The organism is Asanoa sp. WMMD1127 (genome assembly GCF_029626225.1).
Taxonomy (GTDB): Bacteria; Actinomycetota; Actinomycetes; order Mycobacteriales; family Micromonosporaceae; genus Asanoa.
Genome location: NZ_JARUBP010000001.1, coordinates 7,494,815 through 7,604,837 on the forward strand (window position 1 = coordinate 7,494,815; position 110,023 = coordinate 7,604,837).

117 protein-coding genes, 1 tRNA gene, 1 other RNA gene and 2 pseudogenes (2 of these 121 cut by a window edge) are annotated in these 110,023 nt (G+C 71.9%); 59 read left to right on the forward strand and 62 right to left on the reverse strand.

The window, feature by feature from the left end; all coding sequences use genetic code 11:
• The 3 genes in view from O7635_RS35725 to O7635_RS35735 are tightly spaced (at most 39 nt apart) and all read right to left on the reverse strand, a layout consistent with a single transcriptional unit that may run on beyond the window.
• Positions 1–190, reverse strand: the start of a protein-coding gene (locus O7635_RS35725) for a DUF4191 domain-containing protein (protein WP_278084902.1). The gene continues 506 nt to the left of window position 1, outside the view; the window shows 190 of its 696 coding nt (coding positions 1–190); it begins with the start codon at positions 188–190; its stop codon lies off the left edge, out of view.
• Between the two features lie 10 nt (positions 191–200).
• The gene (locus O7635_RS35730) at positions 201–3,575 is read right to left on the reverse strand and encodes an AAA family ATPase (protein WP_278085661.1); all 3,375 of its coding nucleotides are present in this window, start codon (positions 3,573–3,575) and stop codon (positions 201–203) included.
• Positions 3,576–3,614: 39 nt separating this feature from the next.
• Positions 3,615–3,785 (reverse strand): hypothetical protein, encoded by a 171-nt coding sequence (locus O7635_RS35735; RefSeq protein ID WP_278084903.1) that lies wholly within the window; start codon positions 3,783–3,785, stop codon positions 3,615–3,617.
• A 211-nt stretch (positions 3,786–3,996) separates the two neighbouring features.
• Between O7635_RS35735 and O7635_RS35740 the strand changes: the two genes are divergently transcribed.
• The 3 genes from O7635_RS35740 to O7635_RS35750 all read left to right on the forward strand — a co-directional run bounded on the left by O7635_RS35740 (position 3,997) and on the right by O7635_RS35750 (position 6,632).
• On the forward strand, positions 3,997–4,569 hold the full coding sequence (locus O7635_RS35740; RefSeq protein WP_278084904.1) for a hypothetical protein: 573 nt from the start codon (positions 3,997–3,999) through the stop codon (positions 4,567–4,569).
• Between the two features lie 63 nt (positions 4,570–4,632).
• Positions 4,633–5,898 (forward strand): MFS transporter, encoded by a 1,266-nt coding sequence (locus tag O7635_RS35745; RefSeq protein WP_278084905.1) that lies wholly within the window; start codon positions 4,633–4,635, stop codon positions 5,896–5,898.
• Positions 5,899–6,107: 209 nt separating this feature from the next.
• The gene (locus O7635_RS35750) at positions 6,108–6,632 is read left to right on the forward strand and encodes a hypothetical protein (protein ID WP_278084906.1); all 525 of its coding nucleotides are present in this window, start codon (positions 6,108–6,110) and stop codon (positions 6,630–6,632) included.
• Here O7635_RS35750 and O7635_RS35755 read toward each other — a convergent pair.
• The 3 genes from O7635_RS35755 to O7635_RS35765 are packed head-to-tail and all read right to left on the reverse strand — an operon-like array spanning position 6,629 to position 10,974.
• Positions 6,629–7,237: a hypothetical protein gene (locus O7635_RS35755; protein WP_278084907.1), complete on the reverse strand. Its 609-nt coding sequence runs from the start codon at positions 7,235–7,237 to the stop codon at positions 6,629–6,631. The genes O7635_RS35750 and O7635_RS35755 overlap by 4 nt on opposite strands.
• Positions 7,238–7,271: 34 nt before the next feature.
• Positions 7,272–10,208 (reverse strand): bifunctional [glutamine synthetase] adenylyltransferase/[glutamine synthetase]-adenylyl-L-tyrosine phosphorylase, encoded by a 2,937-nt coding sequence (locus O7635_RS35760; RefSeq protein ID WP_278084908.1) that lies wholly within the window; start codon positions 10,206–10,208, stop codon positions 7,272–7,274.
• A 4-nt stretch (positions 10,209–10,212) separates the two neighbouring features.
• A complete protein-coding gene (locus O7635_RS35765) occupies positions 10,213–10,974 on the reverse strand; it encodes a type 1 glutamine amidotransferase (protein ID WP_278084909.1) in 762 nt (253 codons plus the stop codon).
• A 78-nt stretch (positions 10,975–11,052) separates the two neighbouring features.
• Between O7635_RS35765 and O7635_RS35770 the strand changes: the two genes are divergently transcribed.
• Positions 11,053–11,928 carry an LD-carboxypeptidase gene (locus O7635_RS35770; RefSeq protein WP_278085662.1) on the forward strand — a complete coding sequence of 292 codons (876 nt, stop codon included), beginning with the start codon at positions 11,053–11,055 and terminating at the stop codon, positions 11,926–11,928.
• Positions 11,929–11,971: 43 nt separating this feature from the next.
• Positions 11,972–13,081 carry a nitrate- and nitrite sensing domain-containing protein gene (locus tag O7635_RS35775; protein ID WP_278084910.1) on the forward strand — a complete coding sequence of 370 codons (1,110 nt, stop codon included), beginning with the start codon at positions 11,972–11,974 and terminating at the stop codon, positions 13,079–13,081.
• Positions 13,082–13,085: 4 nt separating this feature from the next.
• Here O7635_RS35775 and O7635_RS35780 read toward each other — a convergent pair whose 3' ends face one another.
• The 6 genes from O7635_RS35780 to glnA form a co-directional block, all read right to left on the reverse strand.
• Positions 13,086–13,511, reverse strand: coding sequence for a DUF350 domain-containing protein (locus tag O7635_RS35780; RefSeq protein ID WP_278084911.1), 426 nt, complete (start codon positions 13,509–13,511; stop codon positions 13,086–13,088).
• Positions 13,512–13,617: 106 nt separating this feature from the next.
• The gene (locus tag O7635_RS35785; protein ID WP_278084912.1) at positions 13,618–14,235 is read right to left on the reverse strand and encodes a response regulator transcription factor; all 618 of its coding nucleotides are present in this window, start codon (positions 14,233–14,235) and stop codon (positions 13,618–13,620) included.
• The gene (locus tag O7635_RS35790) at positions 14,232–15,446 is read right to left on the reverse strand and encodes a histidine kinase (RefSeq protein ID WP_278084913.1); all 1,215 of its coding nucleotides are present in this window, start codon (positions 15,444–15,446) and stop codon (positions 14,232–14,234) included. The genes O7635_RS35785 and O7635_RS35790 overlap by 4 nt, the downstream gene beginning before the upstream one ends.
• 20 nt (positions 15,447–15,466) lie before the next feature.
• Positions 15,467–16,258: an ABC transporter permease gene (locus O7635_RS35795; RefSeq protein WP_278084914.1), complete on the reverse strand. Its 792-nt coding sequence runs from the start codon at positions 16,256–16,258 to the stop codon at positions 15,467–15,469.
• A complete protein-coding gene (locus O7635_RS35800; protein WP_278084915.1) occupies positions 16,255–17,202 on the reverse strand; it encodes an ABC transporter ATP-binding protein in 948 nt (315 codons plus the stop codon). The genes O7635_RS35795 and O7635_RS35800 overlap by 4 nt, the downstream gene beginning before the upstream one ends.
• Before the next feature lie 68 nt (positions 17,203–17,270).
• Positions 17,271–18,623 (reverse strand): type I glutamate--ammonia ligase, encoded by a 1,353-nt coding sequence (gene glnA / locus O7635_RS35805; protein WP_278084916.1) that lies wholly within the window; start codon positions 18,621–18,623, stop codon positions 17,271–17,273.
• 142 nt (positions 18,624–18,765) lie between these two features.
• Here glnA and O7635_RS35810 point away from each other — a divergent pair, with 142 nt between their 5' ends.
• Positions 18,766–20,568 carry an NAD+ synthase gene (locus O7635_RS35810; protein WP_278084917.1) on the forward strand — a complete coding sequence of 601 codons (1,803 nt, stop codon included), beginning with the start codon at positions 18,766–18,768 and terminating at the stop codon, positions 20,566–20,568.
• 101 nt (positions 20,569–20,669) lie between these two features.
• Positions 20,670–21,500, forward strand: coding sequence for a 3-methyl-2-oxobutanoate hydroxymethyltransferase (gene panB, locus O7635_RS35815; RefSeq protein ID WP_278084918.1), 831 nt, complete (start codon positions 20,670–20,672; stop codon positions 21,498–21,500).
• On the opposite strand, the gene O7635_RS35820 is transcribed toward panB, so the two are convergent.
• The 5 genes from O7635_RS35820 to O7635_RS35840 form a co-directional block, all read right to left on the reverse strand.
• Positions 21,483–22,226, reverse strand: a complete 744-nt coding sequence (locus O7635_RS35820; protein ID WP_278085663.1) for a helical backbone metal receptor — start codon at positions 22,224–22,226, stop codon at positions 21,483–21,485. The two genes, panB and O7635_RS35820, sit on opposite strands and share 18 nt — an antisense overlap.
• Positions 22,223–22,915 carry an NADPH-dependent F420 reductase gene (gene npdG, locus O7635_RS35825; protein WP_278084919.1) on the reverse strand — a complete coding sequence of 231 codons (693 nt, stop codon included), beginning with the start codon at positions 22,913–22,915 and terminating at the stop codon, positions 22,223–22,225. Before npdG ends, O7635_RS35820 begins: the two co-directional genes overlap by 4 nt.
• 32 nt (positions 22,916–22,947) lie before the next feature.
• Positions 22,948–24,393, reverse strand: a complete 1,446-nt coding sequence (locus tag O7635_RS35830; RefSeq protein ID WP_278084920.1) for an RNB domain-containing ribonuclease — start codon at positions 24,391–24,393, stop codon at positions 22,948–22,950.
• Positions 24,394–24,437: 44 nt separating this feature from the next.
• The gene (locus O7635_RS35835; protein ID WP_278084921.1) at positions 24,438–25,118 is read right to left on the reverse strand and encodes a hypothetical protein; all 681 of its coding nucleotides are present in this window, start codon (positions 25,116–25,118) and stop codon (positions 24,438–24,440) included.
• A gap of 87 nt (positions 25,119–25,205) precedes the next feature.
• Positions 25,206–25,337, reverse strand: coding sequence for a hypothetical protein (locus O7635_RS35840; protein WP_278084922.1), 132 nt, complete (start codon positions 25,335–25,337; stop codon positions 25,206–25,208).
• 241 nt (positions 25,338–25,578) lie between these two features.
• On the opposite strand from O7635_RS35840, the gene O7635_RS35845 reads away from it, so the two are divergent.
• Positions 25,579–26,043: a MarR family transcriptional regulator gene (locus O7635_RS35845; RefSeq protein WP_278084923.1), complete on the forward strand. Its 465-nt coding sequence runs from the start codon at positions 25,579–25,581 to the stop codon at positions 26,041–26,043.
• A 158-nt stretch (positions 26,044–26,201) separates the two neighbouring features.
• Positions 26,202–26,966: an aldo/keto reductase gene (locus O7635_RS35850; protein ID WP_278084924.1), complete on the forward strand. Its 765-nt coding sequence runs from the start codon at positions 26,202–26,204 to the stop codon at positions 26,964–26,966.
• A gap of 218 nt (positions 26,967–27,184) precedes the next feature.
• On the opposite strand, the gene O7635_RS35855 is transcribed toward O7635_RS35850, so the two are convergent.
• The 6 genes from O7635_RS35855 to O7635_RS35880 form a co-directional block, all read right to left on the reverse strand.
• A complete protein-coding gene (locus tag O7635_RS35855; protein WP_278084925.1) occupies positions 27,185–27,877 on the reverse strand; it encodes a cation transporter in 693 nt (230 codons plus the stop codon).
• Positions 27,877–28,206, reverse strand: a complete 330-nt coding sequence (locus tag O7635_RS35860) for a metalloregulator ArsR/SmtB family transcription factor (protein WP_278084926.1) — start codon at positions 28,204–28,206, stop codon at positions 27,877–27,879. The genes O7635_RS35855 and O7635_RS35860 overlap by 1 nt, the downstream gene beginning before the upstream one ends.
• A 50-nt stretch (positions 28,207–28,256) precedes the next feature.
• Positions 28,257–28,574 (reverse strand): DUF1048 domain-containing protein, encoded by a 318-nt coding sequence (locus O7635_RS35865; RefSeq protein ID WP_278084927.1) that lies wholly within the window; start codon positions 28,572–28,574, stop codon positions 28,257–28,259.
• A 1-nt stretch (position 28,575) separates the two neighbouring features.
• Positions 28,576–28,932, reverse strand: coding sequence for a DUF1048 domain-containing protein (locus tag O7635_RS35870; protein ID WP_278084928.1), 357 nt, complete (start codon positions 28,930–28,932; stop codon positions 28,576–28,578).
• Positions 28,929–29,255 (reverse strand): PadR family transcriptional regulator, encoded by a 327-nt coding sequence (locus O7635_RS35875; protein WP_278084929.1) that lies wholly within the window; start codon positions 29,253–29,255, stop codon positions 28,929–28,931. The genes O7635_RS35870 and O7635_RS35875 overlap by 4 nt, the downstream gene beginning before the upstream one ends.
• Positions 29,256–29,642: 387 nt before the next feature.
• Entirely contained in the window at positions 29,643–29,870 is a 228-nt protein-coding gene (locus O7635_RS35880; RefSeq protein WP_278084930.1) for a hypothetical protein, read from the reverse strand.
• A 154-nt stretch (positions 29,871–30,024) separates the two neighbouring features.
• On the opposite strand from O7635_RS35880, the gene O7635_RS35885 reads away from it, so the two are divergent.
• Entirely contained in the window at positions 30,025–30,360 is a 336-nt protein-coding gene (locus O7635_RS35885; RefSeq protein WP_278084931.1) for a hypothetical protein, read from the forward strand.
• 151 nt (positions 30,361–30,511) lie between these two features.
• Here the strand turns inward: O7635_RS35885 and O7635_RS35890 are convergent, their stop codons facing one another.
• Positions 30,512–31,045, reverse strand: a complete 534-nt coding sequence (locus tag O7635_RS35890) for a hypothetical protein (RefSeq protein WP_278084932.1) — start codon at positions 31,043–31,045, stop codon at positions 30,512–30,514.
• Between the two features lie 242 nt (positions 31,046–31,287).
• Here O7635_RS35890 and O7635_RS35895 point away from each other — a divergent pair, with 242 nt between their 5' ends.
• The 5 genes from O7635_RS35895 to O7635_RS35915 all read left to right on the forward strand — a co-directional run bounded on the left by O7635_RS35895 (position 31,288) and on the right by O7635_RS35915 (position 35,526).
• Positions 31,288–32,619, forward strand: a complete 1,332-nt coding sequence (locus O7635_RS35895; RefSeq protein WP_278084933.1) for a glycoside hydrolase family 18 protein — start codon at positions 31,288–31,290, stop codon at positions 32,617–32,619.
• A gap of 127 nt (positions 32,620–32,746) precedes the next feature.
• Entirely contained in the window at positions 32,747–32,986 is a 240-nt protein-coding gene (locus O7635_RS35900) for a DUF3311 domain-containing protein (RefSeq protein ID WP_278084934.1), read from the forward strand.
• 5 nt (positions 32,987–32,991) lie between these two features.
• Positions 32,992–34,668, forward strand: coding sequence for a sodium:solute symporter (locus tag O7635_RS35905; RefSeq protein WP_278084935.1), 1,677 nt, complete (start codon positions 32,992–32,994; stop codon positions 34,666–34,668).
• A 61-nt stretch (positions 34,669–34,729) separates the two neighbouring features.
• Positions 34,730–35,302, forward strand: a complete 573-nt coding sequence (locus O7635_RS35910; RefSeq protein WP_278084936.1) for a DUF2975 domain-containing protein — start codon at positions 34,730–34,732, stop codon at positions 35,300–35,302.
• Positions 35,302–35,526 (forward strand): helix-turn-helix transcriptional regulator, encoded by a 225-nt coding sequence (locus O7635_RS35915; RefSeq protein WP_278084937.1) that lies wholly within the window; start codon positions 35,302–35,304, stop codon positions 35,524–35,526. The genes O7635_RS35910 and O7635_RS35915 overlap by 1 nt, the downstream gene beginning before the upstream one ends.
• Positions 35,527–36,003: 477 nt before the next feature.
• Here the strand turns inward: O7635_RS35915 and O7635_RS35920 are convergent, their stop codons facing one another.
• On the reverse strand, positions 36,004–36,768 hold the full coding sequence (locus tag O7635_RS35920) for a sulfite exporter TauE/SafE family protein (protein WP_278084938.1): 765 nt from the start codon (positions 36,766–36,768) through the stop codon (positions 36,004–36,006).
• 43 nt (positions 36,769–36,811) lie between these two features.
• Between O7635_RS35920 and rnpB the strand changes: the two genes are divergently transcribed.
• An RNA gene (gene rnpB, locus O7635_RS35925) (RNase P RNA component class A) lies at positions 36,812–37,219 on the forward strand.
• A gap of 10 nt (positions 37,220–37,229) precedes the next feature.
• On the forward strand, positions 37,230–37,955 hold the full coding sequence (locus O7635_RS35930; protein WP_278084939.1) for a hypothetical protein: 726 nt from the start codon (positions 37,230–37,232) through the stop codon (positions 37,953–37,955).
• 169 nt (positions 37,956–38,124) lie between these two features.
• On the opposite strand, the gene O7635_RS35935 is transcribed toward O7635_RS35930, so the two are convergent.
• From O7635_RS35935 to O7635_RS35945, 3 genes are all read right to left on the reverse strand, one after another.
• Positions 38,125–38,478 carry a hypothetical protein gene (locus tag O7635_RS35935; protein ID WP_278084940.1) on the reverse strand — a complete coding sequence of 118 codons (354 nt, stop codon included), beginning with the start codon at positions 38,476–38,478 and terminating at the stop codon, positions 38,125–38,127.
• A gap of 62 nt (positions 38,479–38,540) precedes the next feature.
• Complete coding sequence (locus O7635_RS35940) at positions 38,541–38,921, reverse strand: hypothetical protein (RefSeq protein ID WP_278084941.1); 381 nt, start codon at positions 38,919–38,921, stop codon at positions 38,541–38,543.
• 115 nt (positions 38,922–39,036) lie between these two features.
• Entirely contained in the window at positions 39,037–39,615 is a 579-nt protein-coding gene (locus O7635_RS35945) for a GNAT family N-acetyltransferase (protein WP_278084942.1), read from the reverse strand.
• 103 nt (positions 39,616–39,718) lie between these two features.
• On the opposite strand from O7635_RS35945, the gene O7635_RS35950 reads away from it, so the two are divergent.
• Complete coding sequence (locus O7635_RS35950; protein WP_278084943.1) at positions 39,719–40,126, forward strand: hypothetical protein; 408 nt, start codon at positions 39,719–39,721, stop codon at positions 40,124–40,126.
• A gap of 7 nt (positions 40,127–40,133) precedes the next feature.
• Here the strand turns inward: O7635_RS35950 and O7635_RS35955 are convergent, their stop codons facing one another.
• From O7635_RS35955 to O7635_RS35975, 5 genes are all read right to left on the reverse strand, one after another.
• Positions 40,134–41,216 carry a bifunctional RNase H/acid phosphatase gene (locus tag O7635_RS35955; protein WP_278085664.1) on the reverse strand — a complete coding sequence of 361 codons (1,083 nt, stop codon included), beginning with the start codon at positions 41,214–41,216 and terminating at the stop codon, positions 40,134–40,136.
• A gap of 20 nt (positions 41,217–41,236) precedes the next feature.
• Positions 41,237–41,977, reverse strand: a complete 741-nt coding sequence (locus O7635_RS35960) for a C4-type zinc ribbon domain-containing protein (RefSeq protein ID WP_278084944.1) — start codon at positions 41,975–41,977, stop codon at positions 41,237–41,239.
• A complete protein-coding gene (locus O7635_RS35965) occupies positions 41,974–42,810 on the reverse strand; it encodes a Nif3-like dinuclear metal center hexameric protein (protein WP_278084945.1) in 837 nt (278 codons plus the stop codon). The genes O7635_RS35960 and O7635_RS35965 overlap by 4 nt, the downstream gene beginning before the upstream one ends.
• A 250-nt stretch (positions 42,811–43,060) precedes the next feature.
• Positions 43,061–43,621 carry a flavoprotein gene (locus O7635_RS35970; RefSeq protein ID WP_278084946.1) on the reverse strand — a complete coding sequence of 187 codons (561 nt, stop codon included), beginning with the start codon at positions 43,619–43,621 and terminating at the stop codon, positions 43,061–43,063.
• Positions 43,622–43,628: 7 nt separating this feature from the next.
• Complete coding sequence (locus O7635_RS35975; protein WP_278084947.1) at positions 43,629–44,858, reverse strand: helix-turn-helix domain-containing protein; 1,230 nt, start codon at positions 44,856–44,858, stop codon at positions 43,629–43,631.
• Between the two features lie 244 nt (positions 44,859–45,102).
• On the opposite strand from O7635_RS35975, the gene O7635_RS35980 reads away from it, so the two are divergent.
• Positions 45,103–45,765: a bifunctional DNA primase/polymerase gene (locus tag O7635_RS35980; protein ID WP_278084948.1), complete on the forward strand. Its 663-nt coding sequence runs from the start codon at positions 45,103–45,105 to the stop codon at positions 45,763–45,765.
• A gap of 335 nt (positions 45,766–46,100) precedes the next feature.
• Here O7635_RS35980 and O7635_RS35985 read toward each other — a convergent pair whose 3' ends face one another.
• From O7635_RS35985 to O7635_RS36005, 5 genes are all read right to left on the reverse strand, one after another.
• Entirely contained in the window at positions 46,101–46,811 is a 711-nt protein-coding gene (locus O7635_RS35985; RefSeq protein WP_278085665.1) for an FAD:protein FMN transferase, read from the reverse strand.
• A 19-nt stretch (positions 46,812–46,830) separates the two neighbouring features.
• Positions 46,831–47,400, reverse strand: a complete 570-nt coding sequence (locus O7635_RS35990; RefSeq protein WP_278084949.1) for an FMN-binding protein — start codon at positions 47,398–47,400, stop codon at positions 46,831–46,833.
• An 11-nt stretch (positions 47,401–47,411) separates the two neighbouring features.
• Complete coding sequence (locus tag O7635_RS35995) at positions 47,412–48,752, reverse strand: ferric reductase-like transmembrane domain-containing protein (RefSeq protein WP_278084950.1); 1,341 nt, start codon at positions 48,750–48,752, stop codon at positions 47,412–47,414.
• Between the two features lie 79 nt (positions 48,753–48,831).
• Positions 48,832–50,199 carry a DUF1501 domain-containing protein gene (locus O7635_RS36000; protein ID WP_278084951.1) on the reverse strand — a complete coding sequence of 456 codons (1,368 nt, stop codon included), beginning with the start codon at positions 50,197–50,199 and terminating at the stop codon, positions 48,832–48,834.
• A 17-nt stretch (positions 50,200–50,216) separates the two neighbouring features.
• Complete coding sequence (locus O7635_RS36005; RefSeq protein ID WP_278084952.1) at positions 50,217–52,085, reverse strand: DUF1800 domain-containing protein; 1,869 nt, start codon at positions 52,083–52,085, stop codon at positions 50,217–50,219.
• Between the two features lie 552 nt (positions 52,086–52,637).
• Here O7635_RS36005 and O7635_RS36010 point away from each other — a divergent pair.
• The 4 genes from O7635_RS36010 to O7635_RS36025 are packed head-to-tail and all read left to right on the forward strand — an operon-like array spanning position 52,638 to position 55,826.
• Positions 52,638–53,705 (forward strand): ABC transporter substrate-binding protein, encoded by a 1,068-nt coding sequence (locus O7635_RS36010; protein ID WP_278084953.1) that lies wholly within the window; start codon positions 52,638–52,640, stop codon positions 53,703–53,705.
• Positions 53,702–54,493: an ABC transporter ATP-binding protein gene (locus tag O7635_RS36015; protein WP_278084954.1), complete on the forward strand. Its 792-nt coding sequence runs from the start codon at positions 53,702–53,704 to the stop codon at positions 54,491–54,493. Before O7635_RS36010 ends, O7635_RS36015 begins: the two co-directional genes overlap by 4 nt.
• Positions 54,483–55,349 carry an ABC transporter permease gene (locus O7635_RS36020; protein ID WP_278084955.1) on the forward strand — a complete coding sequence of 289 codons (867 nt, stop codon included), beginning with the start codon at positions 54,483–54,485 and terminating at the stop codon, positions 55,347–55,349. Before O7635_RS36015 ends, O7635_RS36020 begins: the two co-directional genes overlap by 11 nt.
• Before the next feature lie 6 nt (positions 55,350–55,355).
• Positions 55,356–55,826, forward strand: a complete 471-nt coding sequence (locus O7635_RS36025; protein ID WP_278084956.1) for an Rrf2 family transcriptional regulator — start codon at positions 55,356–55,358, stop codon at positions 55,824–55,826.
• A 293-nt stretch (positions 55,827–56,119) separates the two neighbouring features.
• Here O7635_RS36025 and O7635_RS36030 read toward each other — a convergent pair whose 3' ends face one another.
• The 3 genes from O7635_RS36030 to O7635_RS36040 form a co-directional block, all read right to left on the reverse strand.
• Entirely contained in the window at positions 56,120–57,256 is a 1,137-nt protein-coding gene (locus O7635_RS36030) for a putative sulfate exporter family transporter (protein ID WP_278084957.1), read from the reverse strand.
• A gap of 130 nt (positions 57,257–57,386) precedes the next feature.
• Entirely contained in the window at positions 57,387–57,959 is a 573-nt protein-coding gene (locus O7635_RS36035) for a peptidoglycan-binding domain-containing protein (RefSeq protein WP_278084958.1), read from the reverse strand.
• Between the two features lie 67 nt (positions 57,960–58,026).
• Entirely contained in the window at positions 58,027–59,301 is a 1,275-nt protein-coding gene (locus O7635_RS36040; RefSeq protein WP_278084959.1) for an FAD/NAD(P)-binding protein, read from the reverse strand.
• Positions 59,302–59,371: 70 nt separating this feature from the next.
• On the opposite strand from O7635_RS36040, the gene O7635_RS36045 reads away from it, so the two are divergent.
• The 4 genes and pseudogenes from O7635_RS36045 (at position 59,372) to O7635_RS36060 (ending at position 60,925) form a co-directional block, all read left to right on the forward strand.
• The gene (locus tag O7635_RS36045; RefSeq protein ID WP_278084960.1) at positions 59,372–59,854 is read left to right on the forward strand and encodes a selenium-binding protein SBP56-related protein; all 483 of its coding nucleotides are present in this window, start codon (positions 59,372–59,374) and stop codon (positions 59,852–59,854) included.
• Positions 59,851–59,970, forward strand: a pseudogene (locus O7635_RS36050) (hypothetical protein); the annotation flags it as partial. The gene O7635_RS36045 and the pseudogene O7635_RS36050, both read left to right, overlap by 4 nt.
• Before the next feature lie 74 nt (positions 59,971–60,044).
• Positions 60,045–60,284, forward strand: a complete 240-nt coding sequence (locus O7635_RS36055; protein WP_278084961.1) for a selenium-binding protein SBP56-related protein — start codon at positions 60,045–60,047, stop codon at positions 60,282–60,284.
• Positions 60,281–60,925: a hypothetical protein gene (locus O7635_RS36060; RefSeq protein ID WP_278084962.1), complete on the forward strand. Its 645-nt coding sequence runs from the start codon at positions 60,281–60,283 to the stop codon at positions 60,923–60,925. Before O7635_RS36055 ends, O7635_RS36060 begins: the two co-directional genes overlap by 4 nt.
• Here O7635_RS36060 and O7635_RS36065 read toward each other — a convergent pair.
• Positions 60,915–61,406, reverse strand: a complete 492-nt coding sequence (locus O7635_RS36065; protein ID WP_278085666.1) for a septum formation family protein — start codon at positions 61,404–61,406, stop codon at positions 60,915–60,917. The genes O7635_RS36060 and O7635_RS36065 overlap by 11 nt on opposite strands.
• Before the next feature lie 61 nt (positions 61,407–61,467).
• On the opposite strand from O7635_RS36065, the gene O7635_RS36070 reads away from it, so the two are divergent.
• The 6 genes from O7635_RS36070 (at position 61,468) to aroQ (ending at position 66,520) form a co-directional block, all read left to right on the forward strand.
• Complete coding sequence (locus O7635_RS36070) at positions 61,468–62,241, forward strand: GNAT family N-acetyltransferase (RefSeq protein WP_278084963.1); 774 nt, start codon at positions 61,468–61,470, stop codon at positions 62,239–62,241.
• Positions 62,242–62,250: 9 nt separating this feature from the next.
• Entirely contained in the window at positions 62,251–63,144 is an 894-nt protein-coding gene (locus O7635_RS36075) for a DMT family transporter (RefSeq protein ID WP_278084964.1), read from the forward strand.
• Between the two features lie 6 nt (positions 63,145–63,150).
• Complete coding sequence (locus tag O7635_RS36080) at positions 63,151–63,903, forward strand: MerR family transcriptional regulator (RefSeq protein WP_278084965.1); 753 nt, start codon at positions 63,151–63,153, stop codon at positions 63,901–63,903.
• 10 nt (positions 63,904–63,913) lie between these two features.
• The gene (locus O7635_RS36085) at positions 63,914–64,387 is read left to right on the forward strand and encodes a YbaK/EbsC family protein (RefSeq protein WP_278084966.1); all 474 of its coding nucleotides are present in this window, start codon (positions 63,914–63,916) and stop codon (positions 64,385–64,387) included.
• 148 nt (positions 64,388–64,535) lie between these two features.
• Positions 64,536–66,068: a glucose-6-phosphate dehydrogenase gene (gene zwf / locus O7635_RS36090; RefSeq protein ID WP_278084967.1), complete on the forward strand. Its 1,533-nt coding sequence runs from the start codon at positions 64,536–64,538 to the stop codon at positions 66,066–66,068.
• Positions 66,065–66,520 carry a type II 3-dehydroquinate dehydratase gene (aroQ, locus tag O7635_RS36095; protein WP_278084968.1) on the forward strand — a complete coding sequence of 152 codons (456 nt, stop codon included), beginning with the start codon at positions 66,065–66,067 and terminating at the stop codon, positions 66,518–66,520. The genes zwf and aroQ overlap by 4 nt, the downstream gene beginning before the upstream one ends.
• On the opposite strand, the gene O7635_RS36100 is transcribed toward aroQ, so the two are convergent.
• The 3 genes from O7635_RS36100 to O7635_RS36110 form a co-directional block, all read right to left on the reverse strand.
• Positions 66,513–67,676: a CaiB/BaiF CoA-transferase family protein gene (locus tag O7635_RS36100; protein WP_278084969.1), complete on the reverse strand. Its 1,164-nt coding sequence runs from the start codon at positions 67,674–67,676 to the stop codon at positions 66,513–66,515. The genes aroQ and O7635_RS36100 overlap by 8 nt on opposite strands.
• A gap of 12 nt (positions 67,677–67,688) precedes the next feature.
• Positions 67,689–68,060, reverse strand: a complete 372-nt coding sequence (locus O7635_RS36105) for a hypothetical protein (protein WP_278084970.1) — start codon at positions 68,058–68,060, stop codon at positions 67,689–67,691.
• A 343-nt stretch (positions 68,061–68,403) separates the two neighbouring features.
• A complete protein-coding gene (locus tag O7635_RS36110) occupies positions 68,404–69,126 on the reverse strand; it encodes a class I SAM-dependent methyltransferase (RefSeq protein WP_278084971.1) in 723 nt (240 codons plus the stop codon).
• 66 nt (positions 69,127–69,192) lie between these two features.
• Here O7635_RS36110 and O7635_RS36115 point away from each other — a divergent pair, with 66 nt between their 5' ends.
• Positions 69,193–70,224, forward strand: a complete 1,032-nt coding sequence (locus O7635_RS36115) for an SAM-dependent methyltransferase (RefSeq protein ID WP_278084972.1) — start codon at positions 69,193–69,195, stop codon at positions 70,222–70,224.
• On the opposite strand, the gene O7635_RS36120 is transcribed toward O7635_RS36115, so the two are convergent.
• A complete protein-coding gene (locus tag O7635_RS36120) occupies positions 70,221–71,096 on the reverse strand; it encodes an LLM class F420-dependent oxidoreductase (RefSeq protein ID WP_278084973.1) in 876 nt (291 codons plus the stop codon). The genes O7635_RS36115 and O7635_RS36120 overlap by 4 nt on opposite strands.
• A gap of 97 nt (positions 71,097–71,193) precedes the next feature.
• Between O7635_RS36120 and O7635_RS36125 the strand changes: the two genes are divergently transcribed.
• The gene (locus tag O7635_RS36125; RefSeq protein WP_278085667.1) at positions 71,194–71,535 is read left to right on the forward strand and encodes a YciI family protein; all 342 of its coding nucleotides are present in this window, start codon (positions 71,194–71,196) and stop codon (positions 71,533–71,535) included.
• A 64-nt stretch (positions 71,536–71,599) separates the two neighbouring features.
• Positions 71,600–72,427, forward strand: a complete 828-nt coding sequence (locus tag O7635_RS36130; RefSeq protein WP_278084974.1) for an alpha/beta hydrolase — start codon at positions 71,600–71,602, stop codon at positions 72,425–72,427.
• Positions 72,428–72,439: 12 nt separating this feature from the next.
• Here the strand turns inward: O7635_RS36130 and O7635_RS36135 are convergent, their stop codons facing one another.
• Positions 72,440–72,628 carry a ribonuclease gene (locus tag O7635_RS36135; protein WP_278084975.1) on the reverse strand — a complete coding sequence of 63 codons (189 nt, stop codon included), beginning with the start codon at positions 72,626–72,628 and terminating at the stop codon, positions 72,440–72,442.
• Between the two features lie 34 nt (positions 72,629–72,662).
• A complete protein-coding gene (locus O7635_RS36140) occupies positions 72,663–73,763 on the reverse strand; it encodes an L-dopachrome tautomerase-related protein (RefSeq protein WP_278084976.1) in 1,101 nt (366 codons plus the stop codon).
• Positions 73,764–73,888: 125 nt separating this feature from the next.
• Here O7635_RS36140 and O7635_RS36145 point away from each other — a divergent pair, with 125 nt between their 5' ends.
• The 3 genes from O7635_RS36145 to O7635_RS36155 are packed head-to-tail and all read left to right on the forward strand — an operon-like array spanning position 73,889 to position 76,262.
• Positions 73,889–75,070, forward strand: coding sequence for a PLP-dependent aminotransferase family protein (locus O7635_RS36145; protein ID WP_278084977.1), 1,182 nt, complete (start codon positions 73,889–73,891; stop codon positions 75,068–75,070).
• Positions 75,067–75,480, forward strand: coding sequence for a cupin domain-containing protein (locus O7635_RS36150; RefSeq protein WP_278084978.1), 414 nt, complete (start codon positions 75,067–75,069; stop codon positions 75,478–75,480). The genes O7635_RS36145 and O7635_RS36150 overlap by 4 nt, the downstream gene beginning before the upstream one ends.
• Positions 75,477–76,262, forward strand: a complete 786-nt coding sequence (locus tag O7635_RS36155) for an SDR family oxidoreductase (protein WP_278084979.1) — start codon at positions 75,477–75,479, stop codon at positions 76,260–76,262. The genes O7635_RS36150 and O7635_RS36155 overlap by 4 nt, the downstream gene beginning before the upstream one ends.
• Here the strand turns inward: O7635_RS36155 and O7635_RS36160 are convergent.
• A complete protein-coding gene (locus O7635_RS36160) occupies positions 76,259–76,810 on the reverse strand; it encodes an Lrp/AsnC family transcriptional regulator (RefSeq protein WP_278084980.1) in 552 nt (183 codons plus the stop codon). The two genes, O7635_RS36155 and O7635_RS36160, sit on opposite strands and share 4 nt — an antisense overlap.
• Positions 76,811–77,002: 192 nt before the next feature.
• On the opposite strand from O7635_RS36160, the gene O7635_RS36165 reads away from it, so the two are divergent.
• On the forward strand, positions 77,003–78,988 hold the full coding sequence (locus O7635_RS36165) for a hypothetical protein (RefSeq protein WP_278084981.1): 1,986 nt from the start codon (positions 77,003–77,005) through the stop codon (positions 78,986–78,988).
• Between the two features lie 387 nt (positions 78,989–79,375).
• A complete protein-coding gene (locus O7635_RS36170; protein ID WP_278084982.1) occupies positions 79,376–80,029 on the forward strand; it encodes a DUF305 domain-containing protein in 654 nt (217 codons plus the stop codon).
• Between the two features lie 45 nt (positions 80,030–80,074).
• Here the strand turns inward: O7635_RS36170 and O7635_RS36175 are convergent, their stop codons facing one another.
• Positions 80,075–84,382 carry a discoidin domain-containing protein gene (locus O7635_RS36175; protein ID WP_278084983.1) on the reverse strand — a complete coding sequence of 1,436 codons (4,308 nt, stop codon included), beginning with the start codon at positions 84,380–84,382 and terminating at the stop codon, positions 80,075–80,077.
• A 403-nt stretch (positions 84,383–84,785) separates the two neighbouring features.
• On the opposite strand from O7635_RS36175, the gene O7635_RS36180 reads away from it, so the two are divergent.
• Together O7635_RS36180 and O7635_RS36185 are read left to right on the forward strand one after the other, a co-directional pair.
• Positions 84,786–85,457, forward strand: a complete 672-nt coding sequence (locus O7635_RS36180) for a TetR-like C-terminal domain-containing protein (RefSeq protein WP_278084984.1) — start codon at positions 84,786–84,788, stop codon at positions 85,455–85,457.
• Positions 85,450–85,719, forward strand: a complete 270-nt coding sequence (locus O7635_RS36185; protein WP_278084985.1) for a DUF1905 domain-containing protein — start codon at positions 85,450–85,452, stop codon at positions 85,717–85,719. Before O7635_RS36180 ends, O7635_RS36185 begins: the two co-directional genes overlap by 8 nt.
• A gap of 53 nt (positions 85,720–85,772) precedes the next feature.
• On the opposite strand, the gene O7635_RS36190 is transcribed toward O7635_RS36185, so the two are convergent.
• The 4 genes from O7635_RS36190 to O7635_RS36205 all read right to left on the reverse strand — a co-directional run bounded on the left by O7635_RS36190 (position 85,773) and on the right by O7635_RS36205 (position 89,360).
• Positions 85,773–87,941 carry an MMPL family transporter gene (locus O7635_RS36190; protein ID WP_278084986.1) on the reverse strand — a complete coding sequence of 723 codons (2,169 nt, stop codon included), beginning with the start codon at positions 87,939–87,941 and terminating at the stop codon, positions 85,773–85,775.
• A 1-nt stretch (position 87,942) separates the two neighbouring features.
• Entirely contained in the window at positions 87,943–88,485 is a 543-nt protein-coding gene (locus O7635_RS36195; protein WP_278084987.1) for a TetR/AcrR family transcriptional regulator, read from the reverse strand.
• A gap of 62 nt (positions 88,486–88,547) precedes the next feature.
• The gene (locus tag O7635_RS36200) at positions 88,548–88,751 is read right to left on the reverse strand and encodes a hypothetical protein (RefSeq protein WP_278084988.1); all 204 of its coding nucleotides are present in this window, start codon (positions 88,749–88,751) and stop codon (positions 88,548–88,550) included.
• Positions 88,752–89,054: 303 nt separating this feature from the next.
• The gene (locus tag O7635_RS36205) at positions 89,055–89,360 is read right to left on the reverse strand and encodes a hypothetical protein (RefSeq protein WP_278084989.1); all 306 of its coding nucleotides are present in this window, start codon (positions 89,358–89,360) and stop codon (positions 89,055–89,057) included.
• 128 nt (positions 89,361–89,488) lie between these two features.
• Between O7635_RS36205 and O7635_RS36210 the strand changes: the two genes are divergently transcribed.
• Together O7635_RS36210 and O7635_RS36215 are read left to right on the forward strand one after the other, a co-directional pair.
• Positions 89,489–90,352 (forward strand): hypothetical protein, encoded by an 864-nt coding sequence (locus O7635_RS36210; protein ID WP_278084990.1) that lies wholly within the window; start codon positions 89,489–89,491, stop codon positions 90,350–90,352.
• 1,433 nt (positions 90,353–91,785) lie between these two features.
• Positions 91,786–92,340 (forward strand): annotated as a pseudogene (locus tag O7635_RS36215) (sigma-70 family RNA polymerase sigma factor); the annotation flags it as partial.
• A gap of 91 nt (positions 92,341–92,431) precedes the next feature.
• Here O7635_RS36215 and aceE read toward each other — a convergent pair.
• Both aceE and O7635_RS36225 read right to left on the reverse strand, forming a co-directional pair.
• A complete protein-coding gene (aceE, locus tag O7635_RS36220) occupies positions 92,432–95,176 on the reverse strand; it encodes a pyruvate dehydrogenase (acetyl-transferring), homodimeric type (RefSeq protein WP_347405354.1) in 2,745 nt (914 codons plus the stop codon).
• Positions 95,177–95,330: 154 nt separating this feature from the next.
• Positions 95,331–95,738, reverse strand: coding sequence for a YjbQ family protein (locus tag O7635_RS36225; protein ID WP_278084991.1), 408 nt, complete (start codon positions 95,736–95,738; stop codon positions 95,331–95,333).
• Between the two features lie 93 nt (positions 95,739–95,831).
• Between O7635_RS36225 and O7635_RS36230 the strand changes: the two genes are divergently transcribed.
• The 4 genes from O7635_RS36230 to O7635_RS36245 all read left to right on the forward strand — a co-directional run bounded on the left by O7635_RS36230 (position 95,832) and on the right by O7635_RS36245 (position 99,236).
• Positions 95,832–98,081 carry a thiamine pyrophosphate-dependent enzyme gene (locus O7635_RS36230; protein ID WP_278084992.1) on the forward strand — a complete coding sequence of 750 codons (2,250 nt, stop codon included), beginning with the start codon at positions 95,832–95,834 and terminating at the stop codon, positions 98,079–98,081.
• Between the two features lie 146 nt (positions 98,082–98,227).
• Positions 98,228–98,662: a DUF3052 domain-containing protein gene (locus O7635_RS36235; RefSeq protein ID WP_278084993.1), complete on the forward strand. Its 435-nt coding sequence runs from the start codon at positions 98,228–98,230 to the stop codon at positions 98,660–98,662.
• A 3-nt stretch (positions 98,663–98,665) separates the two neighbouring features.
• On the forward strand, positions 98,666–99,130 hold the full coding sequence (locus O7635_RS36240; RefSeq protein ID WP_278084994.1) for a peroxiredoxin: 465 nt from the start codon (positions 98,666–98,668) through the stop codon (positions 99,128–99,130).
• 34 nt (positions 99,131–99,164) lie between these two features.
• Positions 99,165–99,236: transfer RNA gene (locus tag O7635_RS36245), tRNA-Val, on the forward strand.
• A gap of 197 nt (positions 99,237–99,433) precedes the next feature.
• Here O7635_RS36245 and O7635_RS36250 read toward each other — a convergent pair.
• The 3 genes from O7635_RS36250 to O7635_RS36260 all read right to left on the reverse strand — a co-directional run bounded on the left by O7635_RS36250 (position 99,434) and on the right by O7635_RS36260 (position 100,639).
• Positions 99,434–99,652, reverse strand: a complete 219-nt coding sequence (locus O7635_RS36250; RefSeq protein WP_278084995.1) for a hypothetical protein — start codon at positions 99,650–99,652, stop codon at positions 99,434–99,436.
• 73 nt (positions 99,653–99,725) lie between these two features.
• Entirely contained in the window at positions 99,726–100,037 is a 312-nt protein-coding gene (locus tag O7635_RS36255; RefSeq protein ID WP_278084996.1) for a transcriptional regulator, read from the reverse strand.
• The gene (locus tag O7635_RS36260) at positions 100,034–100,639 is read right to left on the reverse strand and encodes a hypothetical protein (protein WP_278084997.1); all 606 of its coding nucleotides are present in this window, start codon (positions 100,637–100,639) and stop codon (positions 100,034–100,036) included. Before O7635_RS36260 ends, O7635_RS36255 begins: the two co-directional genes overlap by 4 nt.
• On the opposite strand from O7635_RS36260, the gene O7635_RS36265 reads away from it, so the two are divergent.
• On the forward strand, positions 100,620–101,090 hold the full coding sequence (locus tag O7635_RS36265; protein ID WP_278084998.1) for a hypothetical protein: 471 nt from the start codon (positions 100,620–100,622) through the stop codon (positions 101,088–101,090). The two genes, O7635_RS36260 and O7635_RS36265, sit on opposite strands and share 20 nt — an antisense overlap.
• Positions 101,091–101,214: 124 nt before the next feature.
• Positions 101,215–101,748 carry a GNAT family N-acetyltransferase gene (locus O7635_RS36270; protein ID WP_278084999.1) on the forward strand — a complete coding sequence of 178 codons (534 nt, stop codon included), beginning with the start codon at positions 101,215–101,217 and terminating at the stop codon, positions 101,746–101,748.
• Positions 101,749–101,758: 10 nt separating this feature from the next.
• Here the strand turns inward: O7635_RS36270 and O7635_RS36275 are convergent, their stop codons facing one another.
• A complete protein-coding gene (locus O7635_RS36275; RefSeq protein WP_278085000.1) occupies positions 101,759–102,289 on the reverse strand; it encodes a gamma-glutamylcyclotransferase family protein in 531 nt (176 codons plus the stop codon).
• Positions 102,279–102,983 carry a hypothetical protein gene (locus tag O7635_RS36280; protein ID WP_278085001.1) on the reverse strand — a complete coding sequence of 235 codons (705 nt, stop codon included), beginning with the start codon at positions 102,981–102,983 and terminating at the stop codon, positions 102,279–102,281. The genes O7635_RS36275 and O7635_RS36280 overlap by 11 nt, the downstream gene beginning before the upstream one ends.
• A gap of 54 nt (positions 102,984–103,037) precedes the next feature.
• Between O7635_RS36280 and O7635_RS36285 the strand changes: the two genes are divergently transcribed.
• The 6 genes from O7635_RS36285 to O7635_RS36310 all read left to right on the forward strand — a co-directional run bounded on the left by O7635_RS36285 (position 103,038) and on the right by O7635_RS36310 (position 108,028).
• Positions 103,038–103,550, forward strand: coding sequence for a SigE family RNA polymerase sigma factor (locus O7635_RS36285; protein WP_278085002.1), 513 nt, complete (start codon positions 103,038–103,040; stop codon positions 103,548–103,550).
• Positions 103,544–104,923, forward strand: a complete 1,380-nt coding sequence (locus O7635_RS36290; protein WP_278085003.1) for a hypothetical protein — start codon at positions 103,544–103,546, stop codon at positions 104,921–104,923. Before O7635_RS36285 ends, O7635_RS36290 begins: the two co-directional genes overlap by 7 nt.
• Entirely contained in the window at positions 104,920–105,180 is a 261-nt protein-coding gene (locus O7635_RS36295) for a hypothetical protein (protein ID WP_278085004.1), read from the forward strand. Before O7635_RS36290 ends, O7635_RS36295 begins: the two co-directional genes overlap by 4 nt.
• Before the next feature lie 190 nt (positions 105,181–105,370).
• The gene (locus tag O7635_RS36300) at positions 105,371–105,964 is read left to right on the forward strand and encodes a glyoxalase superfamily protein (RefSeq protein WP_278085005.1); all 594 of its coding nucleotides are present in this window, start codon (positions 105,371–105,373) and stop codon (positions 105,962–105,964) included.
• A 402-nt stretch (positions 105,965–106,366) separates the two neighbouring features.
• Positions 106,367–107,185, forward strand: coding sequence for a GNAT family N-acetyltransferase (locus tag O7635_RS36305; protein ID WP_278085006.1), 819 nt, complete (start codon positions 106,367–106,369; stop codon positions 107,183–107,185).
• Between the two features lie 69 nt (positions 107,186–107,254).
• Entirely contained in the window at positions 107,255–108,028 is a 774-nt protein-coding gene (locus O7635_RS36310) for an isocitrate lyase/phosphoenolpyruvate mutase family protein (RefSeq protein ID WP_278085007.1), read from the forward strand.
• Positions 108,029–108,053: 25 nt separating this feature from the next.
• Here O7635_RS36310 and O7635_RS36315 read toward each other — a convergent pair whose 3' ends face one another.
• The gene (locus tag O7635_RS36315) at positions 108,054–108,329 is read right to left on the reverse strand and encodes a hypothetical protein (RefSeq protein ID WP_278085008.1); all 276 of its coding nucleotides are present in this window, start codon (positions 108,327–108,329) and stop codon (positions 108,054–108,056) included.
• A gap of 149 nt (positions 108,330–108,478) precedes the next feature.
• On the opposite strand from O7635_RS36315, the gene O7635_RS36320 reads away from it, so the two are divergent.
• Both O7635_RS36320 and O7635_RS36325 read left to right on the forward strand, forming a co-directional pair.
• On the forward strand, positions 108,479–109,543 hold the full coding sequence (locus tag O7635_RS36320) for a winged helix DNA-binding domain-containing protein (RefSeq protein WP_278085009.1): 1,065 nt from the start codon (positions 108,479–108,481) through the stop codon (positions 109,541–109,543).
• A gap of 48 nt (positions 109,544–109,591) precedes the next feature.
• Positions 109,592–110,023, forward strand: partial view of a GH1 family beta-glucosidase gene (locus O7635_RS36325; RefSeq protein ID WP_278085010.1) — the start only. The gene runs 906 nt beyond the window's last position; 432 of the gene's 1,338 nt are visible here — the first part of the coding sequence; its start codon is at positions 109,592–109,594; its stop codon lies off the right edge, out of view.

Genomic DNA, 110,023 nt, shown 5'->3' on the forward strand with positions numbered 1-110,023 from the left:
GGATGCCGAGGGGGATGAAGATCAGACCCCAGCCGAGTACGACCGCCAGGGCGGCCAGGAGCAGTGGGATCAGCACCGCGCCCACCGCCAACGGGATGAACATCTTGTCCTGTTTGGCGGTGAACGAGAAAACCATCCCGATCTGCTTGAGGCGCCCGCCGAACGACACCTTCTCTTCTGCCCTGGCCATGCGACGCAGTCTAGTGTCCGGATGCCGTCGTCTGTCCGCCGGCAATCATGTCCGCGCCCAGCAGACCCAGGCGATGGGCGACTGCCGCCGCTTCGATCCGATTCGTGACCTCGAGCTTGGCGATGATGCGTGAAACGTGCACACTGACCGTTTTGGGCGATAGATAGAGCTCTGCGGCGATCCGGCTGTTGCTGTGGCCGACCGCTACCAGGCGGAGCACCTCGCGCTCCCGCGCGGTGAGAACGTCGGGACCCGCCCCGACCGCGCCGCGCAGCCCGACCCGCCGCGCCAACCGCGCCACCTCGTCCCGCAGCGGCCGCGCGTCGAGGTCGGCGGCGATCGCGCCGGCCTCTTCGAGCGCCTCCCCCGCCGCCGCCCGGTCGCCCGCCGCGGCCGCCGCCTCGGCCAGGCCGACCAGGGCCCGCGCCAGCGCATAGGGCCGACCGTCGACCCGCCACGCCTCGACCGCCGCCGCCCACCGCTCACGCACGACCTCGGCGGCCCGGCCGCCAGGCCGGGCGGCACCATCGCCAGGCCGGACGGCACCGTCGCCAGGCCGGACGGCACCATCGCCAGGCCGGACGGCACCATCGCCAGGCCGGACGGCACCATCGCCAGGCCGGACGGCACCATCGCCAGGCCGGACGGCACCATCGCCAGGCCGGGCGGCACCATCGCCAGACCCGGTCGGACCCGCACCCGCCTTGTCGGGAGTCGCGGACCCGACCGCCCCCGTCTGTCCGTCGGCGCCGCACTCGCTCAGGCCACGACGGCCCTGAACCGGCACCGCGCCGGCCGGCCCCGATCGCCCCGGCGTGAGCAATGCGAACCCGGCCCAGCCCGCCCCGGTCAAGCCGGCGAGGATCTCGGCCGCGAAGGCCCGATCGGCCGGGTATTGGCACTCGAGCCGCCCCGCCAGCCCGCCCACCGCGACGCCCAACGCCTCGTCACCGGCAGCCACCGCGGCCCGTGTGGCGGCCGCCAGCAACGGCCAGGTGTAGCGCGGGTTCGCCACCAGGTCGGCCTCCCACGCGGTGCCGTCGTCACGACCCGCGTCGTCGACGGAACCCCTGCCGCCCACCACCTGGCCGGCCGCGACAGCCGAGCCGCGCCCACCCACAGGGCTCCCCGTCACGCCGCCGCCGTCCCGCCCAGCGCCACCCCTCAGCGCCCCACGGCCCGCCTCAGCCGCCGCGGCCGGATCGCCGCCCGCCAACGCCGCCTCGATCTTCAGCGTCAACAGCGGCAACCGATGCTGCGCGCTCACATAGGGCCGAGCGAGAAACGCCAGCGCCCGCGAGACCAGCTCCTGCGCCGACGCGTCACCTCGCGCCAGCCGCAGCCCGGCCCGCAGCTGCAGCCAGTGCAACCCCAGATGGCCCGGCGGGTCGAAGCGGGCCGAGACCGCGCAGATGGCGTCGGCCTCGTCCCAGCGGCCCAGCGCCATCAGGGCCTCGGCGTGGTTGGAGCGGACGAACGCGCCGCTGGAGCGGTCGACGCCCACCTTGCCCGCGTCCTTGGTGCCGAGGGCGGCCGCTTCCGCGGAGGCGGCGTAGTCGCCGATCTCGAACAGCGCGTCGGAGATGTTGACCCGCGCGTGGACCAGGCCCTCGATGTCGCCCATCGACCTGGCGCGGGCCTCGGCCTTGCGTAGCTCCGGCAGCCCCACGTCGAGCGCGTCCAGCCGGCTGCAGGCCCGGCCGAGCGTCAGCGTCGCGTAGACCGCCGCGCCCTCGTCGCCCAGAGACATGGCCGAGGCGCGGGCCAGGGCGGCGATCCGCGCGCCCTCGTCGCGGTCGGACCGGCTGACCTGGTAGGCGATGTCGGCCAGGAGCATGGCGCGGGCGGAGTCGTCGGGCGCGGCCTCGGCGAGCGCCACCGCCTCCCGCAGCTCGGCCCGGCCGTCGCTCTTGCCCAGCGTGCCGAGCAGCTTGCCGCGGCGGGTCAGGAGGCGGGCGGACCGCAGCGGCTCGGCCGCCCGGTCGACGGCGTGCAGCGCGGCCCGGTTGAGGCTCAGCGCCCGCTTGTAGTCGCCGGCCGTGTAGGTGGCGACCATCGTCTCCTCGAGGAGGGTCAGGTGGTCGATGCCGAGCCGGTCGGCGGCGTCGGGCACCTGCTCCCACAGGTCGAGCACCCGCTCCAGGAGCCGGGCCTGCTCGGCGTGGGCGTAGCGCTCGCCGGCCGCGACCGCCGCCGCGTGGCAGGTGGTGAGGGCGCGGGGGTGGTCGTGGGCCGCGTACCAGTGGTGGGCGATCTCGGCCGGCGCGCGACCGGAGCCGACCAGCGTCGGGTCGGCCTCGATGGCGGCCGCGTAGCGGGCGTGCAGCCGCGCGTGCTCGCCGGGCAGCAGGTCGTCGTGGACGGCCTCGCGGACCAGCGCGTGGCGGAACTCGTAGCCGCCGTCGGAGTCGGCCACCAGCAGCTGCGCGGTGACCGCCGTGCGCAGCGCCGCGTCGAGCGCGGCCTCGGGCAGGCCGGCGACCGTGGCGAGCAGCTCGTGGCCGATCCGGTTGCCGCCGGCGGCCGCGATGCGCAGCACGGGCTGGGCCGACTCGGGCAGCCGGTCGACCCGCGCCAGCAGCAGGTCGCGGAGGCTCTCGGGGATGTCGGCGCAGGCGGCCGGGTCGCCGGACGCGGCCAGCTCCTCGACGAAGAACGGGTTGCCCTGGGCCCGCTGGTGCACCTTGTCGATCGCCCGCTGGCCCGGCTCGCCGCCGAAGATGCTGGTCAGGATCTCGGCCGTGCCGTCGCGGTCGAGCCGGCCCAGGTCGAGCCGCTCGACGCCGCGGGCGCGGTCGAGCTCGGCGACGAACGCGCGCAGCGGGTGGCCGCGGTGGAGCTCGTCGGTGCGGTAGGTGCAGACCATCAGCACGCGCGCGGTGCGGGCGGCCCGCACCAGGAACTCGATCAGGTCGCGCGTCGACCGGTCGGCCCAGTGGAGGTCTTCGAGCACGACGACCAGCGGCTGCTCGGCGGCCAGCCGGGCCAGCAGCGCCGCGACGCGGTCGAAGAGCAGGCTGCGGGCGGCGTCGTGCGAGGCGGCGCCCAGCTCGGGAAGCAGCCGGGCGAACTCCGCCTCGTGCCCGTCGAGGACCGCGATGCCGTCGGTGCGCACCAGCTCGCGGACGATGCCGGCGAACGGCGCGTAGGGCAGGCCCTCCTCGCCGAGCTCGAGGCACTGCCCCGTGAGGAACCGGGCCGCGCCGGCCTGCTTGGCGAACTCTTCGATCAGCCGGGTCTTGCCGACCCCCGCCTCGCCACCGACGAGCAGCATCGCCGGCTCGCCGGTGCGGGCCCGTTTGAGCGCTTCGCGCAGCGCCGCGATCTCGGCGTCACGGCCGACGAACGCGGTGCTGCGAGCACGAACGGTCACGGCATCGAGAATGCCATGCGGGTACGACATGTCGCCGCCGAGAATTCGCGCTCAGGCCGGCTGGCGGCGGGGCGCCGAGCGGACGGCGACCGGTGAGGTCTCGCCGGCCCGCGACGCGTGGCGCCGGATCAGGCGGGCCAGCCGCCCGGCCCGGACGTCCTCGGTGAGCGTCTCGACGCGGGCGCGGTGCAGTTCCAGGATCAGGTACGGATCGTTGATCATCGTGGCTCCTCGGCCGACCGGAAAAGGTGTCGACGATGACCATCCGCGCGCAGGTACCCCCGACACACCCGGCGCCCGCCCTAATCCCGGGTGCCTTACCTCAGCTGAGCAGCGCCCGCAGCGCAGTAAGGTACTCAGCGTCAACGGCCCGTTGACAGGCGACCCTCGATCGCCGATCATCGAATCCGTGGTATCCGATGTGGAGAACGACATGGGCACCCTCCTGGAAGCGGCCCGCTCCGACGAACCCGCCCACGCCCTCGCCGCCCTTCCGCTCCTGCGCGCGATCCGGGACCGCCTGGACACCACCGAACGCACGCTCATCGAGTCCGCCCGCGCCGGCGGCGCCAGTTGGTCGACCATCGCCACCGCCCTCGGCCTGGCCACCCGCCAGGCCGCCGAGCAGCGCTTCCTCCGCCTGACCAGCCCGGCCGACCACACCCGCGACGTCGCGCCGACGCGAACGGCCCGCCAGCGTCAACGATCCGTTGACGCCACCCACGGCACCGCGATCGCCAACCTCCGCGCCGCCACCCGTACTCTCCTCCGCAGGATCGAATCCGACGACGCCTGGCCTGACCGCTTCAGCCGCGCGAGCCTGGCCCGCGACACCCTCCGCATGGCCGCCGACGCACCCCCAGGGGCCCTGTTCGCCCTGGTCAACAGCGCTTTGGACGACCTGACCGAGACCACACCGGACGACCTGCCCCGCACCATCGCCAGCGCCGCCGACAACCTTCGCACCACCCTGACGTTGAGCCGCACCGACTCAACCGACGGTTGACACGCCCCACACCGGTCCCCCAGGATCTGAGTCGCCAAGGCTCAAGGGATCCGGGAGGACCGCATGCGACAGTCCATCGGCGCGCGCTTCGCGGTGCTCCGGCTGCGCGATTTCCGCATCTTCGTCGGCGGCTACGCCACGTCGGTGCTCGGCACGATGATGGCCGGGGTCGCGCTCGCGTTCGCCGTCCTGGAGAGCGGCGGCTCCCCCGCCACGCTCAGCTACGTGCTCGCCGCCCGCATCGTCCCCATGGTCGCGATCCTGCCGGTGGCCGGCGTACTCGGCGACCGCTTCCCCCGCCGCCTGGTGATGATCTGGGCCGACGTGCTCCGCGCCGGCACCCAGGCCGCCATCGCCGTGCTGTTCTTCGTCGGCGACCCCGACCTCACGGTGCTGCTGGTCCTCGCGGCCGCCGGCGGCCTGGGCGAGGCCGTCTTCCGCCCGAGCTTCGACGGCCTGGTGCCGCAGCTCGTACCCCCCGCGCAACGCCACGAGGCCAACACCTTCCTCGGCCTGCTCCAGTCGGGCGCCACCGTCGCCGGCCCGGCCCTGGCCGGCGCGCTCGTCGTGTTCACCTCACCGGCGACGGTGCTGCTGATCGACGCGATCACGTACCTGCCGAGCATCGCCACCCTGCTCCTCCTCCGCACTCCCGACCCCGAGCCGGGCACCCGCACGACGATGCTGCGCGAGATGCGCGAAGGCTGGCGGGTGTTCGCGTCGCTGCCCTGGCTGTGGACCATCACGCTGCAGTTCACCCTGTTCAACCTGCTGCTCTGGGCGCCCTACCTGGTGCTCGGCCCGGTCTCCGCCGACCGCTTCTACGGCGGCGCCGGGGCGTGGGGCGCCATCAGCGCGACCTACGGCGCCGGCGCCATCATCGGCGGCTTCGTGGTGCTCGGCTGGAAACCCGCCCGCCCGCTGCTCGTCGCCACCGCCGCCACCATCCTCTGGGCCGCGCCGTCGGCCGCCCTCGCCGCCCGCACCCCGTTGCTGCTCGTCTGCGCGGGCGCCCTCATCGCCGGCATCGTGAGCTCCGTCTTCGGCACCCTGTGGATGACCGCGATCCAACAACGCGTACCCGCCGAAGCGATGTCCCGCGTCAACTCCTATGTGGTCTTCGGCTCGTTCTCCGTGGGCCCGATCGGCCTCGCCCTCGCCGGCCCGGCCGCCACCGCGACCAGCATCACCACGGTCCTGTCCGTCGGCGTCGCCTGGCAGCTCGTCTCCGGCCTGTTCCTCCTGACCCTGCCCGCCATCCGCAACCTCCGCCAGCCGATCCCCGACGACGAAACCGCACCAAGCGAGAAGGCGACAGCGACAGCATGAGGGACCGGGTGGTCCCGGGTCCGTCGGGGGCGCGACCGTCGCTCCCGCCGGGGACCGCTCCGCTTCGCTCCGCTGCCAGGTCCGCGTCTGGTCGCGGACGAACCCACGCCGGGCGGAGACTCAGCCGGCGCGACCCGCGGCGGCGCCGCAGCCGGGCCCGCGGACGGGCGGTCAGGGAACGGTGGCGGCGGTTGAGGCGTCTACCTGTCATGGGTGTGCGGGCACGGGCGTTCGTCGCCGCGCTGGTGGTGACGGCGCTGGCGGGCGGCGCGTGTGGGCGGCCGTTCTCCGGGCGGGTGGTCTATCAGGGTGACCATCCCTACTACCGGAGCGTGGCGGAGCTGCGGGACAAGGCCGATCTGGTCGTCGAGGTGACGGTGGCCGATCCGCGGGTCGACAAGCTCTACCCGACCGACCTCGGGCCCGAGCCGCCGGAGGAGACGGGCGTGGTGATCACCGTCTACGCCGCCACCGTCACGAAGGTCCACAAGGGAACACCCGATCCAATCATCCAGGTGCAGCAGATGGGTGGCGAGAGCAACGGCGTCGTCTACGAGCAGGAGGGCGGCATCCCGTTCACGGAAGGCGTCGCCTATCTCCTTTTCCTCGCTCAGTATCCGGACGCGCCGGCCGCGCTGCTCAACCCCTATCAGGCCCAGTACGAGATCAGCGGCAGCGGCTACCGCTCACTCGGCGACAACCAGCTCACCGTCACCCCGGCGGACCTCGGCTAGCCGCCCAGTTTCGAACACACCTTGAAACCGTAGGCGCTCGACAGACCCCTCGCCTCCGCGTCAGCTTCGCGACCGCGTGACTCGGCCGCGGAGTATGCCGACGAATCACCGCCGCGGTAGGCGGCGGCCGTCCGCCTGGCCTCGTTCCGCCCCTGCTGGTGCAGGTCGACTATCCGGTCGACCACGGCCTCGTCGCTGTGCGGCGGTGCGAGCTGACTCCACCGCAGAAGCAGGTCGTCGTGGATGAGGATGATCGCTTCGAAGCGGCGCAACGGGTCCCGCTCGGTCTTGACCACATCCCCCGCCTCGTCGAAGGCGGAGAAACACAGCTTGTCCGCCGCCGCGATGTACTGCGCCTTCGTCGGACCGGCGGGCTGGCCTTCGGTCGTCGGCGGAGCGCTGGGCCGGCCCTCGGTCGTCGGCGGAGGCGCGGGCGGGGCAGTCGTCGGGACGGCGGACGACGTCCGGCCGGACGACCTGATCCGATCTTCGATGAACGGGACCGACACCGTCGCGGCCGCCGCCAGCACGCCTGCGACGGCTGTCGCGGCGACCGTTGCTGCAGCTAACTTCTCACCCCTGGTGAGACCCGACCACCACGGCACCCGTCGATGCTACCGGGACTGCGGCCGCGGGTCCTCAGCCCTCCAGCACGTGCTCCAACGCCGTCCGCGCCCGGCGCGCCGTGCGCAGGTAGTCGTCGAGGAACTCGCCGGCGTCACTGCGCCCGAGCAACCGGACCACCCCGGCCAGCTCCACCCCGTGCCGCGGCAGCTGGTCGCCGGGCTTGCCCCGCACCAGCGTCAGCGCGTTGCGCACCCGGGCCGCCTGCTGCCAACCCGCCGCCAGCGCCGCCGCGTCGCCCTCGTCGAGCAACCCGGCCACCTCGGCGGCCGCGATCGCGTCGACGGTCCGGGTCGTACGCAAGGACGGATGCGCCCCCGCGTGCCGCAGCTGCAGCACCTGGGCCGCCCACTCCACGTCGGCCAGCCCGCCCCGGCCGAGCTTGACGTGCGTCGCCGGATCGGCGCCCCGGGGCAGCCGCTCGTTCTCCACCCGCGCCTTGATCCGCCGGATCTCCACGTGCTGCTCGCGGGTGAGCCCCTCGGCCGGATAGCGCACCCGGTCCGCGAGCGCGACGAAGCGCGAGCCGAGGGACACGTCCCCGGCCACCGGCCGGGCCCGCAGCAACGCCTGGGCCTCCCAGACGCGGGACCAGCGGGCGTAGTACTGCGTGTAGGCGGCCAGGCTGCGCACCAGCGGCCCCTGCCGGCCCTCGGGCCGCAGGTCGGCGTCGACGCCCAGCGGCGGGTCGGGCGCCGGCATCCCGAGCAGCCGGCGCAGCTCCTCGGCCACCGCGTGCGCGGCCGCGGAGGCGGCGTCGTCGGCCACGCCCGGCGGCGGCTCGTAGACGAAGAGCACGTCGGCGTCGGACGAGAAGCTCATCTCCTCGCCACCCAGCCGCCCCATCCCGATGACGGCGAACGTCAACCCCGGCGGCAACGGGTAGGCCCGGGCCGCCGCCCGCAGCGCCGCGCCCAGCGTCGCATCGGCCACATCGGACAGTGCGGTCCCGACGCCGCGGACGTCGAGCACCGGCGAGGGCGCCAGCGAGCCGTGGCTGAGGGCGTCGGCGCAGGCGATCCGGAACAGCTCGCGCCGGCGCAGCCCGCGTACGGCCCGGATGGCCGCGACCGGGTCGTCGTGCCGGTCGGCGGCCGCCCCGAAGCCGTCCCGCACCACGTCGCCGGGTCGAGGTGTCAGCTCGGCGTCCTCGGCCAGCAGCCGCAGCGCCTCGGGATCGCGGGCGAGCAGGTCGGCCGCGTAGCGCGACAGACCCAGCACCCGGGCCAGCCGCCGCGCCACCGGGCCCTCGTCGCGCAGCAGCCGCAGATACCATGGCGTCGTGCCGAGCGTGTCGGACACCTGGCGATAGCTCAGCAGCCCCCGGTCCGGCTCCGCGGCGTCGGCGAACTCCTGCAGCAGCACCGGCAGCAGCGTCCGCTGGATCGCGGCCGTGCGGCTGACCCCGCCGGTGAGCGCCTCCAGGTGGCGCAGCGCCCCGGTCGGGTCGGCGAAGCCGAGCACCTCGAGCTGGCGGCGGGCGGCCTCCGGCGTCAGTCGCAGCGACTCGGCCGGCACCCGGGCGACGGCCTCGAGCAGCGGCCGGTAGAGCAGCTTCTGGTGCAGCCGGCGGACCTCGCTGGCGTGCGCTACCCAGTCGGCCCGGAACGCCTCGACGGCGTCGCGCCCGGGCGCCGCGGTGTAGCCGAGCGCGGCCGCCAGCCAGCGCAGCCCGGCGGGATCGGCCGGGACGGTGTGCGTACGCCGGAGGGCCTGCAACTGGAGCCGGTGCTCGACCGTGCGCAGGAACCGGTAGCCCCGCAGCAGCGCCTCGCCGTCGGCCCGCCCCACGTAGCCGCCGCTGACCAGCGCCCGCAACGCCGGCATCGTGCCCGTCACCCGCAGCGTCTCGTCGGCCCGCCCGTGCACGAGCTGCAGCAGCTGCACGGCGAACTCGATGTCGCGCAGCCCGCCCGGCCCCCGTTTGATCTCGCGCTCCACGTCACGGGCCGGCACGTTGTCGACGATCCGCCGGCGCATCGCACGGACGTCCTCGACCGCCTCCGGCCGTTCCGCGGCGTGCCAGACCAGCGGCGCCAGCGTGTCGATCCACTCCTGGGCCAGCGCGGTGTCGCCGGCGGCCGGCCGGGCCTTGAGCAGCGCCTGGAACTCCCACGTCCGCGCCCAGCGCTGGTAGTAGGCCTGGTGGCTGGCCAGCGTGCGGACCAGCGGGCCGCGGCTGCCCTCGGGTCGCAGCGCCGCGTCGACCGGCCACGCGACCAGCCCGCAGATCTCGATCAGCCGGGTCGCGATGCCGGTGGCGGCGGGCAGGTCGTCGTCGGTCGCGGCGACGAAGATGACGTCGACGTCGGACACGTAGTTGAGCTCGTTGCCGCCGCACTTCCCGAGCGCGACCACCCCGAGCCGCGGGTGCGCACCCGACTCCGCGACGGCGATCGCACAGGCCGCCTGGAGCGTCCCGTCGGCCAGCGCCGACAGCGCCGCCATCGTGTGCTCCAGGCCCTGCCCGCCGGTCAGGTCCGCCGCGGCGATCTTCAACAGCGCCAGCCGGTACGCGAGCCGGAGCGCGGCCACCGGATTGGGTCCCTCGACCGGCGCCAGCACACCGGTCGCCTCGGGCGCGCGGCCGTCCTGGTCGCGCAGCGCGGTCCACTGCCCCGGGTTGGCCACCAGGTGGTCGCCGAGCGCGGACGAGGCGCCGAGCACGGCCACGAGCCGCCGGCGCACCCCGTTGTCGACGAGCAGCGCGTCGAGGAGCTCGGCCCGGCCGCCCGTCCGGTCCAGCGCCTCGACCACGCGGTGCAGCTGGCGCAGGGCGAGGTCGGGGTCGGCGGCCCGGGACAGCGCGGTGACCAGCCCGGCGGCGGCGTCGCCGGCCGGCTCCTGCGTCGCCGCGTCCCAGAGCCCGAGGCCGACCAACAGCTCCGGCGCCCGGTCGCCGAACCCGTAGCGGGCCAACCGGCTCGAGCCGGGCGGGGTCGGCCGGACCATCGGGTCAGCGTCCCAGCAGCGGGAGCGTGGTGCGGGGCAGGTCGAGCTCGCCCTGCGCCAGCGACGCGAACCGGATCGCGAACGGCTGCCAGACGTCCTCCAGGTCGGGCAGCGCCGACGCGCAGGCCTCGACCACGGCCTCCTCCGCGAGCCCGAGCTCGGCCAGCAGGGTCGAGCCGCGCGCCCAGCCGGCGATCATCTCGGCGTCGCACTCGATGTGGAACTGCAGGCCCCAGGCCCGCTCCCCCATCCGGAACGCCTGGTTGGGGTAATAGGTGGACGCCGCCAGCAGCACCGCGCCCCGGGGCAGCTCGGTGATCTCGTCCTCGTGCCACTGCAGCACGTCGGGCGCGATCGGCACCCAGCGGAACAGCGGGTCGGCCTCGGCGGCGTCGCGCTTGGCGACCAGCGCCGGCCCGATCTCGGGGCCGGAGGCGCTGCGCTCGACCGTGCCGGCGTGCGCGGTGGCCAGCAGCTGCGCGCCGAGGCAGACGCCGAGCGTCGGCAGGTTGGTGCGGACCGCCTTGCGCAGCAGGCCCTCCACCTTGGGCAGCCACCAGCCGTCGTAGACGCCGTCGTCGTCGGGATAGGCCCGCTGCTCGCCGCCCATGACCACGAAGGCGTCGTAGCCCGCGAGGTCGTCGGGCAGCTGGTCGTCGTCGTAGGGCCGGAGCACGTGCTGTTCGAGGCCGCCCTCGGTGAACCAGTCGCCCAGCCGGCGCAGGTCGTCGGTGGGATCGTTCTCGATCACGAGTGCGGTAGCCACAGCGTCGACCTTATCGGGCGCTAGGGTTTCGTCGTGCACGCGATCAAGGCACCTGCGCTGCGGCCCGGCGACGCCGTGATGCTGGTCTCACCGTCCGGTCCGACCCGGGCGGAGCGGCTCGCGCGCGGGCTCGAACTGCTCGAGTCGTGGGGGCTGCGGGCGGTGCTCGGGCCCAACGCGTACTCCCGGACGCACTATCTGGCCGGCGACGACGCGGTCCGGGCGGCCGACCTCAACCTGGCGTTCGGCGACCCGGAGATCCGGGGCGTGCTCTGCACCCGCGGCGGCTACGGCGCGCAGCGGGTGGTCGACGCGATCGACATGGCCGCGGTCCGCCGCGACCCCAAGGTGGTGGCCGGCTTCTCCGACATCACGGCGCTGCAGTTCGCGCTCTGGCGGGGCGCCCGGCTGGCCGCCGTGCACGGTCCGGGCGTCGCCTGGAACGACGAGCGGACCCCGGCCGCGTCGGCGGAGTCGCTGCGGTCGGCGCTGATGAGCACCGACCCGGTCGTCGTGGAGGCGGTGCCGACCGAGGACACGGCGGGCGTACGCGTGCCCGGCATCGCCGCCGGCCCCCTGCTCGGCGGCAACCTCTGCCTCATCGCCGCCTCGATCGGCACGGCGGACATGCCCGACCTGACCGGGGCGGTGCTGCTGGTCGAAGAGGTGCAGGAGCCGCTCTACAAGATCGACCGGATGCTCACCCACCTGCGGCGGGCCGGCGTGCTGGCCGGGCTGGCCGGTGTGGCGCTGGGCCAGTTCACCGACTGCTCCGACGACTGGGGCACCGGCCTGACCGCGATGCTCCTCGACCGGCTCGGCGACCTCGGCGTCCCGGTGCTCGGCGGCCTGCCCATCGGGCACGGTCCGGGCCAGCTCAGCGTGCCGGTCGGCGCGCTGGCCACTGTGGACGCGACGGCCGGCCGGCTGACCGTCGAGGCCGCGGTCGGCTGAACGGGGGTCACGCCGTACGCATCGACGTGGTCTGATTCTCCGCATGGGCACACGTCTGAAGGTCGGTCTCGTGCTGGTCCTGCCGATCCTCGCGACGGCGGTGGTGGTCGGCAACCGGCTGGCCGACGGCCTCGACACGGGCCGCGACCTCGACCGGGCCGGGGCGCTGGCGACCGCGGTGCGGGCCGGCGGCGACCTGGTGGAGTCGTTGCAGGACGAACGGGCGGCGGCGGTCAAGCTGCAGGGCGCCATGGCCCAGACCGCGCGCTCGCGGCAACAGGCGGCCTACCGGCAGGCGTGGTCCGAGGTCGACCGCGCCGCCACCGATTACGCGGCCGGGCGGGGTCCGCTGACCGGCCTGCCCGGCGACGTCGTGACGAGGCTCGCCCGGGTCGACGAGGGGCTGCGCGGGCTGACCGAGGTCCGCTCGGCGGTGGGCCGTGCCTCGCTGGCGGTGACCGACGTCGCCCGCGCCTACACGGCGCTGGTCGACGACCTGCTGCGGGTCCGCGACGACGCCGCCGCGCGGGTGGCGGACCATGCGCTGGCGTCCCGCCTGCGCGCCGCCGCGGCCCTGGCGCGCGAGAAGGAACAGGTGTCGCAGGGCCGGCTGGTCGTGCTCCACGCCTACGTCGCCGGCGCGCTCAACGCCAACCTGCAGAAGGAGTTCATCGCCGCCCAGTCGCGCCGGCTGCAGTCGGTGGAGACGTTCGCGGCGGTGGCGACGGAGGCCGAGCAGGAGCGCTACGACCGCACGGTCACGGGCACGAGCCTGCGCACGACGGCGGCGTTCGAGGGCTGGATCCTCGGCGCCATGCCGCCGACCGGCAACCTGGCCACCGCGCCGTTCACGATCGACACCTGGGACGCGGCGCAGCGCGAACACGGCCGCCTGATCCGGGCGGTCGAGGAAGGGCTCGACGCCGACGCGGTCGCCGCGGTCACCACGGCCCGCGCCGACGGCCGGCGCGGCCTGCTGCTGTGGACGGGCGTACCGCTGGTGCTCCTGCTCCTGGCCGTCCTGTTCGCGTGGTGGGTCGCCCGATCGATGAGCCGCCCGCGAGGCGAGCCGCCCGCCGACGCGGGCGACACCACCGGTCCGGTGACCCCGGACCGCCCACTGGCGACAACCGGGGACCGGCCCGCCGGCTGACGCCCTAGGCGATGCAGGCGGCGACGATGAGGGCGACCCCGAAGTGGCTGGCCGCGCTCACGCGGGCCGCCGGGTGGGGCGCCTCGTCGCAGATGATCTCGCCGAGCTTGCCCGGGGTCAGCATGTCGAGCACCAGGAAGGCGACGCCCATCAGCACGATGCCGAGCAGTCCGAAGAGGACTGTCGAGGCGAGGCCCTTGCCGAAGTCCTCGTAGCTCGTGATGATCGCGGTGAAGACGATCACCGCGATGCCGAGCTGGTTGGCGGAGAGCAGCAGGGCGGCGTTGCTGTTGCGCTGGATCCAGATCAGGTCCCGCAGCTTGCCCGGGGTCAGGATGTCGACCAGCATGAAGCCGGCCGCCATCAGGCCGATGCCTACCGCGCCGTAGACGATGCTGTGCCACGCGCCGACGAACAGGTCCTCCCACATGGCGGGCGTCCTCCAAGAAACCGGGGGCGTCGATGCCACCGTCGTGGCGTCCAGGGGACGATAGCGCGATCATGCAAGTCGGGCTATGGCCGATCGGCCCGTCCGGTCAGAGCCAGCCGTGCTGCTCCGCGATCCGGACCGCTTCGGCGCGCGTACGGGCGCCGGTCTTGCCGATCGCGTTGGACAGGTGGTTGCGCACCGTTCCCTCGGACAGGTGCACGGCCGCGGCCAGGTCGGCCACCGTGCCGCCGTCGCGGGCGGCGCGCAGCACGTCGGTCTCCCGCGCGGTGAGCGGGCTCCGGCCGGCCACGAGCGTCTCCGCGGCCAGCGACGGGTCGACCACCCGCAGCCCGGCGTGCACCCGGCGGACCGCCTCGGCGAGCTGGCGCGCCGGCGTGTCCTTGACGACGAAGCCGCTGGCGCCGGCCTCCATGGCCCGGCGCAGGTAGCCGGGTCGCCCGAACGTGGTCACCACCAGCACCCGGCACGACGGCACCGCCGCCGCCAGCGCGGCCGTGGCCGCGATCCCGTCGGCGCCCGGCATCTCCACGTCGAGCAACGCCACGTCCGGCTGGGCCCGCGTGGCCGCGTCGACCACCTCGTCGCCCCGCCCGACCTCGGCCACGACCTCGAGGTCCGGCTCGAGCGAGAGCAGCGCGGCCAGCGCGCCCCGCACCAGGGCCTGGTCGTCGGCGAGCAGCACGCGAATGGGGGCGTCGGTCACGCGGGCACGCTAACCCGCAGCACGAACCCCGAGCCCGGCGCCCGGCCGACGGACAGCTGCGCCCCGCACGCCTCGGCCCGCTCGCGCAGCCCGCGCAACCCGGACCCACCGCCGCTGCCCGCGTCGTCCGGCCCGCGGCCGTCGTCGGCGATCGACACCTCGTCGGGCCGCACGGTGATCACGCAGCGGGTCGCGCCGCTGTGCCGGACCACGTTGGTCACCCCTTCGCGGACCGCCCAGCCGAACAGCGTGGCCCGCGGCTCCGGAACCTCGGCGACCGACGACGGCAGCCGCGCCGAGATGCCGGCCGCGGAGAGGGCCGACCGGGCGCTGGCCAGCTCCTCCTCGAGGCAGACCTCGCGGTAGGCCCCGACCGTCCGGCGGATGTCGGCCAGCGCCTCCCGGGCCAGCCGCTCCATGTCGTTGACCTCGGCCTCGGCCCGGTCCGGGGCCACGGGGATGAGCCGCCCGGCCAGCTCCGCCTTGATGGTGATCACGGTCAGCGAGTGGCCGAGGATGTCGTGCAGGTCGCGGGCGGCCCGGGCCCGCTCCTCGGCGACGGCGAGCCGGGCGATCTCGCGGTTGGCCGCGGTGAGCCGCATGTTGTGGTCGATCATCCGGGTCACGCCGAACATCGCGAACGCGGCGAGCACGATCGAGAAGAACAGCCCGTTCTCGTGCTGCCACGAGGGCACGAAGGAGGGCAGCACCAACGGCTGCGCGGCGATCACCGCCACGACGATCACCGCCACCCGCGGCGGCAGCACCATGATCGCGGCCGCCGCGATGTAGACCAGGCCGACCATCCAGTCGCCGCCCGCGCCGGGGATCATCGCCAGCCCCAGCACCAGGGTCGCGCCCAGCCAGGCCAGCCCCTGCCACAGCGGGGGTTGGCGCTGGGCCAGGTGCATGCGCCGGGTCCAGAGGAACACCAGGACGTACGAGAGCCCGAACGCGACCAGCGCCACCAGGCTTAACCACTTGGCGAAGCCGCCGGGGCGGTCGAGGATCGTGTCGAGCGGCTGGCCAAGGTAGAACAGCCAGACGGCGCCGAGCAGCCAGCCGAAGCCGGCCTGGAAGAACCGGCTCGGCCGCGGCATCGGGGACGCGCCGAACGTGTGCATGCCGGGCACGTGGGTCGGCTGCAGACCTGGACGCGCCGACGCCGGCCCGGCGGAGGCCGGACCGGTCGTCGGGGACGTAGCCGTCATGGCTGACACGCTAACCGCGTTCAGACCCGGGCGGTATCGCGGCGGAAGAGGGCCGCCGCGCCGAGGCCGAAGGCGGCCGTCCAGCCGATCACGTTGAGCACGGCCACCCAGCTGAAGTCGTGGGTGAGCGGGCTGCGGGCGATGGAGCCGACGCCGTACACCGGGGTGAACTTCGCGATCGTCTGCATCACGTGCGGTAGCACCTCGAGCGGCACGAACAGGCCTCCGAAGAGCGCGAGCAGCGCCAGGATCGGGCCCATGAACTGCATCACGTTCTCCGCGGGCGCGAGGTAGCCGACGAACAGCCCCAGCGCGGCGAAGACCAGGGAGCCCAGCCACGCGCCGAGGCCGGCCAGCAGCCAGACGTGGGCCGGCATGCGGACCCCGCCGATCGCGCCGACGACGAACTCGACCAGCACCGAGAGCAGGCTCAGCGAGAGGGCCGAGAGGACCTTGGTCGCCACGTACGCCGGCGGGCGCAGCGGGGTCAGCCGGAGCTGGCGGCTCCACCCCTGGGCCCGCTCGACGGCCACCGCCCCACCGGTCGCGGTCGAGGCCGTCATCGCGCCGTACACGGCCAGACTGATCATGATGTACGCCATCGCGCCGGCCATGTTGGCCTCGTCGATGTTCTGGCCCTTCTGCGGGAGCCCGAACAGCAGGAAGAAGACCGCCGGCATGACCAGGATGAAGAACAGGCTGCGGCGGTTGCGCAGCACCCGGCGGATCTCCAGGCTCAGGTAGGTCAGCGAGAACCCGCCCATCGGCGGGCGCCGGTCGACGTCGGCGCGGGGCAGGGCTGCGGCGGTCATCGGGGCTGTCCTTCCACGATGTCGTCGCCACTGGTCAGGGCCAGGAAGGCGTCCTCGAGGTTGCGCGACGTGACCTCCAGGTCCCGGGCGGCGGTCTGGGTCAGCAGGTAGCGGGCGACCCCGTCGGAGTCGCTGGTGTGCAGCAGCACCGTCTCGCCGCGCACCTCGGCCCGGTCGACGCCGGGCAGCGCGGCCAGCCGCACCTCGTCGGCGCCGGGCAGGGTGGCCCGCACCTGCCGGCCGGCGGCGAGCGCCTTGATCTCGCTGGCGGTGCCGTCCGCGACCACCTGACCTTTGCGGATCAGCACGATCCGGTCGGCGTACGCGTCCGCCTCCTCCAGGTAGTGGGTCGCGAACAGCACCGTGCGGCCGGCCTGGGCGTCGGCGCGGATGGCGTTCCAGAACTCCCGCCGCCCCTCGACGTCCATCCCCGTGGTCGGCTCGTCCAGCACCATGAGGTCGGGATCGGGCAGCAGGGCCAGCGCGAACCGCAGCCGCTGCTGCTGGCCGCCGGAGCACTTGGCCACGCGGCGGTCGGCGATGTCGGTGATGCCGGCCCGTTCCAGCACCTCGGCCGTCGGGCGCGCGGTGGCGAAGAACGAGGCGGTCATCCGCACCGTCTCGGCGACCGTGACGTCCTTGAGCAGGCCGCCGGTCTGCATCACGGCCGCGATCCGGCCGCGGGCGATCGCCTCGGTGGGCGAGTGGCCGTAGACCTCGACCTCACCCGCCGTCGGGCGGGCCAGGCCGAGCATCATGTCGATGGTGGTGGTCTTCCCGGCGCCGTTGGGCCCGAGGAACGCGACCACCTCACCCGGCTCGATCCGCAGGTCGAGCTGGTTCACCGCGGTCACCGCGCCGAACCGTTTGGTCAGACCCCGCAGGAGTACGGCCGGGGTGCGGGTCCCCGTCTGCTCGCCGGCGACGAGCGTTTGCGTTGGCATGACATCACTGTCGTGCCATCCCGGGTCGCGCCCGCGGGCCGTGCGTCACGAACCGCCCGTGACAAATGTCAGAGGGCGCCCAGGTAACGCGCGCGCTCGTAGGGGGTGACCTCGCGCCGGTAGGCCTCCCACTCGGCCCGCTTGTTGCGCAGGAAGTAGTCGAAGACGTGCTCGCCCAGCACCTCGGCGATCAGCTCCGAGCCGGCCATCACGTCGATCGCCTCGGCCAGGTTCTCCGGCAGCGTCTCGTAGCCGGCGGCCCGGCGCTCGGCGTTGGACAGCGCCCAGACGTCGTCCTCGGCGCCCGGCGGCAGCTCGTAGCCCTCCTCGATGCCCTTGAGGCCGGCGCCGAGCATGACGGCGAAGGCCAGGTAGGGGTTGGCGGCCGAGTCGATGGAGCGGACCTCGACCCGGGCCGAGTTGGGCTTGCCGTAGGCCGGGACGCGGACCAGCGCGGAGCGGTTGAGGTGACCCCAGCACACGTACGCCGGTGACTCGGTGATCCGGTCGGGCAGCGCCTGCGGGAACAGCCGCTTGTAGGAGTTGACCCACTGGTTGGTGACGGCGGTGTATTCGCGGGCGTGCACGAGCAGGCCGGCTATGAACGCGCGGGCCACCTTGGACAGCTTCATCGGGTCGCCGGCGTCGTGGAATGCGTTGCGCTCGCCCTCGAACAGCGACAGGTGGGTGTGCATGCCGCTGCCCGGCTGGTCGGTGAACGGCTTGGGCATGAAGGTCGCCTGGACGCCGTGGCTGAGCGCGACCTCCTTGACCACGTGGCGGAAGGTCATGATGTTGTCGGCCGTGGTCAGCGCGTCGGCGTAGCGCAGGTCGATCTCCTGCTGGCCCGGCGCGACCTCGTGGTGGCTGAACTCGACCGAGATGCCGATCCGCTCCAGCGCCAGCACCGCCTGGCGGCGGAAGTCGCGGGCCACCGCGTGGGTGGTGTGATCGAAGTAACCGCCGGCGTCGACCGGGACCGGCACCGAGCCGTCGTTGGGGCCGTCCTCCAGCAGGAAGAACTCGATCTCGGGGTGGGTGTAGAAGGTGAAGCCCTTCTCCGCCGCCCGGGACAGGGCCCGGCGCAGCACGTGCCGCGGGTCGGCCCAGGAGGGGCTGCGGTCGGGCAGCAGGACGTCGCAGAACATCCGGGCGCTCTCGCCGCTGACCCCGCCCTCGAACGGGAACACCTGGAAGGTGGTGGGGTCGGGCATGGCGATCATGTCGGACTCGAAGACCCGGGCGAAGCCCTCGATGGCCGAGCCGTCGAAGCCGATGCCCTCGTCGAAGGCCGCTTCGAGCTCGGCCGGCGCGACGGAGACGCTCTTGAGCGTGCCGAGGACGTCGGTGAACCACAACCGGACAAACCGGATGTCACGTTCTTCCAGCGTACGGAGCACGAACTCCTGCTGACGATCCACGGTCAACCCCTCTGAGCTGCATGTGTGCTAGCCGACCAGTCTTGCGCGGTCTCGTTACGCCAACGTTACGGTAGGACGATGCCTGCCGATGCACGGCCCTTGTGACCCCGATCCCCGTGCCGGCCGGTGAGAGGATTGGACCATGCCCACGTTGCGCATCGCGCTCGCCCAGGTGAACCCGACGGTCGGCGACCTCGCCGGCAACGCCCGCATCGTCCGGTCCACCACGCGCGCCGCCGCCGACGCGGGCGCCCGCCTCGTCGTGTTCCCGGAGATGATGCTCACGGGCTACCCGATAGAGGACCTGGTGTTCCGCCAGTCCTTTCTGACCGCCACCTGCGCGGCCATCACGCGGCTGGCAGCCGACCTGGACGCCGACGGGCTCGGCGAGATCCCCGTGGCGGTCGGCTACCTCGACGCCGACGGGCCGCCCGCGGTCAACGTCGCGACCGACCCGTCCGCCGGCCCGCGCAACGCCCTGGCGGTGCTGCACCGGGGCCGGGTCGCGGCCCGCTACTTCAAGCATCACCTGCCCAACTACGGCGTCTTCGACGAGGACCGTTACTTCGTGCCCGGCAACACCCTGGTCGTGGTCCGCGTCGACGGCATCGACATCGGGCTGACGATCTGCGAGGACATGTGGCAGGTCGGTGGCCCGTTCGCGGCAGCCCGCCGGGCCGGGGTGGGCCTTGTGCTGACCGTCAACGGCTCGCCGTTCGAGCTGCACAAGGACGACACCCGGCTGGCGCTGGTGCGGCGACGGGCCGCCGAGGCCGACGCGACGGTGGCCTACCTGAACATGGTCGGCGGCCAGGACGAGCTCGTGTTCGACGGCGACTCCATGATCGTCTCGGCCGGCGGCGAGGTGCTGGCCCGTGCGCCGCAGCTGGCCGAGCACCTGCTGGTGCACGACCTCGACCTGCCGCTGGGCCTGCTGCCACCGCCGCCCTCGACACCGCCGCTGGCTCCGGCCGCGCGGGTCGAGCTGGCCGGCGACGAGATGGGCATCGAGCGGGTGCACATCTCCGACCCGCACCGCGCGCTGGCGGAGACCCCGGTATCGGGCGGCCAGGCCGAGCGCCTGACCGACGAGGCGGAGGTGTGGGGCGCGCTCGTGCTCGGGCTGCGCGACTACGTCCGCAAGAACGGCTTCCGCAAGGTCGCGCTGGGCCTTTCCGGTGGCATCGACTCGTCGGTGGTCGCGGCCATCGCCGTCGACGCCCTCGGCGCGGCCGACGTCATCGGGGTCTCGATGCCCAGCCGCTACTCGTCGGGCCACTCCCGGGACGACGCGGCCGAGATGGCCAAGCGCACGGGGCTCGAATACCGCGTCCACGAGATCCAGCCCATGGTCGACAGCTTCCTGGCCACGATGTCGCTGTCGGGCCTCGCGCTGGAGAACCTCCAGGCCCGCGTCCGCGGCGTGATCCTGATGTCGATCTCCAACCAGGAGGGCCCGCTGGTGCTCACCACGGGCAACAAGAGCGAGCTGGCGGTCGGCTACTCGACCCTCTACGGCGACTCGGTCGGCGGCTTCAACCCGCTCAAGGACGTGCCGAAGACCCTGGTCTGGAAACTCGCCCGCTGGCGCAATGACGAGGCGCTGCGGATCGGCGAGGAGCCGCCGATCCCGGAGAACTCGATCGCCAAGCCGCCGAGCGCGGAACTGCGCCCGGACCAGCTCGACAGCGACTCGCTGCCCGACTACGACGAGCTCGACGCGATCCTGCTGTCCTACGTCGACGGCGACAAGGGCCGCGCCGACCTGATCGCCGCCGGCCACGACGCGGCGGTCGTCGACCGTGTCCTGCGCCTGGTCGACCTGGCCGAATACAAGCGCCGCCAGTCGGCCCCCGGCACCAAGATCTCCATCAAGGCCTTCGGCCGCGACCGCCGCCTCCCGATCACCAGCCGCTGGCGCGAGACCGGCCCCGACGAGGTGTGAAAGATTCCACGCTCGTCTCTCCGCCCGGCCGTTCCGGTGGGACCATCGGAAGGTGCCCAGGGACCGCATCGGTGCGGCCTTGAGGCGAGAGGAGAGCTGCTATGCCGGAGCAACCGTCCCTCTACGGCGGGCCCCCTAACCGCCGCGTACGCACCCGGGAGCTGATCGCCGCCAAGGAGCGCGGCGAGAAGTGGCCCATGCTGACCGCGTACGACCAGTACACGGCCGCGATCTTCGACGAGGCCGGTATTCCCGTGCTGCTCGTCGGCGACTCGGCCGCCAACAACGTGTTCGGCTACGCGACCACCCTGTCGGTCACCGCCGACGAGCTCCTGCCGCTCGTCAAGGCCGTGGTCCGGTCCACGAGCCGGGCGCTGGTCGTCGGCGACCTGCCGTTCGGCTCCTACGAGGAAGGGCCCACCCAGGCCCTGCGCACCGCCGTCCGGTTCATGAAGGAGGGCGGCTGCCACGCCGTCAAGCTCGAGGGCGGCCGGCGCACGGCGGCCCAGATCGAGGCGATCACCGCCGCCGGGATCCCGGTCATGGCGCACATCGGGTTCACGCCGCAGAGCGAGCACACGCTGGGCGGCTACCGGGTGCAGGGCCGGGGCGACGCGGCCGAGGAGGTGATCGCCGACGCGCACGCGGTGGCCGAGGCGGGCGCGTTCGCGGTGGTGCTGGAGATGGTGCCCGCGCACGTCGCCAAGCGGATCACCAACGAGATCGCCGTGCCGACCGTGGGCATCGGCGCCGGTCCCGAGACCGACGCCCAGGTGCTGGTGTGGCAGGACATGGCCGGGATGCGCACCGGCAAGCTGCCACGGTTCGTCAAGCAGTACGCCGACCTGCGCGGGGCCCTGCGGGACGCCGCGACCGCGTTCGGCGACGAGGTGCGTGGCGGGCAGTTCCCCAGCTCAGAGCACAGCTTCTAGCACCGCCCGGGCCTCCGCCAGGGACGGGCCGTACCAGGTCAGGTGGCGGCCGCTGACCAGCGCGTGCGGCAGGCCCGGGAACGCCTCCGGGCCGTCGTCCGCGGTGAACGCGTAGGGCTCGTCCGGCAGCACGACCAGGTCCGCGCCCGCCGCCCGCAGCTGTGCGAGCGGTGGGCGCGGATAGCGTTCGGCCGCGCCCGCATAGACGTTGTCCACGCCGAGCCGGGCCAGCAGGTCGCCGGCGAACGTGTCGGCGCCGAGCACGATCCAGGGTCGCCGCCAGACCGGGATGACCGCGCGGCGGCGTACGCCGGTGAACGGGTGTGACCAGGCCTCGCGCGCGGCCCGCAGCCAAGGCGGTTCCGGCGGACCGAGCGCCGCCATGAGCCGCTCCAGCGAGTCCAGCGCGGCGTCCAGGGTCCGCGGATAGGTCACCCAGACCGGCACGCCCGCGGCCCGCAGCGCCTCGACGTCCTCCCGGCGGTTCTCCTCCGCGTTCGCCAGCACCAGGTCGGGCGCGGCCGCCCGTACCCGTGCGAGGTCCGGGTACCTCGTGCCTCCGACCCGGGCGACGTCAAGGCCCGCCGGCTCCACGCACCAGTCGGTGGCGCCCACCAGCAGGTTTGGCGCCGTATGGGCGACCGCCTCGGTCAGCGACGGCACCAGCGAGACGACCCGCCGCGGCGGTGCGGCGAGCGGGACGGGCGTGCCGAGGTCGTCGTTCAGACGTCGGTCACCCGGAGCCCGGCGTGCGCCTTGTAGCGGCGGTTGATGGCGATCAGGTTGGCGGTGAACGCCTCGATCTGGTGCGCGTTGCGCAGCCGGCCGGCGTAGATGCCGCGCATGCCCGGAATCCGCGCCGCGAGCGCGGCGACCACCCCGGCCAGGTGCCGGTCCTCGCTGCAGATCAGCACGTCGAGGTCCATCGACTCGACCGCCGGGTCGGCCAGCAGCGGCGCGCTCACGTGGTTGAACGCGGCGGCCACGGTCGACTCGGGCAGCAGCGCCGCCGCCTGCTGCACGGCGCTGCCCTCGTCGACGTGCAGCGGGTACGGCCCGTGGCTGTCGAAGCCGAGCGGGTTGACGCAGTCGACGACCAGCTTCCCGGCGAGGGCGTGGCGCAGCCCGGCCACGGTGTCGCGGTGACCGGCCCACGGCACGGCGATGATCGTCAGGTCGGCCGCGGCGGCCACGTCGGCGTTGGCGCCGCCCTCGACCGCCCGGGTCACGCCCGGCAGCGCGGAGATCTCCTCGGCGGACGCGGTCGCCCGGGCCTGCTGGCGCGAGCCGATCAGCACCCGCTGGCCGGCGCGGGCCAGCCGGTAGGCCAGGCCGCGGCCCTGGTCGCCGGTGCCGCCGATGATGGCGACGGTCAGGCCGGTCACGTCGGGCAGGGTGCTGGGGTCGTAGGCCATGCTGGCATCGTCGCAAAAGATCGCCCGCGGCGTCACTTCCGGGTGAACTGCACCGTCCGTTTGACCGGGTCGGCGGTGACCAGGGTCACCCGGACCCGCTCGCCGAGCGGGAGGTCGCCGGTGCACCGCGCGCGGACCGGTGGGGCGTCGAGCGCGACCGTGCCGCCGGGCTGGCGGCCGTCGGCGGCGTCGGCCGGCGCCGGGGCCGTGCGGCGGGGGCTGTCGACGTCGACCACGGCCGCGTCGAACGTCTCGCCGATCCGGTCCTGGAGCAGCACCGCCTCGGTCAGGTCGACGGCGCCGCGGGCGGCCGCGCCGCTGACCCGGTCGGTCGCGCTCATCACCTTGGGCAGCTTCGGCAGCGCGGCGCGGGCCCACTCCGGGACGTCCTGCGCCGCCGTGAGGGCCAGGCAGACCTCGGTGGCGTACCGGTCGGCCAACCGGCGCAGCGGGGCCGTCACGTGGGCGTACGGGGCCGCCACGCCACCGTGCCCGGACTGCTCCGGCGGCTCGCCGTCGAAGGCCGTGTAGCCGGCGCCGCGCATGAGCTCGGCCGCCTGGTCGAGGAACGCGGCGCCGCGCGGGTCGGCCGCGTCGACGGCGCTGATGACCCGGCCCACCGGCGCGCCCGCCGGCCAGTCGATGCCGAGCGCGTGCGCGGCGGCGCGGAGCCGCTCGACCGCGTCCGGGTCCGGCGGCGGCATGGTGCGCAGCAGGCCCACCCGGCCGGCGAGCATGATGTCGGCCGCCGCGACGCCGGTCAGCAGCGAGATCTGCGCGTTGTGCTCCTCGGAAGGCAGCGGCGCCCGCAGCACGAGCCGGTAGCCGGCCCCGTCGGGCTCGATCTCCTGTTCGGGCAGCGGCAGGTTGATCGCGCCGCGGTCGAGGCCGCGCTCGACGAGCCGGGCGCCGATCTCCGGCAGCAGGGCGATCGGCTCGGGGGCGGTGCCCGCGTCGAGCTGGCCCTGCACGGTGCCGTAGTCGAGCTGGGCCCGGCTGCGCACGAGCGCCCGTTCGAGCGTGACGGCCGTGGTCGCGCCGTCGGCGTCGAGGTCGATGGTCCACAGCACGGCGGCGCGGGTGCGCTCCGGCAGCAGGCTGGCCGCGCCTTCGCTGAGCGCGACGGGGTGCAGCGGGACGTTGCCGTCGGGCAGGTAGACGGTCTGGCCGCGGCGCCAGGTCTCCGCCTCGAGCTCGCCGCCGGGGCGCACGAAGGCCGCCACGTCGGCGATCGCGTAGTGCACGCGGTAGCCCTGCGGGCGGCGGCTCAGGCACATCGCCTGGTCGAGGTCGCGGGAGCCGACCGGGTCGATCGTGACGAACGGGATGTCGGTGCGGTCCGGCCGCTCGGGCAGCGGGGCGGCCGCCGCCTGCTCGGCCTCGCGCTGCGCCGCGGGCGGGAAACTGTCGGGCAGCTCCAGCTCGCGACGCAGCGCGGCGAAGTCGAAGTGGGGCGCTCGGACGCGTCGGGTCACCACCGGTACTTCATACCAGCTCCCGAGCGCCCCGCTCGGGTCGTGCGTTATCGGCTGCTCGACCGGCGCGCGGTCGTCTTGCGCGGGCTGGCCGCCTTGCGGACCGTGCTCTTGCGCGCGGTGCTGGTGGTCCGCTTGGTCGCCGTGGACTTGCGGGCGGTGGTGGTCTTCTTCGCCGCCGTCCGCTTCGCGGGCGCCTTCTTGGCGGTGGTCCGCTTCGCCGGCGCGCGCTTGGCGGCCGTCTTGGCGGTGGTGGCCCGCTTGGTGGCCGTCTTGCGCGCGGCGCTGGTCTTCTTCGCCGTCGTCTTCTTCGCCGCGGTCTTCTTGGCGGTGGCCCGCTTGGCGGGGGCCTTGGTCGCCGTCTTACGCGCCGTGGGGCGCGTCGTGGTCTTCTTGGCCGCGGTCTTGCGCGCCGTCGTGGCCTTCTTCGTCGCCCGCTTGGCCGTGCTCTTGGCCGCGGTGGTGGTCCGCTTCGCCGCGGTGGTGGCCCGCTTGGCGACGCCCGTCTTCTTGGCGGTGGTCTTCTTCGCCGTCGCCCGTTTCGCGGGCGCCTTCTTGGCGGTGGCCTTGCTGGTGACCGTCTTGCGGGCGGGCGTCTGCGCGGAAACGGTCTTCCGAGCGGTGCCCGAGGCGCGGGACGCCGCGCTCGTACGCTTCGCCGCGGTGGGTTTCCTTGTCGCCGCGCGTTTCGCGGCCGTCGGTTTCTTGGCCTTCAACGCTTCGGCCATGGTGGGTTCCTCCTTGCGAGACGTGCGTGGGTCCGGCTCCGTCGCGGAGACCACGGAGTTGCTCGCCGTGACGACTTGCCGCGGCGCCTACCTCTCCTCCCCTGCCCAGCGGCGGTCCTCCTCGTCCCACGCCTCGTTGCGCTCCTGCACGGATTGCAGGGCGTTCTCGGCGTCGGCCTTGGACCGGTAGGGACCGAGCACGTACCTCGCGGGGCACACGTCAGCATCGGTCTCGACCCTGTGATGACGGGTGCACCAGAAGTACTCCGTCCCACGTCCGCTGTCGCTCATGGGATCACTGTGCACCGCAAAACGGCCAAGCGCCACCGTTTCACACAAAAAGAGGGGTCACATCCACTGTAGACCCGCTGCGTCGGGTACGGACGCAATCGCCGCGTGCGTGTCCCGACCGAGTGAAGGGCCGCGATTCTGGGCCCTTGTACGCCTGTAACATACAGTCATGAACGCGGACGACTCCGTCATCGGTCGGATCGAGACCGAGGTCGCGCTCCTCATGCGCTTCGGCGAGGCGACCCGACGGGCCATCCCCGTGGAAGCCCACCGTTCCCTGGACCGGGCGGCCTACGTGATCCTGCGGCACCTCGACGAGGCCGGCCCGCAGAACGTCTCCGCGCTCGCCACCCGCCTCAACCTCGACGGCTCCACCGTGACCCGGCAGGTCGGCGCGATGGAGCGCGACGGCCTCATCGCCCGCGAGGCCGACCCCAGCGACGGCCGGGGCACGCTCGTCTCGGCCACCGCGGCGGGCCTGCGCCGGATGTCCGTTGTGCGGGCGGCCCGCGCCGAGCTCTACGACGAGATGCTGGCCGACTGGTCCGACGGGGATCGCGCCGAGCTGGCCACGCTGCTCAACCGCCTCAACGAGGCCCTGGCCGCGCGGAACCGGGCCCGCCGCCGCCCCTGAGGGCACTACGCCGTCGAGTGGTGCGCGGGCGGCGACGAGACGTTCGGGGGCACGGAGGTCGGCACGCTCGACGAGGTGGTCGAGGCCTTCCTGGCGTACGCCCGGCAGGATCCCGCATCGTTTGCCCAGCGCGAGTGGACACGGGTAAAGCTGTAGGCATGCGGGAGATCCAGATCGCGCCCGGCGTGGCGATGCCGATGATCGGGCTGGGCACGGCGGGGCTGCACGGCGCGGGCGGCGGGCAGGCCGTGCGGACCGCGCTGGCACTGGGCTACCGGCTCGTCGACACGGCGACGGCCTACGGCAACGAGCGCGAGGTGGGCCAGGCGCTGCGCGACGTCGACCGCTCCACGGTTTTCCTGACCACCAAGCTGCGTCCCGAGGACGCCGGCCGGGAGCCCGCGGTGCTGGCGGCCAGCCTGCACGCGCTGGGCGTCGACCACCTCGACCTGTGGCTCATCCATTGGCCGGTGTCGGGTGGGGCCGGTGTGGCGTCGTGGTCGGCCATGCTGGAAGCCCGCGCCGAGGGCCTGGTGCGGGCGGTGGGCGTGTCCAACTACTCGCCGGCGCTGGTCGACGAGCTGATCGCGGCGACCGGCGAGGCGCCGGCGGTCAACCAGATCCCGTGGAGCCCGTCGCTGCACGACCCGGCGCTGCTGGCCGCCTTCCGCGACCGCGGCGTGGTGGTCGAGGGCTACAGCCCGCTGCGCCGCACGAACCTCGACCATCCGGCGTTGCGGTCGGTGGCCTCGTCGCGCGGCGTACCGGTGTCCGAAGTGGTCATCGCCTGGCACCTGGCGCACGACGTGGTGGCCATTCCGCGATCGGCGGACCCGGAACGGCAGCGCAGCAACCTGGCCGCCGCTTCGCTGCGCCTCTCCCCCGCGGAGGTCGCCGCTATCGACGCGCTGGCCCAGGGCTGACCCACAACGCGGCCAGTCGCCGGGCCCGCCCACTCGAGCACCTCGCCGAGGCTGTGCAGGTGTCCCCGGCGGAGCGCGTACGTCATCGACGACAGCAGTCCGCAGGCGGCGACCATCGCCACCGACAACCCGATCACGATCCCCCGCCTGCCCATGGGTTCCACGGTCGCGCCGGTCGGCAATGGCGCGACGTCGCCTTCGGCGCGGTGCGGCAACGATTATCGCGGATCGTCCACTGTGTCTGGAGCGCAACAACCGTCGGCGCAACCGGATTCCGGTCGCGGCCCGGCCGTCGGCGCGCAGCACGCGTCGCCCTTCCACGCCTCGCGGCCCTCCTTCACCGCGACCGCGGCGATGACCAGGGCGGCGACGGGGTCGGCCCACGACCAGCCGAACAAGCTGTTGAGACCGAGACCGACGAGCAGGACACCGGAGAGGTACGTGCACAGCAGCGTCTGTTTCGAGTCGGCGACCGCCGTCAGCGAGCCGAGCTCCCGGCCGGCGCGGCGCTGGGCGTAGGACAGCAACGGCATCACGGCCAGCGACACCGCCGCCAGCGTCAGGCCGATGGTCGAATGGTCGGCCTCGGCGGCACCGACCAGCGCGCGCACCGACTCGATGGTGACGTAGGCGGCCAGCGCGAAGAACGAGACCGCGATGATCCGGAGGGTCGTCCGCTCGCGGGCCCGCGGGTCGGGCCCGGCGAACTGCCACGCCACCGCGGCCGCCGACGACACCTCGATGACCGAGTCGAGGCCGAAACCGATGAGCGCGGTGGACGAGGCGGCGGCGCCGGCGCTGATCGCGACCACCGCCTCGATGACGTTGTAGGCGATGGTCGCCGCGACGAGCAGGCGGATCCGCCGGGCCAACACGGCCCGGCGGTCGCCCGGCGCCAGCTCGATCGCCATCAGCAGCAGCCGTCGGTCTCCGCGTCGGCGCAGGCCGCCGGGTCGACCACCAGCACCAGGTCGAGCAGGTCGCCGAGGGCGTGCCGCAGCCGACCGTCCGCGAGCTCGTAGCGCGTGCGCCGCCCCTCCGGCACCGCCACGACCAGACCGCAGCCGCGCAGGCAGGCGAGGTGGTTGGACAGGTTCTGCCGGGTGACGCCGAGCAGGTCGGCCAGGTCGGCGGGATAGCCGGGCGCCTCGCGCAAGGCCAGGAGCAGCCGCGCTCGCGTCGGGTCGGACAGGGCGTGCCCGAACCGGGCCAGTGCCGAGCCGTGCGTCGTCGTCCGCATGCCGCTTACCGTACAGCGTCGGATGTATTCAGCCAAAGCTGAACCGACGATCAGCTCCCGGCCTTCCCGGTGACGGACTGCTGGTAGAGGTCGGCGTAGGTGGGTGAGTCCTTGATCAGGTCGTCGCAGAAGGCGGCGACGTCCGGGCCGATGAGCTGCATGACGCCCTTGCCGGCCGCGACGCCCTCCTCGAAGAAGTCGACGATCCCGGGGAGCAGGCGGCCGTCGGCCAGGTCGACCGGTCCGACCTTGAACAGGTACTTCTGCATCTCCTTGTAGACGATCTGGTAGTCCGGCGGCAGCGCCTTGACCCGCGCGACGTGCGCCCGCCACTGCTTCTTGCCCTCGATGATGTCCTGGATGCCCACGTCAGCCTCCCAGCCTCTTCAGCTTGCGCGCGACGTTGCGGTTCAACTGCTCGCGCCAGCGGTCGCGGTAGGTGCGGGCGCCCTCTCCCCCGGCCAACGCCGCGCAGAAGCCGGGGATGTCGTCGCCGAGCACCTCGTCGATCGTCTGCCCGTCCGCCGACGCCTCCTCGAGCAGACCGAGGGCGCCGTCGAGGATCGGCATGAGGTTGCGACCCGTGAAATCGCCGTACGGGAAGAGGTTGCCCTGGATCTGTCGCCAGGCCGCCTGGTAGTCCGGTGGCAGGGCCGCCGCCCGGGCCTCGAACGCCTTGTATTCCCGGGTGAGGTCGCTGCCCGTAATGGTTTCCCAGAAGCTCATCTCCCGCCCTCCCTGAGCTTGTCGATGCGTGCCGAGACGTAGTGCCATTTCGCCCAGAACGTCTCCAGCTCGGCCCGGCCGGCGTCGTTGAGCATGTAGAACTTGCGCGGCGGGCCGACCTCGGAGGGCCGCTTGGTCACCTCGACGAGCCCGTTGCGCTCCAGCCGCAGCAGGATCGTGTAGACCGTCCCCTCGATGACGTCGCCGAAGCCGAGCTCGTTGAGCCTGCGCGTGATGGCGTAGCCGTAGGTCTCCTCGCGACTGATGATCTCGAGCACGCAGCCCTCGAGGGTCCCCTTCAACATCTCCGTCAGCTCTTCCACCGCGGCCCCTTCCTGGTACTCCGTGGCACTGAGTACTGCTATACCGTAGCACCGAGTACCGCTATACGGTAGTACCAAGTAGCGCTCGCTCTTCGGCGGTCCGGCAGGATCGCGGCTGGTCCGCGACCGCGTCGGCGAGCGCGGGAAGGTCCGGGATGAGCTGGCGGCGCTCGGCGCGCTGGCGCGTGATCCCGCGACCTTGACGGAGGCACAGCTCCTCTGCGACCAGATGGCCCCGCGACGGGCTCCGCTTCCATGCCAACGACGACGGCGGCCGACGAACGCGCGGCTTGATGGAGGAGAGCTATGACCTTCCTGCACGGCAGCTTCTCGCATCCCACGGGCTCGAGGAACGGAAGTCGGATCACGGCCGCACTGGCCGAGAACCTACCTCCGCTGTAGCGGCCGACGAGCCGTTCCCGCCCGCGGTATGGCCGGCTTCCCGAGGCGGCGCCAGAGCAACGATCGACCGAGCAGCACCCCGTAGAGGATGCTCGTCACGGCGAGAAACGCCATGGCGTAACGGCCTTGCAGCACCAGCCACGCGATCACGGGCAGCCCGAACACCGAAACCCCGAGCACCGGGATAAGCAGCGGAAGCTCCTCGAGATACATCTTCCTCACGACTCCATTGTCGAGCCGAGCCCGTTTCTTCGCCCATCGGCCATGCCCCTTGCCACCTCGCCACGGATGATTCACGCGCGACCACCGGAGGCGTACGGCACGAGCTCGATGGACTCGGCCGGCCCGGTCACCGATCATGACTCTCATGGAGCACCAGCAGGCGCCGCAGTCGGCCAAGGGCGAGGCGAAGGTCATCACGCTCTGCGGCTCGACCAGGTTCGAGGCCGAGTTCGAGGAGGTCAACCAGCGGCTCACGCTGGACGGTTGCGTCGTGATCAGCCTCGGGATGTTCAGCCTCCCCGACACAGCCGACACCTCGGCCCTGAAGGAGCGGCTCGGCGAGGTGCATTTCCAGAAGATCCGCATGGCTGACGAGGTGTACATCGTGGACCCGGGCGGCTACCTGGGCGAGTCAACCCGAAAGGAGATCGCCTACGCGGAGTCGCTCGGCAAGCCGGTCCGGTATCTGAGCTGCGAGTGACGATGCGGCCGAGTTCCTGGGCCGAGTCGGGGCCGCTGAGTTGGCCGCTCAGCCGGACGTGCTGGCGGAGTCGCGGTCCGAACCGACCGGCGTCGGCTGGTCGGAAGCGGACAAGGATGCTGCTGGTGAGGTCGCGACCGTGGCCAGCCCGTCAGCGAGGTTCGCCGGTCGCGGGCGACCCGGTCCCTTCGGGATGCCGGCCAAGGGTACCGCCGAGGTAGAACGGCAATTCCTCAAGAGAGCGACCCATCGACCGACGGATCGCATTCAGCAGAATCAGTTGTGCGGCCGCCGCGGGCCGCGACGCCTCGGTCAGCGTCTCCTCGTCGACCGGGTTCGACACCGGGTCCCGAGTGGAGACCGTATCGAGGAAGATTCCGACAGCTTTCCCGAACCCGTCGATCGCGCGCGCGACGCTGAGCGGAGCGACCAGGCTCGCGGAGGTGAGCGACACGCTCCAGGCGCCCCAGTCGACGTCGACCGGCGTTCCAGCCAGGTGCGCTCGCCGCAGCGCCATCATGAAGCGGGAGTATTGGGAGAGCAGCTCCTCGTACGCCCGCAACTGCTTGTCGCGCAGCCAGTGACGCTCTTGAACCCGACGAGTCACCATCCCGCCCACGAGGACACCGAGCGTGGCCGAGACCGCGCCGCCGAAGGTCGTGCTGATGACCGCCGCCGCATCCACGCACAACAGTTTGACAGCGATGTATGGCGCGAGCCAGATCAATTGCCGCCGAGGCCGACGGCAGGGTTCCGCTCCCCATGCGAATGGCCGCACGGCTCCCCTGCCTACCCCGAACCGCACACCTGGCCGGACCTATAAGAGGATCCAACCGCGATGAGGTTGACGGGCGTCGTATCGACGGCCTACGTTTTGCGCACGCAACAGGAAAGAAGCCTTACTGTTTCCTTCCGACAGGAGTTCAGATGCGCAGAATCGCCGCCGTGGCGGCAATGGCAACGCTCCTCGTCACCGCTGTCGGTGTCGCGCCGGCACAGGCGCAGGGGTCCGGCGACCGCGACCGGGGCTTCCGCCAGGTCGGCTACTTCACCCAGTGGGGCATCTACGGCCGGGCCTTCCCGGTCAAGAAGCTCGACACCTCGGGCGCCGCGGCGCGGTTGACGCACCTCAACTACGCGTTCGGCAACGTCAGTCCCGACGGCAGGTGCTATGTGGACGGTGCCGCGCCCGAGGGTGACCCGTGGGCCGACTACCAGCGGCCGGTGCCGGCCGAGGAGAGCGTCGACGGCGTCGCCGACACGTGGGGCGAGCCGCTCAACGGCAACTTCGGCCAGCTGCAGAAGCTCAAGGTCAAGCACCCTGACCTGAAGGTCCTGATCTCGCTGGGCGGCTGGTCCTGGTCGACGCACTTCTCCGACGCGGCGCTCACCGACGCGTCCCGCAAGGCGTTGGTCGCGTCCTGCATCGACCTCTACCTCAAGGGCAACCTGCCCAACCCCGACGGCAGCGCCGGCGGTCCGGGCACCCTGCACGGCGTGTTCGACGGCATCGACCTCGACTGGGAGTGGCCGGGGGCGCCGGGTGACGTCGACACGGTCTACCGGCCCGAGGACAAGCAGAACTTCACCGCGCTGGTGGCCGAGTTCCGCAGGCAGCTCGACGCCTACGGCCGCACCGAGAAGAAGCACTTCGAGCTGAGCGCGTTCCTGCCCGCCAACCCGGCCAACATCGACGCCGGGTACGAGGTTCCCAAGGTCATGCGCAACCTCGACTTCGCGACCGTCCAGGGCTACGACTTCCACGGCACGTGGGAGGCGACCGCCAACCAGCAGTCGGCGCTGCGCATCCCCGCCGGCGCGCCGGGCCCGACCTTCTCGATCGAGACCACCATCGCCGCCTGGCGGGACCGGGGCGCGCCGCGCGACAAGCTGGTCGTCGGCATTCCCTACTACGGCCGCGGCTGGGCGGGGGTGACCGGCGGGCGCAACGGCCTGTTCGGCACGTCGACGGGCGGCGCGGCGCCGGCCACGTTCGAGGCGGGCTCCGAGGACTACAAGGTCCTCAAGACGAAGGTCGGCACCGACGGCTACCGGGTCTACCGCGACCTGCGCGCCGGCACCGCCTGGCTCTACAACGGCAACACCTTCTGGACGTACGACGATCCGGTGGTCGTTCTCCAGAAGGCCCTGTGGATCCGCACCCAGGGGCTCGGCGGCGCGATGGTCTGGTCGCTCGACGGCGACGACGACAACGCCACCCTGACCAAGACCCTCCACCTGGGGCTTTGGACACCCTGAGCAGCTAAACCGTTCGGCGCAGATGAGGAACCGTTCAGCGCGTCGGCTCCGTTGAACGGCGAGTTGTGTCACACCGGACAGTTAGCCTCCGGCCGTCAATGAGATCCATGACGGCCGGAGGTTTGTCATGAGTGATCCGGAAGTGCGCGCCGAGGGCGCGCCCGCGGTGGCTCGCGCGAAAGACAAGAGCCCGTGGAACTGGTTGCTGTTCGTGCCGATCCTGGTCCCGCTGATCACGCCGCTGTTCAACCATGACTCGCCGCGGCTGTGGGGCTTCCCGACGTTCTACTGGCTGCAGCTGCTGTTCATCGTCCTCGGCGTCACGACGACCACGGTCGTCTACCAGATGACGAAGAAGCGGGGCTGATCGGGATGGGCGACCACGTTACCGAGATCGTCATCTTCACGTTGCTGTTCCTGCTGGTCAGCGGCATGGGCTTCGTGGCCGCGCGGTGGCGCGCGCCCAACGACATGGCGCACCTCGACGAGTGGGGCCTGGGCGGGCGCAGCTTCGGCGGCTGGATCACCTGGTTCCTGGTGGGCGGTGACCTCTACACCGCGTACACCTTCGTCGCCGTGCCGGCCCTGCTCTTCGGCGCGGGCGCGGCCGGGTTCTTCGCCGTCCCGTACACGATCATCATCTATCCCCTGGTCTTCCTCGTCCTGGTGCGGCTCTGGTCGGTCTCGCACCGGCACGGCTTCGTGACGCCGGCCGACTTCGTGCGGTCGCGGTTCCAGTCGCCGACGCTGGCGCTGCTGATCGCGATCACCGGCATCGTCGCCACGATGCCCTACATCGCGCTGCAGCTGGTCGGCATCGAGGCCGTGCTCAAGACGATGGGCGTGACCGGTGACAGCACGATCGCCCGGCACCTGCCGATCATCATCGCGTTCGCGATCCTGGCGGCCTACACCTACCAGTCCGGGCTGCGGGCGCCGGCGCTGATCGCGTTCGTCAAGGACACGCTGATCTACATCGTGATCCTGGTGGCGATCATCTACCTGCCGTACAAGCTGGGTGGTTGGGGCAAGATCTTCGACGCGGCGGACGCGAAGTTCGACGCGTCACCCAATCCCAACGACGGCATCCTGCTGACCGCCGCCAACCAGTGGCAATACATCACGCTGGCCCTCGGCTCGGCGCTCGCGCTGTTCCTCTACCCGCACAGCCTCACCGGCGTGCTGGCGAGCCGCAACCGCGACGTGATCAAGCGCAACATGTCGGCGCTGCCGGCCTACAGCCTGCTGCTCGGCCTGATCGCGCTGCTCGGCTTCATGGCGATCGCGGCCGGCGTCAAGCCGCTGCCGGGTGCCAAGGAGGGCTCGGTCGACAGCAACACGGTCGTGCCGCTGCTGTTCGACCAGCAGTTCCCGTCGTGGTTCGCGGGCGTCGCGTTCGCCGCCGTCGGCATCGGCGCCCTGGTGCCGGCGGCCATCATGTCGATCGCCGCGGCCAACCTGTTCACCCGCAACATCTACAAGGAATATTTGAAGCGCGACGCCACGCCCGCCCAGGAGGCCAACGTCTCCAAGATCACCTCACTGGTGGTCAAGGTCGGCGCGGTCGCCTGCATCGTGTTCCTCGACCCGCAGTTCTCGATCGACCTCCAGCTCATCGGCGGCGTGATCATCCTGCAGACACTGCCGGCGGTGGCGCTCGGCATCTACACCCGGTGGTTCCACCGCGGCGGCCTGATCGCGGGCTGGGTGGCCGGCATGGGCCTGGGCACGTGGATGCTCTACCAGATCCCCAACGCCGCGACGGGCCGCGCCCACTTCGGCGGCTCGGCGTTCCCGCTGGAGAAGTTCGGCTTCATCGACTCCAAGACCACGGTGTACGTGGGTCTGGTCGCCGTGGCCGTCAACCTCGCCGTGGCTGCGCTGGTCACGCTGGCGCTGCGGGCCGGCAACGTCCCGGACGGCGGCGACGACACGCAGCCGGACGACTACTTCGCCGACGAGGGCGACCCGCGGATCTCCGTGCCGGCCCAGCCGGCCGGCGGCACCGACGCCGACCTCGACTCGTCCCCGTCACCGAAGACCGCTTGACAGAACGGCGCCTCCTTATCGACTATCGATGCATCGGTAATCGATAAGGAGGCGCCTCGTCATGAAGTGGACGCGCGACTGGCTTCGCGATCTTCAGCTCCTGATCGGCGCGAGCATGGTCGTCTTCGCCGGGATCATCGTGTTCCGCCTGGTGTCGGTGTTCGCCGGCGGCGCGGTCTGCGCCGGCATCGTCGGCGCGCCGGTCGACGTGGCGGTCACCGGGCTGCGCCCGGGCGCCCAGGCGGCTGACACCGCCGCGGTGTGCGTGGAGTCGCCGTCCGTCAGCCAGGTCATGCTGATGCTGCTCCACGACGGCCCGGCCCTGGTCGCCGCCGGCATCGCGGCCGCCCTGCTCTATCGGATCGTCCGCGACGCCCGCCGGCACGACCCCTTCACCGCGACCACGGTCCGGCGGCTGCGCCAGCTGGCCTGGTTCCTGCTCGTCGCCGGCGTCGTCGTCACGTCGGCCGCCAACACCTCGTCGGGCCTGCTGCTGCACACGATGGTCGAGCGCGGCACCGCCCCCAACCAGGCGATGTGGACCTGGCTGTTCGTGGCCGTCGGCGTGGGGGCGGTCGCCGAGATCGTCAACCGCGGCGTCGCCCTGCGGGCCGAGCTCGACACGGTCATCTGATGCCGCCGGGGGAGGAGCACCGGGTCGAGGTGCACATCGACAAGCTCCTGGCGGAGCGCGGCATGACCCTGACGGAGCTCGCCGACCGCGTCGGCCTCACACTGGCCAACCTGTCGATCCTGAAGAACGGCCGCGCCCGGGCCGTGCGTTTCTCGACCTTGAGCGCGTTGTGCACGGCCCTGGACTGCCAGCCGGGCGACCTCTTCACGGTGCGGGAGCGCTGATCGCCACCAACGGCCGCTCGATGGTGACCGCCCGGGCGCCGCCTGCGCCCGCGACTCGGTCGGCAGCCACGCTCCTCGGCCACGCTCCTCGGCCAGGCTCCTCGGCCGCGCTGCGCGGCCGCGCCCCTCGGCCCGCTGCGCGGCCGCGCCCCTCGTCCGCGCCCCTCGGCCGCGCCCCTCGTCCGCGCCCCTCGTCCGCGCCCCTCGGCCGCGCCCCTCGTCCGCGCCCCTCGTCCGCGCCCCTCGGCCGCGCCCCTCGTCCGCGCCCCTCGTCCGCGCCCCTCGGCCGCGCCCCTCGGCCGCGCCCCTCGGCCGCGCTGGTCGGCGGCGCTGGTCGGCCGCCACTCCGTCGGCCCCCCGCGCCCGCTTCGTAGATCTAGGTAAATTTACGTCGCTCTAGCAGCTGTCGCTCTAGCAGCATTTAATTACCTAGATCTCCATCTGCGGGCCGGCGGCGGCCGCGAGGGTGGTGAAGCGTCAGGTGAAGGCGTGGACCAGTAGGTAGATGCCGATGCCCGTGCCGAAGATGACGATGATCGTCTTCAGGAGGCGGCCCGGTAGGCGGCGGGCCAGGCGGGCGCCGAGGTAGCCGCCGACGATCGTGGCCGGCGCCAGGACCGCGACCGTGGCCCAGTTGACCGGGCCGAACAGGGCGAACACCACGACGGTGGTCAGCCCGACGGTCGCGGACAGCAGGTTCTTGACGGCGGTGACCCGCGCCAGCGTCTCGTCGAGGACCAGCGCCAACCCCGCCACGAACATGACCCCCAGCGCCGCCCCGAAGTATCCACCGTAGACCGCGCCCAGCGCGACCATCGAGTGGAGCATCGCCTGCTGGCGCGCGTGGCTGATCCGGGCCGGATGGCCGACGACGCGCCGCAGCTGGTCCTGGAACGCCAGCACCGCGGTCGCGCCGAGCACCAGGAACGGCACCACCTTGTCGAACGCGGTCTCGGGCGTGATCAGCAGCAGCACGCAGCCCGCGATGGCTCCCGCGACCGCGGTCGGCAGCAACAGCACGGTCCGCCGGAGCTGGCCGCGAAGGTCGTGCCGCGACCCGTACACGCTTGCGAAGTAGCCCGGACACACCGCGACGCTGTTGCTGACGTTGGCGGGCACCGACGGCAGCCCGATCCCGAGCAGCGCCGGGAAGGTGATCAGCGAACCCCCACCGGCGATCGCGTTCATCAGGCCGGCCGCCAACCCGGCGGCGAGCAGCAGAACGGCCTGGGAGAGATCCATCGCAGGGGAGCCTAGCCGCACCGGTACGATGGGGCATGACGGGCGAGTCGGCTGGGCGGTCGCGTCGGCGGCCTGCGAGGGCCGTCGCCGAGGAACGTCCGGACTCCGCAGGGCAGGGTGGTTGTTAACGGCAACCCGGGGTGACCCGCGGGAAAGTGCCACAGAAAACAAACCGCCAGGCGTACGCGCCTGGTAAGGGTGAAACGGCGGGGTAAGAGCCCACCAGCGCACCGGGTGACCGGCGCGGCTCGGTAAACCCCACCCGGAGCAAGGCCAAAAGGGCCGTCCGACCGCAAGGCCGGACGACCTGCGCAGGCGTTCGAGGGCTGCCCGCCCGAGCCTGCGGGTAGGCCGCTGGAGCCTGCCGGCAACGGCAGACCGAGATGGATGGCCGCCACCCGCCGCCGAGAGGCGGCAGGAACAGAATCCGGCGTACAGGCCGACTCGCCCGTCACCTACCCTTGGTCACCCTGTTTGACCTGCTGCTTCGAACGGCAGTGCTGGTCGACGTTGGTCGATGTTGGGTGGCGTTTGACGGCCCGGTGGCGGCCCGGACGGCCCACACACGGCCCACAGACGGCCCGGCGGAGATCGTCTACATCGCGGCCTATCGGCTGGCTTTGACCTTCGCGCTGGTGGCGGTTGTGGCGGTCGGTGGGCCATCCCGTCGCACATCCACGCGGCGCAACCGCGTCTGGAAGGCTGAGCCTATGCAGGTTTCCTCCCCGCCGCCGGAAACGATCGCGGCTGCCACCAGCCCCGACTGGTCAGCTCGAGCCGACGCAGGACGACACCTCGCCGCCTGGGCTGATCAGGACGACATCGCTGTCATCCTCCAAGGGCTCCTGATGGACCGTGGTGACACCGCTGTGGTCGAAGCGACCTGCCTGGCCCTGTTACGCCGCAACGACATTGACGGCGCCCGACTCGTGGCCCGAGCGACCGCCACAGCCGACGACCTCCTCGCCGTCGGCCTCGATCACCTTGACCACCTCCACGACGCCGTAACCACCTACCTCATTCCCGACGGCCCCGCGGATCAACTCCTCGCCCTCTGCGACGCCTTGGCCCCCGACCCCGACCCCGCCACCGCGACTGGAGCCACCCGACTTGCCGACTGGGCACGCCCGTCGTCGCCCGCTGGTGATCAGCCTCATTACCCTGTGCCCAATAACAAGATCGTCTAGCCGGAGCTGTCACGGATCATCTGACCCGGATCCGTAACGCTTCAACTGGAACCCGGCAGACTGTCGTAGGGCCGAAGGCCCTACCCGCCGGAGGCCCACCCGCCGGAAACGGGTTCCCGAGACATCGCCCGAGTGCTGAGTCAGAGGAGTTGGCATCTGCCGGTCGCTCCTATGGCCGGGATTGCGCCTTGTTGCTGCCGGCACGGTCGGCGCGCCACTGGAGGAAGAGGTAGGTGAACAGCAGGCCGAAGAACGCCAACTGGAGCACACCGAGAATGCTCAGGCTCGGTCGTTGCCAGCTACCGGGCATAAGCTCTCGCGCCTCGAACAGAAGCCCCGCAACGCCACCGCAGGTGGCACCCGATGCCCAAAGGCGGGGACGGTATACGGCGCGACCGAACAACCTGGCAGTGCCGCCGCGTCGGCTGCGCGCCAGCACAACCGCGGCTAGAACGATCAGCGCCGTGCTGCCGCTGATGACCACGAACATCAGCACGAGCGAAGCCGCGTCGGGAGACGTCACGGCGTCAGGGTAGCCACAGCGCGCCGCAACCGGGGCTGGCGGTCAGCTCGCGCCAGGAGTCATTACTGGCGTCCATGGTGTTGGGGGCCGGCTCCCTTTCGCGCCGCGCGCTCGCTGCTCAGATATCGAACCGGCTTGCCGAGCGACTCCGCGTAGGCGATCTCCTTTCGGGTCGACTCGCCCAGGTAGCCGCCGGGGTCCACGATGTACACCTCGTCAGCCATGCGGATCTTCTGGAAATGCACCGCGCCGAGCCGCTCCTTCAGGGCCGAGGTGTCGGCTGTGTCGGGGAGGCTGAACATCCCGAGGCTGATCACGACGCAACCTTCCAGCGTGAGCCGCTGGTTGACCTCCGCGAACTCGGCCTCGAACCTGGTCGAGCCGCAGAGCGTGATGACCTTCGCCTCGCCCTTGGCCGACTGCGGCGCCTGCCGATTCTCCATAAGAGTCATGATCGGTGAACGGGCGGACGGAGTCCATCGCCGTCGCGGAGCCTCGCGTGCCATCGCCGGTCAGTTCGGGTGGAACTCACGGCCTAGCCTGACACCTGGCCAAGTCTCAGGCGGGATCGACCGTCTTCACCATCACGCAGTTCTTCAGCCCCTTGGGCCGGTCGTAGGTGAAGCCGAGCCGTTCGTAGAGGCGACGCGTGCCGTTGTAGAGGAAGGACGACGACATCTTCTTGGTCTGGTTGGTCAGGTCGTGCGGGTAGCTCTCGACCCGTCCCCCGCCGGCCTGGGCGATGAGGTCCAGCGCGCCGGTGATCGCCAGCTCGGTCACGCCTTGTCGCCGGTGGCGCTTGTCGACGAAGACGCAGGTGATCCGGTAGTCGGGGTCCGCCGCCTTCGTGGCGTCGTACTCCTTGCGGTGGTGGATGCTGGGCAGCTCGACCGGGGTGCCGTACTGCGCCCACGCGATGGCCTCGGCGCCGTCCATCACCAGCGCGGCGTGCGCCTGGCCCTGCTCGACGTACGCCTTCTTCAGCGCCCGGTTGACCTCCGCGCCCTGGCCGCGCTCGGGCCCGTCGGGGTGGAACCAGATGCACCAGCAGCCCCCGAAGATGCCGTTGTGCCGCAGCACCAGCGCATCGAAGGCCGGCCAGGTTTCGGAGCTCAGCGGCGCGATGGTGTACGACATGCGTGCACGATTTCACACAGCGCTGCCCTGTGTGACCCGCCGTCACCCGAGGTGGGTCCACCGAGGTCACACGAAGATCGCGAGGGCGCTAACGTATCGAGCCATGTTGGTTCGGCCGACCGCGGTCTGGCGGGAGACGGTGGCGCGGGAGGCGGCCGCGCTCGCGGCCGGCAGCCTTGATCCCGCCGACGCCTTCGCGGTCGCGCTCTGGCCCGAGGCGATGATCCGCGAGACCGAGGCCGTGCTGGACCTCTTCGAGGACGACGTCACCCACCTGGTGCGCCAGCCCGCCACCGACCGCGAGCTCAGCGCCGTCATCGAGGTCACGGTGAAAGCCCTCAACGCCGTCAACGCGCGCCACGGCGGCCGCGCCTACGAGACCGGTGAGCGGGAGCTGCTCTGCGCCTACATCGAACACGTGCTCGACGACGCCGGGATCGACGTCGACGCGTTCGCCGCGCGCCACCGGCTCACCCGGCACGAGATCACCGACCGGTGGCGCACGTGGTGACGACGACTCAGCGCAGGTGGGACGTGTCGTTGACCGTCCGCACCGCCACCCCGCCGTCCGGCCAGTAGTCCACAGTCGACAACCCGGCCGGGTCCAGATAGAGCCGGTGCAGGAAGCCGTCGCCGCCCGCCAGGGCGTCCCGAAGGATGAGCTTCAGCGGCGACACGTGGGAGACCACCACGACCGCGCTCGACGGATAGGCGGACTGCAGCGCCGCCACCGCCCTGCGGGCCCGGGTCGCCACCGCCGTGAAGGACTCGCCGTCCGGCGGCGCCACCGACGGGTCCGCCAGCCACGCGTCCAGCTCAGCGGCCCAGCGCGACCGTACCTCCGCGAACGTCAGGCCTTCCCACGACCCGAAGTCGCACTCGATCAGATCGTCGTCGACGCGGACCGGCACCCCGCCGCCCAGCTCCCGGGCGATCGCCTCCGCCGTGGCCACACACCGCGACAGCGGCGAGCTCACCACCGCGACCGCGTCCGGAGCGCGGGCCGCCACGACGACCCCGGCCGCCGTCGCCTGGGCCTCCCCGACGGTCGACAACGGCACGTCGCCCCGCCCCGAATAGCGGCCCTGGGCGGTCAGCGCCGTCGCACCGTGCCGCACCAGCAGCAGCCGGGTCGCGCCCGACAGCGGCCGCGGCTCCCACGACCGGGGTGCGGACGCCGCCGCCGGCGCGGCGCTGGACACCGGGGCGATGCCCGCGGCCGCGTCCATGGCCGCGTTGGCCAAGGCGTCCGCGTGGGTGTTGCGGTCGCGCGGTATCCAGGTGAACGACACCCGGTCGAACCGGCTGACCAGCGACGCCGCCTCGGCCGCCAGGGGGCGCAGGCCGGCGTTCTTGATCTGCCAGCGGCCCGACATCTGCTCGACGACCAGCTTGGAGTCCATCCGGACGTCCACCTCGGCCGCGCCCAGGTCGACCGCGGCCTGCAGCCCGGCGATCAGACCGCGATATTCCGCCACGTTGTTCGTCGTGATCCCGAGCGCCTCCGAGCGCTCGGCCAGCACGTCACCGGAGACAGACCGGACCACCGCGCCGTAACCGGCCGGCCCCGGATTCCCCCGGGCGCCCCCGTCGGCCTCCATGACCACCCGGGTCGGCGCACTCACAGGCCGGACTCCGCGGTCCGCACCATGATCCGCCGGCATTCCTCGCAGCGGACGACCTCGTCGGGCGCCGTCGCCTTGATCCGGGCCCGGTCCGCGCCGGACAGCTCGATGCGGCACCCGCCGCAACGACCCGCGGACAGCAACGCCGCGCCCAGGCCGCCCGACGACGCCCGGATCTTGTCGTAGAGCGCCAGCAGATCGTCCGGAATGTCCCCGGCAACCGGCCCCCGGGCCGAGATCCGCGACTGCTCGTCAGCGGTGATCTCGGCGAGCAGCTCGTCGCGGCGCACCTCAGTGTCACCGCGCCGGCCGCGGGCCGCCTCCAGCCGGCCGACGACCTCGTCGAGCGACCCCTGCGCGGTCTCCCGCTGCTCCATCAGCTCCAGCTCGGTGTCCTCGAGCTCCGACTGGCGCCGGGTCAGCGAGACCAGCTCGTGCTGGATCGCCTCCAGCTCGCGGGCCGGACCGCTGCCCATGGTGAGGCGGGCCTGGTCACGGTCCTTGCGGGCGCGTACCTGCTCGACGTCCTTCTCCATGCGGGCGATGTCACGGTCGAGGTCGTCGACCGCCACCTGGGCCCGGACCCGCTCGTCCTCGAGCGCCGACAGCTCCCGGGCCAACGTCTCGAGCTCGGCGTGCTCCGGGAGGCTCCGGCGCCGGTGGGCGAGCTGGGCGAGCGCGGTGTCGATCGCCTGGAGGTCGAGCAGCCGGCGCTGCGCCTGTGGTTCGGCCTTCACGGAAGCGGCTCCTTCGGCGGGGTGCGTGGGACGGACGCGGCGTGCAGCGTCCACGGGTCGGTGTCGAGGTCCGAGACCAGCACGTCGACCTCCAGCGTGGCACGCAGGAAGCCGGCCAGGTCGTCGAGCCACGGGCGCTCGGTCGCCCAGTGTGCCGCGTCGAGCAGCGCGGGGCCACCTCCGGCGACCGCCTCGCTGGCGGGATGGTGGCGCAGGTCCGCGGTGAGGTAGGCGTCGACGCCCGCGGCCGCCGCCGCGCCCAGGAACGAGTCGCCGGCGCCGCCGCAGACGGCCACCGTCGAGATCACCCGGTCGGGGTCACCCGCGGCCCGGACGCCCCACGCGGTCCGCGGCAGCACGGCGGCGGCCTGCGCGGTCAAGGCGGACAGCGGCCGCGGCACGGGCAGCCGCCCGATGCGCCCGGTGCCCCGGGCGGAGTCGGGGACGGGCACCAGCGGGCGCAGGTCGACCAGCCCCAGCCGGGCGGCCAGCGCGTCGGACACTCCGGGCGACGCCACGTCGGCGTTGGTGTGGGCGGTGAACAGCGCCACGTCGTTCTTGACCAGCGAGTGGACGATCCGTCCTTTGTAGCTGGTCGTGGCCACCGACGACACACCCCGCATCAGCAGCGGATGGTGCGCCACGATCAGGTCGGCGCCGACGTCGACCGCCTCGGCCACCGTCTCGGGCACGCAGTCGACCACACACAGGATCCGGCCGACCGACGCCGACGGATCGCCGACCACCAGGCCGACCCGGTCCCAGTCTTCCGCCCACGCGGGTGGATAACGGTCGTCCAGGGCCGCGACGGCCGCCGCCACACTCGTGTTCATCGGCGCAGAGCTTACCGCCGCGCCGCGGCGATCAGGCCCACGCCGGCCGAGGCCGGATCAACATGCGGACTCGGGCCCGTCGTGGGCCCGACCGTCGCTCCCGCCAGGGACCGCTCCGCTGCGCTGCGCTGCCAGGTCCGCGGCGGGTCGCGGACACGAGCAGAGCCGCGGACAGCCGCAGGACCGCGACAAGCCGCCGACAGCCGCAGGACCGCGACAGGCCGCGGACAGCCGCAGGAGCCGTGGCCGGTTATTCGGCAAGGACCCGGTGGTCGCCCGACAGGCGCACGTCGAGGGCGTCCAGGGCGAGGTGCCAGGGAAACACGTCGACCAGGTCTCCCCCGGTGCCCGGCGGGTGCAGTGGCAGCACGTCGTCGCCGAAGAGCACCGTGATGCCCCATGACCGCAGCCGGTCCAGCGACTCGCGGAACGCCGGGTGGGCGCCCATCGCCGCGTTGGTGAACGGCATCGCCACGATCGGCAGGCCCTTGCCCTGACCCTCGACCACCAGCCCGAGGGCGAGCGTGTCGGCGATCCCGACCGCCCACTTGTTGACCGTGTTGACGGTGGCCGGCGCCACGACGATCGCGTCCGGCGCCGGCAGCACGTCGGGGTCGCCGGGGTTCTTGTAGAAGGAGCGCACCGGGTGCCCGGTCAGCCCGGCCAACGCCGGCACGTCGACGAACTTGCGCCCGTCGGGCGTGGTGACGACGCAGACGTCCCATCCGCGCTGTTTGGCCAGGTCGACCAGCCGGGCGATGCCGCGGGAGATCGGCGAGCCGCAACAGATCGCGTAGAGAACGCCTCTCATACCGCCACTAAACTCCGACGCCCATGTGCTCCGCCAGTTCGGCGACCGCCGGTGGCGGTGTGCCGCGGGTGCGGCGCAGGACGTCGGACATGACCTCGTGGGCGATCGGCCGGCAGCGGATCTCCGAGGGGGCGAGCCGGTCACCCTCCAGGAGCATCTCGCTGGCCTTCTCGACGTCGCCCATCTGCGCGAAGCCGCGGGCGATGTCGAGCAGGTGATGGGCCCGGCGCTCGGGCAGCAGGCTGGCGAAGCCCTCCTGGTCGATGCCCTCGTGCACCTCGACGGCCGCACGGCCCTCGCCGAGCTCCACGGCCGCGGCGGCCCGGTGCACCTTGACGTTGGTCGGCCCGAAGCACGTCCAGTAGTGGTTGTGGTCGCCGCCGACCGCCTCGGCCGCCTCTTCGGCGCCGTTGAGCAGGTCGCGCACCGTCGCGCCGTCGCCGATCCGGGCGGACGCCATGGCCCCCTGCAGCAGCAGCATCCCGTAGACCGACATCCGCTGGGGGTCGCTGTCGTTGCCGCCGCCGGGCGCCAGCCGGTTGGCGATGTTGACGTTGACCTCGAGGGCGGGGCGGGCCCGGCCGAGCGCGAGCAGCGCGCTGCCGACCCGGTAGGTGGCGGTACCGGCGAGCAACGGGTCGCCGGCCCGCTGGGAGACGGCGATCGACCGGTCGGCGGCCAGCCAGGCCAGCTCGTGCTCACCGAGCTTGCGCAGCGACGACGAGGCGATCTGGTAGACCTGCCCGAGCAGGTGCGCCGCGGCGGTGGCGTCGGAGCCCCCGGAGTAGGCGGTGTCGGCGGCCTGTGCGTCGCGCAGCAGCTTGGGCAGCGCCCGGGCCAGCACACCGTATTTCGCGTGCTGGAACGTCAGCCAGGCGTGGCTGACCGCCTTGCGCATCTCGGTAAGCGGCTGCGGGTTGGGCTGCGTGTCGAAGAACGCGCTGATCGAGTCGTAGCGCTCCAGGGCGGCCCGGATCTCCTCGACCTCGACCTGGTCGATGCAGTTGATCGCGTCCGGTCGGCGTTCCGGGTCCTTGCCCAGCAACAGCTGCACATCCAGCTGGAGGACGTCGGCGATCTCGTAGACCACCGAGAACTTGTCTAGCCGGCGGACACCCCGCTCGACCTTGTCGACCCAGCTCTTCGACTTGCCCAGCCGGTCGGCGAAAACCTGCTGGGACATCCGCCGGCGGGCGCGCCAGTAGGCGACGCGGCGACCGATGGGGAGCTCATCCATGTCCGTCCTCCCCCCTGGTCGTACAGGGGCTGTCTGATTCGGGGCTTGCTGGGCGGTGTTGCGGATATCACCCGTTTGTGCCGATCGCACATCGAGTGCGTTTCCTGTCACAGCTGCGCTCGTAGTTTTCGATTGCAAGTTGCATTCGGCTATCTGTCAAACGCAACGACCGCGTGTCGATCCGAGATACGGCGCCGACCACCTGCTAGGGCGAGTCGGACCCAGACGTAGGGAGTTTCTGACCATGCGGTGGACTATCCGACCACCATTCGCCCGACTCACGCTGCGTCGGTCGGCGGTGAAATATGCCGACCACCGCTGGGACGTGGTGCCCGGCGCCTGGCTCGACGGCAGCCGGTTCGCGTGCGAGCGGGCGGGTTGCCCGACGACGACCTGCCACCCGGCGGTCGACAGTTGGGAGCGGCGCGCCAGCGCCGACCCGTCCACGGTGGAGGGTTGGTGGAAGCAGCGGGCGCACGCGGTGCTGCTCGCCACCGGGCGCGCCTTCGACGTGCTCGAGGTGCCCAACACGCTGGGCGGCCGGGTGCTGGCCGCGGCGCGGCTGCACGCCGGCGTGCTCGGCCCGGGCCGCCTGCAGGTGACCGGGCCCGTCGCCGCCACGCCACTCGGCCGGTGGATGTTCCTGGTGCGGCCGGGTGACCCGCTGCGGCCGGAGCTCGAGAACTCGCTCGACGTGGTGCGCCACGGCACGGGCTCGTGGGTGCCGGCCCCGCCGACCCGGCTGCCCGAGGGCGCCGTGCGCTGGGTCGTGCCACCGGAAGACGTCGCCTGGAGCCTGCCGGACTCCTACGCCGTGCAGCGGATGATCGTCGACTCGCTCTTCACCCGACTGGCCGGCCTGCCGCACCTGCCCCGCCAACTGTCCACCACCCGCCGGGCGGCGTGACCGGGTCGCCGAATCGCGCATCCCGTCGACGAGACCACGCAAGATCCCGTCAACAGGACGCGAGAACTCGCACGTCCGGCCGGGCGACCGGTCGTTGATGCAGGTGGCAGCGCATTTCGGCGCGCGACGGGGAGGGGCGCACATGTTAGGTGACAAGGTAACGGCGGTCTCCGCGCAGGTCGACCCCCTGAACGGCGGACATCGATGCCAACGATGGGCCGGCACCCGACCAGCCGGATCGCGGCCGGCCGGCTCGCGACCGAACGGGTCACGCCCCGCCGGCACCCACCGTCCGGTCCGCCGTTGAATGCACACGAGTTACCATGGTAGTCGTCCTAAGCTGCGACTGACAGGGCCGGGGAGGTGAGCTTGCGTCCCTCGTCGGTGACGACAACACAGTCATATCCGACGAGATCCCCCAGCCAGCGCACCCCGGCCGGGCCCATCGCCAGCGCCGCCGTGGCGTAGGCGTCCGCCGTGCCCAGGTCCGGGCCGATCAGTGTGACCGACCGGAGCCCGGTCGACGGCCGGCCCCGCCGCGGGTCGACGACGTGGTGCCCGCGCTCGTAGACGCCGGACGTGGCCACCGCCAGGTCGGTGCCGGAGACCACGTGGCAGGCGGCCCGCGCGTTCCACGGATGGCGGATGCCGATCCGCCACGGCCGGCCCGACGGGGCGTGGCCCCGCACCCGCACGTCGCCGCCGGCGTTGACACAGTGGTCGGTCGCGCCCGCGGCCAGCAGCCGGTCCGACGCGACCTGCACCGACCAGCCCTTGACGAACCCCGACGGGTCCAGCCGGCCGGTGGCGTACCCGTCGAAGTAGCCGTCGGTCTCGCCCCACAGGTCCGCGCAGCGGGACAGCACCGACCGGAAGTCGGCGGAGGCGTCGGCCAGAGCCAGCTCCCCGCGGTCGAAGCGGCACACCTCGCTGCCCGCCTTGAACGTGCTGAACCGGGCGTCGACCTCGTCGAACCAGGCGAACACCTCGTCGAGCAGCGCGGCCGAGCCACCGGTGGCCAGCTCGACGCTGATCATGGTGCCCATGCACGCGCGCACCCGGAACTCAGTCACGCTCGCCCTTCTTCATCCGCTCGATCGCGACCCGCAGCGACTCCCGGTAGCTCTCGCTGGTCTCCGTCGCGCCCGACACGGTGTCGAGGTCGGCGCCCTGCTCCCGCACGGCCTCCTCGCCCAGCTGGGACTCGACGAGCGCGCTGAGCTGGTCGGAGCGGGCCTCCAGGTCGGGCATCTCCAGCGTGCGCACGCGCTCGATGCGGTTGCCGGAGAGGTCGATGACGACCTGGACCGCGCCGTACGGGTTCTCCACCCGCGGCCCGACCACCTTGTTCGACTTGGGCGCGGCGGGCGGCGGAGCGGCCGCGGTGTCGCCACCGCCGGACTTCGGCTTGGTGGTGCTCTTCTTCCCGCCCGACGGCGTCGGCGACTTGGCGGCCGGCTTGTCCGGGGCGGCCGAGGCCGGCGGCGTGGCCGGGGCGCTGCCCGAGGCGGACGGGGTCGGGCCGGCGTTGGCCGCCGCCACCGAGGCCGGCGCCGCGTCGGAGCCGCCCTTGGCCACGACCAGCAGCGAGGTGCCGGCGGCGAGCCCGGCAACGGCCAGCACGGCACGGCGCACGGGAGTTCCTCCTAGAGTTCGAAAGCGGCGAGGTGGATCTTCTTGCGGGGTACGCCCGACCGGCGCACGACCTTCTGCGCGGACTCGACGAACCCCGGCGGCCCGCACAGCCAGACGTCCCGCTGGGCGAGGTCGGGCACGAGCCGGCGCAGCCCGTTGGGGCTCATCACCTGGCGCGGCCCGGGGTCGGTGCGGGCCCCGATCACGTACCAGACGTCGAGGTCGCGGGCCTCGGCCAGCCAGTCGATCTCGCGCTGCAGCACCACGTCGGCCGGCGTGCTGGCCCGGTAGACCAGCGTCGCGCCGGGCGGCAGCTCCTCGAGCATCGCCCGGATCGGGGTGATGCCGATGCCACCGGCGATCAGCAGCGAGCGGTGCGCGGTGCGCTGGGCGGCGGTGAACGAGCCGCGGGGCCCGATAGCCCAGACCCGCGCGCCGGCGTCGAGGTCGCGCAGCTCGCGGGTGAACTTGCCGACCACCTTGACGGTCAGCCGCAGCCAGCGCCCGTTCTGGGCGGCGGAGACGGAGAACGGGTGCGACTGCCACCACAGCCCGTGGGACAGGAAGCGGAACCGGAACCACTGTCCACCCAGGACCTTGAGCCGGTCGAGGTTGCGGCCGGTGAGGTAGATGGAGATGGTGTCCGGTCCCTCGGCGACCACGTCGGCCACGCGCAGGGCGTACCGCAGGTTGAAGAACAGAGGCGCGATCACCCGGCCGTACGCGAGCACGACCACCACGCCGATGTAGGCGGCCAGCCAGCCCGTGCGCACGATGCCCGGCTTGAACAGCTGCTGCCCCAACGAGAACTGGTGCCCGAAGGAGAGGTAGAGCACCAGGTACGTCGACATGTGCAGCCAGCGCCACATCTCGTAGGGCATGGCATTGCGGACCGCCCGGATCGAGAACAGCCCGACCGCGGTGAGGATGCCGGCCGACAGGAACGCCGTGAGCATGTCGGGCACGCCGGTGATCAGCACCCGGGCCTCGACCAGCGGGTTGAAGCCGTCGAGGGCGCCGTAGCCGACCAGGATCAGCGCCATGTGGCCGAGCACCGCGACGATCAGCGCGCCGCCGATGTCGCGGTGCCAGCGCGTCATCAGCTCCTCGCCGGCCAGCCGGTCGAGCAGCCGCAGCCGGCTCATCAGCAGGATCTGGACGAGCATCACGTAGCCCGCGACCAGGCCGACGATCCGGCCCGCGGCCAGCGTGACGGCGCCGGTGTCGGAGAGCGAGCCGGCCGGCGTGGTCAGCCACCAGGGCAGCACGGCCAGCACCAGCCCGACCCAGAACCCCAGGACGAGCAGGCGGCGGCCGGTGGCGCCGCGCCGGGCCGGAAGGTTGACGGGCATGCGCGCGGGTCGGCCGCCGGACCGAAGCGGGGGGTCCTCGGTCCGGCGGCGACCCGCCACTACGGCGCCCGTGGGGTAGTCACGCAAAGAGCTTCACCGGGGCGTACTTCTGTCGGGGGAAGATCTTGTCCACCTCGGCATTGGTCAGGCCGAATCGGCCCTGCGCGACGGCGCCGTAGACGTTGAACATGTTGTTGTACTCCGGGACGTTGCCGCCGTCCAGCTTCTCCAGCCCGTCCCAGCGGCCGAGCAGGTTGCCGGCCAGCTTCTTGCCGGACAGCAGCGCGATCACGCCGCCGTGCCCGTGGTCGGTGCCACTGCCGTTCTGGCTGACCCGGCGGCCGAACTCGCTGGACACCATCACGGTCACGTCGGCCGCGGCGGGGCCCAGGTCGTCGAAGAAGGCGGCCATCGCGGCGGCGAGCTCGTTCATGTGGTTGAAGACGTAGCCGCCCTGGGTGCCCTGGTTCTCGTGGGTGTCCCAGCCGCCCATGCCGATGGTCGCCACGCGGACGTTGGCGCCACCCTTGATCAGCTGCGCGAGCTGGCGGAACGCGTTGCCGATCCCCTGGTATTCGACGCCCTCGGCCGGCTCGTAGCCCTCGGCGGCGAGCTTCTGGGCCAGGCTCAGCGCCGCGAGGCCCTCCTGCACCGACTCCTGCACCGGGTGGTTGATACCCGTGAACAGCGACTTGATCGCCTTGGCGGTGCCCGCCCGGAACCGCTGGTCGCCGTTGAGGTTGAAGGAGCCGACGCTGTTCATCGCGATCGCGCCGTTGTTGCCGACCAGCGAGCGGGGCAGCGTGCTACCGATCCCCACGCTGCGGAACGCGGTGCCCGGGCCGAGCGCGTCGACGAGGCTGTCCAGCCAGCCCCGGCCGCCGGTCTCCCCCGGCAGGCCGCCGAGGTTGCAGGCGTCCGCGGCCTGGAAGTGGCTGAGCGACAGGCGCGGGTCGGTCACCGCGGGCACGAAGCCGAGCTGCCCGGCGTTGAGGTATTTCCGCAACGGCTCGAACGAGCCGGAGAGCCGGAACCCGCGCTGCAGCGCGATCCCGCCGTTCTCCGGGATCAGCTGGTCCGGCCGGACCTTGGCCAGCACCGGGTCCTCGGCCGGCGCCACCATCGCGAGGCCGTCCAGCCCGCCGTAGAGGAAGACGTGGATCAGCGTCCCGGTCTTCGTCGCCGCGAAGCTCGCCCGGGTCGAGACGAACTGCGTGGTGGCCAGGGCCGTCGCGGTCGCCGCGGCGCCGGTGACGAACGTCCGGCGGGTGATGCCGCGGCCGTCCTGCTGCGCCTCCTCGAGCTCGTTGAGCTGCTGGAGGCGGTCGCGCTCGGCCGCGTTCTCGGCCTCGACGGCCATGGCCTCGGCCCGCAGCACGGCGTCGGCCCGGTTGTCGGCCAGCCGGGCCAGGTCCGGGCAGTCCGGGTGGATGGGGAAAGTCGACACGCTGCTCTCCATGGGGATCACCGGAGGTGGTGCTGCGGGGATGCGAGCAGCGCCCGCACGATGGACGTCAGGGCGCCGTTGAACGACGCGTCGACCCTGGTGCCGGCGGAGACCCCGGCGATGGCGAGGACCGCCGCCTTCTCCTTGGCGCTCAGCGTCTGGTGCACGAGGCGCTTGGCCAGCGCGTCGACGAAGGCGCCCGCGGTGGCCGGCGGCTTGGAGCCGGCGAACTTCTCAGGATCGACGTACGAGAACTGCCGGCGGTTGCCGTTGATGATGTCCAGGGCCTCGTTCCAGCCGTTGATCATCGTGCCGGCCGACGTCCACGCGACGAACACGTCGGGGTAGCCGTTGGGCGTCGCCTGGCCGGTCGGGAACTGGCCGAGCTCCTCCATCTTGTTGCGGATCTGCCGCAGCCCCTGCGCGAACGGCGGGCGGTTCTGGTTGCCCTGCTGGAAGCCGGGGCTCGGCGTCGGCGAGACGCCCAGCGTGCGGTAGGTCGCGGCCAGGTACTCCATCGGCCGGCGCACCTTCTGGCCGACGGCGGCCCAGAACTCCGACGACCGGAACAGCGTCATCAGGAGCGGCTTGATGGCGCCGCGGTCGTTGAGGTAGGCCTTGGCCAGCCGGTCGACCAGCGACTTGGGCGGCGCGTCGGAGACGAACCGGGTGGCCAGGTTCAGCGCGATGTAGCGGGCCGTCGACGGGTGCAGGGCGAGATAGCGGAAGTACATGTCGCTGGCCGCCTCGCCACCCTCGGCGGTCTTGTTGGGGTGACTGAACCCCATGATCTTGACGGGGCCGACGTGGTGCCGCTCCGGCTGGAACACGTACTGGTCGTCGCGTACGCCGCGGCCGGTCTGCAGCAGCGCCGCCTGCTTGACGTCCTTCTCGGTGTAGCCACCGTCGACGCCGACCGAGTAGAGCTCCAGGTTCTCGCGGGCCAGGTTCTCGTTGACGTTGTCCTTGGAGGACTGGTTCTGGTTGAGGTAGATCAGCAGCGCCGGGTGGCGGTTCGCGGCGACCAGCATGTCCGAGTAGTTGCCCAGCGCATGCTTGCGGATGACGTCCCGGTCGAAGCTCGACCGCACCATGTCGGAGCCGTCGAAGAACGGGCCGACGTGCAGGAAGTCGTTCCAGAAGTCGACCATCACCTCGAACAGCTGCCGGTCCGAGAAGATCATGCGGCCGACCGCGGCGTCGACGACCTCCTGGTCGGCCTGGGCCCCGCGCTCGTTGAGCGCCTCCCGGTTGGCCCGCACCTGCGGGATCGACATGGACAGCGTGCTCAGCTCCGAGAGCTTCAGCTCGCCGGGCGTCGGCGCGATCTTCGCCGGGTCCAGCTGGAGCCGGAGCCACGCGTCGATGCCGAGCCGGCGGATGTCGCTGATCACCTTCGGTGTCGGCCCGAAGGTGGCCCGCCGGGCCAGGTGTACGACCGGGTCCTTGGCCAGGACGGTCTTGACGGTCACCTTGGTGTTGGCCGCCGCCGCGCTCGGCGTCGCGTAGAGCTTGCCGGTGGCCGGCGCGTTCTTGCGCAGCTCGTTGCCGGCCCGCGAGCCCATGTAGGACTCGTTCTGCTCGGTGTAGGTGCGCACCGTGCTCGGCTGCTGCTGGGCCGGGGAGTCGGCGATGGCGTTGTTGAGCTCGGCCGCCGTGGTGTCGACGCCGTCGCCGCCCAGCACCCTGTCGATCAGGTCGCGGCCGACGCCGGTGAAGCTCAGCGCGCCGGCGCCGCCGGCCACCGCGACCGCGCCGCCGAGGGCGAGGAGGGCGCGCCGCCGACCCTTGTCGGGTGCGCCGCCGTCGTCGTCCTCGTCGTCCTGCTCGTAGATCTCCGGCAGGCCGGCGACCGAGTCGGCGCCGAGACCGCCGTCGGGCCCCACCCAACGCGGTCCGCGCTGCTGGGGTGGTGCGTATGTCGCGGGCCGCTCACGGTACCTGTCCGTGGTGGGGTGCGGCCGGCTGTCCCAGCGGCCGTCGTCGCCCGGCCATTCTGGGGACACGTTCCGGTTGGCCATGTACGGATCCCGCTTCTCGCGAGTGACGCCGCGGCCGTCCGCGGCGAGGGTCGTCACGGAAGTTAAGCCACGTACCGACCCTGCTCAAGGGCGGTTTTCGGGTGGTAGGCGGGCCCACTTAAGACATCACGAGTCGATCACCACGCAGGCCCACGGCGGGGTCGAAGGCAGCACGCTGCTTCGATGTCTGGCTGCGTGACCTGCGGCGACCGGCAGAACGGCCCTGCTGGCGACGGTCCTAAGCAAGCACCACAGGAAAACTTAAGAAGCGGCTAAGCGCGGCTAATGCCGAGCGGCAAGTAACTCTCCGCCGTCGATCCCCCGCTCCCAGATGGTGGACGTCACCTTGACGCGGGCCACCCACCTAACCCACTCTTCCTATCAATCAAGTAGGAAAACAATGGATTGGATAGGGCGATGCCTCTCCCCCTGCGCAGGCTCGGCAATCTGGCCGCCGTCGCGATCGTGGCCGCCGCGACGCTCGGGACCGCCGCCGCGTGCGGCGGCGACGACGCGTCCGGCGGCAGCGGCACCGCGAGCGACCCGGTCACGCTCCGCCTCGGCTACTTCCCCAACATCACGCACGCGCCGGCGATCGTCGGCGTCGAGAAGGGCATCTTCGCCGACAAGCTCGGCACCGGCGTCACGCTCGAGACCAAGACCTTCAACGCCGGACCGGAGGCCGTCGAGGCCGTCTTCTCCGGCGCGCTCGACGCGACGTACATCGGTCCCAACCCGACGGTCAACGCGCACTCCAAGTCGAAGGGCGAGGCGGTCCGGGTGGTCTCGGGCGCCGCGTCGGGCGGCGTGGCCCTCGTGGTCAAGGCGGAGATCACGTCGGCGGAAGGACTGCGCGGCAAGAAGATCGCGACCCCGCAGCTCGGCAACACCCAGGACGTGGCGGTGCGCTACTGGCTCAAGGAGAAGGGCCTGACCACCACCAAGGAGGGCGGCGGCGACGTCAAGATCGTGCCGCAGGCCAACTCGCAGACGCTCGAGACGTTCCGCAGCGGCGCCATCGACGGCGCCTGGGTGCCGGAGCCGTTCGTCTCCCAGTTGGTCAACGCCGGCGGCAAGGTGCTGGTCGACGAGCGCGACCTGTGGCCCGGCGGCAAGTTCGTCATCACCAACCTGATCGTCAGCACGAAGTTCCTCGAGGCCCACCCCGAGGTGGTGCAGAAGCTGGTCGACGGCCAGGTGGCCGCCAACGACTTCGTCAACACCAAGCCCGACGAGGCGCAGCAGGCCATCTCCACCCACATCGGCAAGATCACCGGCAAGCCGCTGGACGTGAAGCTGATCAAGCAGGCCTGGACGACCCTGGAGTTCACCGACGACCCGATCGCGTCCTCGCTGAAGGCCGGCCTCGACCACGCGGTCGCCGTGGGCCTGACCGAGCCGGTCGACCTGGCCGGGCTCTACGACCTGAGCTACCTCAACACGGCGCTCAAGGCGCAGGGCCAGACCGAGGTCCCGCTGCCGTGACGACGACGGCCAACCCGGGGAGCGCGACCGCCGCGGTCGCGCTCTCCGGCGTGACCAAGGTGTACGGACGCGGCACGGACGCGGTGGTCGCGCTCGACCGGGTGTCCCTCGACGTGGCGCCCGGCGAGTTCGTCTGTCTCGTCGGCGCCTCCGGGTGCGGCAAGAGCACCCTGCTCAACCTCGTCGCCGGCCTCGACCGCGTCAGCGGCGGCGGGATCCAGGTCGCCGGCGACGCCCGACCCGGCCTGATGTTCCAGGAGCCGGCGCTGTTCCCGTGGCTCACGGTCGGCGCCAACGTCGAGGTCCCGCTCAAGCTGCGCGGCCTGCCGGGCCCGGAGCGCAAGGCCCGGGTCGCCTCGCTGCTGGACACCGTCCACCTGGGCGAGTTCGCCAGACGGCGACCGCACGAGCTGTCCGGCGGCATGCGGCAGCGGGTGGCGCTGGCCCGCACGCTGGCGTTGGACACCCCGGTGCTGCTGATGGACGAGCCGTTCGGCGCCCTCGACGCGATGACCCGCGACATCCTGCACGACGAGCTCGAACGGCTGTGGACCGCGCGCAACGCCGCCGGCCAGCCGCTGACCGTCCTGTTCGTCACGCACAACGTACGCGAGGCGGCCCGGCTCGCCGACCGCATCGTGCTGCTCTCCAGCCGGCCCGGCCGGGTCATCTACCACACCCCGGTGGACGTGACCCGACCGCGCCGGATCGACTCCCCCGAGGTGGCGGCGGTGGCCGCCGACGTCACCGACCGGCTCCGTGCGGAGGTGGGCCGCCATGGCCACTGACCTTGCCCGCGACAACGACACCATCTCGGGCCTCGACGCGCTCGAGATCGCCAGCCAGCAGAAGGTGCCCGGCCGGGCGTCCCGCGTCTGGGCCGCGACCTGGCCCAAGCTGACCGCGCTGGCGTTGGCCCTGGCGATCTGGCAGGTCGTGGTCTGGAGCGGTTGGAAGCCGGAGTACGCGCTGCCGGGCCCCGCCACCGTCGGCTCCGACCTGTGGACCTATGTCACCAGCTCCGCCATGTGGGAGGGCCTGCTGATCACGGCCCGCCGCGCCGGCATCGGGTTCGGGGCCGCGATCGTGGTCGGACTCCTGCTCGGCCTCGGCGTGGCCCGGGTGCGCGTGCTGCGCGCGGCCCTCGGCTCGATGATCACCGCGTTGCAGACCATGCCGTCGATCGCCTGGTTCCCGCTGGCGATCCTGCTGTTCCAGCTCAGCGAGCAGGCCATCTTCTTCGTCGTGGTGCTCGGCGCCGCGCCGTCGATCGCGAACGGCGTCATCCACGGCGTCGACTACGTGCCGCCGTTGCTGCTGCGGGCGGGCCGCAACCTGGGCGCCCGTGGGCTCAACCTCTACCGGTTCGTCATCGCGCCCGCCGCGCTGCCGGCCATCGTGGCCGGGCTCAAGCAGGGCTGGGCGTTCGCGTGGCGCAGCCTGATGGCCGGCGAGCTGCTCGTGGTCATCGCCAGCACGACATCGGTGGGCGTGCAGCTGACGTACGCCCGCGAGCTGTCCGACGCGCCGCGGGTGATCAGCGTGATGATCGTCATCCTGCTGCTCGGCCTCGGCGTCGACGCGCTCTTCAACCAGGCCGACCGGGCGATCCGCCGGCGCTGGGGCCTGCTGGACCGGGGGTGAGCCGGGATGCAGGTCTCGGCCCGCACCGACTACGCGCTCCGGGCGATGCTCGCGGTGGCCGACGCTCCCGGGCTCGTGACGGCGGCCGCGTTGGCCCGGGCGCAGCAGATGCCGCCCGCGTTCCTCCAGAGCATCCTCGGTGACCTGCGCCGGGCGGAGCTCCTGCACGGCCGGCGCGGCGGCGGCTACACGCTGACCCGGCCGGCGGCCGAGATCACCGTCGGCGACGTGGTGCGGGCGGTGAACGGCGCGCTGACCACGGTGCGCGGATTGCCGACGGAGACGGCCGCCTACCCGCCCGCCGCGGCCGCGCTGCGCGACGTCTGGCTGGCCGTGCACGACCGGATCGCCGACGTGGTCGACCGGACCACGCTGGCCGACCTGCTCAGGCCGGTGCCGTCGCGCGGGCCAGCCGGGGCAGCGGGAACTCACCCACCCGGCAGGCCTCCCCGAGGCGCGGCCAGCCCGACCGGATGACGCCGCGCGGAGGCGCTCCTCGACCTCGGCGCAGCTGCCGACCAGCGCGGTGCCGGCGCCCGCGCGGACCAGGCCGACGCCGGCGTTCCAGGCGTGGACCGTGGTCAGCAGGCCCCGACTCCGACCTGGGTGGGATAGCCCAGCGTGCCCGCGCGGGCGGGTCGGCGCCGGCCGTCGTGGTCGGGGGCCGCACCTGCTGGCCGTCGGCGACGGGCAGAAACCAGCGGAACGCGTTGGTCCGGTCCTTTGTGGATGACGGGGCCCCACCACCCCGGCAGGGCCCCGGCTCGCGGTCAGACGGTGAAGTCGGCGAACAGCAGGGCGGCCAGGGCGAGCGCCAGGCCGATGTTGACGACGGTGGCGCTGGCGAACACCGTGATCGGCCGCCAGCCGGCCTCGCGCAGCGCGGTGAGCCGGAACTCGAGGCCGATGCTGACGAACGCGAGGATCAGGAACCACGTGCGGAAGTTCGTCGCCACGGCCTGGGCGGCGGTGTTGTCGGCGGCGCTGACCGTGTTGGCGAACCACGTGCCCAGCACCGACGCGGCCACGAAACCGAGCACGAACTTCGGGAAGCGCCGCCACAGCTCGCCGGCGCCGGGGCGGGCGGAGTCGGCCGTACGCTCGACCTTGAAGGCGAACCACGCGGTCAGCGCGACGGCGACGATGCCGATCAGCGCGTTCTGGGTGACCTTGACGATCGTCGCGATCTTCAGCGCGTCCTCGCCCGCTAGCGTGCCGGCGGCGGTGACGGCCGCGGTGGTGTCGATGTTGCCGCCGATCCAGGCGCCAGCCACCGCGTCGGAGAGCCCGAAGACGCCGGCGAGCCACGGCAGCAGGAAGATCGACGGAAGCGCGAAGACGATGACCAGGCTCGCCGCGTACGCCAGTTGTTCGCGCTTGGCCCGCACCGCGCCGGCGGCGGCGATCGCGGCGCTGACACCGCAGATCGAGACCGCCGAGGCGAGCAGCGCCCGCAGCTTGTCGTCGAGGCCCAGCCGGCCGCCGAGCCACCAGGTGAACAGGAAGACGCCCGAGATCAGCAGCAGCGCCTGGACGATCGCGGGGCCGGCCGCGGTGACCAGCAGCGAGAGGTTGATCGAGACGCCGAGCAGGACGAGCCCGGTCTTGATGAAGAACTCGGTGCGGAAGGCCGGCGCGACCCGGTCGCGCACCCCGGTGGCGGTGATGAGCGCGTTGCCCAGCAGGCCGATCACGATGGCGTAGACCGGGTACTCGACGGACTTGGCGACCCGGCTCAGGCTCGTGTCGGCGAGCCAGCCCGGGACGTTCTTGTCCAGATATTTGGTCAACCAGGCCAGCGTGAGCACCAGCACGAGGCCGGCCCCCACCCAGGCCCAGTCGACCTTCCGCTCCTCCGTCTCGGCCGGGACGCCGGCCAGCGCCTCGGTCTCGTTGACGGTGGTCACTGCAGGATCCCCTTGCTGATCACGCCGGTCAGGATCAGGACCAGCAACACCAGACCCACCACAGTGGCCGCCCAGTCCTCGCTGAGTCTGCTCATCACACCTCTCCCTCTTAACCTATCGGATTGATAGGTTAACTAGGATCGATGCGCGCGGCAATCCCCTCAGCAGTACTCGGACATCCGGGTGTTGTAGGCGGTCGCCCACACCCGGCCGCCGGACCACAGGAACGCCTCGTAGTAGCCGTTGCCGAGCCGGCGGAACGACAGGACCTGCACCTGGTTGGGCGAGTCCAGACGATGTCCTCGTAGCCCACGGTCGTGCCCTGCAGCCGCAGGTAGTTGTCGGCCTTGCTCCACGTGTTGGGCCCCACGATGCCGTCGGCGCTGAGTCCGTAGCGGCGCTGGAAGCTCCTGGTGCCGGCCTCGGTGCCTGGCCCGAACCGGCAGTCGATGCCGCTGTTGTCGATGAAGCCCTCGGCGGCGAGAATCGTCTGCCACAGCGCGACCGCGGTGCTGTTGCGGTACGGGCCGGTGCGGCTGAGCGTCGCCTCGTCGCCGAAGTCGTCCGTCACCGCGCCGGCGCCCGAGATGACCCCCTGCGCGGCCGACGCGTGCGCGGGTGACGGGGTCGTCAGGCCCGCGACCAGCAGCACGAGCACGCCGGCCGCGGCGACCAGCGTGCGGCGCCGTTCGAGAAAACTCATAGGAACCCTTCCTCCATGAACAAAGTGACCGAACTATATATTGTTGTCGATCATTGGAGTCCGGGCGTCAGGCCGCGTGGGTGGCGGGTGGGTCGGCGAGGCGGGCCGCGACGGCGTACGCCTGGGTGCGGATCTCCGGAATGGCCGTTGTCTCCCACCAGCGGCCTCGGCGGAGGCTGCCCAGCACGTGCAGGCCCTCGACCGGACTGCCGTCGCGGCCGGTCGGGTGGCCCGCCGCGTCGACGTCGATGCCCAGCCCGAGCGGGTCCGCGCGGGCCAGCCCGTCGGCGACCAGGGTGCGGACCAGGGACAGGCCGGCCGGGTGGCCCGGACCCGTGCAGTTGACGACCGCGTCGAAAGGCCAGGGCCCCGAGTCGCCGACGGTCACCTCGAAGCCGCGTGGCACGGTGCGGATGTCGGTCACCCGGCCCGCGGCGACGACCAGCGCGCCCGACGAGCGCGCCGCCGCGATCGTGGCCGCCACCGGCGGGGCGCAGCGGTGCCGGTGCACCTCCCACCAACGGGCCAGGTGGCGCAGGAAGCGGCGTCGCTCCTCGTCGGTCAGGCCGGCCCAGACCTCGTCGACCCGCGGCCGCAGCGCGTCGACGGTGGCCCGCCAGTCGGTGCTGCGGCGCAGTTCGCGCAGCAGCGCGCGCAGCCCCGGCGGAAGGTCGGCCGACAGCGCCACCGGGGCCGCCTGATCGGTGTGCGCCCGGGGCAGCAGCCCGTGGCGGGAGACCGCGACGATCCGGCCCGTGTGGCCGCGGGCGAGCAGGGTGAGCACCGCGTCGACCGCGGTCAGGCCGGTGCCGAGCAGCAGGACGCGGTCCGGTGCGGCGATCCGGTCGAGGGCGCCGGGCGTCCAGGGCAACGGCACGTAGCCGGGCGCCCGACGCACGCCGACCGCGGCCGCGGCCGGGAAGACCGGCGGGGGTGGGCCGAGCGCCAGCACCACGTCGGAGGCCCGCCGGGTGGTGCCGTCGCTCAGCTCGACCGCCCAGCGCCCCGCCCCCGCCGGCCGCACCCGCAGCGCACGCCGGGCGATGTGCGGCACCGCACCGAGCCGCTGCGCCAGATAGTCGCCGTAGCCGCCGCGTGGCTGGAACGAGTCGCCGCTACATCGGGCCCAGGCGGCGAAGTCGCCGGGCGCGCAGGGGTCGACCGACATCGAACCCGCGCGGGAGTTGAGCAGGTGGCTCGGCTCGCGGGTGGCATAGGCTGAGCCCGGCCCCAGCGCGGCGGCGGGGTCGACGACGACCACCGGGCGTCCACTGTGCCGGCTGACGGCGATCGCCGCCAGGGCTCCGGCCGGACCACCGCCGATGACGATCACTGGCTCCATAGCGCACCACCGCCCTAAAATCCTATAGACATAGTAGGTTATCGGCGGACGCCGACAGAGGAGTGCCGCGATGCCGTTGTGGAAGCCCGACCCGACCTTCTACCCCTCGCCGCGCCAGGCGGTCGGCGCGCCGGCCGAAAAGCTGGCCTACGTCGCCGCGTTCGACCGGTCCGCCGAGAAGCCCGACGCCATCGCGGTGCTCGACGTCGACGAGACGTCCGACAGCTACGGCCGCGTCGTCGGCTGGACCGATCTGCCCTACAAGGGCGACGAGCTGCACCACTTCGGCTGGAACGCCTGCAGCAGCGCGCTCTGCCCCTCGTCGCCGCACCCGCACGTCGAGCGCCGCTACCTGATCGTGCCCGGGCTGCGCTCGTCGCGGATCTACGTGCTCGACACCAAGGACGACCCGCGTGCGCCCAGCATCGTGCGCACCATCGAGCCCGCCGAGCTGGCCAGGGCCGGCTACTCCCGGCCGCACACCGTGCACTGCGGCCCCGAGGGCATCTACGTCTCCAACCTCGGCGGCGCCGACGGCGCGGAGGCTCGATGATCGAGGACGGGCTGGTCGGCGAGCTGCTGCTCGGCCGGAAGTACGGCCACGCGATCCACTTCTTCGACCTGCGCAAGCGCCGCCACCTGCAGACCCTCGACCTCGGCGACCAGCACCAGATGGCGCTCGAGCTGCGCCCGGCCCACGACCCGACGATGGAATACGGCTTCGTCGGCGGCAGATGGTCGAGGTGTCCCGCGACGGTCGCCGGGTCTACGTCACCAACTCGCTCTACGGCGCGTGGGACGACCAGTTCTTCCCCGACGGCGTGGGCGCCTGGGCCGCCCGCCTCGACGTCGATCTCGACAACGGCGGCATCACGCCCGATCCCCGGTTCTTCCCGCACGGCGACGACTTCCGCGGGTTGCGCGTGCACCAGACGAGGCTGCAGGGCGGAGACGCCTCGTCGGACTCATACTGCTTCCCGTGAGTTGGGTGGAGATCGCGACCCTCGCCGGCCTCGGAGCGTTCCACGGCCTCAACCCGGGCATGGGGTGGCTGTTCGCGGTCGCCATCGGGCTGCAGGAGCGGTCCGCCGTGGCGGTGGTCAAGGCGCTGGTCCCGATCGCCGCCGGCCACGCGCTGTCGGTGCTGGTCGTGGCCGGGCTCGTCGAGGGCCTGCGGTCGGTGCTGGCGACCCGCGTGGTCGCGATCGCCGGCGGTCTCGTGCTGGTCGGCTTCGGACTGTGGCGGGCGCTGTCCCGCCGGCACTTCACCTGGGCCGGCATGCGGCTGACACCGTGGCAGCTGACCGGCTGGTCGTTCCTGATGTCGTCGGTGCACGGGGCCGGTCTGATGCTCGTGCCCGTGCTGGTCGCCAACCCGCCGCCCGGCCTGCACCAGGACCACGTGCTGCACGCCCCGGCCGACCCCAGTGCCCTGCTCTGGCAGGGTCTCGCGGCGACCACCGTGCACACCGTGGCCATGGTCACGGCGGCGGGGGCGGTCGGGCTGCTCGTCTATCGGGTGCTGGGGCTCGAGGTGCTCCGCCGCGCCTGGGTCAACCTCGATCTGGTGTGGGCGGTGGCGCTGATCGGCTCGGGCGCCGCCGCGGTCGCCCTCACCCTTTGAGCGAGCCGGTGCGCTTGGCCGTCGGGTCGGTGGCCACGCAGGTGACCCCACGATCGCCCGAGGTCCACGACAGCTGGCTCGGGTGCAGGTAGAACAACTCCACCTTGTCGTCGGCGACCGACGACGGCGCGTAGGTCTCGAACCGCTTCAGGCACTCCTGCTGCGCCTGCCGCCCCAGCGCCGCGTCGCCCGGGTAGGGCCCGGCCGGCAGCGCGAAGATGGCGAACACCTCGCCCTCGTGCGGCTGCTCGCACGGCAGCACCGGCAGCCCGGCCAGGTCGTCCGTCTCCTTGAGACCGTCGACACAGTGGCCGACGGCCAGCTTGGCCGCCGACACCTCGCCACCCGACGCGGAGTCGCCCGCGTTGCCGAGGGCGACCGCGGCGCCGACGACCGCCGCCACGACGATGACCACGGCGAACAGCACGCCGAAGACCAGCAGGCCGCGGGCGGGCGCCGGTGGGGGTGACGGTTGCGACATCACGCGCGGGAAGGTAGCACCGCGACGGGTGCCGGGCGAGCCTTGTGACACGATCGCGGCCATGTTGCGCAGCGTCCACGACCGCGCCGAGCTTGCCGCGTTGCTTCGCAAGGACGCCGCTCTGCACGCGTACGAGCTGGGCGACCTCGACGACTTCTTCTGGCCGTACACGACCTGGTATCGCCTGCGGGACACGCTGGCGCTGCTCTATCACGGCCAGCCCACGCCGACGCTGCTCGCCTTCGGCGCCGACGAGCCGCTGGGCGACCTGCTCGCCGCGCTGCGCCCGCTGCTGCCGCGCGCCTTCTACGCCCACCTCTCCCCCGGCGCCGGTGTCGCGCTCGCGCCCGCGTACACCAGGGAGCACGACGGCGGGCCGCACCTGAAGATGGCGCTGGGCGGCGCGCCGCTCGGCCCGGCGGAGGGCGAGCCGCTCGGCCCGGCCGACCTGGCGGAGCTGGAGGACCTCTACGCGGCGGCGTACCCCGGGAACTGGTTCGACCGCCGCATGCTGGAGACGGGCCAGTACGTCGGGATCCGCCGCGCGGGCCGGATCGTGGCGGTGGCCGGTGTGCACGTGTGGTCGCCGGTCTACCGGGTGAGCGCGATCGGCAACGTCACCGTCCACCCGGACCGGCGCGGTCAGGGACTGGCCCAGCGGGTCACCGCCGCCCTCTGCCACCGGCTGCGCGCGACCACCGACGTGGTCACCCTCAACGTCAAGACGGACAACGCCGCCGCCGTGGCCGCGTACCGGAAGATCGGCTTCACCACCGTGGGCCACTACGAGGAGGCCACCTACGTTTCGGCCAGCGCCGAAGGATCCCGCGCCTAGCGTGACGGCGTGAAGATCGTCGCCGCCATCGCCACCACCGTCTTTCTCTGGGCCTCCGCGTTCGTCGCCATCCGCCACGTCGGCGCCGACGTCCGCCCGGGCGCGCTGGCCCTGGGTCGCCTCCTCGTCGCGGCCGCCCTGCTGGGCGTGCTGGTCGCGGCCGGCGGACCGCGATGGCCGGACCGGTCCGCCTGGCCGCGCCTGGCGATCTGCGGTGTCGCCTGGCTCGGCGTCTACAACGTCGCCCTCAACGCGGCGGAGCGCCGGGTCGACGCCGGCACCGCCGCCATGGTGGTCAACCTCGGGCCGGTGCTGATCGCCGTGCTCGCCGGGCTGTTCCTGGGCGAAGGCTTCCCGCGGACCCTGCTGCTCGGCGTGGCCACCGCGTTCGCCGGCACCGTGCTGATCGGGGTCGCCGCCGCCGGCGAGGCCCGGGCCGACCCCTGGGGCGTGGTGCTGTGCCTCGTCGCCGCGGCCGGCTATGCGGTCGGGGTGGTCGCCCAGAAGCCGCTGCTGGCCGGCGGTGACGCGCTCACCGTCACGTTCCTGGTCACGGTGGTCGGCGCCGCGGCCTGCCTGCCGTTCGCGGGTCAGCTCGTCGCCGATGTCCGCGACCCGGCCACCGCCGCCTGGGTGGGCTACCTCGGCGCCGGGCCGACCGCGCTGGCGTTCACCACCTGGGCGTACGCCCTGGCCCGGACCGACGCCGGCCGGCTCGGCGCCACCACGTACCTCGTACCCCCGCTGGTGGTCGTGCTCGCGTGGGTGACGCTGCGCGAGGTGCCGGCAGTCCTCGCCCTCGTCGGCGGCCTGCTCTGCCTCGCCGGCGTCGCGGCGGCCCGGACGAAGCGCTTGACCCCCACGCGACGTGAGGGTGTTGAGTTGACGGCGGAGAGGGGGTGAGTCGCGATGGGTTACCTGGTCAGCCAGGTCGCGGCCCTGGCCGGTGTCACGGTGCGCACGTTGCACCACTACGAGACGACCGGGCTGCTCGTGCCGGGTGAGCGGACGGCCGCGGGCTACCGCGTCTACTCCGACGCCGACCTGGAGCGGCTGCAGCAGATCCGGTTCTACCGGGAGCTGGGCTTCAGCCTCGACGAGATCGCGTCGTTGCTGGACACCGCCGATCCGCGGGAGCACTTCCGCCGCCAGCACCGGCTGCTGCTGGAGCGGATCAAGAAGTTGTCCGAGATGGTGACCGCCATCGAGTTCGCAATGGAGGCACAGAAAGTGGGGGTGAACCTGACACCCGAGGAGCGGTTCGAGGTCTTCGGTGACTTCGAGCCCGAGCAGTACGCCGAGGAGGCCGAGGAACGCTGGGGCGGCACCGACTCGTACGCCGAGTCGCAGCGCCGCACCGGTCGCTACAGCAAGGCCGACTGGCTGCGGTTCCGCGCCGAGAGCGAGGACTGGGGCCGCCGGCTCGTCGCGGTGATGGACGGCGGGCTGCCGGCCGACGGTCCGGAGGCGATGGACCTCGCCGAGGAGCACCGCCAGCAGATCAGCCGCTGGTTCTACGAGTGCACCTTGGAGATCCACACCGGCCTGGCCGACATGTACGTCGAGGATCCGCGGTTCACGGCGTACTACGAGAAGATCAAGCCGGGTATGGCACGTTTCCTCAACGAGGCGATCCACGCCAACGCGGTGGCAAGGTCATAACCTTGGCCACATGAGTGGTCGCGCGGTCGAAGCCCTCGAGAACGCCGGAGTGGCGCACCGGGTCGTCAACCACGGCCCGGTGCGCAGCCTCGCCGAGGCCGCCGCGGCCCGCGGGGTCGAGATCCCCGACGTCGTCAAGACCATCGTCGTGCGTCGGGGCGAGGGCGACTTCCTGTTCGTGCTCGTGCCCGGCGACCGGGTCATCTCGTGGCCCAAGCTCCGCACGCTGCTCGGCGTGAGCCGGTTGTCGATGCCCGACGCGGCGACCGCGTTCGACGCGACCGGCTACGAGCGGGGCACGATCACCCCGTTCGGCTCGCTCGTGCCCTGGCCGGTGATCGCCGACGAGCGGATGGCGGGCCGGGAGATCACCCTCGGCGCCGGCGAGCACGGCGTGGCGGTGGCCGTCGACGCGGACACGGCCGTGCGCGTGCTGGGCGCGACCGTCGCCGACGTGTCAGATCCGGAGCAAACCGCTTCATAACCCCTCGTTCACGGCGAGTTCCGGCGGAAGCGATAGGTTCGAAGAGGTGTCCGTCCCACATCGGCGCGCGCCGCTCCGCATGGGGCGCGTGGGCCGGTAGCGTTCTGCGGGGCGCTGCGCGCCGACGACCGCGACACGAGGGGTACGCATGACAAGCGACCTTGGCCCGGGCAACGAGATCCGGATCAACGGAGACGGCGGCGACGATCGCAAAGCGCCGCCCGGGGTCGTGGTGATCTTCGGCGCGTCCGGCGACCTCACCGAGCGCAAGCTGATGCCGGCGCTGGCCCGGCTCGCGCAATATAAGCGGCTGCCCGACGAGTTCCGCCTCGTCGGCGTCGCCCGCAGCCACCTGTCCGACGACGAGTTCCGCAAGCGCTTCCCCGCCGGGCCGGCCGCCGAAGCGCCGGGCCTGGTGGAGAGCATGCGCTACGTCAGCGGCGCCTACGACGACCCGCAGACCTACGCGCGCCTGCGCGACCTGCTCGACGAGTTCGACACCGACGCTGGCACGGCCGGCAACCGGCTGTTCTACCTCGCCACCCCGCCGCAGGCGTTCGTGCCGATCATCGAGAACCTGGCCGCGGCGGGTCTCAACCAGCCCGGCTCGCCGGACGGCTCGGCCCGGCTCGTGATCGAGAAGCCCTACGGCCACGACGAGGCCAGCGCCCGCGACCTCGACCACCGGATCCACGCCGGTTTCGAGGAGAGCCAGGTCTTCCGGATCGACCACTACCTCGGCAAGGACACCGTGCAGAACGTGATGGCGCTGCGGTTCGCCAACACGATCTTCCAGCCCATCTGGAACCGCACGTGGATCGACCAGGTGCAGATCACGGTGGCCGAGACGCTCGGCGTCGGCACCCGCGGCGGCTTCTACGAGCACGCCGGCGCGATGCGCGACATCGTGCAGAACCACGTGCTCCAGGTGCTCGCGCTGGCCCTGATGGAGCCGCCGGCCTCGTTCGCGCCCGAGGCGCTGCGCAACGAGAAGGTCAAGCTCCTGCAGTCGATCCGGCACCCGTCCGACGGCGACATCGACCGCATCGCGGTCCGCGGGCAATACACGCGCGGCGGCACCAGCGGCGACCTGATGCCGGGCTACCGCGAGGAGCAGGGCGTCGACCCGCTGTCGCGCACCGAGACCTATGCGGCGATGCGGCTCGACGTCGACAACTGGCGCTGGGCCGGCGTGCCGTTCTACGTGCGCACCGGCAAGCGGCTGCCGCGCCGGGTCACCGAGGTCGTGCTGCAGTTCACCCGGCCGCCGCACCTGCCGATCAGCGCCGCCCAGGTGACCGGGCTGCAGCCCGACGCACTGATCCTGCGCATCCAGCCCGACGAGGGCATCACGCTGCGGTTCGGCGCCAAGGTGCCCGGCCACTCCTTCCGGGTGCGCACCGCCACGATGGAGTTCTCCTACGAGTCGACGTTCCGCGAGGAGTCGCCGGAGGCCTACGAGCGGCTCCTGCTCGACGCCCTGATCGGCGACCCGACGCTGTTCATCCGCTCCGACGAGGTGCTGCAGAGCTGGCGCATCGTCGACCCGATCATCGAGCACTGGGCCGAGAGCACCGGCCGGATCCCGCTCTACGAGGCCGCGTCCTGGGGCCCCGACGAGGCCGACCAGCTGCTCGCCCGCGACGGCCGGGCCTGGCACAACCCGGGCGGGCGCCGGTGACCTCGGTCTACGTCCTCAACGGGCCCAACCTCAACCTGCTCGGCACGCGGCGGCCCGAGGTCTACGGCAACACGACGCTGGCCGACGTCGAGGACCTGTGCCGCCAGGAGGCCGGCAATCTCGGGCTGGAGCTCGAGTTCCTGCAGTCCAACCACGAGGGTCAGCTGATCGACTGGGTGCACGAGGCCGGCGCCCGCGTGGCGACCGGCGAGTGCCTCGGCGCGGTGTTCAACCCCGGCGCCTACACGCACACCTCGATCGCCCTGCACGACGCGATCGAGGGGGCCGCCCTGCCGGTGGTCGAGGTGCACATCTCCAACGTGCACGCCCGCGAGGAGTTCCGGCACCGGTCCTACGTCTCGCCGGTCGCCCGCGGGGTCGTGGTGGGTTTCGGCGTCTACGGCTACGTGCTGGCGCTGCAGGGGCTGCACCACGCGCTGACGGTCAGCTAGCCACCACGCCCTCGGCGTGCAGGGCGGCGCACTCGTCGGCGGAGAGGCCCAGCTCGGCCAGGATCGTGGCGGTGTGCGCGCCGGCGCGCGGCGCCGGGCCGGGCAGCGGCGGCGCCTCCGGCACGGCGGCCGGGTCGGCGGTGAACCGCGGCGTCGGCGTCACCTGCGTGCCGCCGGGCCGGTCGGGCACGGGCGCGTAGAGGTCACGGGCCGCCGCCTGCGGCGCCACCGGCGCCTCCCCCAGCTCCAGCACCGGCGTCACGCACGCGTCGGTGCCGGCGAACCGTTGCGCCCACTCGTCGCGGGTGGCCTCCGCGAACGCCGCGGTCAGCGCCGCCCGCAACGCCGGCCAGCGCGCCGGGTCGCGGTGTGCGGCCACCAGGTCGGGCTCGTCGCCCAGGCCGAGCCCGGCCAGCAGCGCCAGGAAGAACCGCTGCTCGATCGAGCCGACCGCGACCCAGCCGCCGTCCGCGCAGCGGTAGACGTCGTAGTAGGGGCAGCCGGTGTCGATCAGGTTGGTGCCCCGCTCGTCGGACCAGCGCCCGATCGCCCGGAAGCCCTGCACCATCGCCAGCAGCGAGGTCGTGCCGTCGTGCACGTTGGCGTCGACCACCCGGCCGCCGCCCGCCCAGAGCGCGCACATGATGCCGTAGACGAGGTAGAGCGAGCCGCCGCCGAAGTCGCCGACCAGGTTCATCGGCGGCTGGGGCGGCCCGCCGGCCCGGCCGATCGCGGCGAGCGCGCCGGTCAGGCTGATGTAGTTGATGTCGTGCCCGGCCGCCCCGGCCAGCGGGCCGGACTGCCCCCAACCGCTCATCCGGGCGTAGACCAGGCTCGGCCGGACCGCGAGGCACGGCACCGGCCCGATGCCCAGCCGCTCCGCGACCCCAGGCCGGAAACTTTCCACGAGTACGTCGGCCCGGGCCACCAGTCGCAGCAGCACCTCGACGCCCGCGGGCGCCTTGAGATCGAGCGCGATCGACCGCCGGCCCCGGTCGACCACCGGGTTGAGCAGGTATTCCGCGGGCGGTCCGGCGATCCGGTCGACCCGGATCACGTCGGCGCCCATGTCGGCGAGGAGCATCGCGGCGTGCGGCGCCGGACCGATGCCGGCGAGTTCGATGACACTCAAGCCGGTGAGCGGGCCACTGGACATGGACGGTTGGCCTTAAGCTGAAGGGACTGGGGCCGGGCGTCGGGACGGGCGTCCGGCCCCAGGCCCGCGTGGCCGGGTCAGGCGCAGGCACCGCACGCCGAGATGCAGCAGCAGGCCATAGCCGGGCAGCGGGGTCACCGCGTCCCGCCAGGAGAGCCCGCCGGGCGCGCCCAGCATCAGGAAGACGCTGCTCACCATCATCCCGAGCACGGTGGCGACCGCGGCGGCGCCGACGACCCGCACCAGGGCGAGCGGCGAGGCCGCGCGCCGGGCCAGCCAGCGCAGCACCAGCAGGGCGACCGCGAAGCCGACCCCCGCGGCGACCAGGAAGATGTCGGTGGCGTGGGCCAGGTTGTAGGTAGCCGGGCCCCGGCACGACGCCACTGCTGCCGGCGCGCCACACCAGCGTGGTCCCGGCCATCACCAGCGGCAGCGCGACCGCGAACACCCAGGCGGTGCGCCAGGCCTGCGCCACGGCGAGCTCGGCCTGGAAGTCCGGTGCCACGTCGGGCACCGCACCGAACTCGGCGACCGCCTGCCGCTCGGCGTCGGCCGGGCTCACCCCGGGCGACTCCGCGCGCATCGCGTCGGCCGCGTCGTGCAGCCCGGCCCGGACCTCGACGATCATGTCGGCCTTGCGCCGGCGCGGCCCGTGCAACCGGCGGTCGAGCTCACGCACGTAGCTGTCGATCGCCGTCACGCGATCCATTGTGCCGGGTTTTCCGGTTCAGCGGGTGCGGGCCTGGTAGAGCTCCGTGTCGACGGCGACGCGGACCTCGCCGTCGAGGCGGGCCAGGATGTCGGCGAACAGGGCCGATCGGGTCTCCGGCGGCAGGGCCGCGTACGCCGATCGGGTGGCCAGGGTGGCGACGAAGTCCACGGTGGGCAGTGCCACCTGCCAGCGGTAGACGTGCGAGTCGCGGTGGGCCAGGCCGTGGATGCCCGGCCAGGGCGGCGGGTCCGGCAGCATCTGCCGGTCGAAGGGGATCCGCGGCGCGTGGGCGCGGTGCGCGGCCCGGATCTCCTCGCTCACCGCCTCGTCGATGGTGCGTTCCCTGTTCCAGAACAGGGCGATCACCCCGCCGGGGGTGACCGCCTCGGCCGCCTTGCGCCAGCGGACCGCCGGGTCGACCCGGTGCCAGGCCTGGGCGCTGAACAGCAACCCGAAGCGGCGTTCCGGCGTGTAGCCCTCGAACCTGCCGACGTGCACCGTGACCGGCGCACCGGCCACCCGGCGGCGCAGCACGGCGGCCAGCCGTTCGTTGGGTTCGACCGCGGTGATCGGCACGCCCCGGGCGACGAACTTCATCGTCGCCCGGCCGCTGCCGGCACCGACCTCGAGGGCCGGCCGGCCGTCGAGCCGGGCGTAGGCCAGGACGTCGCCGACCAGTTGGTCCGGGTAGCCGAGCCGGAGCCGGTCGCGGCGTAGCCGCTCTGGCACTTCTGTCACCCGTCGTACCTATCATCCCGACCGCCATCCGCGCGATCCGGTACCGAACACTAAAATCGGCGGACCATGCGCTACGCGATGTTGATCCTGCCGTCCGCCAACCGGGTCTACGCCGACTCGGCCGTCGACCTCACCGCCGCCGAGCTGGAGATCTTCGCCGGCGCGGTGCTCGCCGGCGGGGTCGCCGACATCGCCGCCGAGGAGATCGCCGGTGTCCCCTACGTGACCTTTTCCGCGTCACTCGATGAGCGCGACACCCGGTTCCTGGCCAACCTGTCGTCGATCTACGCGCTGTTCGCGGTCGAGGGCGACCTGCTGCGCCCGATCGCGCTGCGTCGGCTGGACCGCTTCGACGACGACCTCGTCACCATCCCGAAGTACGCCGGCAAGACCAACGAGCAGTTCACCAAGCTGCTGCTCAACACCACCCTGATGGGATCGGCGTTCGCGGGCGGGATGCTCGACCGGCGGCTCACGGTGTTGGACCCGCTGGCCGGCCGCGGCACCACCCTCCACCAGGCGATGATGTACGGCTACGACGCGTACGGCGTGGACCGCGACCAGAAGGACTTCGAGGCGTACGGCGCGTTCATCCAGCGCTGGCTCAAGGAGAAGCGGGTCAAACACAAGGCCGAGCAGGGGCCCGTGCGGCGCAACCGGCAGGTGGTCGGCCGCCGGTTGCAGATCACGCTGGCCGCCAGCAAGGCCGACTACAAGGCGGCCGACACCCAGCGGATCGACATGGTCAACGCCGACACCACCCGGACGCTGGAGTTCTGGAAGCCGGGCTCGGTCGACCTCGTGGTCGCCGACGCGCCCTACGGCGTGCAGCACGGCAGCCGCACCGCCGAGCGGGGCCTGGCCCGCGGCCCGCTGGAGCTGCTGCGGGCGGCCGCGCCGGTCTGGGCCGGCGTGCTGCGCCCCGGCGGCGCGCTCGGCCTGTCCTGGAACACGTTCGTGGCCGACCGGGCGGACGCGGCCGCGGTGCTCGCCGACGCCGGGCTCGAGGTGCTCGACACGCCGGCCCACCGTCGCCTCGCGCACCGCGTCGACCAGGCCATCCGCCGCGACGTTCTGGTCGCCCGCAAGGGCGGCTAGCCGATCTCCGCCAGGCGGGGCACCACCCTCTCGCAGAACTCCGCCGTCCAGGCGACGGGATCGGGGCCGTGCGGCACCATCTCGACCAGCTCGACGCCGAGCTTGACGTAACCCTCCATGTCGGACAGGAACTGGTCGGTCTCGCTGACCGGCTTGCCGCGGCCGATGATGGTCCGCTGGATCTCGCTCGGGTCGCGGCCGACCGCCGCGCAGTGCTCGTCCAGCACCCGGAGCTTGTGCGCGATCTGCTCGTGGCTCTCGGCGAACAGGTTGCAGGCGTCCGCGTACCGCGCGACCAGGCGCAGTGTCTTCTTCTCGCCCATGCCGCCGACCAGGATGCGCGGGCGGGGGTCGGAGATCGGCGGCGGCACGCAGATGGTCTCGGCCAGCCGGTAGTGCCGGCCCTCGAACGGCCCGTCCTCCGGCGACCACATCTGCCGGCAGATCCGCAGCGTCTCCTCGAGCCGCTCGAACCGCTCGGCGACCGGCGGGAACGGGACGCCCAGGGCCCGGTGCTCGCGCTCGTACCAGGCGGCGCCGACGCCGAGTGTCGCGCGGCCGCCGGAGAGCACGTCGAGCGTGGTGACGGTCTTGGCCAGCAGCCCGGGATGCCGGTAGGTCACGCCGGTGACCATCAGGCCGAGGTTGATCTGCCTGGTCAGTCCGGCGAGGAAGCCGAGGGCGGTGTAGCCCTCGAGCATGGGGTCGCGCGCGCCGCCACCGACGTGCTCCATCTGGAACCAGTGGTCCATCAGGGTGAACGTGGCGCAGTTGCCCTCGTCGGCCGTGCGCGCCGTCGCCGCGAGCACGGGTGCGAGCGACTCCGGGCCGCCCGGCAGGCTGAAGTTGATGAAGTGGACACCAGCGAGCATCGGGGGGTCATCCTCCTGGGGGGTCGGTAAACCGACGTTATCCCCGCGAACGACCGGCCGCGACCGACGACGTCTATCGTTGGCGGCCGTGAAGTACATGCTGCTGATCTACAACAACCCGGCCGCCATCGAGGCGCTGTCCGAGTCGGAGCGCACCGCGCTGTTCGCCGACGTCGACGAGATCATGGCGGAGCTGACCGCCTCCGGCGAGCTCATCCGGGGCGAGGCCCTGGCCGCGCCGGCCAAGACGGTGCGCCTGCGCGGCGGTGTCGCGGCCACCACCGACGGCCCGTTCCTGGAGGCGAAGGAGCAGTTCGCCGGCTACATCGCGGTGGACGTCGCGAGCGAGGAGCGCGCGCTGGACATCGCCGGCCGCTGGCCGGACGCCCGCTGGGGCGCGATGGAGGTCCGGGAGATCATCGGCGGCGCCGAGGCCTGAGCCTGTCGAAGCCGCATCGGCGGCTCCGACGTGTCATCCGAAGCACCCGCCCATTGGAGGACACATGTCGACGCTCGACGTTCCCGGCGCCACCCTTTACCACGAGGTCCGCGGCAGCGGCCCGACCCTGCTGCTGATCTGCGGCGGGGTCTACGACGCGGCCGGCTACGCGGGCCTGGCCCGCGCGCTGGCCGACCGCTTCACGGTGGTCACCTACGACCGGCGCGGCAACTCGCGCAGCCCGCTGGCCGGCCCGCCCGGCCCGCAGTCGCTGCCGCAGCACGCCGACGACGCGGCCGCGCTGCTGGCCGAGGTCGGTGGCGGTCCGGCGCACGTGTTCGGCAACAGCTCCGGCGCGATCATCGGCCTCGACCTGGCGGCCCGGCATCCGGCGCTGGTCGACACGCTCGTCGCGCACGAGCCGCCGCTGTTCGACCTGCTGCCGGAGCGGGCCGCGTTCGCGGCCATGATCGACGAGGTGGAGCAGACGTACGCCGCCGAGGGTCCGGTGGAGGCCAACGCGGTGCTCCAGCGCGGCCTCGACATGGGCCCAGCCGACGACGAGCGGGCGCCCGGCGGCGGGCCGGCCGAGGCGCCCGACCCGGAGACGCTGGCGATGTTCGGCCGGCTGGAGCAGAACTTCGCGTTCTTCATCGGCCACGAGGTCCCGCCGTTCAACCGCTACGTCCCGGACTACGACGCGCTGCGGGCCGGCCCGGTGCGGATCGTGCCGGCGGCCGGCGAGGCGTCGGTGGGCCAGCCGCCGCACCGCGCGGCGCAGGCGCTCGGCGAACGCCTCGGCGTGCCGGTCGCGCCGGTGCCCGGCGACCACGGCGGCTTCGGCCAGCAGGTGCCGGCCTTCGCCGCCCGGGTCGCCGAACTGTTGCGTTAGTCCGTCTCGGGGCTAGTCCGTCTCAGGGATGCCGGGGCCGACCTCGCCGCGCTGGAGTCGCTCCTCGTTGCGGTCGGCCTCGCTGTCCGCGTGCTCGGCGGCCTTGCCCGGGTCGGTGGTCTGCCGTCCCTCGGCGTCCTGGAACACCGCGCCCTGCTCGAGCGCCTCTTCCTGCCGGCTCTGCTCAGGTATGTCGGTCACGGCGGTCCCACTACCCGGGCCGGCGCGCCGCAAACTACGGCCGCAGCAGGACGGGACCCGCGTCGATCGGGATCCGGAACAGGGCGTACGGCGGTTGGCGCAGGTCCTTGCCACCGTTGTAGTCGGGCTGCCGGTGCAGCTGGTTGGCGGTCACGTAGAGGTGGCCGTCGGTCGCCACCGACATCGTGTCGGGCCAGAGCAGCCGCGGGTCGTGCACGAGCGTGTCGAAGACGCCGTCCGGGTGCAGGCGGAAGATCGCGTTCTGCTCGTACGCCGTGCAGTAGACCCGTCCCAGCTCGTCGCTCTCCAGGCCGTCGCCGCCGCTGCCCCGGTCGCCGTGGTCGACGACGGTCTCGGCGACCCGGTCGTCGTCGAGCGAGCGGTCGCAGAGCGCGTCGACCGACACGCTGTAGAGCCGCCGGGACATCAGCGGGCAGTAGTAGAGCCGTAGGCCCTCCGGCGAGATCGCGATGCCGTCGCTGCCCATGGTCACCGCGGTGGGCTCGCCGTCGGCCGGTCGCTTGAGGAAGTGCCGCCCCTCGACGACCGGGCGGGACTCGCGCGGCGGCACGGCCCTGGTCGACGGGTGGTCGTGCAGCCGCCGCCACGACTCGCCGGTGGCCAGGTCGACCACGATGATGCCGTTGGACCCGTGGGCCTCGGCGGAGTCGGTGATGAAGGCGATGCCCTCGTCGCCCCGGCGCAGGTCGAAGCGGACGTCGTTGAGGTAGGTGCTCGGCAGCGCGACGTCGGTCGGGAACGTGATGACCTGGCCGACGGCGTTCGAGTCGAGGTCGACCCGGACCAGCTTCGGGCCGCCGTGCCGGGTCGGCTTGAACAGCGGCGAACCGGTGTCGAGCACCCACAGCCGGTCGAGCGGGTCGACGACGACCGACTGCACCGACACGAACGCGTGCCGGTCGTCGTCGGCGTCGGGCTGGTTCCACCCCTCGTCGGGGAACGGCACCCGCTCGCCGTCGCGGAGCTCGACGACGGTGGCGGGCACGTCGTCGCCCCACTTCGGGTGGTTGAGGAAGATCCGGCCGGTCTGCGAGACGGTGACACCGGTCGGCATCGGCGGGTCGAAGGTGGCGACCAGCTCGAGGTCGCCCAGCGGTTGGTCGGTGCGGGTCATACCTGCCCCGTACCCGCCTGCCGCCCGATTTATCGCCGTACCTGTAAGGCTGTCCTGGGCCTTTCTCTGACGGATGGCGCGATGTTAGGGTCACCGACCGAACGGTTGTTTACCCGGAGGCCGCCGTGACCGAACTCGACCTGCGCCTCGCCCGCCGCGCGGCCGGCAGCGGCGACGAGCTGAGCGCCATCCTGTCGTCGGTCAACGCACCCGGCATGATCACGTTCTCCGGCGGCTTCCCGGCACCTGACATCTTCCCGGCCGACTTCGTGCGCGAGCAGGCCGTGGCGGAGCTCGGCGGCGCGGCGGCGGTGGCGTTGCAATACACGCCGACGGAGGGCCTTGCCTCGTTCCGGGCCGTGCTCGCGTCGTGGGTCAAGGAGTCGCAGGGCGTCGCGCCCGACGACCTGATGGTGACCAGCGGGGGCATCGAGGCGCTCCAGCTGATCTGCCGCACGCTGCTCGACCCGGGCGACCGCGTGCTGGTCGAGTCGCCCACCTACCTCGGTGCGATCACCGCGTTCAGCGGCTTCGAGGCACGGATCGACGTCGTCGCCGCCGACCACGACGGCCTCGACCCCGACGCGCTGGCCGCGGCGCTGGCGACCGGCCCGGCGCCCAAGCTGCTCTACGTGATCCCGGACTTCCAGAACCCGACCGGGGCCTGGCTGTCGACGGAGCGCCGGCACGCGCTGGTGGCGCTGGCCCGGCGCCACGGGCTGCTGGTCGTGGAGGACGTCGCCTACCGCGAGCTGGGTTTCGCCGGCGAGCAGCGCCCGTCGCTCTACTCGCTGGCGCCCGACGTCGTGGTGCAGGTCGGGACGTTCTCGAAGATCCTGTTCCCGGGCGTCCGGCTCGGCTGGGCGGCCGGCCCACCGGCGCTGATCCCGCACCTGGTGCGGGCGAAGCAGAACTCCGACCAGTGCGCCGGCGGGTTCGGCCAGTGGCTGGCCGAGTCGTTCCTGCGCGACGGCCGGCTCGAGGCCCAGCTGGCCCGGGCCCGGGCCGCCTACGCCGCGCGCTGGGCGGCCATGTCGGCCGGGCTGACCACGCACCTGGGTCCGGAGTTCTCCTGGAGCGAGCCGCGCGGCGGCTTCTTCACCTGGGTGACCGGGCCGCCCGGCCTCGACACGGCCACCCTCCTCCCCCGGGCCCGCGAGTGCGGCGTCGCGTTCGTGCCCGGGGCCCCGTTCCACGCCGGCCGCGACGTGCACCACACGCTGCGCCTGGCGTTCAGCGCGACCACCCCCGACGAGATCGCCGAAGGCACCCGCCGGCTCGGCCTCGTGTTAGGAGCAGACCGATGACCAACGCGGAGAGCCACTTCGGCGGGGCGGGCGGCACACCGACCGCGGCCGGCCGGTTCGTCGACCCTTCGACGATCAAGCCGCACGAGATCCTGCCGGGCCTCGCGTTCCAGCCGGTGCTGGGCGAGAAGAGCCTGCTCAACGTGGTGCGCTTCGACGCGCACGCCGAGGCGCCGGTGCACCAGCACGAGGAGGAGCAGGTGGTGCTGGTCATCGAGGGCGAGATCGAGTTCGAGATCGACGGGGAAACGCGGACGCTCAAGCCGGGCGACGTCGCGGTGATCCCGTCCTGGGTGCCGCACGGCGCGCGTACGACGGGCACGCCCTGCGTCGAGGTCGACTTCTTCACGCCGCCGCGGGCGACGCTGCTCGACCAGGCCCGCGCGGCGCTGCACGAGGGCGACGCGTGAAGCTCGGCCTGACCGGGCGGCACGCGCTGGTCACCGGGGGCAGCAAGGGCATCGGTTACGCGGTCGCGGCCGAACTGCTGGCCGAGGGCGCGTCCGTGGCCATCTGCGCGCGCACGCCGGACGAGGTGGCGGCCGCGGCCAAGTCGCTGTCCGAAGTGGACGGCGCGGTCGTCTCCGGCCATGTCTGCGACGTGACCGACCCGGCGGCGGTCGAGGCGCTGGTGGCCGCCGTCGCCGCGGAGCACGGCGGCATCGACGTGCTGGTCAACAACGCCGGCGGCGCCCATCCCGGCGGCTTCGAGGACCTGACCGACGACGACTGGAAACGCGACCTCGACGTCAAGCTCTTCTCCCAGATCCGCTGCACGCGGGCGGCGTTGCCCCACCTGCGACGCAGCGCGGCGCCACGGGTCGTCAACGTCAACGCGGTGTACGCGCGCTATCCCGACCCCGCGTTCTTCGCCACCTCGGTCAACCGGGCGGCGTGCCACAACCTGACGAAGGTGCTGGCGCAGCAGTACGGCCCGGAGGGCATCCTGGTCAACAGCGTCAACATCGGCTTCGTGGTGACGCCACAGTGGGCCAACATCCGCGCGCGCCGCGCGCCGGAGCTCACCGAGGAGGAGTTCTTCGCCAAGCTCGCGGCGGACGAGGTGCCGCTGGGCCGGTTCGGCACGGTCGACGAGGTCTCCGGCCTGGTCGCGTTCCTGGCCGGCGACCGCGCCAGCTACATCACCGGCGCATCCATCGACGTCGCCGGCGGCATGGGGAAGTACAGCTAGCTTCGTTCGTCGCGGAGTTGGGCGATGAGGCCGTGGACGAAGTCCTTGCGGGGCGTCTCGGCCAGGCTGAGCAACGTCTCGGTGCGGGAGACGCCCGGGATCTGCCAGATGCCCTCCAGCAGGATCGTCCGCAGGTGGGCCTGGTCGCGCACGCGGAGCCGGGCCAGCAGATCGATCGAGCCGGTCACGACGCTGATCTCCTCGACCTCGGGGATCTCGTGCAGCGCGCGGATGATCGCGGCCTGGTCGGTGGCCGCGATGACGGAGAGGAAGACCTGCATGGGGAAGCCGAGCGCGGCCCAGTCGATGTCGGCCCGGTAGCCGCGGATCACGCCGAGCCGTTCGAGCCGGGCGATCCGGTCGCCCACCGCGGGCGGCGACATCTGCAGCTCTCGGGCCAGACCACGCTGGCTGGTGCGGGCGTCCTGCACGAGAAGCTCGAGCAGGCGCAGGTCGATCGCGTCGAGCGAGGCCGGCGCCGCCGGAGTGCTCACCACGTCTGCGATCGCCGCCAGCGGGCTGCGCTTCTTGTGCGGCTCTTCGGTCACGATCGGAACTATAGGCGACCGGCACCTGGATAGATCCAACCCGCTGCCGGGTTGACAAGTGTGAACCTTGGCGGCACCAGAAAAGTTGGCCGTAAGGCATTATCTGATGTCCACTGTTCGATATAACGTGTGCGGTGCGAGGCGGTCGTTACCCGGCCGCCGCTTTCGGTCCCCTGCTCCGAGAGGCACCGCATGGCACTCACGTCCAGAAAGGGCCTCGCCGCCACCGCGGCGGCGCTCCTCGTCCTGGCGCTCACCCCGGGCGCCGCCGCCGCCGACCCCGATCCACGGATCGGACTGCCCGGCGGCTGGCTCGACGCGCAAGAGGCGGCGAGCAACCTCGAGCACCTCGCCCACGTCAACAAGCCCGTGGGCTCGTTCGACCCGGCCAACCCCTCGAACTTCTCCTACGTCGCCTCGGACCTCGCCTTCAAGGGCGACGTCGCGTTCATGGGCGGCTACAACGGCTTCACCGTCTTCGACGTGGCGAACCCCTCGGCGCCGTCGATCCTGTCCACCGTGGTCTGCCCCGGCGGCCAGGGGGACGTCTCGGTCTACGGAGACCTGCTGTTCATGTCGGTCGAGGAGACCCGGGGCCGGCTCGACTGCGGCACCGACCCGACGGTCGGCACCCGCTTCCAGGGCGTACGCGTCTTCGACGTCAGCGACGTGACCAACCCCCAGCAGGTCGCGGCCGTCCAGCTCTGCCGCGGCTCGCACACCCACTCGCTGGTCACCAAGCCCGGTGACACCGACAACGTCTACGTCTACGTCTCGGGCACCGCCGGTGTCCGCAGTGACGGGCTGGCCGGCTGCAACAACAACCCGGCCTCCGGGGAGAACCCGTCGCGCTGGCGGATCGACGTCATCAAGGTGCCGGTCGCCGACCCGGCCGCGGCGGCCGTGGTCAACAACCCGCGGCTGTTCGCCGACCCGGAGACGGGCGCGGTCGACGGCCTGCAGAACACGCCGCCCACCCCGCGGCACCCGTCGGGCAGCAACTGGAGCCCGTCGCCGGTCACCGACGCCTGTCACGACATCACGTCGTACCCGGCGCTCGGGCTGGCCGCCGGCGCCTGCGAGGGCAACGGAATCCTGATCGACATCTCCGACCCGGCCAACCCGAAGCGGCTCGACGAGGTCTCCGACCCCAACTTCGCGTACTGGCACTCGGCGACGATCAACAACGACGGCACCAAGGTCGTCTTCACCGACGAGTGGGGCGGCGGCACCGGCGCCCGGTGCCGGGACACCGACGCTCCCGAGTGGGGCGCCAACGCCATCTTCGACATCGTCGACGGCAAGATGCAGTTCCGCAGCTACTACAAGCTGCCGGTGCCGCAGACGATCCAGGAGAACTGCGTGGCCCACAACGGCTCGCTGCTCCCCGTGCCGGGCCGGGACATCCTCGTCCAGGCGTGGTACCAGGGCGGTCTGTCGCTGATGGACTTCACCGACTCGGCCCACCCGAAGGAGATCGCCTTCTTCGACCGCGGCCCGGTCAACCCCGCCGCCCTGTCGCTCGGTGGTTTCTGGTCGGCCTACTGGCACAACGGCCAGATCTACGGCAGTGAGATCGCGCGCGGCTTCGACACCTTCGGGCTCAAGCCGAGCACGTTCCTCTCCGCCGCCGAGATCCAGGCCGCGCGCGAGGTCCAGGTGGCCGAGACCAACCCGCAGCACCAGCAGCGGATCACGTGGACGCCGAGCCTGGCGACCGCGCGGGCCAAGTACGACCAGCTGGCCCGCACCTGCACCACGACGATCACCGGCACCCGCAACGGTGTCCTGGTGGCCGACGGCGTGACCTGCCTCGACGGCGCCACCGTCCGCGGCGCGATCACGGTCCGGCCGGGCGCCACGCTGCTGGCCATCAACTCGTCGATCAGCGGCGCGGTCGCCGCCTCCTCGGCGGCGGCGGTGCACGTCTACGACAGCACGGTCAACGGCGCGGTCGCGGTGCACGGCACGACCGGCAGTCTCGCGGTGGTCGACTCGACCATCCGGGGCGCGGTCTCGCTCAGCGGCGCCGGCACGCCGGGCTTCGCGTCCGTCGTCGCCGGCAACCAGGTGAGCGGCGTGCTCTCCTGCTCCGGCAACAACCCCGCGCCGATCAACGTCGGCTCGGCGAACGAGGTGCGTGGACTGGCCGCCGGCCAGTGCGCCGCGCTGGACTGATCCGCCGACCGTGGCGCCCGCCTCAGCTCCCCCCGCTGACCGGGCGCCACGCCGGTGGCGCGTGGGCCTCCGTCCGGTCTCCCGGGCCGGCGCACGCGCCGTGCGGGCGCCCATCCCTGCTCCCCCCGCAGGGGTGGGCGCCCTGTTCACGCGCCTTTGCTCTGCAGCCATACACGCAACGCCCGCGACGCGAGGTGTTGCGTGTTTGGCTGCAGAGCAAAGGCGCAGCACATGTACGGGGCCACCGCGCGGCCGTTGCGTATATGGCTGCAGAGCAAGTGTGGTCCGGAACGATGCCGCGACGCCGGCGGTCGCGCAGGCGTGGCCGGCTCGGCCACGGATCGGAGATGACGAAGGTCCATGCAGGTCAACCGACGTGTCGTAGTCGTGTCGTTGGTCGCCCTGGCGCTGATCGCAGGGGCTGTCGGGATCTCGGTCGCCGCCCGGCGCGGCGGCGACACCCCTGATGTCGCCGCACCGTCGCCGGGCCGGGTGGTGCAGCCGGGCGCGCCCGGCCAGGACTCCCGGACACTGTCCCCCGACGAGCTCGCCCGGCTCTCGGCGCCGCCGCACTCGGCGGCCGACGCCGAGTTCATGCGCAGGATGGTCACGCACCACTCGCAGGCCCTCGAGCTGACCGTGCTGGTCGCCGGCCGCACCACCAGCACCGACATCCCGCAGCTGGCCAAGCGGATCGAGGTGTCGCAGCAGGACGAGATCGCGCAGCTGCGACAGTGGCTGGTCGACCGGGGTGAGCCGCTGCCGGAGCCGCACGCCGACCACGTCGGTCACGGGAACCTCATGCCGGGCATGCTCGACGCCACCGACATCGCGGCGCTCGCGGCGGCCCAGGGGCCGGCCTTCGACAAGCTCTTCCTGGAGCTGATGATCCGCCACCACGAGGGCGCGATCACGATGGTGCAGCAGCTCTACCGCGACGGCGGCGGCGTCGAGTCGGCCGCCGACCGGGTGGCCCGCGAGGTCAACGCGGACCAGTCGATCGAGGTCCGCCGCATGCGCGAGATGCTCGCGAAACGCTGACGGGGCGCTCCCCGGCGGGCGAACCCGCCGGGGAGCGCCGGGGCCTCACTGGCCGGTGATGACGAACGAGGTGCCCTGCTCCCGGACGATGTCGCCGGTCGCCGAGTTGGTGATCGTCACGTTGGACAGCGTGGCGGTGCCGTTCGCGCCGTTCATCGCGAGGATGCCGGCGCCGTTGTTGGACTTGTCGATCCGTACGTTGGTGATCGTCGCCGTCACCCGGCCGCCGCCGCTCTTGAACTGGATGCCGTCGTAGGTGGAGTCGACGATCTCCGAGTCGCGGATGACCACGCCGGGGATGCCGGTGCTCGGCGCGAACAGCGTGATCGCGCCGAACTTCTGCGCCTCGCCCCAGAACGCGCCACCCGTGCGGTAGAGACCGTTGTTGGCGATCGTCGTGGTCCCGCTGAACGGGATCGGCGAGTGGTCGGTCGCCAGCATGATGCCCGGGTAGTTCATCGTGTCGTACACCAGGTTGTTCTCGATGGTGTTGCCGTAGCCGCCGTAGACCGCGATGCCGTTGGCCCGCCAGGGCAGCTGGATGGTGTTGTTCGTGAAGTGGTTGTCGTGTCCGATGTCGACCGACTGGTCCTTCACGTAGGTGCTCGACCAGACCGCCAGCGAGTCGTCGCCCGTGGTGCGGAACGAGGAGTTGAACACCCGCGAGTTGCGCGTGCCGTTGGCGAAGTTGATGCCGTCGGCGTACGTGTCGCGGATCCGCATGCCGGAGAACTCGATCCCGTCGCCCGGGTTCCAGTAGGCCGGCGTATCCGAGTAGTCGCGGCCGACCCAGGCGCCGACGTTGACGTGCTCGATCCACACGTTGCTGATCTTCGTGTTCTTGCCCAGCCGGCCGTTGATGCCGTGGCCGCGGGTGTTGCGGTTGGTGGTCATCCCGAAGATGGCCAGGTCGGAGATCTGCGTGTTGTCGTCGATGTCGAAGCCGACGTTGCCCTCGTGCGGGTGGTTGATGTTGCCCTGCACGTTCTGCGGCTCGGTGTTGGTGTAGAGCTTCGTGTGCCACATGCCGGCGCCGCGGATGACGGCGTTGCGGATGCCCTTCTGGTTGTAGCCGGTGCGGGTCGGGTCCGGCGAGAGGATCTTCTGCTCCTGCCGCCACTGCCCGGCCGGGATCCAGACGCAGGAGATCACGCCGTTCTCGTCGTCGGTGACGGCCCGCTGGATCGCGGCCGAGTCGTCGACGTTGTCGTTCGGCACGGCGCCGTACGTCGTGATCGAGGTGCAGCCCGCCGGCTGGCTCAGCGCCGGCGCCACCTGCTCCAGGTCGACCAGGTCGATGTAGTAGAACGCCGCGTCGTCACCGGCGTCACGCTGCAGCTTGAACCGCGTGCCGGCCGGATATGACGTGGCCAGCAACGCCTGCGACTCGTCGAAGAGCCGGCGGGCGTTGGACTGCGGGGTGTTCGACAGGCCCTCGGTGTCGTCGGTCAGGCCGTAGAGCCAGCTGTTGCGCGACGACAGCGTCAGCTTCTGCACGAACTGGTCGTTGGCGTAGAGGCTGATCGTCGCCGTGGTCCCGCCACCGCCGGGCGCGTCCGGAATCGAGTTGCGCACCACGATCGAGTTGGTCGGCACGGTCGAGGTGAACTGCACGTACTGGCCCTGGCTGGTCAACCGCACCGACCTGCGCCCCGACGACTCGGAGCCGAAGTTGGTGTGCCCGAACTGCCGCAGCGGGTCGGCCTCGACCAGCGTGCCGGTGTAGGAGCCGTTCTCCGCCTCGTACGAGGTGTACGGCACGGCGGCGCCGCGACCGACCACGATGGACTGCGTACGCGTGTTGTTGCTCTCGTTGGTCTCCGCCACCACGTTGGTCGCGTCCGCGGTCGCGGTGATGGTCGCCCCGCCGCTGGTCGCGGTCCACGTGCCGGACACGGCCACGGTCGCCGTCGCGCCCGCCGCGATCGTGCCGGTGTTGGTGTTGAGCGTCGTCGAGCCGACCGCGAGCCGGGTGACGCTGGCCGCCGCCGTCGTGGTGCCCCGGTTGTTGACGCTCACCGTGAAGGAGACCGGGGCGCCGACCGCGGGGTTCGACGGGTTCGTGGTGACGCCCGTGACCTGCAGGTCCGGCCCCGGCGCCTGGGCGACCACGAGCTGCGACGCCGCCGTCGTGCTGTTGTTGGCGTTGTTCTGCTCGACGATCGTGTTGGTCGGGTCCACCACCGCCGTCACGGCGTAGCTGCCCTGGGCCCGCGCCCCGGCGTTGAACGTGACGGTCTGCGACCCGCCGGCCGCCAGCGCTCCGACGGTGGCCGAGCCGACGACCAGGCCGCCGAGGCTGAAGTTGACGGTCGTCGCGCCGGCCGCCGCCGTGCCGATGTTCGCCACGGTGGCCGACAGCGTGATGGTGCTGCTCTCGTTGGGCTGCGCCGGGCTCCAGCTCACCGCGCTGACCGTGAGATCAGGGTTGGGCGCCGGCGTGCCGCAGACCTCGAACTCCGCCACCTGGCCCGACGGGGCGCCGGTGTTGGAGGTGAAGCGCAGCCGCACGTCCGCGGCGGTCGCCGAGACCGGGATCGCCACGACGTTGTTGCCCTGCGTGAACTGGTAGGCGGTGGCCGGCACCAGGCTGGTGAACGTCGAGCCGGCCTGGTCACGACCGAGGACCTGGATCGTCTGGGTACGGGTGCCCCACGACGCGTCCGGGTTGAGCTTGACGTTGACGCCGGTGATGCCGTGGTTGGCGCCCAGCGCGACCGTGAGGTCCTGCGGGTAGCCCGCGCCGCCCTCCCAGTAGGTGCCGAGCTGGCCGTCGTTCGCCTTGTCGGGCGTGAAGGTGAACGTGGAGCCGGTCGCGCTCATCGTCTTGCCGGCGGCCACGTTGGTGCAGCCCGGCGGCTGCGTGCCGGTGCGGGTGACCGTGTTGCTGTTGCCCGAGAGGTTGCCGGCGTTGTCCCGCGCCCGCACGTAGTAGGAGACCGTGGCCGTCGCCGGCTGGCTGTCCTGGTAGGACGTCCCGGTGCCGGTCGTCGCGATCTGCGTGCCGTTGCGGAAGACGTTGTAGCCGGCCAGCCCCGAGCCGCCCGTGTCGGTGGACGCGCCCCAGTTGAGCGTGATCGTCGTCCCCGACACGCTGTAGGACAACGTGCCCGGCACGCTCGGCGGCGTGGTGTCGCCGGGCTGCGTGCCGGTGCGGGTGACCGTGTTGCTGTTTCCGGAGAGGTTGCCGGCGTTGTCCCGCGCCCGCACGTAGTAGGAGACCGTGGCGGTCGCCGGCTGGCTGTCCTGGTAGGACGTTCCGGTGCCGGTCGTCGCGATCTGCGTGCCGTTGCGGAAGACGTTGTAGCCGGCCAGCCCCGAGCCACCGGTGTCGGTGGACGCGCCCCAGTTGAGCGTGATGGTGGTCCCGGAAACGGTGTAGGACAGGGTGCCCGGCACGCTCGGCGGCGTGGTGTCCGGCGTGCTGCCGCCCGGGCCGTACACCTCGACCTCGGAGAGCTGGCCGGCCGGCCAGGAGCTGTTGGCGGTGACGTTGATCCGCACGTACCGCGTGGTGGCCTGGTTGAACGTGATCGTGACCGAGTTGCCGGCCACCGCCGGGTTGAACGTGTAGGTCTGCGAGCCGGCCAGATCGCTGAACGTCGTGCCGGTGGTGCTGCCCTGCACGCTCAGCGTCTGCGTGCGGGTGCCCCAGCCGCTCGTCGGGAGCTTCAGCACGACCCGGTTGACGGCCTGGGCCGAGCCGAGGTCGACCTGCACCCACTCCGGGAACGAGTTGTTGGTGCTCTCCCAGTAGGTGCCCTGGTTGCCGTCGACGACGTTGCCGGAGCCGTAGACGTCGGCGTGGCCGCTCTCGGCCGTCGCCTTGCCCTGCGCGAGGTTGCCGGTGCCCGTGCCGCCGGCGCCGTAGACCTCGAGCTCCGACAGCTGTGCCGCGCCCCAGCCGGTGTTGGCGGAGATGCTGGCCCGCACGTACCGGGTGCTGGTCGCGGCGAAGTTGATCGTCACGGCGTTGCCGCTGCCGGGGTTGAACGCGTAGCTCGCGCCGGCGACGAGCGTGCTGAACGTGCTGCCGTTGGTGCTGCCCTGGAGGGTGACGGTCTGGTTGCGGGCGCCCCAGCCGCCGGGCAGCTTCAGCACGACCTGGTCGATGCTGGTGCTGGCGCCGAGGTCGACCTGGCCCCACTGCGGCAGGGCGCCGGAGCTCTCCCAGTAGCTGCCGGCGTTGCCGTCGTTGAGGTTGCCGGCGCCGAAGCCGCCGTTGGTTGAGCTGGCCGAGGCGGATTTGCCGAGGGCGAGGTTGGGTCCGCCGGCGGCCTGCGCCGGCACCTGCCAACCCACGGTGACGAGGGCCGCCGCGAGGGCGGCGGCCGCGATTCGGGTGCGTCTCATCGCTGTCCTTTTCGCAGGTGGGGACTTCTCCCCGGGCGCGGCCGCGGCGGGGAGGGGCGGAAGTCGGCACGGAGCCGGTGGAACGGCGGTGCGGGTGCGCTGCGCGAAAATTCCAGACCTGCGCGATGAAGATTTCAAAGGATTGTTGAAATCTTGCGGCAGGTTGGCGACAGGTTACCGACGTGCTACGAAACCCGTCAATGGGTGCACGTCAATCGATGCGCGGAGGGTGCCGCCGGCGCGGCCGCGTGTACCGCCCCCGTTCGGGCGCTCCCGCCGGCGGCGAGGTCAGGCCGCCGGTTTCCCCGGTCGCCCCGGTCCGCGCGGCCGCGTCGGACGAATTCGCCGGGACGACATTGTGTACGCCGTCCACATGGCAATGTTGACACCGTACACGAGGTTCGTGGAGGCTTCCAGAGTGCCGGCACGCCCCTACCATCACGGCGATCTCCGGGCCGCGCTGATCGCGGAGGGCCTGCGCGCCGCCCGCTCCGGCGGCGCGGCCGCGCTGGGGATGCGCGAGCTGACGCGCGCCGTCGGGGTCACGCCCAACGCCGCCTACCGGCACTTCGCCGACCGCCACGCGCTGGTCCTCGCCGTCGCCGTCGAGGCGCAGGAGCTGGTGGCGCGGGCCATGCACGAGCGGATGCCGTCGATCGGCCGCGACGTCGCGCCGGCTTCGGCTGCCGTCGACCGGCTGCGCGCGGTCGGGCTCGGCTACATCCACTTCGCCCGCACGGAGCGGGGTTGGTTCGAGCTGGCGTTCCTGACGCAGGAGGCGGGACCGGTCGGGGTCGATGGCGTGCCGCCGCCGTACCAGCTCCTGGTCGAGGCGCTGGACGGCCTGGTCGCGGCCGGCGTGCTGACCGCCGCGCAGCGTGCGGACGCCGAATGGCCGTGCTGGTCGACCGTGCACGGCTTCGCGGACCTGGCCACCCGCGGCCCGCTCCAGCACCAGGACCCGGCCGTGGTCGACGCCCAGGCCGCCCGGGTCGTCGACACCGTCATCCGCGGCCTGGGCGTGGCGCCCGGGCTGCTCCACACCCGACCGTCAGGAGAACCGGAGCATGGCTGAGCCACTGGACGCGACCTTCACCGCACCGATCCGCGTCGACGGCGCGTTCCCGACCTACATCGAGCTGCCGGGGTCGCACGACCTGCTGGGCACCCGCAAGCCGGTCAAGGTCAGCGGCACCATCGACGGCCACGCCTTCGACGCGACCCTGATGCCGTCGGGCCAGGGCCCGCACTGGCTGCCGGTCCGGGCGGCCCTGAAGAAGACGATCGGCAAGGACGCCGGCGCCGACGTCGAGGTCCGCCTCACCGCCCGCCGCTGACGGGGCAGGCCCGCGCCCGTGGCTGTCGGGCGCGGGCCTGCGGCCGCACAGGGTCAGACGCCGACCGGGACCTTGGGGGCCGGCTCGGACAGCTCCGCCCGCAGCTTCTCCCCCTCGATGTCGACGTTGGGCAGGGCGCGGTCGAGCCAGCGGGGCAGCCACCACGCGCCGCGGCCCAGCAGCGACATCACCGCCGGCACGATGGTCATCCGCACCACGAACGCGTCGATCGCGACGCCGAGCGCCAACGCGAAGCCGACCGACTTGATGATCGGGTCGTCGATCAGCACGAAGCCGGCGAAGACGCTGGTCATGATCAGCGCCGCCGCGGTGACCACCCGGGCCCCGTGGCCCATGCCGGCGATCGTCGCCTCGTGCGCGCCGGCGCCGTGCACGTAGTCCTCGCGCATCCGGGACACCAGGAAGACCTCGTAGTCCATCGCCAACCCGAACAGGATGCCCACCAGCAGGATCGGCAGGAAGCTGATCAGCGGGCCGGGCGTACCGATGCCGAGCAGGTCGGCCAGGTGGCCCTCCTGGAAGATCCAGACGGTGATGCCGAACGTCGCGCCGACCGTCAGCAGGAAGCCCAGCGCCGCCTTGATCGGCACGAGGATCGAGCGGAAGACGAGCATCAGGAGCAGCACCGACAGGCCGACGACGATCAGCAGGTAGACCGGCAGCGCGTCGGCGAGCTTCTCCGACACGTCGACGCCGACCGCGGTCTGCCCGGTCACGGCGACGTCCGCGCCGCCGAGACCGTGGGTCTTCGCCCGCACGTCGTGCACCAGCGTCTCGGTGCTCTCTGCCGTCGGCCCCTCGGTGGGGATGATGCCGAGCAGCGCCGTCCGCTGGTCGCCACTGACGGTCGGCGGCGTTACGGCGACCAGGTTGGGCGTGCCCTCCAAAGCCGGGGCCACCTGCTGCACCGCCGCGGCGGTCTGCTCCGCCGAGTCGCTCGAGACGACCAGCGTCAGCCGGCCGTTGAAGCCGGGCCCGAAGCCCTCGGCCACCATGTCGGCGGCGACGCGGGCGGGCGTACCCTCCGGTCCGGATCCGGCGTCCGGCAGCGCGAGCCGCATGTCCGCGGCGGGCAGCGCCAGGGCGCCCAGGCCGACGATCCCCAGGATGATCACGGGAATCCGGGCCCGGGTGATGAACCGCGCCCACCGGAAGCCGAAGCCCTCCTTGTGGGCGCGCGGCGCGGCGTCGCGCTGGCGGCGCGGCAGCACCCGCTTGCCTGCGAACCCGAGCAGCGCGGGCAGCAACGTGATCGCCACGAGCACGGCGACCGCGACGGTGCCGGCGGCGGCGAGACCCATCGCGCTCAGGAAGGGGATGCCGACCACGGCGAGCCCGGCCAGCGCGATGACCACCGTGACGCCGGCGAACACGACGGCGGACCCGGCCGTACCCACCGCCCGGGCCGCGGCCTCCTCGGGCTCGATCCCCTCGACGAGGTGCTGGCGGTGCCGCGACGTGATGAACAGCGAGTAGTCGATGCCGACCGCGAGGCCGAGCATCAGCGCCAGCACCGGCGTCACGTCGGTCAGCGAGACCACGCTGCTGAGCGCGAACAGCCCCGCCATGCCGGCGCCGACGCCGATGAGCGCGTTGAGCATCGTCATGCCGGCGGCGACCAGCGACCCGAACGTCACCAGCAGCACGACCAGCGCGACCACGACACCGATCGCCTCGGTGCTGCCGACCTCGGGCGGCGAGTTCATCACCTCACCGCCGTGCCCGACCCGTAGCCCCGCGGCCTCGGCGGCGGCACCGGCCTGCTCGTACGCGTCGCGCTCGGCATCGGTGAGCTCGTCGGCGCGGCCTTCGTACTGGACCTGGACCAGTGCGTACCGCGTGTCCTGGGAGATGGCCTTGGCCTGGAACGGGTCGACCGCGGCGACCACCCCCGGCAGCTGGTTGGCTTCGGCCACCAGCTGCTTGACGGCGTTGGTGAGCGGCGGGTCCGTCAGCGTGCGCCCCTCGGGCGCCCCCACGACGATCGTCCCGACCGCGCCACTGGCCTCGGGAAACTCGTGCTGCAGGGCATCGATCGCGCGCTGCGACTCGGTGCCCGGCATGGTGAAGTTGCTCGAGGTCGGGCCCTTGAAGGCGACGGCCGCGCCGCCGAGCCCGGCGAGCAGCACGAGCCAGAGCACGACGACCAGCCTGCGCCGGCGGTACGCGGCCCGGCCCAGCCGGTAGAGCAGGGTTGCCATGTCAGTCCTTCTTCCCGGGTATGAGGGCACGGCGGGCCACGGCGATCAACGCCGGTCGCAACTCCGCCTCAACACGCTTGTCATCGATGACCACAGCCGCGATCCCACCGAGCAACACCTCGGCGGCGACGTGGTCGGCCGGATCGGCGGACCGCCCGGCGAAACCGGCCCTGAGGGCGTCGGTCAGCTCCCGAACCGCGGCGAACGCGGGCTCCTGCAGGAACTGCGGGGTGACGTCGTAGATCAGCGCGACCTCGCGCCGGTAGCGCAGCACGAGCTCGACGAACCCGTCGATGGCGACCTCCTGGACGCCCTTGTCGTCGACGCCGGCGAGTCTCGCGACGAGGTCGATCAGTGCCTGCTTGGCGGGCTCCAGGAGGGCAAGGAGGATCGCGTCCTTGTGGGCGAAGTGGTAGAGCAGGGTCGCCTTGGAACACCCCACCTCAGCGGCGATGTCGTGCAGGGAGGTGCCTTTGAAGCCGTACCGGGTAAACAGCTCCCCGGCGACCCGCAGGATCTCGTCACGCGTCCGAATGCGAACCACGGACTCATTCTTCCTGACCGCTCGGTCAGATTCTGACCGAGCGGTCAGTTCGGTGGCCCAGGTCACATATCATCGCCGCCATGTGGGCCAACCTCACCCAGCCACAAGCCGTCCTGCTCGCCGGCTTGTTCGGCGCAGCGGGAGCGGTACTTGGTGGCCTCATCGCGAATGTCGCCGGTCAGTGGATCGGCTCGGGCGGCCAGCGCCGTCGGCAATGGCTGGAGTTGCGCCACGTCGCATACGCAGAAGTGCTGGAGTGCTTCCACGCCGCGTGGGCCCTCTATGACGATGCCGGGGCTCGGCAGCCGTCACGCAGGGAAGAGGAACGAGCAGGCCTGAAACTGCTGGCGGCCTTTTCTCGCGCCGCACTGCTGACTCGAAGACGATCCACTGACCAGGCGTTGACGCGCTTGCATACCGCGGCGCAGGCCCTTTGGTCACGAGACGGACGTAGATGGTCCGAGGTCGACGACGCGTGCCGCGCCGCTGAGGCGGCATTCCGCCAGGCCGCTCGCGCCGAGCTCGGGATGCGGAGGCACCCCATGACCGATCGCCGGACGGAGGAGCCGTCAGCTGCTGCGTTTGAGGGCCAGCTTGATACTGATCGCTCCGTCTCCGTCAGCGGCGCCGATGAGGACCCCGCCGGAGCTGAGCACACTGATGCCGAACGTCGCTTCTAGGGACTCCACCTGCCACGATGGCGACTCGGCGGTGGCGTTGGCGGCGTCTTGCGCGATGTTCACGATTTCCAGGAGCGCGGCTCGCAACTCGCCACGGCGCGCTTCGATCGGGGTCGTGCCGCGGCGGTAAGGGCCTATCTGCCGCCCGCTCGCGGCGATCTCGACGGTCTCCACAAGCAGTTTCTCGACAGTCATTCCAGCTTCACCTCAAGCCGCACCGTGTTGGACCGTCCACCATGACACCAATCAATGATCTTGTCACGGCAGGAAACCATCCGGACAGGCGATAAGTAAGTCAGCCTCACCGGCATATCGTGAACGCGATGAGCAATAGCCAGGCTCCGGCGGATCAGGAAGCGTGGGGCCAGGACGACGAGTACGTTGTCCAGCTTCGCAACGAAGAGAAAACACTGGGCGCCGCCTTCTTCGTGACAGCCCGGTTCCTGCTGACGGCCGCCCACGTTCTTCATCCCCTGCCGCGCGATCAAACCACGGTTGAGATCGTGCACAGCGGAGTCCGCCTCCAGGGACGCATCGCTCAGCGAACCAGCCGCTTCGACGTAGCGTTGATCGAACTCGTCGATGACCGGCCCGGCCGGGTGCGACCGCCGCCGGCCGGCCGTTGCCGCCCACGTGAAGATTGGTGTTCGCCTTACCGCCCCGATGTCGGCGAGCCCGCCCTGACCGGCTCGGTGGAAGCTGTGGACATCGCCTACCAGTGCGAGGAGGGCGAGGTGATGCGCGCTCTCCAGCTGGTCTCCCGGCTTGACCTCGGTGATTTCTCCGGCTACTCCGGAGCGCCTGTCGAGCGCGTTGTTACCGACGCGCGACCCACGTTGGCCGGTCTGTTGCTCGAGCAGGTTTGGCGCCGTGAGACTGGGCCTCGCCAGGCGCGAACGGCCTCTAATGTGCTGTTCGCTGGAACCCTCGCGCAGGCACTCTCCTGTTTCGACCATTTCGACGTCGGCCATCTCTTGTCCGTGCTCACCAAGCCGAACCAGGACGACGCGCCGACGGACGCCGCCAACGTCGTGACTTCCAGTCGCGCCACAAAGGCAGTTCAAGAGGCTGACATTCTGCTGAGGGCGCTTGACGACTGGGCGGCCCGCGGCATCTACGACGACGGGGAGTTGTCGCTGCTGAGGCTCCGGGTCGCCAACAACGTCATCGATAGCGCGATGAGATGAGTCGGATATCAGGTGATCTGCTCGGCGCCGCCGAAGGGCTAGTTCTCGGAGCATCGACGAACGAGGAGCAGGCGGTCGTTCAGCAGGTGTCGCGTCTCGTCGACGAGCTCGACCGCTCGGTGGCGACGCGTGACTGGCCACGCATCAGATATCTCGCCGTTCTCCTTGACCGATCTGGTCTACAGCCCGGAGCGGCATCCCTCCTGCTACGGGTGGCCGAGATCGCAGCTGGACTGGCGGTGGGAGCTGAAGCCAACAATCTGCGTGCGATGCTGGCGATCCGCGACGGTCGGCCGCGGGAGGGCGCGGAAATTCTCGAGGACGCCTTTCTCGAGGCCAGCATCTGCGGGGCCGACGTGCTAGGTCCCATCACGGTCAACCTGGTCACGGCGTACCAGCTGATGGGCGACCCGTCGGCCACAGCCAAATGGCTCGACCGCTGCGATCGACTCTTGCCACGCGACGCGACCGCGACCGCGGTCCGGACACAGGAGTGGATCTCGCGGGGTGGCCTTGCAGCAAATGAGATCGACGGCCGGGGCGTAAGTCGCGCGCTCGAGGAGATCGTCGGTTCGACCGGCCGGCAGGCCGGCGCCGGACCGCCGACGGACGCGGTCACGGCGGCTGAAGTAGCGCGGCTGGGGCTCGAAGCGGGGCGGCTGAACGGTGATCCCGAGCTGATGCGTAGGTGCGCCGACACCCTCGAGTCGCTTGGGCAGTTGATCGGTTCGACTTACGACGCGGACGACACCCGCGCCCTGGTGGTCCACGCCAACGCGGCGGTTGCGGGATTCGAGGTCGCGCGTCACAGCGACGCCGGGAACGTCGCCGCTGCGGCGAATCGGCTTAGGGACATCGCGGAAAATGTGCGCATTTCGCTGGGCGACAGCCATCCGAAGACGCTGGCGCTCGCCGCAAACGCGTTGATAGCAGACCTCGAGCGAGCGCGCACCGAGACCTCCTTATCCTCTTTCGAGCAGGCGATACGCGAGTTGGACCACTTGGCCGCACGGCAGGCGGCCATCTTGGGCCCAACTCACGCACAGACGCTCACGAGCCAGGCCAACCTCGCTTGCGCACGGGTGGAACTGGCGCTACAGACAGCGTCGCCAGCTCTGCTGGATCGCGCGACGAACGCCCTGTCCAGCGCGATCGAGGCGTGCTCAAACGCGCTCGGCGACGACCACCCGGCAACTCTGGTTCTTCGACAGCAGCTTCGCATCTGCGACGATCAATCCGGTTCGGAGACGTCGGGTGGCCTGGCCACTCGGGTGCTGCCGAAGACTCGGCAGGATCGAGGTGGCGGCTACTCGTCCTTCGAGCTGGCTGGGCAGCGCCTCTTGCACGGGCCTAACTGGCAGCCACCTCCAACTCCCGGGAAACAGCCTGACGCTGGCCAGGACTCGCCCGGGGCGGCGCCGAGCCGCTCGGACGAGGTCGGCACGCTGGTGGAACGGGCTCAGGCAGGTGATTCGGATGCGTTCGGCCAGATCTACGACCGGTACTTCGACACGGTGTTCCGCTTCATCTATTTCAGGGTCGGGAATCAGCTTCTGGCCGAAGATCTGACGTCGGACACATTTCTTCGGGCCCATAAGCGCATCCACAGCTTCAGCTGGGGGTCGCGTGACCTTGGAGCCTGGCTGGTGACGATCGCTCGTAACCTCGTAGCTGATCATTTCAAATCCGGCCGGTACCGGCTGGAGGCGATCACCGGAGAGGCGCTCGGCACCGGCCGGCAGGACGACAGCCCCGAAGGCCGTCCCGAGGACACGGTTGTCGATCACATCACGAACGTCACCCTGCTCACCGCAGTGAAACAGCTCCCCCCTGAGATGCAGGAAGTGATTGTGCTGCGCTTCTTGCAGGGCTTCTCGGTTGCCGAGACGGCACAGGCGATGGGCCGTAACGAAGGCTCGGTGAAGGCGCTTCAGTACCGCGCCGTTCGACGGTTGGCGCGGTTGTTGCCGGAGGGCTTCCAGCCATAGCCGAACGGTCCGTGTCCTTTGTAGCGTCGAAACGGAGGAGGGCCACGGCTCGACCGAGCCGCGACCCTCCTCTCTCGACAGCCTTGACGACCTACGAGTCGCCGCCGGTTTCGCCCACCGGGGCGGCGTTGACGTCGTCGATCGCGTACTTGCGGGCCGCTTCCACCGGGACCGCAGGGGCGATCTCCCCACGAACCGCGAGCTGCCGCAGCGTCGCCACCGCGACCGATTCCGCGTCCACGTGGAAGTGGCGGCGCAGCGCGTGCCGGGTGTCCGACAGGCCGAAGCCGTCCGTGCCCAGCGACGTCCAATCCCCCGGCACCCAGCGCGAAATCAGGTCAGGAACCGCCCGCATGAAGTCGCTGACCGCGACCACTGGCCCCTCGGCGCCCGCCAGCTTGCGGCGCACATAGGGCACCCGCGGCTCCGCGCCCGGGTGCAGCAGGTTGTATTCCTCGGCCTGCACCGCGTCGCGGCGCAGCTCGGTCCAGGACGTCACCGACCACACGTCGGCCGCGACGCCCCAGTCCTGCGCGAGCAGCTGCTGGGCCTTGAGCGCCCACTGCATGCCCGTACCCGAGGCCAGGATGTTGGCCTTGATGCCGCCACCTTCGACGGTCGGCGCCGGCGAGTAGCGGTACATGCCGCGGAGCAGGCCCTCGACGTCGAGGTCGACCGGCTCGGCCGGCTGCAGGATCGGCTCGTTGTACACGGTCAGGTAGTAGAAGACGTTCTCCTGCTCCTCGCCGTACATCCGGTGCAGGCCGCGTTCGACGATGTGCGCGATCTCGAACGCGAAGGCCGGGTCCCACGCCACGACCGCCGGGTTGGTGGCGGCGATCAGGTGGGAGTGGCCGTCCTCGTGCTGGAGGCCCTCACCGTTCAGGGTGGTGCGGCCCGCGGTGGCGCCCAGGACGAAGCCGCGGGTCATCTGGTCCGCGGCCGCCCAGAAGCCGTCGCCGGTGCGCTGGAAGCCGAACATCGAGTAGAAGATGTAGAGCGGGATCATCGGCTCGCCGTGGGTGGCGTAGGAGCTGCCCGCGGCGGTGAACGACGCGACCGAGCCGGCCTCGTTGATGCCCTCGTGCAGGATCTGGCCGCCGGTGGCCTCCTTGTAGGACAGGAACAGCTCCCGGTCGACCGGCGTGTAGTTCTGCCCGTGCGGCGAGTAGATCTTCTGCGTCGGGAACAGCGAGTCCATGCCGAAGGTGCGCGCCTCGTCCGGGATGATCGGCACCCAGCGCTTGCCGAACTCGCGGTCCTTCATGACGTCCTTGAGGAGGCGTACGAAGGCCATGGTGGTGGCGACCTTCTGCTTGCCCGACCCGCGCTTGACGTCGGCGAAGCGCTCGCTGCCCGGGATCTGCAGCGGGATCACCTTGGTGTTGCGCGACGGCAGGTAGCCGCCGAGCGCGCGCCGCCGCTCGTGGAGGTATTCGAGCTCCTCCTTCTTCGGCTGGACGTACGGCGGGAGGTAGGGGTTCTCCTCGAGCTGCTGGTCGGAGACGTCGAGGTAGAGCCGGTCGCGGAACGTCTTGAGGTCGTCCAGCGTCAGCTTCTTCATCTGGTGCGTGGCGTTGCGGCCCTCGAACGACGAGCCGAGCGTCCAGCCCTTGATCGTCTTGGCGAGGATGACCGTCGGCTGGCCGGTGTGCTCGGTGGCCGCCTTGTACGCCGCGTAGATCTTGCGGTAGTCGTGCCCGCCGCGCTTGAGGTTCCAGATCTCGTCGTCGGACATGCCTTCGACCATCTTGCGGGTACGCGCGTCGCGGCCGAAGAAGTGCTCACGGACGTACGCGCCGGACTCCGCCTTGTAGGTCTGGTAGTCGCCGTCCGGGGTGCTGTTCATGAGGTTGACCAGCGCGCCGTCGGCGTCGGCGGCGAGCAGCGGGTCCCACTCGCGGCCCCAGACGACCTTGATCACGTTCCAGCCGGCGCCGCGGAAGAACGCCTCCAGCTCCTGGATGACCTTGCCGTTGCCGCGCACCGGGCCGTCGAGCCGCTGCAGGTTGCAGTTGATCACGAAGGTCAGGTTGTCGAGCTCCTCGCGGGCCGCGACGCCGATCGCGCCGAGCGACTCGGGCTCGTCCATCTCGCCGTCGCCCAGGAACGCCCATACGTGCTGGTCGGAGGTGTCCTTGATGCCCCGGTGCTGCAGGTAGCGGTTGAACCGGGCCTGGTAGATCGCGTTGAGCCCGCCGAGGCCCATCGAGACCGTCGGGAACTCCCAGAAGTCCGGCATGAGCCGCGGGTGCGGGTAGGACGGCAGGCCGCCACCGAGCCCGGCGTGGGACAGCTCCTGACGGAAGCCGTCGAGCCGCTCCTCGGACAGGCGACCCTCGAGGAACGCGCGCGCGTACATGCCGGGCGACGCGTGGCCCTGGTAGAAGATGTGGTCCCCACCGCCCGGGTGGCTCTTGCCCCGGAAGAAGTGGTTGAAGCCGACCTCGTAGAGCGCCGCGGCGCTGGCGTAGGTCGAGATGTGGCCGCCGACGCCGATCTCGGGGCGCTGGGCGCGGTGCACCAGCATCGCGGCGTTCCAGCGGATGTAGGCGCGGATCCGCCGCTCGACGAACTCGTCGCCCGGGAACCAGGGCTCACGCTCCGGCGGAATCGTGTTGATGTAGTCGGTGGTGGTCAGCGGTGGGACGCCGACGTTGCGCTCGCGCGCCCGCTCCAGCAACCGCAACATCACATAGCGGGCGCGCTTGGCGCCACCCGCGTCGATGACTCCGTCGAGCGACTCGACCCATTCGGCGGTTTCCTCGGGGTCGACGTCCGGAAGCTGGCTCGGCAGGCCGTCACTGATCACCGGGCGCTTGCGTTCCGTAGCCACAGGCATTCCTCAGATTGTGGGGACGACTGACATTTCGGAGCCAAGTGTCCCGGGTGTGGGATTCGTCTCCAACGCCATCCTGCCCCTTTTCTCACCCGGGCGTCACGTCACGTACTGCCAGACGCGACACGCGACACACATACCAACCGGTAACTCACCCCGGAAGGAACGAAAACCGGACCTGTCGTACGGCGTTGTCGCCGTTGGTGTCGACCAGGCAGATGGACTGCCAGGTGCCGAGGGCGAGCCGGCCACGCAGGACAGGGATCGAGGCGTACGGCGCGACGAAGGCCGGCAGGACGTGGTCGCGCCCGTGTCCCGGCGAGCCGTGCCGGTGCCGCCAGCGGTCGTCGGCCGGCAGGAAACCGTCGATCGCGGTCATCAGGTCAGGGTCGTCGGAGCCCGAGCCGCTCTCGATGATCGCGATGCCGGCGGTGGCGTGCGGCACGAACACGTGCAGCAGACCGTCGCCCTCGCCCGAGACGAACTGCTGGGCCTCCGCCGTCACGTCGCGCACCGTGGGCCGGCGGCCCGTCTCGACCGTGATCACCTCACTCCGCATCCCGCCAAGTCTAGGGATCACCACGGTCGCGCGCGGGTGGGTCCCGTGGGACCGATGTGGCAGGTGACTGGCCGTGGGTGGCCCGCGTCGGTAATGCTTTTCGGCGTGACCACGCCGCAAGATCTCGACGAACGGTTCCGGACGGCGGTCGGCGCGCTGGCACCCGGCGCCGCCGAGCTCCCCGAGGGGATGACCGGCGAGCTGGCGCGGGCCCTCTTCGACGCCCAGCTGACCAGCCGCCACCTCGACCTGGCGGCCCGCTGGCTGCGCAGCTTCGGCGAGGGCTACTACACGATCGGGTCGGCGGGGCACGAGAGCAACGCCGCGGTCGCCGCCGCGCTGCGGCCCACCGACCCGGCGTTCCTGCACTACCGGTCGGGCGGGTTCTACGCGGCCCGGGTGAGCCAGGCCGGCGTCGCCGACCCCGTCGCCGAGACCGCCCGTGACGTGCTGCGGGGCGTGGTCGCGTCGGCCAGCGAGCAGATCGCCGGGGGCCGGCACAAGGTGTTCGGCAACGCCGCGCTCCAGGTGGTGCCGACCACCTCGACGATCGCGTCCCACCTGCCCCGCGCGGTCGGCACGGCGTTCGCGATCGAGCGCCTGCGCAAGGTCAACGGCAACGGCGACTCCGGTACGCCCTGGCCGGCCGACGCGATCGTGGTCTGCTCGTTCGGCGACGCGTCGGTCAACCACGCCACCGCCACGGCCGCGTTCAACACCGCCGGCTGGATCACCCACACCGGCCTGCGGCTGCCGCTGCTGTTCGTCTGCGAGGACAACGGCATCGGGATCAGCGTGAAGTCGCCGCAGGGCTGGGTCGAGTCGACGTTGCGGGCCCGGCCGGGCCTGCGCTATTTCGCGGCGACGGGCGACGACCCGGCTGGCGCTTACGCGGCCGCGGTCGAGGCGACCGCCCACGTGCGCCGGGCGCGCAAGCCGGCCGTGCTGCACCTGTCGACCGTGCGGTTCATGGGCCACGCCGGCGCCGACGCGGAGGTCGCCTACCGGCCGGCCGCCGACCTCGAGCGCGACCTGGCCCACGATCCCGTCGTCGCCACCGCCCGGCTGCTGGTCGACACCGGGCTGGCCACGCCGGAGGAGATCCTGGCCCGCTACGACGAGGTGGGCTGGCAGGTCCGCAAGGTCGCCGAGGAGGTGCTGGGCGAGCCCAAGCTGACCAGTCCCGCCGAGATCGTCGCCACGCTGGCGCCCCGGCGGGCGGCGCGGGTGGCCCGGGCCGTGTCCGACTTGTCGGTCGTATCCGCGGCGGACCGCTCGACCGCCTTCGGCGGGCGGCTCCCCGAGGACGCCGGCCCGTTCACCCTGGCCCAGACGATCAACGCCGCGCTCGCCGACGGCCTGCTGGCCAACCCGAAGATGGCGGTGTTCGGCGAGGACGTGGCGCTCAAGGGGGGCGTCTACGGCGTGACCAAGGGCCTGCGCGAGCGCTTCGGGGCGACCCGGGTCTTCGACACGCTGCTCGACGAGACGTCGATCCTCGGCCTCGGGCTCGGCGCGGGCCTGGCCGGGATGCTGCCGGTGCCGGAGATCCAATACCTCGCCTACCTGCACAACGCCGAGGACCAGCTGCGCGGCGAGGCGGCCACCATGCAGTACTTCTCCGGCGGGGCCTTCCGGAACCCCATGGTCGTGCGGGTGGCCGGGCTCGCGTACCAGGAGGGGTTCGGGGGGCACTTCCACAACGACAACTCGGTGGCCGTGCTGCGCGACATCCCGGGCCTGGTGGTGGCGGTGCCCGCCCGGGCCGACGACGCCGCGCCGCTGCTGCGCACCTGCCTGGCCTCGGCCGCCGTCGACGGCAGCGTCTGCGTGTTCCTCGAGCCGATCGCGCTCTACCACACCCGCGACCTCTACGAGGAGGGCGACAACGAGTGGCTCGCGCCCTACCTCGGGCCCGCGTCGTGGGGTGACGCGCACGTGCCGATCGGGCGGGCCCGGGTCTACCAGGTGGGCTCCGCCGAGGACCTGACGATCATCACGTTCGGCAACGGCGTACGGATGTCGCTGCGGGTCGCCGCCCGCCTCGTCGAGGAGGGCATCGGCGCCCGCGTGGTCGACCTGCGCTGGCTCGCCCCGTTGCCGGTCGCCGACGTGATCCGCGAGTCGTCGGCCACGGGTCGCGTACTTGTCGTGGACGAGACACGACGCTCCGGCGGGGTCGGCGAAGGGGTGCTGGCGGCCCTCGTAGACGCCGGATATGTCGGGTCTGTCAGCCGGATCGCGTCCGTCGACTCCTTCGTCCCGCTCGGTCCCGCGGCCAGAGAAGTCCTGGTGGCAGAGGATGCGATCACTCAGGGTGCTCGGGCCCTCCTCGCAAGGTAAGTTTCCCGGGGGACCCGTGAAGTCTCCGCCGACGGTTGCCGCTCGCCGGAAAATCGAGCCGGGATCCGTCGGTGTGCCACTTGCGCGCGAGCCGCCGACTGTGTGGACTTTGCGGGAACTGCAACGAACGAGGGAGGCACGCAACAGTGAGCGCGACCGCAGGTCAGGCCGCCGACGGCGTACGCAGCCTGGCGGACCGGTTCGGCATCGAGCCGGGGATGGTCGTCATGGAGATGGGGTACGACGACGACGTCGACCAGGATCTCCGCGACGCCCTGACCGACCGCTCCGGTGAGTTGGTCGACGAAGACACCGACGAGGTGGTCGACGCGGTGCTGCTCTGGTACCGCGACGGCGACGGCGACCTCTTCGAGATGCTCGTCGACGCACTCGGCCCGTTGGCCGGCAACGGCGTCGTCTGGCTGCTGACGCCCAAGGCCGGCCGCGAGGGGCACGTCGAGCCGAGCGAGATCACCGAGCTGGCCCCGACCGCCGGGCTGCAGCAGACGTCGACGGTCAACGCCGGCAAGGACTGGAGCGCCGCCCGCCTCGTGGTGCCGCGCGGCGCCCGCAAGAAGTAGCCGATGCTTCCTGTCGGCACGCCGGCGCCGGACTTCACCCTCAAGGACCAGAACAACCAGGAGGTACGACTCTCGTCGTACCGCGGGTCCCGTGCGGTCCTGCTGGTCTTTTATCCGCTGGCCTTCAGCGGCACCTGCGGCGGCGAGATGGCGGCGCTGAACGCGGCGCTGCCCGCGTTCGCCTCCTCGGGTGTCGAGGTGCTGACGGTCAGCGTCGACTCGGTCTACTCGCACAAGATCTGGCTCGAGCGGGAGTCGTGGTCGCTGCGCATGCTGGCCGACTTCTGGCCCCACGGCGGGGTGGCGTCCGATTACGGGATCTTCAATCCCTCCGCCGGCTTCGCCGACCGTGGGACGTTCCTGATCGACCGGTCCGGCGTCGTGCGGTGGTCGGAGCATCTGGGCCCCGGCGAGTCCCGCGACACGTCCGCGTGGCTGGCCGCGGTCGCCTCCCTGTCTGACGCGTGACGGCGCGGCGTTCGGGTAAGCTTCGGCCGGTCCGGGGCGCGTAGCTCAGCGGAAGAGCACTCGCCTTACAAGCGAGGGGTCGCTGGTTCGAACCCAGCCGCGCCCACAAATCCCTGCCCAGACCCTGTCCGCTTCGCGGCCAGGGTCTGGGTGGGGATTTGTCATTCCTGTTCCGGGGGCGACCCCCGGAGACCCCACGGTGCGGTGGGCGCGGTTCGCGCGTGCGGGCGCGAGCTCAGTCCCAACGTGACCGTTGGGTCTGACCTCCCGGCCGGCCTCGTCGTCGCACGGGAACCGGCGCGTTCAGGGAACGTAGACGAGCTGGACGACGAAGCGGTGGCCGGGCCCGTGCTCGAAGACATCGACGTCGAGAACAAGGTCGCTCCTGCCCTCCTGCTCGGTCCAAAGGTCGACCAGGCAACTCCAGCGGTCGCCGTGCCACAGCGAAACCGAGGTGTCCCATGACTCCTCTGGAAGTGGCACCAGCGTGACGTCGCCGTAGTCGTCGACCGCGGCTGGCATCCTTCACCGGGTCACCCATAACACCCCTGCGGTTTGGTGGGGCGCGGTGCGCGCGTGTGGGCGGCGGACGTTGTCACCCGGAGCGTTGATCGTCTGTGATCGGAGAGTCGAACAGGGCGCGGAGGGCGGCCACGTGGTTGCGGTACGCCGTTCGGCCGGTCGGGGTGAGCCTGACCCAGGTCCGCACTCTGCCGCGGCCGGTGGGTTTGGTCATCTCGACGTGGCCGGCGTCCTGCAGGACCTTGAGGTGCTTGCTCAGCACGGAGTCGGCGACGCCGAGCAGGTCGCGGAGCGCGCTGAACTCCGCCTCGGTGGTGGCGTCGAGGAACGCGCAGATCCGCAGCCGGTTCGGCGCGTGGATGGTCTCGTCGAACGGTTCGGTCATCCTGCCGCTCGCAGCTGGGCGCGCAACGCGCTGTCGAACCTGCGGCCGATGAGGACGGTGCCGACGAACCCGACGGCGGCAAGCACCCACACCGGCCAATCCAGTCGGGTGTACGAGCCGATGGCCCAGGCGGTGAGCACGACGGCGCCGATGAGCACGCCGAGCGCGATCGCCCACCGGCTGGCGCGACCGGCCTGGAATCCGGACACCCAGACGCCGGTCCGCCGGCGGTAGAGGTTGCCGAGGGCGACCACGGCCGCGGCGAACAGCAGGCCCGAGGCGATCTTGACACCGCTGTTGCCGAAGCTGATGCCGACCACGTAGCCGGCGAGCAGGATCCCCAGCGCCGGGTGGTACCACCACGGCGTAACGAGCCGGTCGGCAACGGCAGCGCGGGCATCATCGACAGCGGCAAGCCGCAAGCCGCTCCGCAGCATCGTTTTCCATAACGGAAAGTCAACCACTTTCCAAGACGGAAAGTCAATGGCGAGCGTCACCGGGCACGCGGCAGAAGCGACCGGGGTGGACTTTCGCGTATGGCTCGAGGTCGCAGGGATCGGCGCTGCTTGGCACAATCCGGCTGTGACGATCTCGGTGGCCAACTACCGGACGTTGTTCGCCAGCATCCGCGAGCGTCCCGGGATGTGGCTGATTCGTCCGGACTTCGCCAGCGTCGTGTCCTTCGTAGACGGCTGCGACGAGGCGAACACGCGGGGCTTGCTCGTCGGCTTCCAACCGTGGCTGGTCACTCAGGCCGGCTGCCTTGACAGCCACGTCTGGTGGAGCATCGTCGCCCACCTCACCGAACCAGTCGGCCCCAAGAACGTGCGCCAGATGGACATCGACCTTGACGGCCGCGCAGTGGAGACCTTGTTCGTGCTGCTCGACGAGTTCCTCGAGCTGCGCGACCAGCATGATGGCCTGAACCGCATCTATGCCGCGCACCAGCAATGGCGCAGTCTCCGCGAACAGAACGGATGCACCGCCACCGACGCGACCGCATGCCCCAGCGTCCCGTGGCCCAGAGCCGCCAGCCGGATCGAATCCAACTGAAGCAACTCGCCTCGACCGGCACCCCACCGAACACCGCTCGTGGCGTGGCCTGGCCAGCAGCACCCGTTACGCAGACGGGATCATGGTCAGCGCGCGCGGGCGGCATCCGCTTAGATTCGGTCGTATGCGCACCGTGGCTAGCGACCGCCTTCTGCTTCGGCCCTGGCGCGATGAGGACGCCGACTTCCTCCTCGATCTCGAGTCCCGCTGGGAGGTCGTGCGTTTCCTGGGTCCCAACCCCACGACCATGACCACCCGCGCGGAGGCGCTGGCGTCCATCGCCCGCCGGCGCGCGGTCGACGACCCGATCCACGGGATCTGGGCCATCACCACCGCCGCTGACGGCCGCGTCGTCGGCAACCTCCTGCTCAAGCCGGTCCCCCTCTCGGCCGGGGAATCGGCCGGCGGGACGGCCGACGTCGAGATCGGCTGGCATCTGCATCCGGACGCCTGGGGGCACGGCTACGCCACCGAAGCGGCGGCGGCCGTCATGGACGACGCGTTCATCCGCGGCCTGAGGAGGGTCATCGCGGTCACGAATCCGGCGAACACCGCCTCCCAGGCCGTCTGCCGCCGGCTCGGCATGACGCACGTCGGCCGCACGACGAGGTACTACGGCACGCCCAAGGAGCTCTTCGAGAAGCTGGCCGAGACCTGACGACCGCTGTTCATGCGTTCCCGTACGGGTCCGTCCGCTCGCCGTGCAGCCGGCGGTCGAGGTCGACCACCGGCACGTGTGGTGGCAGCGGCTCGTCGACGGAGAGTTCGCGCAGGCGGTCCAGGTAGGCACGCCAGACGACGGCCGTGCCACGCGCCAGGCCGCGGCGGGCGGCCCGCACCGCCGACGCCTTGCCCACGTAGCTCCACACGGTCGTACGCCCGTGCGGCAGGTCCAGACCCGCGGTGACGTCGACGCGCTCGTAGTTGCCTTCCCTGGCGTCGAGCTCGGCCAGCTCGTCCGGCGAGACGGGCAGCAGCCGGCCCCGGACCGTCGAGCCGGGAGCGCGGTCGATGCCGAGGAACAGGATCTGACCGTCGAAGCGCTCGAGCGTTCCAGGCCGGTAATAGGCCACGGCCCGGCTCAGATCCGTGTTGTCCGTGCACACCGTCCACGACCGACGCCAGCCGGCGAGCTGCGCCCAGGCGGCCGCCGGATGGTTCAGCGACCCGTACGCGAAGACCGCGTGCTCAGCCACCATTGAGCGCGACCAGGTCGTCGGGTGTCGTCTCCGCCAGCGGGATCGAGCGGATCGCCGGCAGCAGCGTGGGCGTGTCGGCCGCGACCACCCGCACGTCGGCGGCCGTGATGCTGACCTCGGCCGGTCGGGCAGCCAGGTGGTCGCGGCCGGCCGCGACGGCCCGCGCCACCACGGCCGGGTCCGCGTCGGGGCAGTGGCCCAGCACCAGGTATAGGTCGTCGTCGACGTCGGCCGGCGTGGCGTGGTAGCGGTGCAGCACGCCGGCCGCCGTCATTCCCCGCCGCAGCGCGTCCAGCCGCCGCCCCTCGCCGTCGAACGCCTCCCGCGGCCAGCCGATCAGGTTGACGCTGCCGCCGTGCACCGAGAAGGACCGCGCCCGCAGGCTCTGCCCGCGGCTGGTGAACGTGCCCTCCGCACCGAACCGGACCGTCAACGGCGTGCGGAACGCCGCCGCGACGAGGGAGAGGGCCGCCGCGTAGTCCATCTGCCGCCGCTCGCCGCGGTGTTCGAGGAAGTAGTCGTTGACGCCGCCCGGGCCGTTGAGCGCGACCAGCGTGCCGTGGACCTGTTCGGGGACGTACGGCCGGAACGCGTCACCCAGGAACGAGGCGACGATCTCCTGCAGCGAGGACACCAGCGTCGCGAGGGGGTCCCGCTTGGGGCCGTAGAGGGCGACCGCAGACACGTACCGCATGACGATCAGCATTTCGCACTCAACCTCGGGGCACCCGCGCGGCGTCTACCCCGCGTGGATGACGAGGAGCGGTTCCGGGAGTTCGTGCGGAACCAGTGGGCGCCGTTGCTGCGGACCGCCTACCTGCTGACCGGCGACCGGGGTACGGCCGAGGACCTGGTGCAGTCGGCGCTGGAGAAGACGCATCGCCGCTGGACCAGGATCCTGCGCACGGACGCCCCCGAGGTGTACGTGCGCCGCGTCATGGTCAACACCGCCAGCTCGTGGTGGCGGCGGCGCCGGCCGATCGAGGTGCCGCTGGTCGCCTCGGACGGCGGGGCCGGCGCCGACGCGTACCTGCAGATCGAGCAGCGGCAGCAGCTCCTGGCGGCGTTGCGGCGGCTGCCACCGCGTACCCAGGCGGTCCTGGTGCTCCGCTACTTCGAGGACCGCAGCGAGGCCGAGACCGCCCGCGTCCTGGGCTGTTCCGTCGGCTCCGTGAAGAGCCAGGCGTCGCGCGGGCTCGCCCGGCTGCGACTCGACTTCGCCGACACACCGCCGGCGCGACTCCAGGAGGACCCATGTTGAGCGACACCCTGCGCGCGGCCACCGCGACGATCGAGGGACCCGCCGACCCGTGGCCCGCGTTCGCGGAGCGCGAGCGGCGGCGCCGGCGCACCCGGCGGGTCCGGCGCACCGCGCTCGCCGCGGTGGTGGCCGCGGCGGTCGGGGTGCAGACCAACATCGTCCCGTTGCCGGGCTGGGCGCCCGGCATCGCGCTCGCGTCACCGTGGTCGGCGCTGGCGGCCGAGCCGGCGCGGGGTTCGCTGACCGGCGACGCCGCGTGGGTTGCGGCCTTCCGCGACCGGGTCACCGGCCTCGACAACCCCGACGGTTTCTGGGCGGTGGCGGGACGCGACCGCATCAAGGTCCTCTACGCCAGCGACGCACCGGGGACGCGGGTCGCGCTCGTGCTCGTACCGCTGCGGTTCGGCTTCGTCACGAGCTGGGAGCTCATCTGGTACGAGGGCCCGGCCGGCGCCACTCCCGACCAGATGACGCAGGGCGGCAACGAGGACGCCCGGAACCCGGTGGTGACGCTGACGCAAGCGGACGGTCAGCGGGGCGGCTACGCCCTGGTCGTCGGACCGCGCGGCACCACCGTCACGATCACCGGTGACCCGCGCTACGCCACGTCTGGTGTGGTGCAGCGGCGCCAACTGGCCACATCGGACGGTGACGGGGTGGGTCTCGTGCTGCTCCCCCCGGCGCCGCTGCCGCCGGCCCTGGAGGCCCGGGTCACTCGCGGTTCCACCGTGCTCTACGAGGGCGGCTTCTCCGGTGGCTGGGGCTCGTCGGCGGGCGGGGACCCGTTCGCGCCGACGGACGACCAACTGCGGTCGGCGGCGGTCGGCAGCCGGGGTCCCGCGCCGTCCCCCGAGCTGCTGACGTGGTTCGTGCAGCTCGCGTTGCGCGACAGCAACCTGCCGGCGGCCGGCACGACGGTGCGGTTGCGCTGGTCGGGTGTGGTCAACGGGCAGCCGGCGGTGCTGCTCACGGTGCAGCCGCCTGGCGGTGGGGTGATCGCGTACGCCATGCACGGTGACGTGTCGAGCAGCCGCATGGACCTGCGACTCCTGCTGCCGGCGGCCGAGGCGGACCGGCGTCCCATCGGCTGGCGACTGCGGGCCGAGGGTGGTGACGGCCGGACGGACCGGGTGCTGGTGGCGACCCCGGCCGGCACGGCCACGGCGGCGGTCACGGTCGCCGGGGGCGCGCCGGCGCCGGTGGAGCTGGACCCGTCGGGCGCCGGCACCACATCGGTGCCACCGGACCAACCGGCGACGGTGACGGCGTACGCGGCCGACGGGACCGTGCTGGCCAGCACTCCGGTGCCGCCGTTCGAGAACGACAGCTCGCTCCTGCCCGGCGACACACCCGGCACCCGCATCGTCCCGTGACGGTCACGCCGTGGCCGCCGGTTTCGGTGCGGTCGGCGCCGGAGATTCAAGGCGGCATGGAGAATCTCACGGCTCTGGGCGCGGCCGGGGTCGGCTTGGCGTTCATCGTGCTGAACAAGAAGGTCGTCGAACACTCGGCGTTCCGCCCTCAACACATGAGCCGCTTCGAGACCAACGCCCGCCGCGTGGTCCTGGTTATCTGCGCCTCGTGCCTTGTGGTCGGCGCGGTGTTGAGCATGTTCGGCGTATTCGATTAGCCGTCAGGTGACGGGCCATGGCGACCCGGCACAGGTTCCTCTAGGGTCGGCGGTAGGGCTGGTGCGGCCCGCCGCTTGCGCCTTCGGGTTTGGTGAACGCATCTTTCGGATGTTGACTCGGATCTCCTTGACGGCGGACCCGGTCGGCAACGCAAGCACCGACGGATGGCTCGCCGTGGAAGAGGAATCCGTGGTTCAGCACAGCGATCCCAAACAGATGGCCAAGGCGTTGCGCGGTGAGTTGCGGGCGCGTTATGACGTCGACGCCGCGCACAGTGAATGCCTCGAGATCGTCGCGCGGCAGCACGGTGTCGCCAACTGGAACGTCCTGGCCGCGCGGCGCCCGGCGGCGCTGCCGTGGGGGGCGGCCGCCTCGACCATCCCGGTTCTGCAGATCTACTCGGTCGACGAGGCGCTGCGGTTCTACGTCGAGTTCCTCGGGTTCACGCTCGACTTCGGTGGGCCGGCCGGTGGGCCCGGGACCGCCTACTACGGGCAGCTGTCCCGGGGCGCCACGACGCTGCACGTGACCGAGGTGGCCTACGAGGCCGGGCCCGGCGCGACGGTGTTCATCTGGATCGACGGGATCGAGAGCCTGCGGGAGACGCTCAACGCGCGGCGCGAGGTGGTTCCGGTCTGGGGGCCGGCCGTCTGGGCGCCCGAGCTCGAGACGGCGCCGTGGGGCGCGCGGGTGTTGACGATCGCCGACCCGTTCGGCAACCACCTGCGCTTCAACGAGCCCACCGACCCGGCGGAGCGGGCGGCTCTCCCGAACTGGGGGTGACGTCGAGCGTCGGTTGAGACGGCTGCCGGTGGAGAGGGCACGGACCGCCACCGGTGGCCGCGCCGCACCGTTCACCGTTGCGCTTCGTGCCGCCGCACTGCACGGCCGGGTCGTGCACGTGGCAGAGGCCCGACGGACGTGGGCCGATCGGGCAGGCATAGCCCTTGCGGGTGATCGCCCGGCAGCGGGCGCGGCGTTCCGTCATGCCGGTGGACGCTAGGAACACCGGCACCGCATGGCTGACCGCATGCCGGAAGACGGGTCCAGCGACGGGAAACCGTTACGGCCCTGCAATCGAACGGCGATTCCGGTCACATTCCCAGTGCGAAGACCCCCTGGCGTAACCGGCGGCGGGTTGGATCACGCCGTACCGGAAAGCTGGTTCGAACTTCGGGATGGTCCATGTCGTCTCCTGCCCTGACCGTCAACGCCGAGTCGGTCGAGGCCGAGCTGATGCGTCGGCTGGCCGTGCTCGCGCCCGCGTCGGCGGCGGAGGCGCTCGGCATGACCAGCGGCCGGGTCGGCGGCGGCGTGGTCATCTCGCTCCGGCACGACCCGGCCGGCGGGTTCTTCAACCGGGCCTTGGGGCTCGGGCTCACCGAGCCCGTCACCACCGACGTGATCGCCGAGGTGCTCGACTTCCATCGGCGGCACGGCAGCCCGGCCTGCCACGTCCAGATCGCGCCGGATCTCCTGCCGCCCGACTGGGCCGGGATCGCGGCCACCCACCAGCTCCACGTGGGCAGCGCGCTCGTGAAGGTCGCGGCCGAGGTCGACGACGTGAAGCCGGCCGGGACCGACCTGCGGATCGGACCGGTCGGCGCCGACCAGGTCGACGCGTGGGCGGCGCTCACCTGGGAGCTGTTCGAGATCCCGAACCCGCATCTGGCGGCGGCGGTGGCGGCGGTCGCGCGTACCGACAGCTCGCAGGCCTTCGCCGCCTGGGACGGTGACGTGATGGTCGGCGTGGCCAATCTGTTCATGCACGGCGAGACGGCGCAGCTCAACTCCGGCGCGACCCGGGCCACCCACCGCCGCCGCGGGGTCCAGTCGGCGTTGATCGCCGAGCGCACGGCCTGGGCGGCCGACGCCGGCTGCCGCTGGGTGGTCACCGAGGCCGAGAAGCCGGCGGTCGAGGGCGGCAACCAGTCACTGAACAACATGATCAGAGCCGGATTCACCCCGTTGTACGAGCGTCCCAACTGGATCTGGCGACCCTGAGCCGGATCAAGGCTGTTCAGGTCCGAAAACCGCCGGACGCCGGGGCCGGGCCGGGGTTGGCTGGGGCGCATGACCGCACACCACCGTTTCCGTGACCTGCACCGCCCCGGCCAGCCGCTCGTGCTGCCCAACGCCTGGGACGCCGCCACCGCCCGGCTCGTGGCCGACGCCGGGGCCGCCGCCGTCGCCACGACCAGCGCCGGCGTCGCCTGGAGCCTCGGCGTCGGCGACGGCGGCCGGCTCGGTCGCGACCGGGCCGTCGACCTCGTCGCCCGGGTCGTCGCGGCGGTCGGGGTGCCGGTGAGCGCCGACATCGAGGACGGGTACGGCGACGTCGCCGGCACCGTCCGCGGCGTGCTGGCGGCCGGGGCCGTCGGGGTCAACCTGGAGGACGGCGAGGCGTCGCGGGCGCAGCACGCCGCGCGGATCGCCGAGGCCCGGCGGGCGGCCGGCCCGGAGCTGTTCGTCAACGCGCGGATCGACACTTACCTGCGGTCGCTCGGCGATCCGGCCGACCGGCTGCGGGAGACGCTCGCACGGGCCGGCGCCTACGTCGCGGCCGGGGCGGACGGCGTGTTCGTGCCGGGCGTCGCCGACGCCGAGACGATCGCCGCGCTCGTGGCCGGGGTGCCGGCGCCGCTCAACGTGATGGTCGGGCCCGGGTCGCTGTCCGTCGGCGAGCTCGCGGGGCTGGGTGTGGCCCGGGTCAGCGCCGGCGCCGCGATCGCCCTGGCCGCCCACGCCGCCACCCGGCGGGCGGCCGAGGAGCTGCTGACCACCGGCACCTACGCCGCCCTCGACAGCGGCCTGGACTTCGCGACGACGGACACGCTGATGCGCTGACCCGCGTCCACTATGGAGGCCTTCGTCAGCGCAGGGTGCGCGACGCGTAGCCGACGAGCTGGTCCAGGCGGCTGACCGCGTCCCGGGCGGCGGCCCGGCCGCGGTCGGTCAGCTGGTAGGTGTCGCTGTCGAGGCGCTCGACGAACCGGTGCCGGGTCCGCAGGGGATCCAGCAACCGCGCCGCCCGGTCGATCTCGCTCTTCGGCAGCCCACCCCGCCGCAGCTCGTCCATGATCTTCCAGCGGTCGGCCCGCGTGGCGTCCACCGCGAGCAGAACCCGCAGCTCGAGCTCGTTCAACATGGCGGCTCCTCTGCGGCGACGGCGCCGGGGGCCACCATTTTGCCGAACCACCCTGACCGGCCCAATCAGCCACTCGGCCGACCCGGACCCGCCACACCGAGGCCACGATCGGCGCGCGCGCGAGCGTCGTAACCGGTTATGGTGGTTACATGAGCGTGGGTTGGGAGCAGGTGCTTCGGTGGCGGATGCGGCGGCACCATCTCGACGGGGACAAGGCCGCCGATCCGGTCGCGGCCGCCCGCCGCGTCGTGGGTGTGCACGCACAGGTCGCCGCCTCCGCCGTGACCGCGACGCACCTGCGCACGAAGCGCCCCACCACCGCCGAGCGCCTCGACGGCCTGCTCTACGACAAGCGCGCCCTGGTCCGGACCTGGGCCGCCCGGGGCACAATGCACCTCCTGCCGGCCGACGACTTCCCGCACTGGGTCGCGGCCATGTCGACGCGCAAGCGCGAGACCACCAACTCCTGGCTGAAATATCACGGCGTCACCGCAGACAAGATGACCGACATCCTGGCCGCGCTGCCGGACGTGCTCACCGACGAGCCGCTGACCCGCGCGGAGCTGGCCACCGCGATCATCGACGCCACCGGCCACCGGGACCTCGACGGACCGCTGACGCAGGGCTTCGGCGCCGTGCTCAAACCGGCCGCCTTCCGGGGCCTGCTCTGCTCCGGCCCGCCGCGCGGCCGCAACGTCACGTTCGTGGCGCCCCGGAGCTGGCTCGGCGACTGGGCGCCCGTCGACGCGGAGACGGCGATCGACCGGCTGGCCGCCGACTACCTCGGCGCGTTCGGCCCGGCCACGCCGGAGGAGTTCGCCCGCTGGTTCGACCTCACCCCGGCCCTGGCCAAGAAGTCCTTCGCCCGGCTCGATTTGGCCACGGTCGACGTCGACGGCACGCCGATGCGCATCCCGGAGAAACACCTGGCCGAACTCGAGAAGAAGCGCGAACCGGCCGTCGCCGTCCTGCCCGCCTTCGACCCCTACGTCACCGGGAGCACACGGCAGCTCGAGCTGATCGGCGCCGCCGGGCACAAGGCCGAGGTCTCCCGCCCGCAGGGGTGGATCTCGCCGACCGTGGTCGTCGACGGCTGGATCCGCGGCACCTGGGACCCCGAGACCAAAGAGATCACCTACTTCGGGACGATCCCGGCGACGGTACGCCGTACGGTGGTCAGCATGATCGACGCGAACCTCTCGACTGGCGGGTGAGACGGGGCTACAGTCCGAGCCAGTCTCGGCTTACCGGCCGGTAATGACATGTGGGGGGCACGGGAGCTGATGCCGGAGCTGCCAGGTGGGTTCCTCTGGGGAGTGTCCACCTCCGCCTACCAGATCGAGGGCGCCGTCGACGAGGGCGGCCGTGGCCGGTCGATCTGGGACACCTTCAGCGCGACGCCCGGCCGTATCGTCGACGGGACCACCGGCGCGGTCGCCACCGACTCCTACCACCGCTATGCCGACGACATCGCGCTGATGCGGGAGCTGGGCGTCGGCGCCTACCGGTTCTCCGTCGCGTGGCCGCGCGTCCAGCCCGACGGCGCCGGCCCCGCCAACGGCAACGGGCTCGACTACTACGAGCGCCTCGTCGACGCCCTGCTCGAGGCCGGCATCGCCCCGGTCGCCACCCTCTTCCACTGGGACCTGCCACAGGCGCTGCAGGACCGCGGCGGCTGGCTCGACCGGGAGACC

What these genes read in the sequence shown, in the direction of transcription:
- O7635_RS35735 (WP_278084903.1), bottom strand. Translation starts at nt 3,785, where the DNA reads ATGATCAACGATCCGTACCTGATCCTGGAACTGCACCGCGCCCGCGTC.
- O7635_RS35740 (WP_278084904.1), top strand. Translation starts at nt 3,997, where the DNA reads ATGGGCACCCTCCTGGAAGCGGCCCGCTCCGACGAACCCGCCCACGCC.
- O7635_RS35745 (WP_278084905.1), top strand. Translation starts at nt 4,633, where the DNA reads ATGCGACAGTCCATCGGCGCGCGCTTCGCGGTGCTCCGGCTGCGCGAT.
- O7635_RS35750 (WP_278084906.1), top strand. Translation starts at nt 6,108, where the DNA reads ATGGGTGTGCGGGCACGGGCGTTCGTCGCCGCGCTGGTGGTGACGGCG.
- O7635_RS35760 (WP_278084908.1), bottom strand. Translation starts at nt 10,208, where the DNA reads ATGGTCCGGCCGACCCCGCCCGGCTCGAGCCGGTTGGCCCGCTACGGG.
- O7635_RS35770 (WP_278085662.1), top strand. Translation starts at nt 11,053, where the DNA reads ATGCTGGTCTCACCGTCCGGTCCGACCCGGGCGGAGCGGCTCGCGCGC.
- O7635_RS35775 (WP_278084910.1), top strand. Translation starts at nt 11,972, where the DNA reads ATGGGCACACGTCTGAAGGTCGGTCTCGTGCTGGTCCTGCCGATCCTC.
- O7635_RS35780 (WP_278084911.1), bottom strand. Translation starts at nt 13,511, where the DNA reads ATGTGGGAGGACCTGTTCGTCGGCGCGTGGCACAGCATCGTCTACGGC.
- O7635_RS35790 (WP_278084913.1), bottom strand. Translation starts at nt 15,446, where the DNA reads ATGACGGCTACGTCCCCGACGACCGGTCCGGCCTCCGCCGGGCCGGCG.
- O7635_RS35795 (WP_278084914.1), bottom strand. Translation starts at nt 16,258, where the DNA reads ATGACCGCCGCAGCCCTGCCCCGCGCCGACGTCGACCGGCGCCCGCCG.
- O7635_RS35800 (WP_278084915.1), bottom strand. Translation starts at nt 17,202, where the DNA reads ATGCCAACGCAAACGCTCGTCGCCGGCGAGCAGACGGGGACCCGCACC.
- O7635_RS35810 (WP_278084917.1), top strand. Translation starts at nt 18,766, where the DNA reads ATGCCCACGTTGCGCATCGCGCTCGCCCAGGTGAACCCGACGGTCGGC.
- panB (WP_278084918.1), top strand. Translation starts at nt 20,670, where the DNA reads ATGCCGGAGCAACCGTCCCTCTACGGCGGGCCCCCTAACCGCCGCGTA.
- npdG (WP_278084919.1), bottom strand. Translation starts at nt 22,915, where the DNA reads ATGGCCTACGACCCCAGCACCCTGCCCGACGTGACCGGCCTGACCGTC.
- O7635_RS35835 (WP_278084921.1), bottom strand. Translation starts at nt 25,118, where the DNA reads ATGGCCGAAGCGTTGAAGGCCAAGAAACCGACGGCCGCGAAACGCGCG.
- O7635_RS35845 (WP_278084923.1), top strand. Translation starts at nt 25,579, where the DNA reads ATGAACGCGGACGACTCCGTCATCGGTCGGATCGAGACCGAGGTCGCG.
- O7635_RS35850 (WP_278084924.1), top strand. Translation starts at nt 26,202, where the DNA reads ATGCGGGAGATCCAGATCGCGCCCGGCGTGGCGATGCCGATGATCGGG.
- O7635_RS35855 (WP_278084925.1), bottom strand. Translation starts at nt 27,877, where the DNA reads ATGGCGATCGAGCTGGCGCCGGGCGACCGCCGGGCCGTGTTGGCCCGG.
- O7635_RS35860 (WP_278084926.1), bottom strand. Translation starts at nt 28,206, where the DNA reads ATGCGGACGACGACGCACGGCTCGGCACTGGCCCGGTTCGGGCACGCC.
- O7635_RS35870 (WP_278084928.1), bottom strand. Translation starts at nt 28,932, where the DNA reads ATGAGCTTCTGGGAAACCATTACGGGCAGCGACCTCACCCGGGAATAC.
- O7635_RS35880 (WP_278084930.1), bottom strand. Translation starts at nt 29,870, where the DNA reads ATGTATCTCGAGGAGCTTCCGCTGCTTATCCCGGTGCTCGGGGTTTCG.
- O7635_RS35885 (WP_278084931.1), top strand. Translation starts at nt 30,025, where the DNA reads ATGGAGCACCAGCAGGCGCCGCAGTCGGCCAAGGGCGAGGCGAAGGTC.
- O7635_RS35895 (WP_278084933.1), top strand. Translation starts at nt 31,288, where the DNA reads ATGCGCAGAATCGCCGCCGTGGCGGCAATGGCAACGCTCCTCGTCACC.
- O7635_RS35900 (WP_278084934.1), top strand. Translation starts at nt 32,747, where the DNA reads ATGAGTGATCCGGAAGTGCGCGCCGAGGGCGCGCCCGCGGTGGCTCGC.
- O7635_RS35905 (WP_278084935.1), top strand. Translation starts at nt 32,992, where the DNA reads ATGGGCGACCACGTTACCGAGATCGTCATCTTCACGTTGCTGTTCCTG.
- O7635_RS35910 (WP_278084936.1), top strand. Translation starts at nt 34,730, where the DNA reads ATGAAGTGGACGCGCGACTGGCTTCGCGATCTTCAGCTCCTGATCGGC.
- O7635_RS35915 (WP_278084937.1), top strand. Translation starts at nt 35,302, where the DNA reads ATGCCGCCGGGGGAGGAGCACCGGGTCGAGGTGCACATCGACAAGCTC.
- O7635_RS35920 (WP_278084938.1), bottom strand. Translation starts at nt 36,768, where the DNA reads ATGGATCTCTCCCAGGCCGTTCTGCTGCTCGCCGCCGGGTTGGCGGCC.
- O7635_RS35940 (WP_278084941.1), bottom strand. Translation starts at nt 38,921, where the DNA reads ATGGAGAATCGGCAGGCGCCGCAGTCGGCCAAGGGCGAGGCGAAGGTC.
- O7635_RS35945 (WP_278084942.1), bottom strand. Translation starts at nt 39,615, where the DNA reads ATGTCGTACACCATCGCGCCGCTGAGCTCCGAAACCTGGCCGGCCTTC.
- O7635_RS35950 (WP_278084943.1), top strand. Translation starts at nt 39,719, where the DNA reads ATGTTGGTTCGGCCGACCGCGGTCTGGCGGGAGACGGTGGCGCGGGAG.
- O7635_RS35955 (WP_278085664.1), bottom strand. Translation starts at nt 41,216, where the DNA reads ATGGAGGCCGACGGGGGCGCCCGGGGGAATCCGGGGCCGGCCGGTTAC.
- O7635_RS35965 (WP_278084945.1), bottom strand. Translation starts at nt 42,810, where the DNA reads ATGAACACGAGTGTGGCGGCGGCCGTCGCGGCCCTGGACGACCGTTAT.
- O7635_RS35970 (WP_278084946.1), bottom strand. Translation starts at nt 43,621, where the DNA reads ATGAGAGGCGTTCTCTACGCGATCTGTTGCGGCTCGCCGATCTCCCGC.
- O7635_RS35975 (WP_278084947.1), bottom strand. Translation starts at nt 44,858, where the DNA reads ATGGATGAGCTCCCCATCGGTCGCCGCGTCGCCTACTGGCGCGCCCGC.
- O7635_RS35980 (WP_278084948.1), top strand. Translation starts at nt 45,103, where the DNA reads ATGCGGTGGACTATCCGACCACCATTCGCCCGACTCACGCTGCGTCGG.
- O7635_RS35985 (WP_278085665.1), bottom strand. Translation starts at nt 46,811, where the DNA reads ATGGGCACCATGATCAGCGTCGAGCTGGCCACCGGTGGCTCGGCCGCG.
- O7635_RS35995 (WP_278084950.1), bottom strand. Translation starts at nt 48,752, where the DNA reads ATGCCCGTCAACCTTCCGGCCCGGCGCGGCGCCACCGGCCGCCGCCTG.
- O7635_RS36010 (WP_278084953.1), top strand. Translation starts at nt 52,638, where the DNA reads ATGCCTCTCCCCCTGCGCAGGCTCGGCAATCTGGCCGCCGTCGCGATC.
- O7635_RS36020 (WP_278084955.1), top strand. Translation starts at nt 54,483, where the DNA reads ATGGCCACTGACCTTGCCCGCGACAACGACACCATCTCGGGCCTCGAC.
- O7635_RS36025 (WP_278084956.1), top strand. Translation starts at nt 55,356, where the DNA reads ATGCAGGTCTCGGCCCGCACCGACTACGCGCTCCGGGCGATGCTCGCG.
- O7635_RS36035 (WP_278084958.1), bottom strand. Translation starts at nt 57,959, where the DNA reads ATGAGTTTTCTCGAACGGCGCCGCACGCTGGTCGCCGCGGCCGGCGTG.
- O7635_RS36040 (WP_278084959.1), bottom strand. Translation starts at nt 59,301, where the DNA reads ATGGAGCCAGTGATCGTCATCGGCGGTGGTCCGGCCGGAGCCCTGGCG.
- O7635_RS36045 (WP_278084960.1), top strand. Translation starts at nt 59,372, where the DNA reads ATGCCGTTGTGGAAGCCCGACCCGACCTTCTACCCCTCGCCGCGCCAG.
- O7635_RS36065 (WP_278085666.1), bottom strand. Translation starts at nt 61,406, where the DNA reads ATGTCGCAACCGTCACCCCCACCGGCGCCCGCCCGCGGCCTGCTGGTC.
- O7635_RS36070 (WP_278084963.1), top strand. Translation starts at nt 61,468, where the DNA reads ATGTTGCGCAGCGTCCACGACCGCGCCGAGCTTGCCGCGTTGCTTCGC.
- O7635_RS36080 (WP_278084965.1), top strand. Translation starts at nt 63,151, where the DNA reads ATGGGTTACCTGGTCAGCCAGGTCGCGGCCCTGGCCGGTGTCACGGTG.
- O7635_RS36085 (WP_278084966.1), top strand. Translation starts at nt 63,914, where the DNA reads ATGAGTGGTCGCGCGGTCGAAGCCCTCGAGAACGCCGGAGTGGCGCAC.
- zwf (WP_278084967.1), top strand. Translation starts at nt 64,536, where the DNA reads ATGACAAGCGACCTTGGCCCGGGCAACGAGATCCGGATCAACGGAGAC.
- O7635_RS36100 (WP_278084969.1), bottom strand. Translation starts at nt 67,676, where the DNA reads ATGTCCAGTGGCCCGCTCACCGGCTTGAGTGTCATCGAACTCGCCGGC.
- O7635_RS36115 (WP_278084972.1), top strand. Translation starts at nt 69,193, where the DNA reads ATGCGCTACGCGATGTTGATCCTGCCGTCCGCCAACCGGGTCTACGCC.
- O7635_RS36120 (WP_278084973.1), bottom strand. Translation starts at nt 71,096, where the DNA reads ATGCTCGCTGGTGTCCACTTCATCAACTTCAGCCTGCCGGGCGGCCCG.
- O7635_RS36125 (WP_278085667.1), top strand. Translation starts at nt 71,194, where the DNA reads ATGCTGCTGATCTACAACAACCCGGCCGCCATCGAGGCGCTGTCCGAG.
- O7635_RS36130 (WP_278084974.1), top strand. Translation starts at nt 71,600, where the DNA reads ATGTCGACGCTCGACGTTCCCGGCGCCACCCTTTACCACGAGGTCCGC.
- O7635_RS36140 (WP_278084976.1), bottom strand. Translation starts at nt 73,763, where the DNA reads ATGACCCGCACCGACCAACCGCTGGGCGACCTCGAGCTGGTCGCCACC.
- O7635_RS36150 (WP_278084978.1), top strand. Translation starts at nt 75,067, where the DNA reads ATGACCAACGCGGAGAGCCACTTCGGCGGGGCGGGCGGCACACCGACC.
- O7635_RS36165 (WP_278084981.1), top strand. Translation starts at nt 77,003, where the DNA reads ATGGCACTCACGTCCAGAAAGGGCCTCGCCGCCACCGCGGCGGCGCTC.
- O7635_RS36175 (WP_278084983.1), bottom strand. Translation starts at nt 84,382, where the DNA reads ATGAGACGCACCCGAATCGCGGCCGCCGCCCTCGCGGCGGCCCTCGTC.
- O7635_RS36185 (WP_278084985.1), top strand. Translation starts at nt 85,450, where the DNA reads ATGGCTGAGCCACTGGACGCGACCTTCACCGCACCGATCCGCGTCGAC.
- O7635_RS36190 (WP_278084986.1), bottom strand. Translation starts at nt 87,941, where the DNA reads ATGGCAACCCTGCTCTACCGGCTGGGCCGGGCCGCGTACCGCCGGCGC.
- O7635_RS36205 (WP_278084989.1), bottom strand. Translation starts at nt 89,360, where the DNA reads ATGACTGTCGAGAAACTGCTTGTGGAGACCGTCGAGATCGCCGCGAGC.
- O7635_RS36210 (WP_278084990.1), top strand. Translation starts at nt 89,489, where the DNA reads ATGAGCAATAGCCAGGCTCCGGCGGATCAGGAAGCGTGGGGCCAGGAC.
- O7635_RS36225 (WP_278084991.1), bottom strand. Translation starts at nt 95,738, where the DNA reads ATGCGGAGTGAGGTGATCACGGTCGAGACGGGCCGCCGGCCCACGGTG.
- O7635_RS36230 (WP_278084992.1), top strand. Translation starts at nt 95,832, where the DNA reads ATGCTTTTCGGCGTGACCACGCCGCAAGATCTCGACGAACGGTTCCGG.
- O7635_RS36240 (WP_278084994.1), top strand. Translation starts at nt 98,666, where the DNA reads ATGCTTCCTGTCGGCACGCCGGCGCCGGACTTCACCCTCAAGGACCAG.
- O7635_RS36250 (WP_278084995.1), bottom strand. Translation starts at nt 99,652, where the DNA reads ATGCCAGCCGCGGTCGACGACTACGGCGACGTCACGCTGGTGCCACTT.
- O7635_RS36255 (WP_278084996.1), bottom strand. Translation starts at nt 100,037, where the DNA reads ATGACCGAACCGTTCGACGAGACCATCCACGCGCCGAACCGGCTGCGG.
- O7635_RS36270 (WP_278084999.1), top strand. Translation starts at nt 101,215, where the DNA reads ATGCGCACCGTGGCTAGCGACCGCCTTCTGCTTCGGCCCTGGCGCGAT.
- O7635_RS36275 (WP_278085000.1), bottom strand. Translation starts at nt 102,289, where the DNA reads ATGGTGGCTGAGCACGCGGTCTTCGCGTACGGGTCGCTGAACCATCCG.
- O7635_RS36280 (WP_278085001.1), bottom strand. Translation starts at nt 102,983, where the DNA reads ATGCGGTACGTGTCTGCGGTCGCCCTCTACGGCCCCAAGCGGGACCCC.
- O7635_RS36290 (WP_278085003.1), top strand. Translation starts at nt 103,544, where the DNA reads ATGTTGAGCGACACCCTGCGCGCGGCCACCGCGACGATCGAGGGACCC.
- O7635_RS36305 (WP_278085006.1), top strand. Translation starts at nt 106,367, where the DNA reads ATGTCGTCTCCTGCCCTGACCGTCAACGCCGAGTCGGTCGAGGCCGAG.
- O7635_RS36310 (WP_278085007.1), top strand. Translation starts at nt 107,255, where the DNA reads ATGACCGCACACCACCGTTTCCGTGACCTGCACCGCCCCGGCCAGCCG.
- O7635_RS36315 (WP_278085008.1), bottom strand. Translation starts at nt 108,329, where the DNA reads ATGTTGAACGAGCTCGAGCTGCGGGTTCTGCTCGCGGTGGACGCCACG.
- O7635_RS36320 (WP_278085009.1), top strand. Translation starts at nt 108,479, where the DNA reads ATGAGCGTGGGTTGGGAGCAGGTGCTTCGGTGGCGGATGCGGCGGCAC.